The sequence below is a fragment of the Yokenella regensburgei genome (assembly GCF_003634235.1).
Taxonomy (GTDB): Bacteria; Pseudomonadota; Gammaproteobacteria; order Enterobacterales; family Enterobacteriaceae; genus Yokenella; species Yokenella regensburgei.
In genome coordinates, this window is sequence record NZ_RBIZ01000008.1 from 1 (window position 1) to 105,363 (window position 105,363).

The 105,363-nt window shown below is 55.4% G+C and carries 93 protein-coding genes, 1 tRNA gene and 1 riboswitch; of the genes, 44 read left to right on the forward strand and 50 right to left on the reverse strand.

The window, feature by feature from the left end:
- Positions 1-123: 123 nt before the first annotated feature.
- Complete coding sequence (mobB, locus tag C7387_RS21525) at positions 124-633, reverse strand: molybdopterin-guanine dinucleotide biosynthesis protein MobB (protein ID WP_006818021.1); 510 nt, start codon at positions 631-633, stop codon at positions 124-126.
- Positions 630-1,214: a molybdenum cofactor guanylyltransferase MobA gene (mobA, locus tag C7387_RS21530; RefSeq protein ID WP_166791154.1), complete on the reverse strand. Its 585-nt coding sequence runs from the start codon at positions 1,212-1,214 to the stop codon at positions 630-632. Before mobA ends, mobB begins: the two co-directional genes overlap by 4 nt.
- Positions 1,215-1,283: 69 nt before the next feature.
- Here mobA and C7387_RS21535 point away from each other — a divergent pair, with 69 nt between their 5' ends.
- The 3 genes from C7387_RS21535 (at position 1,284) to dsbA (ending at position 3,265) form a co-directional block, all read left to right on the forward strand.
- Positions 1,284-1,553, forward strand: coding sequence for a YihD family protein (locus C7387_RS21535; protein WP_006818019.1), 270 nt, complete (start codon positions 1,284-1,286; stop codon positions 1,551-1,553).
- A 75-nt stretch (positions 1,554-1,628) separates the two neighbouring features.
- Entirely contained in the window at positions 1,629-2,615 is a 987-nt protein-coding gene (locus tag C7387_RS21540) for a serine/threonine protein kinase (protein WP_038253444.1), read from the forward strand.
- A gap of 26 nt (positions 2,616-2,641) precedes the next feature.
- A complete protein-coding gene (gene dsbA / locus C7387_RS21545) occupies positions 2,642-3,265 on the forward strand; it encodes a thiol:disulfide interchange protein DsbA (RefSeq protein ID WP_006818017.1) in 624 nt (207 codons plus the stop codon).
- 12 nt (positions 3,266-3,277) lie between these two features.
- Here the strand turns inward: dsbA and C7387_RS21550 are convergent, their stop codons facing one another.
- The gene (locus tag C7387_RS21550; protein ID WP_038253442.1) at positions 3,278-4,186 is read right to left on the reverse strand and encodes an acyltransferase; all 909 of its coding nucleotides are present in this window, start codon (positions 4,184-4,186) and stop codon (positions 3,278-3,280) included.
- A 396-nt stretch (positions 4,187-4,582) separates the two neighbouring features.
- Here C7387_RS21550 and polA point away from each other — a divergent pair, with 396 nt between their 5' ends.
- Positions 4,583-7,369: a DNA polymerase I gene (gene polA, locus C7387_RS21555; RefSeq protein WP_120817472.1), complete on the forward strand. Its 2,787-nt coding sequence runs from the start codon at positions 4,583-4,585 to the stop codon at positions 7,367-7,369.
- A gap of 165 nt (positions 7,370-7,534) precedes the next feature.
- A complete protein-coding gene (gene spfP / locus C7387_RS23435; RefSeq protein WP_071892919.1) occupies positions 7,535-7,582 on the forward strand; it encodes a small protein SpfP in 48 nt (15 codons plus the stop codon).
- An 83-nt stretch (positions 7,583-7,665) separates the two neighbouring features.
- Here spfP and yihA read toward each other — a convergent pair whose 3' ends face one another.
- A complete protein-coding gene (gene yihA, locus C7387_RS21560; protein WP_120817473.1) occupies positions 7,666-8,295 on the reverse strand; it encodes a ribosome biogenesis GTP-binding protein YihA/YsxC in 630 nt (209 codons plus the stop codon).
- A 581-nt stretch (positions 8,296-8,876) separates the two neighbouring features.
- Here yihA and yihI point away from each other — a divergent pair.
- Entirely contained in the window at positions 8,877-9,386 is a 510-nt protein-coding gene (gene yihI / locus C7387_RS21570; protein WP_006818011.1) for a Der GTPase-activating protein YihI, read from the forward strand.
- Between the two features lie 188 nt (positions 9,387-9,574).
- Positions 9,575-10,948 carry an oxygen-independent coproporphyrinogen III oxidase gene (gene hemN / locus C7387_RS21575; RefSeq protein ID WP_120817474.1) on the forward strand — a complete coding sequence of 458 codons (1,374 nt, stop codon included), beginning with the start codon at positions 9,575-9,577 and terminating at the stop codon, positions 10,946-10,948.
- An 80-nt stretch (positions 10,949-11,028) separates the two neighbouring features.
- Here hemN and C7387_RS22935 read toward each other — a convergent pair whose 3' ends face one another.
- The 4 genes from C7387_RS22935 to glnA form a co-directional block, all read right to left on the reverse strand.
- Positions 11,029-11,139 carry a YshB family small membrane protein gene (locus tag C7387_RS22935; RefSeq protein ID WP_087943245.1) on the reverse strand — a complete coding sequence of 37 codons (111 nt, stop codon included), beginning with the start codon at positions 11,137-11,139 and terminating at the stop codon, positions 11,029-11,031.
- Between the two features lie 109 nt (positions 11,140-11,248).
- Positions 11,249-12,658, reverse strand: a complete 1,410-nt coding sequence (gene glnG, locus C7387_RS21580; protein ID WP_006818007.1) for a nitrogen regulation protein NR(I) — start codon at positions 12,656-12,658, stop codon at positions 11,249-11,251.
- 13 nt (positions 12,659-12,671) lie between these two features.
- Positions 12,672-13,721 carry a nitrogen regulation protein NR(II) gene (gene glnL, locus C7387_RS21585; protein ID WP_038253439.1) on the reverse strand — a complete coding sequence of 350 codons (1,050 nt, stop codon included), beginning with the start codon at positions 13,719-13,721 and terminating at the stop codon, positions 12,672-12,674.
- Positions 13,722-13,915: 194 nt separating this feature from the next.
- Complete coding sequence (gene glnA, locus C7387_RS21590) at positions 13,916-15,325, reverse strand: glutamate--ammonia ligase (protein WP_006818005.1); 1,410 nt, start codon at positions 15,323-15,325, stop codon at positions 13,916-13,918.
- A gap of 378 nt (positions 15,326-15,703) precedes the next feature.
- Between glnA and typA the strand changes: the two genes are divergently transcribed.
- From typA to C7387_RS21615, 4 genes are all read left to right on the forward strand, one after another.
- The gene (typA, locus tag C7387_RS21600) at positions 15,704-17,527 is read left to right on the forward strand and encodes a ribosome-dependent GTPase TypA (RefSeq protein ID WP_006818004.1); all 1,824 of its coding nucleotides are present in this window, start codon (positions 15,704-15,706) and stop codon (positions 17,525-17,527) included.
- A 187-nt stretch (positions 17,528-17,714) separates the two neighbouring features.
- Positions 17,715-18,425, forward strand: coding sequence for a GntR family transcriptional regulator (locus tag C7387_RS21605; protein ID WP_120817475.1), 711 nt, complete (start codon positions 17,715-17,717; stop codon positions 18,423-18,425).
- A gap of 7 nt (positions 18,426-18,432) precedes the next feature.
- Positions 18,433-19,413, forward strand: coding sequence for a sugar phosphate isomerase/epimerase family protein (locus C7387_RS21610; protein ID WP_038253438.1), 981 nt, complete (start codon positions 18,433-18,435; stop codon positions 19,411-19,413).
- A gap of 100 nt (positions 19,414-19,513) precedes the next feature.
- Complete coding sequence (locus C7387_RS21615) at positions 19,514-20,779, forward strand: MFS transporter (RefSeq protein WP_120817476.1); 1,266 nt, start codon at positions 19,514-19,516, stop codon at positions 20,777-20,779.
- Positions 20,780-20,833: 54 nt separating this feature from the next.
- On the opposite strand, the gene misL is transcribed toward C7387_RS21615, so the two are convergent.
- Together misL and C7387_RS21625 are read right to left on the reverse strand one after the other, a co-directional pair.
- Positions 20,834-23,632 carry an intestinal colonization autotransporter adhesin MisL gene (gene misL, locus C7387_RS21620; protein WP_120817477.1) on the reverse strand — a complete coding sequence of 933 codons (2,799 nt, stop codon included), beginning with the start codon at positions 23,630-23,632 and terminating at the stop codon, positions 20,834-20,836.
- 75 nt (positions 23,633-23,707) lie between these two features.
- On the reverse strand, positions 23,708-24,325 hold the full coding sequence (locus C7387_RS21625) for a transcriptional regulator (RefSeq protein ID WP_038253432.1): 618 nt from the start codon (positions 24,323-24,325) through the stop codon (positions 23,708-23,710).
- A gap of 580 nt (positions 24,326-24,905) precedes the next feature.
- Here C7387_RS21625 and C7387_RS21630 point away from each other — a divergent pair.
- The 8 genes from C7387_RS21630 to C7387_RS21665 all read left to right on the forward strand — a co-directional run bounded on the left by C7387_RS21630 (position 24,906) and on the right by C7387_RS21665 (position 29,852).
- On the forward strand, positions 24,906-25,679 hold the full coding sequence (locus tag C7387_RS21630; protein WP_120817478.1) for a winged helix-turn-helix domain-containing protein: 774 nt from the start codon (positions 24,906-24,908) through the stop codon (positions 25,677-25,679).
- A complete protein-coding gene (locus tag C7387_RS21635) occupies positions 25,676-26,140 on the forward strand; it encodes a hypothetical protein (RefSeq protein WP_038253430.1) in 465 nt (154 codons plus the stop codon). The genes C7387_RS21630 and C7387_RS21635 overlap by 4 nt, the downstream gene beginning before the upstream one ends.
- 95 nt (positions 26,141-26,235) lie before the next feature.
- Positions 26,236-26,832 (forward strand): glucose-1-phosphatase, encoded by a 597-nt coding sequence (gene yihX, locus C7387_RS21640; RefSeq protein WP_006817995.1) that lies wholly within the window; start codon positions 26,236-26,238, stop codon positions 26,830-26,832.
- A complete protein-coding gene (locus C7387_RS21645) occupies positions 26,829-27,689 on the forward strand; it encodes a virulence factor BrkB family protein (RefSeq protein ID WP_006817994.1) in 861 nt (286 codons plus the stop codon). The genes yihX and C7387_RS21645 overlap by 4 nt, the downstream gene beginning before the upstream one ends.
- Positions 27,686-28,123: a D-aminoacyl-tRNA deacylase gene (gene dtd, locus C7387_RS21650; RefSeq protein WP_006817993.1), complete on the forward strand. Its 438-nt coding sequence runs from the start codon at positions 27,686-27,688 to the stop codon at positions 28,121-28,123. The genes C7387_RS21645 and dtd overlap by 4 nt, the downstream gene beginning before the upstream one ends.
- Positions 28,124-28,164: 41 nt before the next feature.
- Entirely contained in the window at positions 28,165-29,106 is a 942-nt protein-coding gene (fabY, locus tag C7387_RS21655; protein ID WP_040903128.1) for a fatty acid biosynthesis protein FabY, read from the forward strand.
- Between the two features lie 129 nt (positions 29,107-29,235).
- Entirely contained in the window at positions 29,236-29,478 is a 243-nt protein-coding gene (locus C7387_RS21660; protein ID WP_120817479.1) for a ribbon-helix-helix protein, CopG family, read from the forward strand.
- 2 nt (positions 29,479-29,480) lie between these two features.
- Positions 29,481-29,852, forward strand: a complete 372-nt coding sequence (locus tag C7387_RS21665; RefSeq protein ID WP_081874630.1) for a type II toxin-antitoxin system VapC family toxin — start codon at positions 29,481-29,483, stop codon at positions 29,850-29,852.
- 43 nt (positions 29,853-29,895) lie between these two features.
- On the opposite strand, the gene fdhE is transcribed toward C7387_RS21665, so the two are convergent.
- Genes fdhE through fdnG form a run of 4 tightly spaced genes read right to left on the reverse strand, consistent with a single transcriptional unit; the run spans position 29,896 to position 35,419 of the window.
- On the reverse strand, positions 29,896-30,825 hold the full coding sequence (gene fdhE / locus C7387_RS21670) for a formate dehydrogenase accessory protein FdhE (RefSeq protein WP_006817988.1): 930 nt from the start codon (positions 30,823-30,825) through the stop codon (positions 29,896-29,898).
- Positions 30,822-31,457: a formate dehydrogenase cytochrome b556 subunit gene (fdoI, locus tag C7387_RS21675; RefSeq protein ID WP_006817987.1), complete on the reverse strand. Its 636-nt coding sequence runs from the start codon at positions 31,455-31,457 to the stop codon at positions 30,822-30,824. The genes fdhE and fdoI overlap by 4 nt, the downstream gene beginning before the upstream one ends.
- Positions 31,454-32,356 (reverse strand): formate dehydrogenase subunit beta, encoded by a 903-nt coding sequence (gene fdxH / locus C7387_RS21680; RefSeq protein WP_006817986.1) that lies wholly within the window; start codon positions 32,354-32,356, stop codon positions 31,454-31,456. Before fdxH ends, fdoI begins: the two co-directional genes overlap by 4 nt.
- Positions 32,357-32,368: 12 nt before the next feature.
- On the reverse strand, positions 32,369-35,419 hold the full coding sequence (fdnG, locus tag C7387_RS21685) for a formate dehydrogenase-N subunit alpha (protein ID WP_112471533.1): 3,051 nt from the start codon (positions 35,417-35,419) through the stop codon (positions 32,369-32,371).
- Between the two features lie 213 nt (positions 35,420-35,632).
- Between fdnG and fdhD the strand changes: the two genes are divergently transcribed.
- Both fdhD and C7387_RS21695 read left to right on the forward strand, forming a co-directional pair.
- Positions 35,633-36,418 carry a formate dehydrogenase accessory sulfurtransferase FdhD gene (fdhD, locus tag C7387_RS21690; RefSeq protein WP_006817983.1) on the forward strand — a complete coding sequence of 262 codons (786 nt, stop codon included), beginning with the start codon at positions 35,633-35,635 and terminating at the stop codon, positions 36,416-36,418.
- Positions 36,419-36,546: 128 nt separating this feature from the next.
- Positions 36,547-36,759 carry a YdgH/BhsA/McbA family protein gene (locus C7387_RS21695; protein WP_006817982.1) on the forward strand — a complete coding sequence of 71 codons (213 nt, stop codon included), beginning with the start codon at positions 36,547-36,549 and terminating at the stop codon, positions 36,757-36,759.
- Positions 36,760-36,804: 45 nt separating this feature from the next.
- Here the strand turns inward: C7387_RS21695 and C7387_RS21700 are convergent, their stop codons facing one another.
- Both C7387_RS21700 and C7387_RS21705 read right to left on the reverse strand, forming a co-directional pair.
- On the reverse strand, positions 36,805-37,128 hold the full coding sequence (locus C7387_RS21700; RefSeq protein ID WP_006817981.1) for an AzlD domain-containing protein: 324 nt from the start codon (positions 37,126-37,128) through the stop codon (positions 36,805-36,807).
- Positions 37,128-37,787: an AzlC family ABC transporter permease gene (locus C7387_RS21705; protein WP_006817980.1), complete on the reverse strand. Its 660-nt coding sequence runs from the start codon at positions 37,785-37,787 to the stop codon at positions 37,128-37,130. Before C7387_RS21705 ends, C7387_RS21700 begins: the two co-directional genes overlap by 1 nt.
- 100 nt (positions 37,788-37,887) lie before the next feature.
- Here C7387_RS21705 and C7387_RS21710 point away from each other — a divergent pair, with 100 nt between their 5' ends.
- Positions 37,888-38,436: a helix-turn-helix domain-containing protein gene (locus tag C7387_RS21710; protein ID WP_120817480.1), complete on the forward strand. Its 549-nt coding sequence runs from the start codon at positions 37,888-37,890 to the stop codon at positions 38,434-38,436.
- Between the two features lie 33 nt (positions 38,437-38,469).
- Here C7387_RS21710 and rhaM read toward each other — a convergent pair whose 3' ends face one another.
- From rhaM to rhaB, 5 genes are all read right to left on the reverse strand, one after another.
- Complete coding sequence (gene rhaM, locus C7387_RS21715; RefSeq protein ID WP_120817481.1) at positions 38,470-38,784, reverse strand: L-rhamnose mutarotase; 315 nt, start codon at positions 38,782-38,784, stop codon at positions 38,470-38,472.
- Positions 38,781-39,929, reverse strand: coding sequence for a lactaldehyde reductase (fucO, locus tag C7387_RS21720; protein WP_120817482.1), 1,149 nt, complete (start codon positions 39,927-39,929; stop codon positions 38,781-38,783). The genes rhaM and fucO overlap by 4 nt, the downstream gene beginning before the upstream one ends.
- 56 nt (positions 39,930-39,985) lie before the next feature.
- Complete coding sequence (gene rhaD, locus C7387_RS21725; RefSeq protein ID WP_120817483.1) at positions 39,986-40,816, reverse strand: rhamnulose-1-phosphate aldolase; 831 nt, start codon at positions 40,814-40,816, stop codon at positions 39,986-39,988.
- Positions 40,817-40,881: 65 nt separating this feature from the next.
- The gene (gene rhaA / locus C7387_RS21730) at positions 40,882-42,141 is read right to left on the reverse strand and encodes an L-rhamnose isomerase (protein ID WP_038253411.1); all 1,260 of its coding nucleotides are present in this window, start codon (positions 42,139-42,141) and stop codon (positions 40,882-40,884) included.
- Positions 42,138-43,607, reverse strand: a complete 1,470-nt coding sequence (rhaB, locus tag C7387_RS21735) for a rhamnulokinase (RefSeq protein ID WP_120817484.1) — start codon at positions 43,605-43,607, stop codon at positions 42,138-42,140. Before rhaB ends, rhaA begins: the two co-directional genes overlap by 4 nt.
- A gap of 303 nt (positions 43,608-43,910) precedes the next feature.
- Between rhaB and rhaS the strand changes: the two genes are divergently transcribed.
- Together rhaS and rhaR are read left to right on the forward strand one after the other, a co-directional pair.
- The gene (gene rhaS / locus C7387_RS21740) at positions 43,911-44,747 is read left to right on the forward strand and encodes an HTH-type transcriptional activator RhaS (protein ID WP_120817485.1); all 837 of its coding nucleotides are present in this window, start codon (positions 43,911-43,913) and stop codon (positions 44,745-44,747) included.
- A 71-nt stretch (positions 44,748-44,818) separates the two neighbouring features.
- Positions 44,819-45,667, forward strand: coding sequence for an HTH-type transcriptional activator RhaR (gene rhaR / locus C7387_RS21745; RefSeq protein ID WP_120817486.1), 849 nt, complete (start codon positions 44,819-44,821; stop codon positions 45,665-45,667).
- On the opposite strand, the gene rhaT is transcribed toward rhaR, so the two are convergent.
- Positions 45,668-46,702: an L-rhamnose/proton symporter RhaT gene (gene rhaT, locus C7387_RS21750; protein ID WP_040903123.1), complete on the reverse strand. Its 1,035-nt coding sequence runs from the start codon at positions 46,700-46,702 to the stop codon at positions 45,668-45,670.
- 287 nt (positions 46,703-46,989) lie between these two features.
- On the opposite strand from rhaT, the gene sodA reads away from it, so the two are divergent.
- Positions 46,990-47,610 (forward strand): superoxide dismutase [Mn], encoded by a 621-nt coding sequence (gene sodA / locus C7387_RS21755; RefSeq protein WP_038253403.1) that lies wholly within the window; start codon positions 46,990-46,992, stop codon positions 47,608-47,610.
- Between the two features lie 258 nt (positions 47,611-47,868).
- Positions 47,869-48,852 (forward strand): 2-keto-3-deoxygluconate transporter, encoded by a 984-nt coding sequence (gene kdgT / locus C7387_RS21760; protein ID WP_006817967.1) that lies wholly within the window; start codon positions 47,869-47,871, stop codon positions 48,850-48,852.
- 47 nt (positions 48,853-48,899) lie between these two features.
- On the opposite strand, the gene C7387_RS21765 is transcribed toward kdgT, so the two are convergent.
- On the reverse strand, positions 48,900-49,793 hold the full coding sequence (locus C7387_RS21765; RefSeq protein WP_120817487.1) for a dihydrodipicolinate synthase family protein: 894 nt from the start codon (positions 49,791-49,793) through the stop codon (positions 48,900-48,902).
- A 156-nt stretch (positions 49,794-49,949) separates the two neighbouring features.
- Between C7387_RS21765 and yiiM the strand changes: the two genes are divergently transcribed.
- A complete protein-coding gene (gene yiiM, locus C7387_RS21770; RefSeq protein ID WP_120817488.1) occupies positions 49,950-50,624 on the forward strand; it encodes a 6-hydroxyaminopurine reductase in 675 nt (224 codons plus the stop codon).
- Between the two features lie 37 nt (positions 50,625-50,661).
- Here the strand turns inward: yiiM and cpxA are convergent, their stop codons facing one another.
- Both cpxA and cpxR read right to left on the reverse strand, forming a co-directional pair.
- Positions 50,662-52,035, reverse strand: a complete 1,374-nt coding sequence (cpxA, locus tag C7387_RS21775; protein ID WP_006817964.1) for an envelope stress sensor histidine kinase CpxA — start codon at positions 52,033-52,035, stop codon at positions 50,662-50,664.
- Positions 52,032-52,730 carry an envelope stress response regulator transcription factor CpxR gene (cpxR, locus tag C7387_RS21780; protein ID WP_006817963.1) on the reverse strand — a complete coding sequence of 233 codons (699 nt, stop codon included), beginning with the start codon at positions 52,728-52,730 and terminating at the stop codon, positions 52,032-52,034. The genes cpxA and cpxR overlap by 4 nt, the downstream gene beginning before the upstream one ends.
- 150 nt (positions 52,731-52,880) lie before the next feature.
- Between cpxR and cpxP the strand changes: the two genes are divergently transcribed.
- From cpxP to pfkA, 3 genes are all read left to right on the forward strand, one after another.
- The gene (gene cpxP / locus C7387_RS21785) at positions 52,881-53,381 is read left to right on the forward strand and encodes a cell-envelope stress modulator CpxP (RefSeq protein ID WP_006817962.1); all 501 of its coding nucleotides are present in this window, start codon (positions 52,881-52,883) and stop codon (positions 53,379-53,381) included.
- Between the two features lie 137 nt (positions 53,382-53,518).
- A complete protein-coding gene (gene fieF, locus C7387_RS21790) occupies positions 53,519-54,424 on the forward strand; it encodes a CDF family cation-efflux transporter FieF (RefSeq protein ID WP_006817961.1) in 906 nt (301 codons plus the stop codon).
- Between the two features lie 186 nt (positions 54,425-54,610).
- Positions 54,611-55,573, forward strand: a complete 963-nt coding sequence (gene pfkA / locus C7387_RS21795; protein WP_006817960.1) for a 6-phosphofructokinase — start codon at positions 54,611-54,613, stop codon at positions 55,571-55,573.
- A gap of 66 nt (positions 55,574-55,639) precedes the next feature.
- On the opposite strand, the gene rraA is transcribed toward pfkA, so the two are convergent.
- From rraA to priA, 7 genes are all read right to left on the reverse strand, one after another.
- Complete coding sequence (gene rraA, locus C7387_RS21800) at positions 55,640-56,125, reverse strand: ribonuclease E activity regulator RraA (protein WP_120817489.1); 486 nt, start codon at positions 56,123-56,125, stop codon at positions 55,640-55,642.
- A gap of 91 nt (positions 56,126-56,216) precedes the next feature.
- Positions 56,217-57,146: a 1,4-dihydroxy-2-naphthoate polyprenyltransferase gene (menA, locus tag C7387_RS21805; RefSeq protein WP_006817958.1), complete on the reverse strand. Its 930-nt coding sequence runs from the start codon at positions 57,144-57,146 to the stop codon at positions 56,217-56,219.
- A gap of 67 nt (positions 57,147-57,213) precedes the next feature.
- Positions 57,214-58,548, reverse strand: coding sequence for an HslU--HslV peptidase ATPase subunit (hslU, locus tag C7387_RS21810; protein ID WP_006817957.1), 1,335 nt, complete (start codon positions 58,546-58,548; stop codon positions 57,214-57,216).
- A gap of 9 nt (positions 58,549-58,557) precedes the next feature.
- The gene (hslV, locus tag C7387_RS21815; protein ID WP_038253276.1) at positions 58,558-59,088 is read right to left on the reverse strand and encodes an ATP-dependent protease subunit HslV; all 531 of its coding nucleotides are present in this window, start codon (positions 59,086-59,088) and stop codon (positions 58,558-58,560) included.
- Between the two features lie 90 nt (positions 59,089-59,178).
- On the reverse strand, positions 59,179-60,189 hold the full coding sequence (gene ftsN / locus C7387_RS21820) for a cell division protein FtsN (protein WP_120817490.1): 1,011 nt from the start codon (positions 60,187-60,189) through the stop codon (positions 59,179-59,181).
- A 93-nt stretch (positions 60,190-60,282) separates the two neighbouring features.
- Positions 60,283-61,311 (reverse strand): DNA-binding transcriptional regulator CytR, encoded by a 1,029-nt coding sequence (gene cytR, locus C7387_RS21825; RefSeq protein WP_038253270.1) that lies wholly within the window; start codon positions 61,309-61,311, stop codon positions 60,283-60,285.
- A gap of 151 nt (positions 61,312-61,462) precedes the next feature.
- The gene (priA, locus tag C7387_RS21830; RefSeq protein WP_120817491.1) at positions 61,463-63,658 is read right to left on the reverse strand and encodes a primosomal protein N'; all 2,196 of its coding nucleotides are present in this window, start codon (positions 63,656-63,658) and stop codon (positions 61,463-61,465) included.
- Between the two features lie 207 nt (positions 63,659-63,865).
- On the opposite strand from priA, the gene rpmE reads away from it, so the two are divergent.
- Complete coding sequence (rpmE, locus tag C7387_RS21835; RefSeq protein ID WP_006817951.1) at positions 63,866-64,078, forward strand: 50S ribosomal protein L31; 213 nt, start codon at positions 63,866-63,868, stop codon at positions 64,076-64,078.
- Positions 64,079-64,126: 48 nt separating this feature from the next.
- On the opposite strand, the gene metJ is transcribed toward rpmE, so the two are convergent.
- The gene (metJ, locus tag C7387_RS21840; RefSeq protein ID WP_006817950.1) at positions 64,127-64,444 is read right to left on the reverse strand and encodes a met regulon transcriptional regulator MetJ; all 318 of its coding nucleotides are present in this window, start codon (positions 64,442-64,444) and stop codon (positions 64,127-64,129) included.
- Between the two features lie 268 nt (positions 64,445-64,712).
- On the opposite strand from metJ, the gene metB reads away from it, so the two are divergent.
- From metB to C7387_RS21865, 5 genes are all read left to right on the forward strand, one after another.
- A complete protein-coding gene (gene metB / locus C7387_RS21845; RefSeq protein WP_006817948.1) occupies positions 64,713-65,873 on the forward strand; it encodes a cystathionine gamma-synthase in 1,161 nt (386 codons plus the stop codon).
- A 2-nt stretch (positions 65,874-65,875) separates the two neighbouring features.
- Positions 65,876-68,308 (forward strand): bifunctional aspartate kinase/homoserine dehydrogenase II, encoded by a 2,433-nt coding sequence (locus C7387_RS21850; RefSeq protein WP_006817947.1) that lies wholly within the window; start codon positions 65,876-65,878, stop codon positions 68,306-68,308.
- A gap of 225 nt (positions 68,309-68,533) precedes the next feature.
- Complete coding sequence (gene metF / locus C7387_RS21855; RefSeq protein ID WP_006817945.1) at positions 68,534-69,424, forward strand: methylenetetrahydrofolate reductase; 891 nt, start codon at positions 68,534-68,536, stop codon at positions 69,422-69,424.
- A 178-nt stretch (positions 69,425-69,602) separates the two neighbouring features.
- Positions 69,603-71,768, forward strand: coding sequence for a catalase/peroxidase HPI (katG, locus tag C7387_RS21860; protein WP_006817944.1), 2,166 nt, complete (start codon positions 69,603-69,605; stop codon positions 71,766-71,768).
- 121 nt (positions 71,769-71,889) lie between these two features.
- On the forward strand, positions 71,890-72,810 hold the full coding sequence (locus tag C7387_RS21865) for a DMT family transporter (protein WP_134437032.1): 921 nt from the start codon (positions 71,890-71,892) through the stop codon (positions 72,808-72,810).
- Positions 72,811-72,873: 63 nt separating this feature from the next.
- On the opposite strand, the gene ppc is transcribed toward C7387_RS21865, so the two are convergent.
- The 9 genes from ppc to C7387_RS21910 form a co-directional block, all read right to left on the reverse strand.
- Positions 72,874-75,525 (reverse strand): phosphoenolpyruvate carboxylase, encoded by a 2,652-nt coding sequence (gene ppc, locus C7387_RS21870; RefSeq protein WP_038253261.1) that lies wholly within the window; start codon positions 75,523-75,525, stop codon positions 72,874-72,876.
- Between the two features lie 271 nt (positions 75,526-75,796).
- The gene (locus C7387_RS21875) at positions 75,797-77,242 is read right to left on the reverse strand and encodes an alpha/beta hydrolase (protein WP_120817493.1); all 1,446 of its coding nucleotides are present in this window, start codon (positions 77,240-77,242) and stop codon (positions 75,797-75,799) included.
- Between the two features lie 40 nt (positions 77,243-77,282).
- Positions 77,283-77,927: an MOSC domain-containing protein gene (locus C7387_RS21880; RefSeq protein WP_120817494.1), complete on the reverse strand. Its 645-nt coding sequence runs from the start codon at positions 77,925-77,927 to the stop codon at positions 77,283-77,285.
- 47 nt (positions 77,928-77,974) lie between these two features.
- Positions 77,975-79,945, reverse strand: coding sequence for a TonB-dependent receptor plug domain-containing protein (locus C7387_RS21885; RefSeq protein WP_120817495.1), 1,971 nt, complete (start codon positions 79,943-79,945; stop codon positions 77,975-77,977).
- 24 nt (positions 79,946-79,969) lie between these two features.
- Positions 79,970-80,827, reverse strand: a complete 858-nt coding sequence (gene modD, locus C7387_RS21890; protein WP_120817496.1) for a ModD protein — start codon at positions 80,825-80,827, stop codon at positions 79,970-79,972.
- Entirely contained in the window at positions 80,824-81,636 is an 813-nt protein-coding gene (locus C7387_RS21895) for a class I SAM-dependent methyltransferase (RefSeq protein ID WP_120817497.1), read from the reverse strand. Before C7387_RS21895 ends, modD begins: the two co-directional genes overlap by 4 nt.
- 9 nt (positions 81,637-81,645) lie before the next feature.
- A complete protein-coding gene (locus C7387_RS21900; protein ID WP_120817498.1) occupies positions 81,646-82,404 on the reverse strand; it encodes an ABC transporter ATP-binding protein in 759 nt (252 codons plus the stop codon).
- The gene (locus tag C7387_RS21905) at positions 82,401-83,363 is read right to left on the reverse strand and encodes a FecCD family ABC transporter permease (RefSeq protein ID WP_420855542.1); all 963 of its coding nucleotides are present in this window, start codon (positions 83,361-83,363) and stop codon (positions 82,401-82,403) included. Before C7387_RS21905 ends, C7387_RS21900 begins: the two co-directional genes overlap by 4 nt.
- Positions 83,364-83,383: 20 nt before the next feature.
- Positions 83,384-84,409: an ABC transporter substrate-binding protein gene (locus C7387_RS21910; protein WP_120817500.1), complete on the reverse strand. Its 1,026-nt coding sequence runs from the start codon at positions 84,407-84,409 to the stop codon at positions 83,384-83,386.
- A gap of 314 nt (positions 84,410-84,723) precedes the next feature.
- Here C7387_RS21910 and C7387_RS21915 point away from each other — a divergent pair, with 314 nt between their 5' ends.
- Positions 84,724-84,909, forward strand: a complete 186-nt coding sequence (locus tag C7387_RS21915) for a toxin-antitoxin system HicB family antitoxin (protein ID WP_120817510.1) — start codon at positions 84,724-84,726, stop codon at positions 84,907-84,909.
- 71 nt (positions 84,910-84,980) lie between these two features.
- Here C7387_RS21915 and C7387_RS21920 read toward each other — a convergent pair.
- A tRNA-Sec gene (locus C7387_RS21920) sits at positions 84,981-85,075 on the reverse strand.
- Positions 85,076-85,364: 289 nt separating this feature from the next.
- Here C7387_RS21920 and C7387_RS21925 point away from each other — a divergent pair.
- The 3 genes from C7387_RS21925 (at position 85,365) to C7387_RS21935 (ending at position 90,115) form a co-directional block, all read left to right on the forward strand.
- Entirely contained in the window at positions 85,365-86,759 is a 1,395-nt protein-coding gene (locus tag C7387_RS21925; RefSeq protein WP_120817501.1) for a glycoside-pentoside-hexuronide family transporter, read from the forward strand.
- Positions 86,760-86,918: 159 nt separating this feature from the next.
- Positions 86,919-89,237 (forward strand): alpha-xylosidase, encoded by a 2,319-nt coding sequence (gene yicI, locus C7387_RS21930; RefSeq protein ID WP_120817502.1) that lies wholly within the window; start codon positions 86,919-86,921, stop codon positions 89,235-89,237.
- Positions 89,238-89,341: 104 nt separating this feature from the next.
- Complete coding sequence (locus tag C7387_RS21935) at positions 89,342-90,115, forward strand: MurR/RpiR family transcriptional regulator (protein WP_120817503.1); 774 nt, start codon at positions 89,342-89,344, stop codon at positions 90,113-90,115.
- On the opposite strand, the gene C7387_RS21940 is transcribed toward C7387_RS21935, so the two are convergent.
- The 4 genes from C7387_RS21940 to C7387_RS21955 form a co-directional block, all read right to left on the reverse strand.
- Positions 90,084-91,463: a family 4 glycosyl hydrolase gene (locus tag C7387_RS21940; protein WP_120817504.1), complete on the reverse strand. Its 1,380-nt coding sequence runs from the start codon at positions 91,461-91,463 to the stop codon at positions 90,084-90,086. The two genes, C7387_RS21935 and C7387_RS21940, sit on opposite strands and share 32 nt — an antisense overlap.
- Before the next feature lie 12 nt (positions 91,464-91,475).
- A complete protein-coding gene (locus C7387_RS21945) occupies positions 91,476-93,047 on the reverse strand; it encodes a PTS transporter subunit EIIC (RefSeq protein ID WP_040903112.1) in 1,572 nt (523 codons plus the stop codon).
- Positions 93,048-93,223: 176 nt separating this feature from the next.
- The gene (locus C7387_RS21950; RefSeq protein ID WP_120817505.1) at positions 93,224-94,939 is read right to left on the reverse strand and encodes an AsmA family protein; all 1,716 of its coding nucleotides are present in this window, start codon (positions 94,937-94,939) and stop codon (positions 93,224-93,226) included.
- 118 nt (positions 94,940-95,057) lie between these two features.
- Positions 95,058-96,449 (reverse strand): nucleobase:cation symporter-2 family protein, encoded by a 1,392-nt coding sequence (locus C7387_RS21955; protein WP_120817506.1) that lies wholly within the window; start codon positions 96,447-96,449, stop codon positions 95,058-95,060.
- A gap of 297 nt (positions 96,450-96,746) precedes the next feature.
- Here C7387_RS21955 and gltS point away from each other — a divergent pair, with 297 nt between their 5' ends.
- Positions 96,747-97,949, forward strand: coding sequence for a sodium/glutamate symporter (gltS, locus tag C7387_RS21960; protein ID WP_006817912.1), 1,203 nt, complete (start codon positions 96,747-96,749; stop codon positions 97,947-97,949).
- 62 nt (positions 97,950-98,011) lie between these two features.
- Here gltS and glpK read toward each other — a convergent pair whose 3' ends face one another.
- Complete coding sequence (gene glpK / locus C7387_RS21965) at positions 98,012-99,517, reverse strand: glycerol kinase GlpK (RefSeq protein ID WP_006817911.1); 1,506 nt, start codon at positions 99,515-99,517, stop codon at positions 98,012-98,014.
- 21 nt (positions 99,518-99,538) lie between these two features.
- Positions 99,539-100,390, reverse strand: a complete 852-nt coding sequence (locus tag C7387_RS21970; RefSeq protein WP_006817910.1) for an MIP/aquaporin family protein — start codon at positions 100,388-100,390, stop codon at positions 99,539-99,541.
- 424 nt (positions 100,391-100,814) lie between these two features.
- On the opposite strand from C7387_RS21970, the gene zapB reads away from it, so the two are divergent.
- Positions 100,815-101,060, forward strand: a complete 246-nt coding sequence (gene zapB, locus C7387_RS21975; protein WP_006817909.1) for a septal ring assembly protein ZapB — start codon at positions 100,815-100,817, stop codon at positions 101,058-101,060.
- Positions 101,061-101,097: 37 nt separating this feature from the next.
- On the opposite strand, the gene trmA is transcribed toward zapB, so the two are convergent.
- Positions 101,098-102,198 (reverse strand): tRNA (uridine(54)-C5)-methyltransferase TrmA, encoded by a 1,101-nt coding sequence (trmA, locus tag C7387_RS21980; protein WP_120817507.1) that lies wholly within the window; start codon positions 102,196-102,198, stop codon positions 101,098-101,100.
- Positions 102,199-102,300: 102 nt separating this feature from the next.
- A riboswitch (cobalamin riboswitch) is annotated at positions 102,301-102,500 on the forward strand.
- Positions 102,501-102,567: 67 nt separating this feature from the next.
- Here trmA and btuB point away from each other — a divergent pair.
- Both btuB and murI read left to right on the forward strand, forming a co-directional pair.
- The gene (btuB, locus tag C7387_RS21985) at positions 102,568-104,406 is read left to right on the forward strand and encodes a TonB-dependent vitamin B12 receptor BtuB (RefSeq protein WP_120817511.1); all 1,839 of its coding nucleotides are present in this window, start codon (positions 102,568-102,570) and stop codon (positions 104,404-104,406) included.
- Positions 104,351-105,202, forward strand: coding sequence for a glutamate racemase (murI, locus tag C7387_RS21990; protein WP_120817508.1), 852 nt, complete (start codon positions 104,351-104,353; stop codon positions 105,200-105,202). Before btuB ends, murI begins: the two co-directional genes overlap by 56 nt.
- The last annotated feature ends 161 nt before the right edge of the window (positions 105,203-105,363 follow it).

Consider the following 105,363-nt stretch of genomic DNA (forward strand, 5'->3'; position numbering starts at 1 on the left):
AGTGTGGGGTCTCCCCATGTGAGAGTAGGACACTGCCAGGCATCAATTGCGTGAAGAGGCCATCCGGAAGGATGGCCTTTTTGCGTTTTTGTCCGCCATAAAACCAAAAAAGGGCCTAAGCCCTTAATTCTTAGCCTTCAGCCATGCCAGAATGAACGCAACAATGGCATCCAGATCATTCAAATCCAGTACCGGAACCTCAACGTCCAGAGGAATATTGCTGGCAATAGCAATAACGTGCTCATCAAGCACCAGTTCATCTTGGGTATGACCACTACCTTCCCGGAAGAGCATCATCTTTGCCACCGGCTCATGTTTAAACCCTTCAACCAGAACCAGATCCAGTAACGATGCATCCATTCGGTTGACCAGATAAGAGAGATCGATCTCAGGCTCCTCGGGAGTTTCTGTCATTAATGCCCAACGTTGCGAGCTGGCGACAATTGTCTGGGCCGCTCCGGCTTTACGCAATTCATAGCTGTCTTTGCCGGGTTTATCGACATCCATATCGTGATGAGTATGTTTGATTAATCCCGGGCGAATACCGGCTGCGCAGAGTGCGGGTATCAGTTTTTTGAGGAGCGTTGTTTTCCCTGTACCGCTCCAGGCGGCGATGGCGAGAAGTGGGATCATTTGGCCACCTGTCTTTTCGCAAGACATTCAGGGGTGTTGACGTTAATAAACGCAGATTTGATATCACTACAGTCCACGCTGTGTCCTCCAACACTTCGCATGAAAACCATGACCCTACGCTCGCCACGTACCAGATACTCTTCCATTGCCGGCAAAACCTGTCGGTGAACCAGGGCAATTGTGGGGTGATCGCGCTCACCGTCGTTGACCCACACGACGGGGGCATCTCGCTGTTCATACTGTAAACGTGCCAGCAGATCGGCAGGGATAAATGGCGTATCACAGGGGCAGAAAAGAAACCATGGAGATTCGATGTGCTGCATGACAGCGACCATCCCGGCAAGCGGCCCAGGGTAATCTTCCAGAGAATCCTCGATAACCGGTACGCCACTGTGACGATATATGGACAGGTTACGGTTAGCGCTGATGGCGATATTGTTCACCTGAGGAGTTAGTATCTCGGCGACATGGCGCCAGAGAGGCTTCCCGTTAAGTTCCAGTAAACCTTTATCGCTCCCCCCCATGCGGGTGGCTCTGCCACCTGCAAGAATTACGCCCGTCACAGGACTCATAACATTCACCAATATCGCCTCTTTTATTGTGGGTTTGACCCTGTTAACGTGTCTCTATCAAGAGTAAGGAGCACTACCATGAAATGTAAACGTCTGAACGAAGTTATTGAACTCCTCCAGCCCGCCTGGCAGAAAGAGCCAGAGTTGAACCTGATGCAATTTTTACAGAAACTGGCGCAGGAGTCAGGTTACGACGGAGAACTGGCTGATTTATCCGATGACATTCTGATCTATCACCTGAAAATGCGCGATTCCAGCAAAGATGCAGCGATCCCAGGCATTCAGAAAGACTATGAAGATGATTTTAAAACCGCATTGCTGCGTGCGCGTGGTGTTATTAAAGAGTAAAACCTTGTAAGCAGCGCCACCGAAATTGCTGTGAAATGATATCCTGAACCATTCGTATCATTATTGGAAGTCAGGATGAACGACAAGGCTTTCACATTCCAGACACTACACCCGGATACCATTATGGATGCTCTGTTTGAGCAGGGGATCCGGGTGGATTCCGGTCTTACGCCGTTAAACAGCTACGAGAACCGTGTTTACCAGTTTCAGGACGAAGATCGTCACCGCTATGTGGTGAAGTTTTATCGCCCGGAGCGCTGGTCGGCTGCGCAAATCCTCGAGGAACATCAGTTTGCTCTTGAGTTAGTGCAGGATGAGGTTCCGGTCGCTGCCCCGCTTATTTTTGACAATCAAACGCTCCTTACCCATCAGGGTTTTTATTACGCCGTATTCCCGAGCCTGGGTGGGCGTCAATTTGAAGCCGATAATCTCGATCAAATGGAGTGGGTCGCTCGTTATCTTGGTCGTCTGCACCAGACGGGCCGAAAAAAGCCCTTTGTGGCCCGCCCGGAAATCGGCGTGAAAGAGTATCTGATAGAGCCTCGCGAGCTGTTTGAAACCGCAACTCTGATCCCATCTGGCCTGAAGGCTGATTTCCTGAGCGCGACCGATAAACTCATCGACGCGGTGATGGGTCAGTGGCATGGTCGTTTTAATACGCTGCGCCTGCACGGTGACTGTCATGCTGGCAACATCCTCTGGCGAGACGGACCACTGTTTGTCGATCTCGATGATGCTCGTACCGGGCCTGCCATTCAGGATCTCTGGATGCTGCTCAATGGCGATAAAGCCGAACGGCGCATGCAGCTGGAGGTGATTATTGAAGCGTATGAAGAGTTTAGCGCCTTCAATTCGGATGAACTCACCCTGATTGAACCTTTACGCGCCATGCGATTAGTCTATTATCTTGCATGGCTACTAAGACGCTGGGAGGATCCGGCGTTTCCAAAAAACTTCCCGTGGTTAACCGGGGAGGATTACTGGCGCGGACAAACCGCAACTTTTCTCGAGCAGGTGAAGGTTCTACAGGAACCCCCTCTTCAATTAACGCCAATGTACTAATTTGAAAATTTCAGGAGAGAGTCATCATGAATAAGATTTGGCTGGCGCTGGCCGGTATGGTTCTGGCATTCAGCGCCCAGGCTGCGCAGATTACCGACGGCAAGCAGTACACGACCCTCGATAAACCGGTTGCTGGTGAGCCTCAGGTACTGGAGTTCTTCTCATTCTACTGCCCGCATTGCTATCAGTTTGAAGAAGTTCTGCATGTTTCCGATACCGTGAAGAAAAAACTGCCGGAAGGCACCAAAATGACGAAATATCACGTTGAGTTCCTCGGCCCATTGGGTAAAGAGCTGACTCAGGCGTGGGCTGTCGCTATGGCACTGGGCGTAGAAGATAAAGTGACTACTCCAATGTTTGAAGCAGTACAGAAAACGCAGACCGTCCAGAACGTTGCCGATATTCGTAAAGTCTTCGTTGATGCTGGGGTGAAGGGTGATGAGTATGACTCAGCCTGGAACAGCTTCGTGGTGAAATCTCTGGTTGCTCAGCAGGAAAAAGCAGCCGCTGACCTGCAGCTGCAGGGCGTTCCGGCGATGTTCGTCAACGGCAAATATCAGCTGAACCCGCAGGGGATGGATACCAGCAGCATGGACATTTTTGTCCAGCAGTATGCTGATACCGTGAAACAGCTTGTTGAAATGAAATAAAAAAAACGCCGGTCACTGACCGGCGTTGTTGTATTCAGACTTAATATCTTCAATCTGAACATCTTTATCATTCCATAAGGTGTTCAGCCACAGCTGGAAACGGCGCTTAAAGTTTTTATCGTTCACATAATCCCCGTGCAACTCTTCCGTAATTGGCACCAGGTTAATTCGCACCACAATGCGGGTCAGTTTGCCGCTCAGCATATCGTAGAACGGTGTTTTGTCGTTTTCCGGGTAGCATAGCGTCACGTTGAGCATTTTATCAAACTGTGAACCCAGCACGTTTAACGCCATCGCAATGCCGGCGGCCTTCGGCGGCAGCAGGTTCTTATAGGGCGAGCGCGTTTCGGCTTTTTTCTCTGGGGTAAAACGCGAGCCTTCGACAAAATTCACAATGGTCGAAGGATGAGCACGAAACTTTTCGCAGGAACGGCGCGTGGTTTCCACATCTTTACCACGGCGTTCCGGGTGGCGGATAAGATAGCTACGCGAATAACGGCGCATGAATGGCATATCCAGCGCCCAGCAGGCGAGGCCGATAAACGGTACCCAGGCCAGTTGCTGCTTGAGGAAATACTTATTCATCGGGATGTGTTTACGGAACAGTACGCACAGCACCACAATATCGGCCCAGCTGTGATGGTTACAAATCAGCAGGTACCAGTTCTTTTTGCTGAGCCCTTCCAGCCCCTCAATGTCCCATTTCAGCCACGGGTTGAGATACAGCAGCGCAGCAAGGCCTTCGCACCAGCAGTACATCATGAAGTTGCAGAAAACAGAGACTGCGCGCCAGACTGCCGGAATGGGCAGTATCAGCTTAATGATCCCGGCAATAATAATGGGCACGGAACACGCCACAGTGACCAGGATGGTTAAAAGAACGCTCAGAAGCAGCGTTACAGGAGCGAGCAATCTCGACATAATTCTATATTTCAGGTAGTTAGCCACACAAAGTGCGCTGAAAATCGGCATAAGGTGCTGATTTTATCAGAAAAGACACCAAATAACGGCTCTTACCAGAGCAGAAAAATAAACAATACTTATATCCACATGGAACAATTTGTCCCCACTTAGTTCTAATACGAAACAGTTTAGTTATAATGTATTGAAATAAATGAAATAATTGTTTACTCCGTGACGTTGTGACTATGGTTTTATTAGTCATAACAATTCTATGCACAAAGTTATCCACAGAATGGATTTGCGAGCGATCTTCTGGATCCGCAAATCTTTCGCCGCAAATATCGCGAAAAACTCATGTTTTATGTCGGTCTGTGGCATCCTTTACTCATAATCTGATAAACAGGCACGGAAATTATGGTTCAGATCCCAGAAAACCCCCTCATTCTTGTTGATGGCTCCTCTTATCTCTATCGGGCGTATCATGCGTTTCCCCCGCTGACCAACGGCGCGGGCGAGCCGACCGGCGCGATGTATGGCGTGCTGAATATGCTCCGCAGCCTGATCCTGCAATACCAGCCTTCACATGCTGCCGTGGTGTTTGATGCGAAGGGAAAAACCTTCCGTGACGAACTGTTTGAGGATTACAAATCGCACCGTCCGCCGATGCCGGACGATCTGCGTGCACAAATTGAACCACTGCACGCGATGGTGAAAGCGATGGGCTTACCCTTGATGGCGGTCTCTGGCGTAGAAGCGGACGATGTTATCGGTACCCTGGCGCGAGAAGCCGAGAAGGCGGGCCGTCCGGTGCTTATCAGTACCGGTGATAAAGACATGGCTCAGCTGGTGACGCCAGGTATTACGCTGATTAATACCATGACCAATACTATCCTCGGGCCTGACGAGGTAGTGACAAAGTACGGTGTACCGCCGGAGCTGATTATCGATTTCCTCGCGCTGATGGGTGACTCCTCCGATAACATCCCTGGTGTGCCGGGCGTTGGTGAGAAAACCGCCCAGGCGCTGCTGCAAGGGTTGGGTGGCCTTGATACGCTGTATGCCGAACCCGAGAAAATCGCCGGTCTGACCTTCCGCGGTGCTAAAACCATGGCCGCGAAGCTTGAGCAAAGCAAAGACCTCGCTTATCTCTCTTATAAGCTCGCCACGATCAAAACAGACGTTGAGCTGGAGCTCACCTGCGATCAGCTGGAGGTTCAGGCTCCGGCGGCAGACGAGCTGCTGGGGCTTTTCAGGAAGTACGAATTTAAGCGCTGGATAACCGATCTTGAAGCCGGTAAATGGATGCAGGCGAAAGGCGCTAAACCGGCGGCTAAGCCGGTAGAAACCGTCGTTATTGACGAAGAGCCCGAAACACCTGCTGCGACGCTCTCTGCCGAAAACTACGTCACCATTCTGGATGAAGAAACGCTGAAGTCGTGGATCAAGAAGCTGGAAACAGCGCCGCTGTTTGCGTTTGATACAGAGACCGACAGCCTCGATAACATCAGCGCCAATATGGTCGGGCTCTCTTTTGCTATCGAACCCGGCGTGGCGGCATATGTCCCGGTGGCACACGATTATCTCGACGCCCCGGATCAAATCTCCCGTGAACGTGTGCTGGAGCTGTTAAAACCGCTGCTGGAAGATGAAAAACGCCTGAAGGTCGGCCAGAACCTGAAATACGATCGCGGTATTCTGCAGAATTATGGCATTGAGCTACGTGGCATTGCCTTCGACACGATGCTCGAATCCTACACGCTGGATAGCGTAGCTGGCCGTCACGACATGGACAGCCTCTCTGACCGCTGGCTTAAGCATAAAACTATCACCTTTGAAGAGATTGCCGGCAAAGGGAAGAACCAACTGACTTTTAACCAGATTGACCTTGAGCAGGCCGGGCGCTATGCGGCGGAAGATGCTGACGTCACTTTGCAGCTGCATCTGAAGATGTGGCCGACGCTACAGAAGCACGAGGGTCCACTGCGAATTTTCAACGAGATTGAAATGCCGCTGGTGCCTGTACTGTCGCGCGTTGAGCGCAACGGCGTAAAAATTGACCCCGCGGTACTGCATGCGCACTCGCAGGAAATTGCCAAGCGTCTGGTTGAACTGGAGCAGAAGGCCTATGAGATCGCCGGAGAAGAGTTTAACCTCTCTTCGCCGAAGCAGCTGCAAACCATTCTGTTTGAAAAACAGGGTATTAAGCCGCTGAAGAAAACCCCGGGCGGCGCGCCGTCCACCTCGGAAGAGGTGCTGGAAGAGCTGGCGCTGGATTACCCGCTGCCGAAGGTTATCCTCGAGTATCGTGGGCTTGCCAAGCTTAAGTCGACCTACACCGACAAACTGCCGCTGATGATTAACCCGAAAACCGGGCGTGTGCATACCTCCTATCACCAGGCGGTGACTGCCACGGGACGTCTGTCTTCAACCGATCCGAACCTGCAAAACATTCCTGTACGTAATGAGGAAGGACGCCGTATTCGTCAGGCGTTTATCGCGCCGGAAGATTATCTGATTGTATCTGCCGACTACTCACAGATCGAACTGCGCATCATGGCGCATCTGTCGCGTGATAAAGGCCTGCTGAATGCTTTTGCCGAGGGTAAAGATATCCACCGGGCTACCGCCGCCGAAGTATTTGGGCTGCCGCTTGAGAACGTCACCAGCGAACAGCGTCGCAGCGCGAAGGCGATTAACTTTGGCCTGATTTACGGTATGAGTGCGTTCGGGCTCTCCCGCCAGCTCAATATTCCGCGTAAAGAGTCGCAGAAGTACATGGATCTCTATTTTGAGCGCTATCCTGGCGTACTGGACTATATGGAACGTACTCGCGCGCAGGCAAAAGATAATGGCTATGTTGAAACGCTCGATGGTCGCCGACTGTATCTTCCGGACATCAAATCCAGCAATGCCGCACGTCGTGCGGGCGCTGAGCGTGCTGCGATCAACGCCCCGATGCAGGGGACGGCTGCTGATATCATCAAACGTGCGATGATCGCGGTGGATGCCTGGCTGCGAACGGAACAGCCGCGAGTGCGCATGATCATGCAGGTACACGATGAACTGGTGTTTGAAGTGCATAAAGACGATCTGGACGCGGTGTCGAAGAAAATCCATGAACTGATGGAAAACAGCACCACGCTGGACGTGCCTCTGCTGGTGGAAGTCGGCAGTGGAGACAACTGGGATCAGGCGCATTAATTAGCCAAAACCGGGAGTGCTTTTTTGTAAGTTAGCAACATAACTTATAGCGAATTGTGATGATCATCGGAATTCGCTATGTAAAGAGTGAAAAAAAACTACAAAAAGTGCTTTGTACCACTCAAAAAAAAGAGTAGAGTTGTTCGCGTAGGGTACAGAGGTAAGATGTTCTATCTTTCAGACCTTTTACTTCACGTAATCGGATTTGGCTGAATATTTTAGCCGCCCCAGTCAGTAATGACTGGGGCGTTTTTTATTGCGCGAAAGAAAAAGCGCGGACGATGCCGCGCTTTTGATTAGGCTTCTTCCGGCAGCTCTGCCGGTGGGATCTCGCTGTACCAGGTATCCAGCTTTTGCTTGAGCTTATCAACGCCCATTTTCTTCAGCGAAGAAAATGCTTCAACCTGCACATCGCCATTAAAGGCCAGAGCCGCTTCGCGAACCATATTGAGCTGCGCTTTACGTGCGCCGCTGGCCAGCTTATCCGCTTTGGTCAACAGAACCAGCACCGGAATATTGCTGTCGACGGCCCACTTGATCATCTGCTGATCGAGGTCCTTCAGCGGATGGCGGATATCCATCAGCACCACCAGGCCTTTCAGGCAGATACGTTTTTCCAGGTATTCACCCAGCGCACGCTGCCATTTGATTTTCATCTCTTCCGGAACCTGCGCGTAGCCGTAGCCCGGCAAATCCACTAAGCGTTTACCTTCTGCGGTTTCGAAAAGGTTGATGAGCTGGGTACGTCCAGGCGTTTTGGAGGTACGGGCCAGGCTCTTCTGGTTAGTCAGCGTATTCAGGGCGCTGGATTTACCCGCGTTAGAGCGGCCAGCAAAAGCCACTTCAATCCCGGTATCCGCCGGTAAATGGCGAATATCTGGCGCGCTGGTGACAAAGTGCGTCAGTGAATAATTCAGGTTAGTCAAAACGGTTTCTCCGTTTAAATCGTGTCATGGCGGGGATTATACCTGAACCGAGAAAAAACGCTGTTTTTCCGGGCAAGAGATACCGTAAGTAATAACCCTGTGCTTTGTAAGATATCTGCCACAGAGATTATGCGACATATCAGAGAAATCGCAGGCGATAAAATCACTGAGTTCTTAAAAATCAGTATATTACAGATAAGAAAAAGTCTGAAAGTACGTTTTTCCGCGTTTTGTCCCTTGTCTACAGAGCGTAAAACGGTAAAGTAGCGAACGAAGGCGAGGATGCCCGCGGGAATACGACTCAGGACGAGGGTCAGGAGCGCCAGGAGGCGAAGACTAAGGATTTGTCAGGATGACGAAACGTTCGGAGACGTTGTAAAAGGGAAAGGGAACCAACACAGGAGTGTTCCAGCTAAAGGATAGACAGGGCAGTTGTCAGCAAACATGGAATGTGGAGCCCGTATGGGTGGTGAGTCAAGAAAAAGGCGGCAGATTACTCTGTCGCCTTTTTTCTTTGTCCGGATTCTGCTAGATTCCGCCTCAATTCTATACTGAAGAAAACAGCATAAAGACACCCGATCATGAAAAAACCAACAGCAGCACCGCGCGGCAAATCCCCCGCTAAAGCACGTCGTAAATCGCGTGAAGAGTTAAACCAGGAAGCCCGCGACCGCAAGCGCCAGAAAAAGCATCGTGGCCACGTGGCTGGTAGCCGTGCAAGTGGTAGCGCTGAGGCCGGTGGTCAGGGTAAACAGCAGCAAAAAGATCCTCGTATTGGCAGCAAAAAACCCATCGCACTGGGCGTTACCGATGCACCAGTGATTAAACAGCACAAACCGAAGAGTGAGAAACCTATGCTTTCACCGCAGGCTGAGCTTGAAATGCTGGAAACGGATGAGCGCCTGGATGCGCTGCTGGAACGTCTGGAAGAGGGCGGTACCCTGAATGCTGAAGAGCAGTCCTGGGTTGACGCCAAACTGGACCGTATTGATGAACTGATGCAGCAGCTCGGCCTCTCTTACGATGATGACGAAGAAGAGGAAGAAGAAGGCAAGGAAGACATGATGCGTCTGCTGAAAGGCGGAAACTAACGTTTGCACCCGGTCGGTTTTACCGTCCTGCTTATAACCCTTCCGGTTATATGTTATCTGGCGTGGTTATTCGTTAAACTACGACGGTTGTCGCGGCGCAGAAACTGGCTGCGCAACCGGTTATTGACCCGCAGTACGGGTCTGCCGGTTCGCCGTCGCCGCCAGCGATATCATCGGAAGGAGTGAGCATGTCTGAGCAGTTAATCGACTGGGATCTGGCCCTGATCCAGAAATACAACTATTCCGGGCCACGTTATACGTCATACCCGACCGCGCTGGAGTTTAACGAGAACTTCGGTGAAGCGGATTTCTTACACGCGGTTGCGCGTTATCCCGAAAGACCGCTGTCGCTGTACGTCCACATTCCGTTCTGCCATAAGCTGTGTTACTTCTGCGGCTGCAATAAAATTGTTACCCGCCAGCAGCATAAAGCCGATCAGTATCTCGACGCGCTGGAGCAAGAGATCCTCCATCGCGCACCGTTGTTTGCCGGACGCCATGTCAGTCAGCTGCACTGGGGCGGCGGTACGCCAACCTATCTGAATAAAGCTCAAATTAGTCGCCTGATGGCGCTGCTGCGTGGCAACTTCAGCTTTAATGCTGACGCCGAAATTTCGATTGAGGTCGACCCGCGTGAGATTGAGCTTGATGTGCTCGATCACCTGCGTGTGGAGGGTTTCAACCGCCTGAGCATGGGCGTACAGGACTTCAATAAAGAAGTGCAGCGCCTGGTGAACCGCGAGCAGGATGAAGACTTCATTTTTGCGCTGCTGAACCATGCGCGTGATATTGGCTTTACTTCAACCAATATTGACCTGATTTATGGTTTGCCGAAACAGACGCCGGAAAGTTTTGCGTTTACCCTGAGCCGGGTCGCAGAGCTGAACCCGGATCGCCTGAGCGTCTTCAACTACGCCCATTTACCGACCCTGTTTGCCGCGCAGCGCAAAATTAAAGATGCCGATCTGCCTTCTGCACAGCAGAAGCTGGATATTCTGCAGGAAACCATCACCTCACTCACCGACAGCGGTTACCAGTTCATCGGGATGGATCACTTTGCCCGTCCGGATGACGAACTGGCGGTCGCACAGCGCAACGGTGTCCTGCATCGTAACTTCCAGGGCTATACCACTCAGGGCGACAGCGATCTGCTGGGTCTTGGTGTTTCTGCAATCAGCATGATGGGGGACTGTTATGCGCAGAACCAGAAAGAGCTCAAGCACTACTATCAGCAGGTTGATGAACACGGTAATGCGCTGTGGCGTGGTATCGCATTAACCCGCGACGACTGCATTCGTCGTGACGTTATCAAAGCGCTTATCTGTAACTTCCGCCTCGACTTTAGCGCCGTGGAAGCGCAGTGGGATCTGATCTTTAGCGACTATTTTGACGAAGATATGAAGCTGCTGGCACCGCTGGCGAAAGATGGGCTGGTGGATGTGAGCGAGAAAGCAATTCAGGTGACGCCGAAGGGACGCCTGCTGATTCGTAATATCTGTATGTGTTTTGATGCCTACCTGCGCCAGAAAGCGCGGATGCAGCAGTTCTCGCGAGTGATTTAACTGCGCTGCCGGTGGCGCTACCGCTTATCGTGCCTGCCAACTGCAGGCCTGATAAGCAGTAGTGCCATCAGGCGTCTCGTTTAGCTAAAAAGCCCAAAGAGTGCTGCGCACAGTACGGCGGCAATGGCCGTATGCGGTGTGGTGCTGTCGACAGCACCACTCGAGATGGTGGTGATAAGTGAATCAAGCATGATAACCCCCTGCGTTCGCGCAAAAATCATACTTAACTCATCGGAACAGTAAAGGACTATATAACCGCTCTTTGCGCTAAACCGTCCTTTTTTACATTTACTGCGCCGCTTACTCCATTCCCAGTTCTTTCAGCTTGCGGGTCAGGGTATTACGCCCCCAGCCCAGCAGCCTTGCCGCTTCCTGTTTGTGTCCCTGCGTGTGGCGTAACGCCGTCGTTAAGAGCGTGCGCTCCATCTCCGGCTGCGCTTCGGAAAGCAGATTTTGATGACCGGAACGCAGCGCGCGATCGGCCCACTGTGCCAGCAGCGTAGCCCAGCTGTCCGAGAGGGCATGTGCGGTAGTTTCCGGTACGGTCGACTCAAACAGTTCGCCCGGTAAATCCTGAATCAGGACCTCCTGGCCTGCGGCCATCACGGTCAGCCAGCGGCAGGTGTTCTCCAACTGGCGTACGTTCCCAGGCCAGGCAAGACGCGTGAGCGCGGCTTCGGTTTCCGGGTGCAGCTGTTTGGCTTCAACGCCCAGCTCGCGGGCGGCATCCTGCAGGAAGTGGCGGGCCAGACGAGGAATGTCTTCCCGGCGCTCGCGCAGCGGCGGCAGGTGGACGCGAATGACGTTCAGACGGTGGAATAAATCCTCACGGAATTTACCTTCCCGAACGCGCAGTTCCAGATTCTGGTGGGTGGCGGCAATGATGCGCACATCCACCTTCACCGGCGCATAGCCACCAACGCGATAGAACTGTCCGTCGGCAAGAACACGCAGCAGTCGGGTTTGCACATCAAGCGGCATATCGCCGATTTCATCCAGGAACAGCGTGCCGCCGTCGGCCTGCTCGAAGCGCCCCTGACGCACCGTATTGGCGCCGGTGAACGCGCCTTTCTCATGACCAAACAGTTCCGATTCGATAAGATCCTTCGGAATTGCCGCCATGTTCAGGGCGATAAAGGGGGAGGAGGCGCGTGGGCTATGGCGATGCAGCGCATGTGCGACCAGCTCTTTACCAGTACCGGATTCACCGTTGATAAGTACGCTTATCGATGAACGCGACAAGCGGCCAATAATACGAAATACATCCTGCATCGCCGGCGCTTCACCGATGATGTCGGTTGTCGGGCCAAATACCGGTGCATTGCGCGGCTGTTGTTGTTCCTGATAATGGCTGATAGCGCGTTCAACCAGCGCTACCGCCTCATCAATATCAAAGGGTTTTGGCAGGTAATCGAATGCCCCCTGCTGGTAGGCGCTGACGGCAGCATCCAGATCGGAGTGGGCGGTCATTATGATGACCGGAAGCATCGGATGGCGCTGTTTAATCTGCTTCAGCAGCGCCAGGCCGTCCATTCCCGGCATACGGATATCTGACAACAGCACGTCCGGGGTTTTGGTCGTCAGGGCTTCCAGCACCTCGGCACCGCTCTCAAAAGCGGTGCAGGTCAGCCCTGCGCCAGCAAGCGCGCGTTCCAGTACCCAGCGGATTGAGCTATCGTCATCAACAATCCAGGCTATCCCTCGTTGCATACACTAAACCCCTCTATTTCCTGATTGGCAGGTAAACCGAAAACTCGGTATGACCCGGCCAACTGGTAAATTCAATTTTGCCGGAGTGTTGATCAATTAAATTACGCGCTATCGACAAGCCAAGACCGGTACCACCTTCGCGCCCGCTGACCATCGGGTAAAACAGCGTGTCTTGCAGATGTGGCGGAATGCCCGGCCCGTTATCTTCTACATCGATACGTGCCGTCAGGCGGTAGCGAACGCCGTGCAGCGTGAGCTGGAATGCTGTGCGGGTGCGCAAAATTATCTCGCCACCCTCCGGGCCCAGCGCCTGCAGTGCATTGCGCACGATGTTCAGCAGCACCTGCTCAATCTGGTCAGGATCGTGCGGCAGCTCCGGCAGGCTGGGGTCATAATCGCGGATCAGACGAACGTTATCCGGCAGCTCCATCGATACCAGGTTAAACACGCGCTCGGCAACTTTGTGAATACTCTCGGTCACATGCATGCCGGGGAGCTGCGGCCCGAGCAGTCTGTCTACCAGATTACGCAGGCGATCGGCCTGTTCGATAATCATTTTGGTGTATTCCAGGAGCGATGGGTCGGGCAATGCTTTGCTCAGCAGCTGTGCGGCACCGCGCAGGCCGCCCAGCGGGTTTTTAATTTCATGAGCCAGGCCGCGAACCAGGTCACGTGCCGCGACCTGCTGTGCGTGCTGCAATTGCTCCTGGCTCAGGCGTCGCTGGTTATCCATCGGCGACAGCTCAAGCAAGATCATGCCGTCAGGCAGCCGCTGTGCGGTCAGTGACAGTACATGCGATCGGCCGTCAATCACCAGCGTGACTTCGTTATCGGTGAAGCCTTGTCCACCGGCCAGGCTTTCATGCATCAGGCCGATATTCAGCGAAAAATAGCTCAACAGTTCGGGAAGCGGGGTGCCAAAGAGTTTGCGCGAGCTTTGTGCCAGCAGCTGTTGTGCCGCCGGGTTCGCGTAATGCACCGCGAGGTCGTCATCGACCAGCAAGATACTGTTAATCAGAGAGTTAAGGATCTGCCCAGCATCGGGCAGCATGCCTGTTGCCATCCAGCAGTCCTCCAGTTGAATGCACCAATTTAGTGCATTATAGCTTCTTGTCGGCGAAAAGCGCGTGAGATCAGATTGTTGGTGGAGAAAAAAGCCCATCCTGGGATGGGCTAAAGTTTCCACGGCAACTTACAACCTCCGTTTACTGCGCTGTCTCCGATGGTGGCAGCGCATTCGCGGAGTATTACGACAACTTAAACGCTGTAATACAGTTCAAACTCAACCGGGTGCGGCGTCATGCGAACGCGGTCGTTTTCTTCCAGACGCAGCGCGATGTAAGCATCGATAGCTTCGTCGGTGAACACACCACCTGCGGTCAGGAACTCGCGGTCGGCGTTCAGTTCGTTCAGTGCTTCTTCCAGAGAGCCTGCAACCTGTGGGATCTCTTTCGCTTCTTCCGGCGGCAGGTCGTACAGGTTTTTATCCATGGCTTCGCCCGGATGGATTTTGTTCTTAATACCGTCGAGGCCAGCCATCAGCAGTGCTGCGAAGCACAGGTACGGGTTAGCCGCCGGGTCAGGGAAGCGCACTTCGATACGACGTGCTTTCGGGCTTGCAACCACCGGGATACGGATAGAGGCAGAGCGGTTACGAGCTGAGTAGGCCAGCATAACCGGCGCTTCATAACCCGGGACCAGACGCTTGTAGGAGTTTGTGGTCGGGTTAGACAGGGCGTTGATGGCTTTTGCGTGTTTGATAACACCGCCGATGTAATGCAGCGCCATTTCAGACAGGCCAGCGTATTTGTCGCCAGAGAACAGGTTGGTACCGTTCTTGGACAGAGACATGTGGCAGTGCATACCGGAACCGTTATCACCGAACATCGGTTTTGGCATGAAGGTCGCAGTTTTACCGAAACGGTGCGCCACGTTGTGCACGACGTATTTGTAGATCTGAATTTCGTCCGCTTTTTTGGTCATGGTGTTGAAGCGGGTAGCGATTTCGTTCTGGCCAGCAGTCGCCACTTCGTGGTGATGTGCTTCAACCACCAGGCCCATTTCTTCCATGATAAGGCACATGGTAGAACGGATGTCCTGAGAGGAATCGACCGGAGGAACCGGGAAGTAACCGCCTTTCACGCCTGGACGGTGACCTTTGTTACCACCTTCATATTTGGTGGAAGAGTTCCATGCACCTTCGATATCGTCGATGGCAACGTGGGAACCGGAGATAGAAGCCCCGAAGCGGATGTCGTCAAACAGGAAGAATTCTGGCTCTGGCCCGAACAGCACGGTATCCGCGATGCCGGTAGAACGCAGGTACTCTTCAGCGCGTTTAGCGATAGAGCGCGGGTCGCGATCGTAGCCCTGCAGGGTGCCTGGCTCGAGGATGTCGCAGCGAATGATCAGCGTCGGTTCTTCAAAGAACGGGTCAATAAGCGCAGTGGTATGGTCCGGCATCAGCACCATGTCTGATTCGTTAATGCCTTTCCAGCCGCCAATCGAGGAGCCGTCAAACATTTTGCCTTCTTCGAAGAATTCAGCATTTACCTGATGAGCAGGAATGGTGACGTGCTGTTCTTTACCTTTGGTATCGGTGAAGCGCAGATCAACAAACTTCACTTCATGCTCGTTCAGCATCGTCAAAACGTGTTCAGCGGACATACTTAAACTCTCCCGGATTGGTCATTGTCGTCGTGGTAACGAACTACATAACACTGCTTCTGATGGCGTTGTTGCCGTAAATTTATTAAAGCGAAAACTGTGCCAACTTTTAAATGCCCCCCAAAACGCTGTATCATGCGCACCACAGTGCAAAAGGGCTGCACCAGTTTGGATTCATTGCACCAGTATAGTGCTTCAATGTGAACATTAGGCACCATATTGGTGCAATTTTGTAAATTTGGCCCTTTTCCTTGTCCGTGAAAGCGATCACAAAGCAACTCTGCAATACTTGTTTGCGGAGGATGTTTGTGATCCTGTTTTGTAGTGCGATTAATCCGTGTACAATAACGCGCTATTTCTAATGCCTGAGGCAAAGTTGTGATCGAAAATTTGCGTAACATCGCCATCATCGCCCACGTTGACCATGGTAAAACGACCCTGGTTGATAAGCTGCTGCAGCAATCCGGTACGTTCGACGCGCGTGCCGAGACCCAAGAGCGTGTGATGGACTCCAACGATTTGGAGAAAGAGCGTGGGATTACCATCCTCGCGAAAAACACCGCTATCAAATGGAATGACTACCGTATCAACATCGTTGATACCCCAGGGCACGCCGACTTCGGTGGTGAAGTTGAACGTGTTATGTCCATGGTTGACTCTGTGCTGCTGGTCGTTGATGCAATGGATGGCCCAATGCCGCAGACGCGCTTCGTGACCAAAAAGGCATTTGCCCACGGTCTGAAGCCAATCGTTGTTATCAACAAAGTTGACCGCCCTGGCGCGCGTCCTGACTGGGTTGTTGATCAGGTATTCGACCTGTTCGTTAACCTCGACGCGACCGACGAGCAGCTGGACTTCCCTATCGTTTACGCTTCTGCGCTGAACGGTATCGCTGGTCTGGACCACGAAGATATGGCGGACGACATGACCCCGCTGTACCAGGCGATTGTTGACCGTGTACCAGCGCCGGACGTTGACCTGGATGGTCCGTTCCAGATGCAGATCTCTCAGCTCGATTACAACAACTACGTTGGTGTAATCGGCATCGGTCGTATCAAGCGCGGTAAAGTGAAGCCGAACCAGCAGATCACTATCGTTGATAGCGAAGGCAAAACCCGTAACGGTAAAGTGGGTAAAGTACTGACTCACTTGGGTCTTGAGCGTATCGAAAGTGATGTAGCAGAAGCAGGCGACATCATTGCTATCACCGGTCTGGGTGAGCTGAACATCTCTGACACCATCTGCGACACGCAGGCGGTTGAAGCGCTGCCAGCCCTGTCTGTTGATGAGCCGACCGTTTCCATGTTCTTCAACGTCAACACCTCTCCGTTCTGTGGTAAAGAAGGTAAATACGTTACCTCTCGTCAGATCCTTGACCGCCTGAACAAAGAGCTGGTGCACAACGTTGCACTGCGTGTAGAAGAAACCGCCGACGCTGACGCCTTCCGCGTTTCCGGCCGTGGTGAACTGCACCTGTCCGTTCTGATTGAAAACATGCGTCGTGAAGGTTTCGAGATGGCGGTTTCCCGTCCGAAAGTTATCTTCCGCGAAATCGACGGCCGTAAGCAAGAGCCGTTCGAGAACGTAACGCTGGACGTCGAAGAGCAGCACCAGGGTTCTGTCATGCAGGCTCTGGGTGAGCGTAAAGGCGACCTGAAAAACATGAATCCGGACGGAAAAGGCCGCGTACGTCTCGACTACGTGATCCCAAGCCGTGGTCTGATCGGCTTCCGTTCTGAGTTCATGACCATGACCTCCGGTACCGGCCTGCTGTACTCTACCTTCAGCCACTACGACGACGTTCGTCCGGGTGATGTTGGTCAGCGTAACAACGGCGTACTGATCTCCAACGGTCAGGGTAAAGCGGTTGCGTTCGCGCTGTTCGGTCTGCAGGATCGCGGTAAGCTGTTCCTGGGTCACGGTGCTGAAGTTTACGAAGGCCAGATCATCGGTATTCACAGTCGTTCTAACGACCTGACTGTAAACTGCCTGACCGGTAAGAAACTGACCAACATGCGTGCTTCCGGTACTGACGAAGCGACCGTTCTGGTTCCGCCTATCAAGATGACCCTGGAGCAGGCTCTGGAGTTTATCGATGACGACGAACTGGTAGAAGTTACCCCAACCTCTATCCGTATCCGTAAGCGTCATCTGACCGAGAACGACCGTAAACGCGCAATGCGCGGTGCGAAAGAAGACTAATTCAGCGCTTCTTAGCCGATACAAACCCTGCCTCCTGAGGCGGGGTTTTTTTTGCCCTGAGTACGGCTCCCTTATCCACGAAGAGAACCCCGTCACATATCTTTCCAAAGCCTGAGGTTCACATTGCATTCCATTTTGTCGACAGAGTAAGATTGATTCATCTGGTTTAAACCAAATGGATTAAACAATGGAAAAGAATCCGTCGACCGTCGAGAACGCAAAAGAAAAACTGGATCACTGGTTGAAGCAAGGCATCACCCCGGTCGGGGGAAAGCTCCCTTCAGAGCGAGAGCTGGGAGAGCTGCTGGGGATTAAGCGTATGACCCTGCGCCAGGCCCTCTTAAACCTTGAGGCGGAGTCCAGGATCTTCCGCAAAGACCGCAAAGGGTGGTTTGTGACCCAGCCCCGTTTCAACTATAGCCCGGAGCTTTCCGCGAGCTTCCAGCGTGCGGCGCTGGAGCAGGGACGCGAACCGTCCTGGGGGTTTATCGATAAAAGCTGTGTATCGCAGTTCCCACAGGCTGCAGCCCCATTGCTCAGCGCGGCAGCTTCTGAAGAGCTGTACTGCATTACCGGTTGGGGAGCGCTGGAAGGGCATAAGGTGTTTTATCATGAAACCTATATTAACCCGCAGGTGGCTCCCGGTTTTATTGAGCAGCTTGAAAGTCAGTCATTCACCAGCGTCTGGGAAAAATCATATAACAAAGACGTGATTATAAAAAAACTTGCCTTTAAACCCGTAAGAATGTCTGGAGACGTGAGTAAATTTATTGGCGGCTCATCCGGTATGCCAGCGATCCTGATTGAAAAGCATCGGGCAGATAGCCATGGCAATATTGTACAAATAGACATTGAATATTGGCGCTTTGAGGCAGTCGATCTCTTTATAAACTTGTAGGTATGTTATGGTCACCAAAGAAAATGCAGGGAAAATACTTTCTCGTGTAGATAATATCCCGCTGTATCTTCACGCCTATGCTTATCATCTGAATATGCGTCTGGAACGTATATTACCCGGTGATTTACTGGATATCGCTCATGAGAACCATCTGCGTGGGGTAAAAGTCCATGTTCTGGATGGTGAGCGCTATTCGCTGGAAAATATGCAGGATACTGAGCTGGCGGCGTTTGGTGATAAGGCCCGTCGTCTCGCGCTGGATGTGCATATTGAAACCAGCGCTTCCGACAAAGACACTATCGATACCGCAGTGCGCATCGCGCTGAAAACCGGCGCGACATCGGTTCGGTTCTATCCGCGCTATGAAGGGCATGTGCAGGAAGTCATGGCAAAAATCGCCCAGGATATTGGCTATATCAAAGCACAATATCAGCACAGTGGGCTGACGTTTACCCTCGAGCAGCACGAAGACCTGAAGAGCCATGAGCTGGTGGCGCTGATTGAGCAAAGCGGGATGCCGGAGCTTTCGCTGTTGTTCGACTTTGCGAATATGATTAACGCCAATGAACACCCGCTGCAGGCGCTTGCGACGATGTCGCCCTGCGTGACCCAGGTACACATCAAAGATGCGCTGATTGTGCCAGAAGACGGCGGCCTGGGGCATAAGGCCTGTATCTCCGGAGAGGGTGATATGCCGTTTAAGGCGCTGCTGACTGAACTTATCTGCCTCGGAGAAGCACAGCCGCAGGTCATGGCCTACGGGCTTGAAGAAGAGGTGGATTACTTCGCCCCGGCGTTCCGCTTTGAAAATGAAGGCGATAACCCGTGGATCCCGTGGCGGCAGATGAGTGAAACCCCGTTACCAGAAGCGACTCACCTGGAAGAGCGCTTAGTGAAAGAAAAACAGGATGCCATTCAACAAATTCGCTTCGTCAGAGAGGTTCTTCAGCAAATAAAAGCAGAGGCAACGCACATTTTAAATCACTAATAATAAACATTCTCATATTTTAATAAATCCATTCATTAAGAATGGACGGGGTTCTATTACCTAATTTAAGACAGTGGCATTTATGCCATTAGGGGATTCTATGCTCACAAAAAAGAAATGGGCGCTTTTTAGTTTATTAACGCTTTGTGGCGGTACTATATATAAACTGCCCTCTCTGAAAGACGCATTCTATATACCGATGCAGGAGTATTTTCATCTGAGCAACGGGCAGATAGGTAATGCGATGTCGGTGAACTCGTTTGTCACCACGATTGGCTTTTTCCTGTCGATTTACTTTGCTGACAAACTGCCACGTAAATACACGATGTCTGTCTCCTTAATTGCGACAGGTTTGCTGGGTATTTATCTGTCAACGATGCCGGGCTACTGGGGCATCCTGTTCGTCTGGGCGCTGTTTGGTGTCACCTGCGATATGCTGAACTGGCCGGTATTGCTTAAATCCGTCAGCCGTCTGGGTAACAGTGAGCAGCAGGGGCGCCTGTTTGGCTTCTTCGAAACCGGTCGCGGGATTGTTGACACCATTGTGGCATTTACCGCGCTGGCGGTCTTTACCTGGTTCGGAAGCGGCCTGCTGGGCTTCAAAGCGGGGATCTGGTTCTATTCGGCCATCGTTATTCTGGTGGGGATAATCATCTTCTTTGTGCTTAATGATAAAGAGGAAGCTCCGGCGAAGGCGGTGAATGAGTCACAGGACGCACCGAAAAATACCAGCATGACTTCGGTACTGAAAGATAAGACCATCTGGCTTATCGCTTTCAACGTCTTCTTTGTGTATGCGGTCTACTGCGGGCTGACGTTCTTCATTCCGTTCCTGAAGAACATCTACCTTCTGCCGGTGGCGCTGGTCGGGGCTTACGGCATCATCAACCAGTACTGCCTGAAGATGATTGGTGGGCCAATCGGTGGAATGATTTCCGACAAAATCCTGAAATCGCCCAGCCGTTATCTGAGCTACACCTTCATGATTAGCTTTGTCGCGCTGCTGGTACTCATCATGTTGCCGCATGAAAGTATGCCGGTATACCTCGGCATGGCCTGTACCTTAGGCTTTGGTGCTATCGTGTTTACCCAGCGCGCGGTCTTCTTTGCGCCAATTGGTGAAGCCAGAATCGCGGAGAACCACACCGGTGCGGCAATGGCGCTGGGGAGCTTTATCGGTTACGCCCCGGCGATGTTCTGTTTTAGCCTGTACGGCTATATTCTGGATCTGAACCCTGGGCTGGTTGGCTACAAAATTGTCTTTGGCATTATGGCCTGCTTTGCATTCTGCGGTTCCGTCGTTTCGGTGCTGCTCGTGAAGCGCATCAGCCAGACGAAGAAAGCACTCCGGGCCGCAGAAGCCTGAGTGCGGAAAAAGAAAAAAAGCCGCTGAATATCAGCGGCTTTGTTGTTGCTTCAATTAGAAACTGTATTTCACACCCAGCATACCGCGAGTATCGCTGTAGCCTTTGTCGCCGACCTGCTGCGCGACGTTGCTCCATACGTTCAGACGCGGGGTGATTTGCCCTTCAACACCCACCTTCAGCTCGCCGATGTTCTTCGTACCACGCATGTCGTTGCTGACATCGTCCATCTTCACACGAGCAGTTTGTGTGTTGTGGATCCAGTTTGCTTCCACGAACGGCTGGAACTCACGGGATTTGCCGTCATCGATGGCGTTATGGCCATTGATGTAGGCTTTAACGCCCAGGCGGGTCATCAGATTACCGTCACTATCATCCTTCACGCGGGTACCGTTTGCTTCGCGGTGGTCGTCGGCCTGCACGTCCATCCACACCACCTGTGCTTTAGGTTGCAGCCAGTAGCTATTACGTTCGCTCTCGCCCAGCTTGAAGCTGTAACCGGCTTCGACCGAGGCCGTGATCCCTTTGGATTTGTATTTTTCAGTCGCCTGATCCTGACCCATTACCTTGTTATCAAACCAGTTGTACAGCGCCCAGGTATCCACATAGGCTCCTGACTGGTCGATATCGTTGGCATACCAGGTACCGTAAAGACCGACACTATAACCTGTGACCTGACCGCGGGAATGGTAACCGGTTACGGATGACTGTGTGCGGTTCTGGCTATTGGCATAACCTGCCATTGCACCAATATGCCAGCGGTCCAGGCCGTCACTACTCCACTGCGCCAGATCGCCACCCAGCTGCAACACGTAGCTGTTGCTTTGGGTTTTCAGCTGTCCGCTGCCGTCCTTGAAGCGGGTATGCGCACCGACGTTACGCATCCACAGGCTGGTGACCTTTTTCTCGCCAGTCAGCATGTCGGTGTACTGCGTTTCACCCAAACGGTCATGCAGACGAGTCATGAACAGCGTGTTTGCCGCATAGTTGTTGGCAAGATAGCTGCCAGCTTCCGGGCGGAACTGATGCTCTGCTGCCGGTGGTGCGACAGGTTCTTCTGGATCTGGGATCACGGGATCCGGAATCACAGGGTCAGGAATGACCGGGTCGACAGGATCGGGGTCTACCGGGTCAGGATCGACGGGATCAGGGTCCACCGGATCGACCGGTTCTTCCGGCTCAATGTAGCTGGTCAGATACCAGTTTTTACCTTTCTGAACCACGTTATAGTCATAGGCTCCGGCGACAATACGGCTTGCTTTTGCAAAGGTGCCATCAGAATTGCCGGCTACGTTGATAATTTCAATCCCTTCAACGGTTTGCGCCCCGGTACCGCCAATATTATTCACCGCGACAAACGAGTTACCCGAGGTGTTGCCGAGGACCTTCAGCATGTCGGTTTCTGAGTCATCGTCGTTCAGCACGGTATTAAAGACCAGTTTACCGCCATTGCCGATGTAATCTTCATTGATGGTCAGCGTCTGCCATGGTTCACCATCCACATGGCTGAAGTTTACGGTCGCGCCACTGTTTAGCGTCAGGTCGGTGAGCGTTGAGCTGCTGGTCATATTCCAGGTGGCATCGCTCATTTGCACAGAGATAACGCCTGTGCCCGCTGTGGCGCTGGTGATGTACGATGCCCCGCTCCACAGGGAGTTGTCCGTCATATTGAGCTTAATCGTACTATTCTGCTGCGGCAGCGTGCTGGTAGCCGCGGTGGCACCGGCAGCGTGAATGTCACCGTTGATGAGGAAGCGGCCGCCGGCAGATCCGTCAACAATACCGCCCGTTTCTGTGCTGATGGCATAGCTTTCGCTACTGTTATCGCCCGCCATGGTGATCGCTGCGCCGCCAGCCAGATTAATGGCGCCGCGAGAGAGCGCATATAAGCCGCGCGGGGCTTTGCTGTAGGACGCCGCCTTACTGGCACTGTTCACATTAATGGTGGCGTTATCACCCAGATTAACGGTGGCACCGGTGGCATATACCGCGTGTGCGCTGGCACCGTTTACCGTAATGGTCGCGTTGTTGCCAAGCTCGGTTCTGGAAGATGATGCGGCATAAATCCCGGTTGAAGATGTACCGGAGGTCTCAATGGTGGCGTCATCGCCCAGACGGATCAACGAACCGCTTTGTCCGGTACGTAACCCTTCCGAACTGTCGCCGGTGGTCACAATATGCGCACGATTGCCGACGATAATTGTATTTTTGGCGAGTGAAGCATCTCTCATGGCGTTGGCAGTAATACCGCGCCCCTGGCTGCCCGTGGTTTTGATGTACAGGTCGTCGCCAACATAAATGCTTGCAGACCCTGTCCAGCCCTGGCTCAGCGAGTTGTACCCGGCGTTGATACCGTCACCATCCTGACCATCAACGTAGATGCTGGTGCGGTCACCGGTAATAATAAACACCGGGTTATCCGGAGTGTTAGCACCGTGAGTACGAATACCGTCGACATCTTTACCATTGTTGGCAGCATTCTTTGACTGTGTCCTAATGGTCAGGTCGTCGCCAAAAATAACGCCGGGGCTGCCCGTTGAGCTGTTCTGAATAACGGTAATGGTGTGCTCGAATGCTTCCATGCCCGGGCCATTGAGCGTTAACCCATTGCCATAAACCGGGATAGTCCCCGCATTCCACTGATAAACGTAATTTGGCATGGCGCTGGTTTTTGCGAAGTTCGCATTCGCCTGTGCCGGGATAATGGCCTGTAGTTCGGGCGGTAGCTCGCTGACCAGCCCGCTCAGAGGAAGGCTATCAACGTCAACCCAGGCCGCATGGGTGGAAAATACCATAGAGGCTAATGCGGCAGAAACCGCTATGGCGATTGGTGAGTAATGTTTGGGGTTTGGCATTATTGCCTCCTGCATTCAGGCGTAGAGCGTCCACCACATCGCAATGATGTGGAAATAATAAAAAGGAAAAGTTCGCTATAAAATATTCGAGATAATCTTATGAATACTATGGCCTAACTTATTTTCAAGCCGAAGCTTGTGTACATAAATTTTCTTAATATCAATGTTGTCAGTTTTTATAATTTGTTGAATACTTATTCCTGACATGAAACGTTTTAGTAATATAAACTCTGTATAGTTAAGTGAGCGTCCACGTTTGGTGTTTGCAAGTCGCCCTGTAAACAAACGGCGGATCTTCTGTTGTTGCACAAAATCATCATCATCGGAATAGATAATCCCCTGAATCTTATTGCTTTTGGAAAGCCAGTAATTTGCCAAAGGGGTCAGGCTTCGGTCTGAAATCAGGACAATATGCATACCACTGTTTGCCAGCCTGTCGACCCATTGCGGATCGGAAAAAATCCGTAGATTTGGGAATGAAAAATCAACGAATATAAACCCTCTCGATAAATGATTTTGATTATCAAGTAGTAGTTTTTCGACAACGCCTTTTTTCAGATATGCATTACCCTCCGGCCAGATGGCAAATGCCGCATTATTGCAATATTGTACCCGCACTGCGCTGTCAGGGAATAATTGACAGGATAATTCACAGCTAATACAACGGACAATCTGTGGTGTCTTTCTCATCATCCAAAACGACTCCTGCCGATTTTTCTCTTTCAATATTTCATTGGTAAATAAGTGTGTCAATCCAGCCCATCCAGTAGGCGATAGTTATTAATAAGGGCGAATAATCACTCGTGTAATAAATTCCTGGTGAGTGATTAAATATAACCTTCAGAAGCCGTGATGTAACCTGGCGCTGCGATAACTTAATTCAGATTAATAACCAACTGACCAGGATTTTTATACACATTTACCTGTATTAGGAAAAATCTTAAAATAGCACTATTTGCTAAACGATTGACGTAATAAATAATGCTTCTTAATAACATCTCTCAGCTTCTTCTGGCACATCTCTGGTGTTGCGATAAAATATAAACGTAACTCTGGTGAAACTGTAATGAATTCTTATTATTAAGTTTTAGAAAATTCTCACCTAAGATATTTGTCTGATATCTCATTGTAATGAAAGTGTTTTGATCTCAAGCCTTGAGATTCTTATCTATGATCATGTACAAAGAAGGGGCGTCTTATCGATTTGCATGTAAAATTAAAGGGTGCGCACTGTGCATCCCGCGAAACGTTTTTGTAACAGAGGGCCGGGCAATTGTACCTTATCAATCAGTTGGTCGAATTTAATCCGGATAGCAAGAGTCTGGTCAATCGGTTGACCGGGCGGTCTATTCAACTGCAGCTTCCTGCCTCTCTTTGTTTACTCTATTTAATAACGCATCCGAATGAAGTTGTTTCCCAGAACGCGTTGATGAAAGTGGGTTGGGGTGAGAGAAATGATGTGACGACGCCTAATACTTTTTACCAGGCGATTTTAACATTACGTAATGCACTGGAAGATGTGGGGCTAGCCCGCGATACGGTAAAAACGATTTCCCGGCGTGGACTCACTTTAATTGAAAACACCCGCGTGGATGTGGTGACACCTTCCCATGGGGATGTTCATGAATCACCCGTTATCGAAGAGCGCGAATTAACGGCAATAATACCTCCTTTGCTGCAACGACAGAGCCGGGTTCCACTGTGGCTTACGGTGTGCCTGACGGGGTTAAGTATAGTCACGGTTGTTATTTGGCTGGTGTGGTATCAGACACGACCTGTTATGCCATTTAGCCAGTTTCTACCGGTTTCAATGCAGACACCGTCGAGTACTCACTGCAAAATCTATTACTCACCGAATGAACATGACCTGGACAGCTATTTTCAACTGATGCAAGCGCATCCGGAACTCTGTGGTAATAATCAACGAGTGTATCTCTCTGGTTACAGCAAAGCGGAGCGGGTAGTGGCATTTGTCTGTGATAAAGATGCGCGGGCTGATGCTTCTGCATTTTGTACTACGCATTATTACTGGACGCGCAGAAAATGAAAAAAAATCGCAACATTATTCTGCTCTCCGTTGGGCTTATCATCGCTATCGGTTCCGGTATCTGGTTATGGTATTCACGCTATGCCGATACGCCGGTGAACTGCATCGGGAATGTCGAATGGAATATTGGCAGTAATCGATTCGCAGGTACGCTCTCTTTTCGTATGTATAACCAGGAGGGGCTGGCGACCCTCACCGGAAAACTCTACGGACGAAATACCACCGATGTCAGCAGAAACATCTACTTCAGCTATACCCAACAGCGGGATGCCCGCGTGCTGCGTACGATGCAGGTGGTCAAAACCTTCGCTGATTCGGCAGATGAAGAGGATATCGACGACACCTTGCCTGGTTTCTATCGCCAGACGGGCAGAGGACTCAGCGTGGTGATGGATGAATATCGGGGAGCATGGATTTTTGCGACCTCAAACGTCCCTTCACTCTACTGCCGCAAAAGATAACGCTGAAATCGGATGAAAAAGCCCTGTGCGGATGCATAGTCAAAGTCCTGCTTTCCCGCTAAAGTTAGTTTTCCACGGCGCGAAAGGAGACAAAAATGCTCTATATCTTTGATTTAGGTAATGTGATTGTCGACATCGATTTCAACCGTGTCATGGGAGCATGGAGCGACTTCAGCCGTGTTCCTCTGGCTACGCTTAAGCAGAAATTCATTATGGGCGACGCTTTTCACCAGCATGAGCGCGGTGAAATTAGCGATGAAGCCTTCGCCGAAGCGCTATGCCATGAGATGGATCTCTCGCTAAGCTACGAGCAGTTCTCTCATGGCTGGCAGGCCATTTTTGTGGGGCTGCGCCCTGAAGTTATCGACATCATGCATAAGCTACGTTCGCAGGGACACCGGGTCGTGGTGCTGTCAAACACCAACCGGCTTCATACGACCTTCTGGCCGGATGAATACCCGGAAGTGCGGGGGGCTGCCGATCATATTTATCTCTCACAGGAGATGGGTATGCGTAAGCCCGAGGCGCGTATCTATCAGAAAGTGCTCGAGACAGAAGGCTTTTCTGCCAGCGATACGGTCTTTTTCGACGATAACGCCGATAATATAGAAGGCGCTAACCAGTTGGGGATCACCAGTATCCTGGTCACCGGTAAGGAGACCATTCCCCACTATTTTGCGAAGCAGCTATGATAAAAACCGTTCGTCATCATGTCAGTCATCGTTTAGGGCCGCTGGTCGCATGGCTTAAGCTGCTCTGGCGACGCATTGATGACGATCATATGACGACGCTGGCCGGGAATCTGGCCTACGTGTCGCTGCTGTCCCTGGTGCCGCTGGTAGCCGTGGTGTTTGCATTGTTCGCGGCATTTCCGATGTTCTCTGACGTTAGCGTGCAGCTGCGGCACTTTATCTTCGCAAATTTTATTCCAGCTACCGGCGATGTTATTCAGCGCTATATCGAGCAGTTTGTCGCCAACTCCAGCAAAATGACCGCCGTTGGCGCCTGCGGGTTGGTCGTCACCTCGCTGCTTTTGATGTACTCCATCGATAGCGCGCTCAATACCATCTGGCGTAGCACCCGCATTCGCCCAAGGGTGTATTCGTTTGCCGTTTACTGGATGATCCTCACGCTTGGGCCACTGCTGGCCGGTGCCAGCCTTGCCATCAGCTCTTATTTGCTGTCGCTGCGCTGGGCTAGCGAGCTTAACGGGGTGATTGATAACGGGTTACGCCTCTTTCCGTTGCTGCTCTCGTGGATGTCGTTCTGGCTGCTTTATAGCATTGTACCCACCACGCGAGTCCCCAACCGCGATGCCGTGGTCGGGGCATTTGTTGGTGCAGTGCTGTTTGAGCTCGGCAAGAAAGGTTTTGCGCTCTACATCACCATGTTCCCATCGTATCAGCTGATTTATGGTGTCCTTGCGGTAGTTCCCATTTTGTTTGTCTGGGTTTACTGGACCTGGTGTATCGTCTTGCTTGGGGCAGAAATTACTGTCACTCTCGGGGAATACCGAAAACTTAAAACAGAGTCTGAAGAACAACCATGATTGCATTAATTCAACGCGTAACCCGTGCCAGCGTCACCGTGGAGGATGAGGTGACGGGCGAAATCGGTCCAGGACTTTTGGTGTTATTAGGTGTCGAAAGAGATGACGACGAGCAAAAAGCCAATCGCCTGTGTGAGCGGGTACTGGGCTATCGAATTTTTAGCGATGCCGACGGCAAAATGAATCTGAACGTCCAGCAGGCGGGGGGAAGCGTGCTGGTGGTTTCGCAGTTCACCCTGGCGGCAGACACCGATCGCGGAATGCGCCCGGGGTTCTCAAAGGGCGCGGCGCCAGAAAAAGCAGAAGCGCTGTATGACTATTTTGTCGAGCGCTGCCGTCAGCAGGAAATGAATACCCACACCGGACGATTCGCTGCGGATATGCAGGTTTCGCTGGTCAACGATGGCCCTGTTACGTTCTGGCTGCAGATATGAGCCAACTTCCGGGCTGGTCGGTAACCAAAGAGAGTACAGCTATGTATCACCTTCGTGTACCGCAAACAAAAGAAGAGTTAGAGAACTATTACCAGTTTCGCTGGGAAATGCTGCGCAAACCGCTGCATCAGCCGAAAGGTTCAGAGCGCGACGGTTGGGATGCGCTGGCGCATCATCAGATGGTGGTCGATGAAGAGGGCAAACTGGTCGCCATCGGTCGCCTGTACATTAACGCTGATAATGAAGCCTCAATTCGTTTTATGGCAGTCCACCCCTCCGTACAGGACAAAGGTCTTGGTACGCTGATGGCGATGACCCTGGAGTCCGTTGCTCGTCAGGAGGGGGTTAAACGTGTCACCTGCAGCGCGAGGGAAGACACGGTCGAATTCTTTGCCAAACTGGGGTTTGTGAATCAGGGAGAAATTACCACCCCACAAACTACGCCGGTGCGCCACTTTTTAATGATAAAACCGGTCGCGACGCTTGATGATATTTTGCATCGCGGTGACTGGTGTGCCCAGCTGCAGCAGGCGTGGTACCAGCATATTCCGCTCAGTGAAAAAATGGGTGTGCGCATTCAGCAGTACACCGGACAGAAATTTATCACCACCATGCCGGAAGTCGGTAATCAGAACCCGCACCAAACGTTGTTTGCCGGTAGCCTGTTTTCGCTGGCTACGCTGACCGGTTGGGGGCTTATCTGGCTGATGCTGCGTGAACGCCATCTCGGCGGCACCATCATTCTTGCCGACGCGCATATCCGCTACAGTAAACCCATCAGCGGCCGCCCGACCGCTATCGCCGATCTCGGCTCGCTGAGCGGCGATCTCGATCGCCTGGCGCGTGGACGCAAAGCCCGCGTGCAGCTTCAGGTCGAGCTGTTTGGCGATGAAACCTCCGGCGCCGTGTTTGAAGGCACCTACATCGTACTCCCCGCGAAGCCTTTTGGGGCTTATGAAGAAGGCGGTAACGAAGAGGAGTAGTACGGCCTTTTGGGTTTCTGGATTGTCGATCGCAAAAGCGAAAGCTGCCTTCAAATTCCGCTTTATCCGCTCATTAAGAAGGCGTAATTTGCCTGAAAATTAATCAGTGGTGATATACTGGAGTGATATATGAGTCTGGTGGTGGACCTTGATATGGGCAGGATTCTGATAGATTTGTCGGACGATGTAATCCAACGGTTGGATAACCTTAAACAGCTGCGAAATCAGCCGCGCGCTGAGTTATTGCGTGAGGCCATTGAGCAATATCTCGATAAACAAGGCGCTTCGGTGATCCGGGAAGCGCTAGGTTTATGGGGGGATCAGGAAGAGGATGGGCTTGAATACGAGCGTAAACTTCGTGATGAATGGTGATCATGGAGCATATGGCAGTATTTGATACCAATATTCTCATCGATCTTTTCAACAATCGTATGGAGGCAGCGGACGCCATAGAGAGTACTGCGACACATCGGGCAATAAGTCTCATCACCTGGATGGAAGTGCTCGTTGGCGCTCGCAAGCACGGTCAGGAAGCAAAAACGGCGGCAGTAATGAGCGCTTTTGAGATTATCGATGTTTCACGCGAGATTGCAGAACGTAGCGTTTTGCTTCGTGTAAAACACGGGATGAAGCTTCCGGATGCCATTATCCTGGCCACCGCACAAAGTAAAAATTGCCAACTTATCTCACGTAATACTAAAGATTTTGCGGGCATCGCTGGGGTTATTTCGCCCTATCAGTTGTAAACCGGGCAAGCGAAGCGTTGCCCGGTAATTACAACCGTTGAAGTTACTCTCCTTCACCCGGGAACAGGAACGGGTTGATAGAGCTACGGGCGAACCCTTCCTGCTCCATTTTAGCGTCCAGCACCAGTGAGGCGAGGTCGTCCGCGACGGCTTCTACATTCGGGTCTTTTTCCTGATACAGGATCTTCAGGTAAGTGCCGCAGTCGCCACAGCTTTCTGCTTTGATAGCCGCCTGCTCGTTGTCCAGCGACCAGTAATGCAGGTCCCGGCTCTGTTCGCAGTTGCTGCACTTCACGCGCACCACGTGCCATTCCGTTTCACACAGGTTGCAGTGCAGGTAGCGCAGCCCCTGAGTGGTACCAATCTGCACAACGCTTGATACGGGCATAGAGCCGCATACCGGGCAGTACTGGCGCGCTTCGCCGTATTCGGCGCGGGCTTTGCCTGGGATAAGGCTTGCCATTTGCGCCCAGTACAGCGACAGGGCTGCCCAGATAAACGGGGCTTTGTCGCTGCTCACAGAAGCAAAATCTGAGGCAAACAGCGCGCTCGCCATCTGCTCCAGCTCCTGCTCAGAAGCCTTCTCCAGGTTTTCAATCACCGCCAGCGCCGGACCGCTCATCTCCGGTTTCAGCTCAGCAATCATCGATTGCAACAGCGTGTGCCAGTGCTTATCGCGCGGCAGCACGTGGATATCCAGCGGCGGTTTGCCCTGGGCGGCGGCTTCTTTGATGCGTGCGGTCAGATCCATCTTGAGTGGATGATCGTACAGCACCACTTCCTGGGCATGGGCGATAAGCGCGGCAAAGCGCAGATAATCGCCCAATGGATTGTGCTCTGCCAGCTCGCGCAGGCGTTCAGCCCGGCGGTTGTAGAGGTTTTTCAGTCTGGGGAACAGCAGCGGCGGAATTGCTTCCGCCGTGCGTTTCTCGCTCGAACCCAGCTCATCTTGCGGGATTATGCGAATACTCATTCAGTCGATTTTTCCGTTGTCTTACGAACTTCGCGGTACCAGCGCGGGTGATGTTTCTTCGCCCACGAACTGGTGACCCAGCCTTCCACCATCGCGGTAATCGTGCCTTTTACCCACAGCGCGGCGTAAATATGCACCATAATAACCACAATGAGCGCTACTGCGGCAAATGAATGCAGCATCAACGCGAACCGGATCACCGGAATGGAGAAAGCAGGCGCAAAGTATGGACGCCAGATAATCACACCGCTCACCAGCAACAGCACCAGGAAAATAATCGCCGCCCAGAAAACGCATTTCTGGCCGAAGTTATAGCGCCCGGTGTCACCCACTTCCTCGTTGACGACAATCTTACGAATATTCTTCGCCCAAAAGATATCATCCCGATTGATTAGGTTGTGGTGCCAGTAACGGAAAAACATGATGATGAACGAGGCGAACATCACCACCCCGACGAACGGGTGCAGAATACGCGCGAGCTGCGGCGTACCCAGAATATGCATCAGCCAGTTGAAGGACGGGAAGAAAAAGCCCAGTCCGCTCACCGCCGCCAGAATGAAGCAGAAGGCGGTGACCCAGTGGTTGATACGCTCTGGCGCCGTGTAGCGCACGATGGTGTCACGTTTTTTCATTTGCGCACCTCGTCATCTTTCTCATGCAGGTTGTCTTCTTCCTCATCCGCACGGTTCGGACCGACACCGACGTAGTGGAAGATGCTCGCGGCGAAGGTTGCCGCAAAGCCGATCGCGGCCAGCGGTTTCCAGACACCTTTCCAGAATTTCACGGTCTGGCTGATTTCCGGGTTCTCCGGCAGGCCGTGGTACAGATTCGGCTTGTCGGCGTGGTGAAGCACATACATCACGTGCGTACCACCAACTCCTGCCGGATCGTACAGACCTGCGTTTTCGTAACCACGGGTTTTCAGCTCGCTCACGCGCTCGCCCGCCAGAATTTTCATATCCTCTTTGGAGCCAAAGTGGATAGCGCCGGTCGGACAGGTTTTCACGCATGCCGGTTCCTGGCCCACCGTTACACGGTCAACGCACAGCGTACATTTGTAGACGCGGTTGTCTTCCGGGTTCAGGCGCGGTACGTCAAACGGACAGCCGGCGATGCAGTAGCCGCAGCCGATGCACTGCTCAGACTGGAAGTCGACGATGCCGTTGGCATACTGAATGATAGCCCCTTCCGACGGACACGCCTTCAGGCAGCCCGGATCGGCACAGTGCATGCAGCCATCCTTACGGATAAGCCACTCCAGCTTGTCGTTTTGTTCCACTTCCGAGAAACGCATTACCGTCCACGATTTGGCGGTCAAATCGGCAGGGTTATCGTAAACCCCCACGTTGTTGCCCACGCTGTCGCGGATATCGTTCCACTCAGAACAGGCCACCTGGCAGGCTTTACAGCCGATACAGGTGGTCACGTCGATGAGTTTCGCCACTTCCTGCTGGTGATCCCGCGCCTGTGGCGCGGGAGTGAAACCGTTAGTCGCGGAACGACGAATAATGTCTTGCGATTGATAAGCCATAAGTCGTCTCCGTTACACCTTTTCCACGTTCACGAGGAAGGCTTTGAACTCCGGCGTCTGCGTATTCGCATCACCGACGAACGGCGTCAGCGTGTTGGCAATAAAGCCTTTCTTCGCCACACCCTCATAACCCCAGTGGATAGGAATACCGATGGTATCGATATCTTTACCATCCACTTTCAGCGTGCGAATACGTTTGGTCACCACCGCCTTGGCTTTGATGTAGCCACGGTTAGAGGAGACTCTCACCGTATCGCCATGGCTGATACCGAGTTTGCCCGCCAGTTTCTCACCGATTTCCACAAACTGCTCCGGCTGTGCGATAGCGTTGAGCAACGCATGCTTGGTCCAGTAGTGGAAGTGCTCGGTCAGACGATAAGTAGTACCGACGTACGGGAACTTATCGGCTTTGCCCAGAGCTTCAAAGTCGTCTTTGAAGATACGTGCGGCTGGGTTCGAGACCACTTTCGGGTGCAGCGGGTTGGTACCCAGCGGCGTTTCAAACGGCTCGTAGTGTTCCGGGAACGGTCCTTCGGCCATCTTATCAATAGCGAACAGACGTCCCATCCCTTCCGGCTGCATGATGAACGGGCCAACATCCGAGCCCGGCGCTGCCGTGCTGTAGTCCGGAATGTCCACGCCGCCCCATTTTGCGCCGTCCCATTTCAGAAGCTGGCGTTTCGGATCCCACGGGTTACCCTGCGGGTCAGCGGAAGCACGGTTATACAGAATACGGCGGTTGAGCGGCCACGCCCACGCCCAGCCCAGCGTATTGCCAAGACCGGATGGATCGGCGTTATCGCGGTTGGCCATCTGGTTGCCATTCGGCGTCCAGCTACCGGCGAAGATCCAGCAACCGCTGGAGGTGGTGCCATCGTCACGCAATTGGGCAAACGAACTGAGCTGCTGGCCTTTCTTGACGATAACCGCGCCGGTGGCCGGATCGACAATATCTGCCAGCGCTTTACCGTTGCTCTCCATGGCCACTTCCTCAGACGCCGGTTCGTCAGGCGTTGAGTAGTTCCAGCTCATGTTCAGTACCTGCTCCGGTACCGGGCCGCCTTCGGTGGCATACATCTTGCGCATACGCATGAAGATACCCGCCAGGATTTCGCCATCGGTTTTGGCGATCCCCGGGGCATCTGCGCCTTTCCAGTGCCACTGCAGCCAGCGGCCGGAGTTAACGATTGAACCGTTTTCTTCGGCAAAGCAGGTGGACGGCAGACGGAACACTTCGGTCTGAATTTTGGATGGGTCAACGTCATTCGACTCACCATGGTTCTGCCAGAACGTCGATGTTTCGGTGTTCAGCGGATCGATAGTGACGAGGAATTTCAGCTTCGACAGTGCTGCGACGACCTTGTTCTTGTTCGGGAACGAGGCAACCGGGTTAAAGCCCTGGCAAAGGTAACCATTGACCTGGCCTTTATACATCATGTCGAAATACTGCAGGACGTCGTAACCTTTGTCCCACTTCGGCAACCAGTCAAAGCCCCAGCTGTTTTCTGCTGTCGCCTTATCACCATAGAACGCCTTCATCATGGAGATGAAGAATTTCGGGTAGTTGCCCCAGTAGTTCACCTGGCCATCCAGCAGCGGTTTCGGCGTGTTGGCCGTCAGGTAAGTCTGCAGGTCGGTCTGTTTTTCGCTTGGCAGCGTCATGTAGCCCGGCAGGCTTTGTGACAGCAGGCCTAAGTCGGTCAGACCCTGGATGTTGGAGTGTCCACGCAGGGCGTTGACGCCGCCGCCAGCCATCCCCATGTTGCCAAGCAGCAGCTGAATCATCGCCATGGTGCGGATGTTCTGCGCGCCAATGGAATGCTGGGTCCAGCCGAGTGCATAGAGGAACGATGCGGTTTTATCCGGCGCGCTGGTTTCAGCGATGTACTCACAGACTTTCAGGAAGTCGGCTTTCGGCGTACCGCAGATGTTTTCGACGACGTCCGGCGTATAGCGGGATACGTGCGTTTTCAGCAGGTTCCAGACGCAGCGCGGATGGGTAAGGGTGGTGTCGCGTTTCGCGTGACCATTTTCATCCAGCTCGTAGTTCCAGCTGGTTTTGTCGTACTTACGCTTATCCGCGTCATAGCCCGAGAACAGGCCATCATCGAAGGTATAATCCTCACGCACGATCAGGCTGGCGTTGGTATAGGCTTCGGTGTATTTGCGGTTAATTTTTTCGTTAGTCAGCAGGTACAGAATAACGCCCGACAGGAACGTAATGTCGGTACCGGAACGAATTGGGGTATAGAAATCAGCGACCGATGCGGTACGAGTAAAGCGCGGATCGATAACAATCAGCTTAGCGCCGTTGTGGATCTTCGCTTCCATCGCCCAGCGGAACCCTACCGGATGTGCTTCAGCGGCGTTACCGCCCATCACCACGATCAGGTTGGCGTTCTTCATATCGACCCAGTGGTTGGTCATCGCACCGCGACCAAAAGTTGGAGCAAGACTTGCTACCGTTGGTCCGTGTCAGACACGCGCCTGGTTGTCGACCGCGAGCATACCGAGCGCGCGAGTGAATTTCTGGGTTAAATAACCGGTCTCGTTGCTGGAGGCCGAGGCGCAGAGCATCCCGGTGGAGAGCCAGCGGTTAACCGTCGTGCCTTCGGCGTTCTGGGCCACGAAGTTAGCATCACGGTCGGCTTTCATCAGCTTCGCGATGCGGTCGAATGCCTCATCCCAGCTGATCTGCTGCCACTTGTCGGAACCTGGCGCACGATACTCTGGGTACTTCAGGCGGCTCTCGGAGTGGACGAAGTCCACCAGACCGGCCCCTTTAGGGCAGAGCGCACCACGACTCACCGGATGGTCCGGATCTCCTTCGATATGGAAGATGGATGCTTTGGCGTTTTTTGCACCGTCACCGAGGCTATACATCAACAGCCCACAGCCAACGGAACAGTATGTACAGGTGTTACGGGTTTCACGGGTGCGCAGCAGTTTATATTGCCGCGTTTCCGCCAGCGCTACGCTTGGGGTGAAACCCAGCGCCGCTACCGTGGTGCCTGCCATACCGCCAGCGCAGATCTTAAAGAACTGCCTTCTGCTGACCTGCATGGTTCGCTCCTTGTTTCTTTTTCGACATTGTCACGAGTAGTTATTTACTTTGCGGTTGACCCCGCAAAGGTTCAGAATTGGGGTAATTTCCCTCTTCCGTGGAGGGATTTGTATCAGAATACCACATTGTCGGTATGCCTGTTCCAATACGGTTAATACAAAGTGAACAACATCTATCCAAAACAGATCAAAAGCGTGACATCGATCACAGGAATGCGCCAAATCGACCTGTGGAAAAGGCAAGATTTGCAACATCCTCAGCCTGACGAGTTAGCTGAAGAGGTTCCGGTAGCGTTAGTCTATAACGGCATATCCCATGTCGTGATGATGGCGACGCCCAAGGACCTTGAGCACTTTGCTGTCGGTTTTTCCTTATCCGAAGGGATTATAGAAAATCGCCGCGAGATCTTTGGGATGGATGTGGTGCAGGCCTGCAATGGCCTGGAAGTACAGATCGAGCTTTCCAGCCGTCGCTTTATGGGGCTCAAAGCCCGCCGCCGTGCCCTGGCGGGACGAACCGGCTGCGGCGTGTGCGGGGTTGAACAGCTTAACGATGTTGGAAAACCGATAACCCCTCTGCCTTTCACGCAAACATTTTCGCTTAACCACCTCGATATGGCGCTTGAGCACCTTAACGATGTGCAACCAATCGGTCGTTTGACCGGCTGCACTCACGCGGCGGCTTGGGTGATGCCGGGCGGTGAGCTGGCGGGTGGGCATGAAGACGTCGGGCGCCACGTGGCGCTGGATAAACTGCTCGGTCGTCGTGCGGCGGAAGACACCCGCTGGCAGCAGGGTGCGGCGCTGGTTTCCAGCCGTGCGAGCTATGAGATGGTACAGAAGTCGGCCATGTGCGGGGTTGAGATCCTGTTTGCGGTCTCTGCGGCGACGACTCTGGCGGTAGAAGTGGCGGAGCGTTGCAACCTGACGCTGGTGGGGTTTTGCAAACCGGGCCGGGCCACGATTTACACGCATCCACAGCGTCTGATTACCGCTTAACTATTGATCAGTATTTTTGAAAGACTATAGCAATTCCTTCCGCTTTCAGTTAGCGGGTGCCGGGGCTATTATTTATCTCATCAAGGCACGGCGCCTTATCTAAACAAACTAATTGAAAGGTATACATCATGAAAAGCATCAAAACTTTTGTCGCAGTTATCGCTCTTGCTACTTCTTTCGGTTCTTTCGCTGCTCAGACCGTCACGGCAACTGCTTCTACCCTTGATGGCGCAGAAGCCAAAATCGCCGCTCAGGCAGAGCAGGCCGGTGCTTCTTCCTACACCATTACCCAGGCTTTCAACGGTAACCGTGTACACATGACCGCTGAACTGAACAAATAATGACTTAGTTTTTGTCGAAAGAGCGCCTCCGGGCGCTTTTTTCGTTTATGGCAGTCCTGCCAGCCGCAGTAGCGCCGTCACCACCGCCGCGGCGGCAATGACAATAATTAATGGCACTTTTTTCCAGGCGAGGAATACCGCAACGGCCACGCCAGCCACGCGCGCCATGCCGGCAAAATGACTGCCTTCAAAAAAGGTGGTTGCCAGCGCTACGGCAAACAGTAACGTCGTCGCTCCGTCGTTGAGCATCGACTGCGAACGCTCGGAAAGCGCCAGACGGTTACCCAGCTTCGCCCCGCCAAACCGCATCAGGTAGGTTCCCGCCGATAGTATTGCGATGCCGACGATAATCCAGATCGTATCACCCATTATTTTTTCCTCGCAAAAACGCCGAGCAGTGACAGCAGAACCGGTACACCTGCCGGAGTGAAAGGTACGGAAGCCAGTGAAATCACTGCTCCGGTCACGGCACGAATCAGCGTCGTCCGGTTTTTAAACGCCGGGATCACCAGCGCGAGCAGGATGGCGGGGAACACAGCGTCCAGACCGATGGTTTCCGGCGATGGCAGCAACTTACCCACCGCTGCGCCAATCAGCGCCCCCACAGGCCAGCAGATAGCAACCCCCAGCCCGCACAGCCAGTAGGCGGCTTTGCGCTGTTCCGGGGTTTTTTGCGACAGGCCGAAAACCACGCTTTCGTCGTTCATGATATGGCAGCCGAGAAAGCTGGCGGCACGTTTACCGACCAGATCGCGCACCGTCACACCGAACGGTACATGGCGCGCGTTCACCAGCAAACCTGCGGCAGCAGCGGCCAGCGGATTACCACCGCTGGCGATAATGCCAATAAACATGAACTCAGATGCCCCCGCCAGGACGAAGATCGAGAGCACAAACGGTACCCACAACGGAAAACCATAGGCGATGGCCAGCGAGCCGTAGGACAGGCCGACAACGCCGACCGCCAGGCAAACCAAAAATATCGCTTTTATCGTGTCGCCTTTGAGGCTGGAGAAGTGATGTTTCATACAATTTTAGCCATATCGAACGAGTATCCATTATAATGAACGCATCAGTGTCGTTTATCAAGATGAACGATTCGTTCGATTTATAAAACAGAGGCCGTTTATGACGCAGCCAATTAGCGTGATCGCCAAAAGTCTGGTGCGAGAGCGCATGCGTACCGGACTTTCACTGGCGGAAATCGCTCGCCGTGCCGGGATTGCAAAATCCACGCTCTCACAGCTCGAATCCGGGAATGGTAATCCTAGCCTGGAAACGCTCTGGTCGTTATGCGTGGCGCTGGATATTCCTTTTGCGCGATTGCTGGAGCCGCAGCTGCCAACCACTCAGGTGATCCGCCGCGGTGAAGGGACAAAAGTGGTGGCCGAACAGGCCAACTATCAGGCGATCCTGCTTGCCGTCTGCCCGCCGGGGGCCCGCCGCGATCTTTATCTGCTGATGACGCAGCCCGGTGCCGACCGTATCTCTCACCCGCATCCACCGGGATCGGTTGAGCATATTATTGTGACTCAGGGACGGGCGATGGTCGGGCTGACCAGCGCGCCGGAAGAGTTAGGAGAAGGGGATTACATCTGCTATCCCGCTGACCAGGAGCACGTGTTTAAGGCGCTGGAGCCAGATACGTTGGCCATTCTGGTGGCAGAACAGAACTGACTCCCCTCTCCGTTAAGAGAGGGGAAAGGACTATCACGCCAGATAAAACACCGGCTTCAGCTCGGCGCTCTGCGGGCTGTTGTCCGGATTAGCGGGCATCACTTCGCGCATGTGTTTCCACCAACGTTTGCACACCTCGGTGCTGGCAACAGCGTTCCAGCGTTCTTCTGACTCAATCTCAACGCTGGCAAACAGCAGGTGCCGCACGGGATCGAGCCAGATGGCGTAGTGGTGTGCTCCGTGCGCCTTAAGCGTGGCCTCAAGCTCCGGCCAGATGGGGTTATGCCGCCGTTCGTACTCCTCGTGCGCGTCGGGGTTCACCTGCATCACGAAGGCTTTGCGGATCATAGCGCCTCCAGGTACAGCTCGCGCACTTCGTCGCGGCTGGCGGTACGCGGGTTGCACGGTGCGCATGGGTCGGCGAGGGCTTTATCCAGCCAGCCTTCGATATCTGCTTTAGTCACGCCAAGCTTGCTGAATCCGGATGGGATCCCCACGCGGGCGCTCAGCTGACGAATGGCTTCTATCGCCGTCATACTGGCCGCTTCGTCGCTCATGCCCCGCGTGTCCACGCCCATCGCCTGCGCCACGCGGGCAAAGCGCGCCACGGCGTTAGGGCGGTTAAAGTTCTCGATAACCGGCAGCAGAATAGCGTTACACACGCCATGCGGCAGGTTGTGGGTCGCTCCCGGCTGGTGCGCCAGCGCATGAACCAGTCCAAGGCCGGCGCTGTTGAACGCCATTCCTGCCAGATACTGGCCAAACGCCATCTGCTCGCGCGCTTCGAGGTTGTGACCATCATCGACGGCTTTCGGCAGCCACAGGTTAATCAGGCGTATCGCTTCCAGCGCATTGGCGTCGGTCAGCGGGTGAGCACCAACGGAAACATAGGCTTCGATAGCGTGGGTTAACGCATCCATTCCGGTGGCGGCGGTGACGGAGGCCGGGATTTCCAGCATGACGCTTGCATCGTCAACGGCGATATCCGGAATGATATTGGAATCGATGATGACCTCTTTGACCTGGCGCTCGCTGTCGATGATCACCGCGTTGCTGGTCATCTCGGCGGCGGTGCCTGCCGTGGTGTTAATCGCCACCAGGTGAACGCCAGGATGGATGACTTTGCCGACGCCGGAATACGCCGTGGAAGGGCCCGGGTTGGCCGTCAGGATTTTAATCGCTTTGGCGGTATCGATTGGGCTGCCGCCGCCAAAGGCAATAATGTAATCGCACTGCGCGTCCTTATAGGCCTCATATCCTTTTTGTACCAGCGCTTCCGTTGGATTTGGAAAGACGTCATCGAACAGATGATATGACATCTGGTGCGCGTCCAGCGCGGCAAACAGGCTGTCGAGCAGCCCCAGCTTGACCAGCTGTCCGTCGGTAACAATCAGCGCTTTGCCCCACTGCTTGCCCGCCACCAGGTTAACCATATCGCCAATCGCGCCTGCGCCGTGCAGGCTGATTTTGGGTAACGCCAACATAAAACTCATGACAATTCTCCTTAAGGTTTACTGTGATGCTTCCGGCAGCAGCAGGCGCGTATGGGCTATGCGTAAAGTTCCAGGGCGCTGGCCAGTGGGGTCACGCCAAAGCGTTTACCCAGCGCAATCAACTGCTCGCGGGTGATGGTCTGCTTCATGCCGCCCATCGAATAGATTTTCACCAGCACTTCGGCGGATTTTTCTGCGGTGTCGATAAGACCGAACGCCTCGTCAAGCGTTGGACCGCTGCCGAAAACGCCGTGGAACGGCCACAGCACCAGTGAGTGTTTTTGCATCTCCTGAGCGGTAGCCTGGCCGATTTCATCGGTGCCCGGCACCATCCACGGCAGAATGCCAACGCCGTCCGGGAAGACCACCAGGCACTCGGTGCTGCCTTCCCACAGTTTGCGGGTGAAGAGGGCGCTGCTGTTTTCCAGTACGTAGGTCAGGGCTATCAGGTTGGTCGCATGACAGTGCATGATCACGCGATCTTTACCGCCAGTGGCGATAATACGCTCACAGTGAGAGAGGAAATGTGCGGGCAGTTCCGAAGTCGGTACCGCTTCGTTGATAAGCCCCCACAGGATGTGATACCCCGCGCCGTCGCTGTCGACCTGTACAATGCCGAGGTTACCCGCCGGGCACAGCTGTACGTTGCGAAAGAATTTCCCTGAGCCGGTGACGATGAACGGCGTATTGGCCAGCAGCGGCATCGGCTGGCTCAGCGCGATGTAGCGCGGTTGTGGATGAAATTCTGCTTTAAATGGCGCGATGTCGCTTTCGTCGAGGCGCAGCGTCAGGTTACCGCCGTTACGCTCGTCCCAGCCTTTCAGCCATGCATCTGAGGTGGCTTTAATCATGCCCTGGACGAACCAGGCGTCGGTGATAGTCTGCATAGTCTTTTTGAGTTCCTTGTTGTGTCCCCCTCTCCCTGCGGGAGAGGGGTGGGATGAGGGCAGCATTACCCGCGCAGGCTTAAAACGTTTTTCTCGTAGGACCGAATGTTTTCCAGCCACTCGATGCCCGCCGGAGTGTCGTGACGCTGGCAGTACATCTCCCACACGGCCTGCCACGGCAGTACCTTCTGCTCCTCCAGCAGCGCCAGGCGTGCGGTGTAATCGCCACCAGATTCCAGCTGGCGCAGCAGGGTCGTTGGCTCCAGCAGCGCGCGTAGCAGTGCTTTTTTCATATTGCGGGTGCCAATCACCCAGGCGGCAATGCGGTTGATGGAGGCGTCAAAGAAGTCGAGACCGACATGGACGCGATCAAACAGGTCATGGCGGATAATTTCGCTGGCAATGGCCTGGGTCTCGTCATCCAGCAGCACTACGTGGTCGCTGTCCCAGCGTACCGGGCGGCTCACGTGCAGCAGCAGGCGCGGAACAAACAGCATCGCGGCGGAGATTTTGTCGGAAATCACCTCGGTCGGATGGAAGTGTCCGGCATCGAGGCATAGCGCGGTCTGGCGGCTGGTGGCGTAGCCCATATAAAACTCGTTCGACCCAACGGTGTAACTCTCGGCGCCAATGCCGAACAGTTTGCTTTCCACGGCGTCGATGTGGTGTGCCGGGTTCAGTTTTTCACTGATGATGTCGTCCAGTGCGTTCAACAGACGCTGGCGTGGGGCAAAACGGTCCACAGTGAGGTCTTTCATCCCGTCGGGGATCCAGATGTTCATCACCGACGGAGTACCTAGCTGCTCGCCAAAATATGCCGAAACGCGGCGGCTGGCTTTGCAGTGATCGATCCAGAACTGGCGAATCTCATCGTTAGCGTGGGCGAGGGTGAAACCGTCGGCACTCAGCGGATGCGAGAAGCAGGAAGGGTTGAAATCGAGCCCCAGATGGTTGGCTTTGGCCCAGCTCACCCAGTGGGTGAAGTGCTCAGGCTTGATTTCATTACGCGCTACCGGGGCATCGGATTCCAGATAAATGGCGTGCAGATTCAGGCGCTTTGGTCCCGGGATCAGGCTCAACGCCTGTTCAAGATCGGCCCGCAGCTCCGCGGCGTTGCGCGCCTTGCCCGGATAGTTACCGGTGGCCTGAATACCGCCGGTCAATGCTCCGCCAGGATTTTCAAAACCAGCAACGTCGTCGCCCTGCCAGCAGTGCATTGAAATTGGCAGGCGGTCGAGCTGGCGCAGTGCCTCCTCGACGTCCACGCCAACGGTGGCAAAACGCTGTTTAGCCAATTCCCAGGCCTGTTCTGTATGAGTCGTCATGCGCAAAGCTCCTTTGTCGGTGAAGTTGGCTGAAACTGCGCAACGTAGCGGGCAATTTCATGATTTGGATTCGGGGTAAAGGTGGTCAGCGGGTAGTTGTGGGCCACCAGCTGACGGAAGTCGTCGACGTTGTGCAGTTCATCAAGCGCCATCAGCTGAATGCCGATGTTGCCAAGCGTTGACGCCTCAACCGGCCCGGCAACCACGGTTATCCCGCAGGCATCGGCACAAAGCTGGTTGAGCAATGGGTTCTGACACCCGCCGCCGACGATATGTAGCTGCCCGAACGGGCGTCCGCGCAGCGCCGTCAGCTCCTCCAGCACGCGGGCGTAGAGCAGGGCGAGGCTGTCAAAAATACAGCGCGCCAGCTGGGCGGCAGAGGCCGGAACAGGCTGCTGGCTTTCGCGGCAGGCGGCCTGAATTTCTGCGCTCATGTTGTCGGGGTTGATGAAGCGGTCGTCGTTGGGGTTAATCACAAAGCGGCAGGCGGGTAACCGCTCCGTTTCTGCGATAAGTGACGGCAGGTGGCTTACGTTCTGCTCTTTCAGCACCCGCTGCAGCAGCCACAGGCCCATGATGTTTTTCAACACCCGATAGCGCCCTTCGGCACCGCCCTCATTGGTGATGTTGGCCTGCAGCGCCGCCTCGCTGGTGTAAGGGGTTTTGCTCTCAAAGCCCATCAGAGACCAGGTGCCGGACGAGAGGTAGGCGGCATCGCGGTTCATCAGCGGGGAGGCGATCACTGCGCTTGCGGTATCGTGGCTGGCGACAGCAACCACCGGAATCGCATTACCCTGCGGGCAGATCCAGTGGCCAATCACGTTGCCGGGATGCGTCGGGGTGCCGAACCATTGGCGGTGTGCCCCGCTCCAGGCAAGCAGCGCGTCGTCCCAGCTGTCGGTGCTGATGTTCACCAGTTGAGTGGTGGTGGCGTTGGTGTATTCCCAGTTCATATTGCCGGTCAGGCGGTAGCTGAAGTAATCCGGGATCAGCAGCGCATGGGCCACCTGCTCCGCCAGCGCGGGCTGTTGCTCCGTCAGGGCGCGCAGCTGATAGAGGGTGTTGAAAGGTAAAAACTGAATACCGCTGCGACGATAAATATCGGCTTTGCCGAGCTGCGCCATAGCGCGCGGCATGATGCCGTGCGTGCGGCTGTCGCGGTAAGAGACCGGCAGCCCGACGCGTTCGCCCTGTTTATCGAGCAGAACATAATCCACGCCCCAGGTATCAATGCCGATACTGTCGATGAGAATGCCTTCCGCACAGACGTTTTCCAGGCCGCGGCGGATCCCCGCTTCCAGGCTGTCGATATCCCAGCAGTCTGTTCCGTTGATTTTCTGCAGGCAGTTCACGAAGCGATGCGCTTCACGTAGTGACAGCGTACGCCGCTGGCGGTCGTAGGTGGCAAGCATTACCCGCCCGCTGGAGGCGCCTAAATCAACGGCGACGCAATGGCGAAAAGTCATGTCATGGGTCCTTCTCAGAATCAGTGGACCCAGTCTAAAAAGTGCCGCCCGGCACCACCTTCTTGTTACTGACAGGCAAAAATGGGCGCTGGCAAGAAAGCAAAGATGAGTGTGAGGAAGTTCACGGTTTCCAGTAATAGATGCGCTAAGTGGGGATGTGACCCGCTGCGCATTTCCTGATAATTCCGGGCGTATCTTGAAAAAGCGACAGGCTTTGCGCGCTTTGCTGTCGAAAATTCAAGGTGTCACGGAGGGCTGTTCATTACTATCCAGAAAACTCACCTGAATCGTGCAGGAGCCGGAATGACTATTTTGCAAAGCGCGGATTTTTTCCCCTCGGGCGTATCTCCTGTCGCGATCGAACCGCGCCTTCCTCAGCCAGCGTTTCCCGAACATCATCATGATTTTCATGAAATTGTGATCGTTGAGCACGGTACCGGTATTCATGTCTTTAACGGCCAGCCGTATACCATCAGCGGCGGTACGGTATGCTTTGTGCGCGATCATGACCGCCATCTTTACGAGCACACTGACAATCTGTGCCTGACCAACGTGCTCTACCGTTCTCCGGATGCGTTCCAGTTTCTCTCGGGCGTTAATCAACTGCTGCCACAGGAGCAGGATGGGGTGTATCCCTCCCACTGGCGGGTCAGCCAGAGCGCCCTGCAGCAGGTCCGGCAGCTGGTGGTACAAATGGAAAACGCCGAGCAGGGAGAGGCGGTGCACGCCGTCGCCAACCGGGAAATTCTGTTTATGCAGATGCTGATCCAACTGCGGCGCGGCAGCCTGGCGGCGGAGGCGCGGAATAATGATGCCCGGCTGAACCAGCTGATTGCCTGGCTTGACGATCATTTCGCGGAAGATATCTGCTGGGAAGGGGTAGCTGAGCGATTTTCGCTGTCGCTGCGCACCCTGCATCGTCAGTTGAAACAGCACACCGGCCTGACGCCGCAGCGCTACCTGAACCGGGTACGGCTCACCAAAGCGCGCCATCTTTTGCGCCACAGTGATGAAAGCGTCACGGATATCGCATTTCGCTGCGGTTTTGGCGACAGTAACCACTTTTCAACGCTTTTCCGCCGGGAATTTAACTGGTCGCCGCGCGATATTCGCCAGGGACGCGACGTCCGGCTCCAGTAACGCGAGAGCAGTCACCGTTTTTTGCGCCTGAAACGCGAATAATATCCGGCTTCATACAGTGAGGTGACGTCGTGTCCGGTGAACTTATCCTGCAAAAAGCGGAATTTTTTGCCTCGCCCGCTCAGGCGGTGGCGGTGGCTGACCGCTACCCGCAAAACGTTTTTGCCGAACATACCCACGAATTCTGCGAGCTGGTGCTGGTGTGGCGCGGCAATGGCCTGCACATCCTCAACGACCGTCCCTACCGTATCACCCGCGGCGATCTGTTCTATATTCGCGCCGAAGATAAGCACGCCTACGCCTCGGTAAACTCTCTGGTGCTGCAGAATATTATCTACTGCCCGGAGCGGCTAACGCTTAACCTCGACTGGGCAGCGTATATTCCCGGTTTTAACGGTTCGCCCCGGCAACCTCACTGGCGCATCGGCAGTAACGGAATGACGCTGGCGCGGCAGGTAATAAGCCAGCTGGAGCATGAAAACCTGAAGGATGACCCACTTGCGGGGAATATGGCAGAACTGCTGTTTGCTCAACTGGTGCTGACGTTGAGTCGTCATCGTTACGCTACCGATAACCTCGCGGCGACCGACAGCGAAACGCTGCTCGATAAACTGATTACGGCGCTGGCGGGGAGCCTTAACCGCCCCTTCACGCTGGAGCGTTTTTGTGAGCAGGAAGGCTGCAGCGAGCGCGCATTGCGTCAGCAGTTTCGTCAGCAGACCGGCATGACCGTCGGCCAGTATTTGCGCCAGCTGCGGATTTGCCACGCCCAGTATCTGTTACAGCATTCGCCGGGAATGATAAGCGACATTGCGATGATGTGCGGATTTGAAGACAGTAACTATTTCTCAGTGGTGTTTAATCGGGAAACGGGGATGACGCCAGGCCAGTGGCGTCATCGCAGTCGCGCGTTAGTCTGACTAGTTCGCCATACCAAGACCCACAATGTTAGCAGCGATGATGATCACCACGCAGCCGAGGCTCAGCACGCTCACCGGGCGGCGACCTGCGTTTTTCCACTCTTTGAGCACCAGCCCTACCAGGCCACCGCACAGCACGTAGAAACTCATGTGCAGCATCCAGCTCATGTAGTCGTACTGTGGCGGAATGCTGGCGTGTCCCCAGGCGTAGAAGAAAAACTGCAGATACCACATCAGACCGCCCAGCGCCGAAAGCAGGATATTGCTGATGATGAGCGATTTTGCCAGCGAGAAGTCGGCTTTTACCGACAGATTTTTAACTTTCGCCAGACGAATAAAGCAGAAGCCCAGGTTGATAACCGCGCCGCCGCCCATAATGATGACGTAGCTCGGTAGCGCAACGTATAACGGGTCAACGCCCAGCGCCGCGGCAGCTTCATGCATAGGTTTGGCGGCGTTCATGGCAAACGACATGCCGGCCGAGAAAATCCCGCACATGACAGCCAGCGCCAGGCCTTTTTTCAGATTGAACTCTTCCGCCTGAATGCCCATTTTGCGCTCTTTGAGTTGACCTGCTCGGGTCACAATCCCAACGCCAATCAGCGCCACCAGAACACCAAGCAGGGTCATCTGACCGCCGGAGGTGTGGATCAGAACGTCAAAGTTGCCGTTAATAATCGGCGTCATCAGCGTACCAACCACCAGAGTAATACCGATAGCAATGCCGATCCCCATCGACATGCCAAGATAGCGCATGGTCAGGCCATAGTTGATATTGCCGATCCCCCACATAGCGCCGAACAGAAACACCGGCAGCAGCGTAGAGGCGGAAAAGGAGCGGTAATAGGCCCAGAAATCAGGCAGCAGCAGGGCGCTGACAATCCACGGCAGTATTATCCAGGAGACAATGCCGCCTATCGACCACATGGTCTCCCACGACCAGTTTTTCACTTTCTTGAACGGTGCATAGAAACAGGCTGCGCTGGCCGCACCTATTAAATGCCAAAAGATCCCCATCGTAATCGCGTGACTCATTTTTCTTATCCTCATCGTTGTCGTCGATGAATCTTCATCTGACGGGATGAGTGTAAAAATCATACAACTGATTAACCTTCGACCCCTTGCCGCAAAGCGTTCCGGGCTGGCAAAAAGCGCGTACTACGGGTGAGCTGTCTCACAGAATCAACGAGATAACCGGCGAGGATATCCACAGGAAAACTACGGCATTGATAATCATTTTCAATATCATTTAATTAACTATAATGAACCCACTGCTTACGCGGCGTTAACACCTCTGCCGCCCGATAATACTGGAGATGAAAATGAGCTATACACTGCCATCCCTGCCGTACGCTTATGATGCACTGGAACCGCACTTCGATAAGCAGACGATGGAAATCCATCACACCAAGCATCACCAGGCTTATGTCAACAACGCCAATGCCGCGCTGGAAAGCCTGCCAGAATTCGCCAACCTGTCTGCAGAAGAACTGATCGCTAAACTGGATCAACTGCCGGCTGACAAAAAAACCGTACTGCGTAACAACGCTGGCGGTCACGCGAACCACAGCCTGTTCTGGAAAGGCCTGAAAATCGGCACCACCCTGCAGGGTGACCTGAAAGCCGCCATCGAGCGCGACTTCGGTTCCGTAGACAACTTCAAAGCTGAGTTTGAAAAAGCCGCTGCAACCCGTTTCGGCTCTGGCTGGGCGTGGCTGGTACTGAAAGGTGACAAACTGGCTATCGTTTCTACCGCAAACCAGGACTCCCCGCTGATGGGTGAAGCTATTTCCGGCGCTTCCGGCTTCCCGATTGTGGGCCTGGACGTGTGGGAACACGCTTACTACCTGAAATTCCAGAACCGTCGCCCGGACTACATCAAAGCGTTCTGGGACGTTGTGAACTGGGACGAAGCCGCTGCACGTTTTGCTGCTAAAAAATAAGTTCTGACGCCTCTGGCGTGATGATAACCCTGCTCAATCGGCGGGGTTTTTTTATGCCTGCTACCCGCCTCCTGTGATACACGTCACCAACAGAAAACAATGATCTGATAATTATGAAATACAGTTTCATTTTGCAAATTGGATCACTTTTATCTGATTCGTGAATGTCTATTGTGGCTGCAACGACACCGCTGACGCGTGCATACAACAACAGAAATCAGCGGCCACAACATTACATTGATCGAGTCAGGTGGCGATATGCAGATTAAACGTGCGATTGAGAAAATCCCTGGTGGCATGATGTTAGTGCCGCTGTTTCTGGGCGCTCTGTGCCATACCTTCTCCCCGGATGCGGGTAAATACTTTGGCTCCTTTACCAACGGGATGATCACCGGAACCGTACCGATTCTGGCCGTCTGGTTCTTCTGCATGGGGGCTTCTATCAAACTGAGCGCCACCGGTACCGTGCTGCGTAAATCCGGCACGCTGGTGGTGACCAAAATCGCTGTGGCGTGGATTGTGGCGGCGATAGCTTCCCGCATCATTCCGGAGCATGGCGTTGAAGCCGGTTTCTTTGCCGGGTTGTCGACGCTGGCGCTGGTGGCGGCGATGGACATGACCAACGGCGGGCTGTACGCCTCGGTAATGCAGCAGTACGGCACCAAAGAAGAGGCCGGGGCGTTTGTCCTGATGTCGCTGGAGTCCGGCCCGCTGATGACCATGGTTATCCTCGGTACCGCCGGGATTGCCTCCTTCGAGCCTCACGTATTTGTCGGCGCAGTGCTGCCGTTCCTTGTCGGTTTTGCGCTCGGTAACCTCGATCCTGAGCTGCGTGAATTCTTCAGCAAAGCGGTGCAGACGCTGATCCCGTTCTTCGCGTTCGCGCTGGGTAATACGATTGATTTGAGCGTGATTGCGCAGACCGGCCTGCTCGGTGTGCTGCTGGGCGTGGCGGTGATCATCATCACCGGTATCCCGCTGATTCTTGCCGATAAGCTCATCGGGGGCGGCGACGGTACGGCAGGTATTGCTGCTTCAAGTTCCGCCGGTGCTGCTGTCGCAACGCCGGTGCTGATTGCAGAGATGGTGCCCGCGTTTAAACCGATTGCACCGGCCGCGACGTCGCTGGTTGCGACTTCGGTGATTGTGACGTCGATTCTGGTACCTATCATCACCTCTATGTGGTCGCGCAGGGTGAAAGGTGAAGCGGCGAAGGTTGAGATCCGCGAAACGGTAAAATAGATAACCCTGCTTCGATGAAAAAGCCCCGAACTACGGGGCTTTTATCGTTAGTTGAGCGCGAAAAGGTGGTCTATCTGCTGGCACTGTGCCACTGAAAGTTCACCCGCAAAGTTGCGTGAGTGAGGCTGGCAATAGCCGTTCTTGTGTGAGACAGCGGTTTTGATGGTGGTGACGAAGTCGTCACCGATGGTGTAAATCGACATAAAGCGGCTGATTTCACGCTGGACGTTATACAGCGTCTGCAGATCCCGTTCCTCCCAGGCATCCCGCGCCTGCACGAACAGCTCCGGAACGATGTTGTTCAGCCCGGAGATAATCCCCGCGCCGCCCGCCAGCAGATTGGGAATGTAGTACTCGTCGTAACCCGAGAGTACGGCAAAATCGTGACGCACTGATTCGGTGGCGAGAATGGTATTACGGGTGTGCGACTGGCAGTCGACCGTGTCTTTGATACCGGCGAAATTGGCAAACTCTTTGGCAAGCGTTGCGGTGATTTCAGGAGTGATATCGCACCCGGTTCGCGCCGGGAAGTTATAGGCGAACCACTTGCCGCTGAACTGACTACCAAGCTCGCGGAAGTAGCTCAGAAGCTGGCGTGGCGTTTGCCCATAGTAGTAGGGTGGCAGCACCATCACCGCGTCATAATCGCACTGCCAGGCCTCCTGCGCCATGCGCAGAATATCACTCACGCAGGTGGAAGAGACGTTAGCCACCATTTTCAACGGCGACATTGCTCGTGCCTCGCGAATTAGCGTTAAGCGCTCCTCGAGAGTTAAGGAAGCGAATTCACCAATGCTGCCCATTAGTAGCAGCACATCGATGCGTGCGGCGGTCAGGCGTTCAAGGTGTTTTGCGAGGCCCTGCAGATCTAGTTGTCCCTGTGCATCCATCGGGGTGATTGAAGGACACCAGACGCCGGCAAACTGTGAATGACTGGTCACGTCGTTAACTCCTCATTGTGAAATGCCGTTTCAATTTCCATAAAGAGATACCATGATTCGCCCACCATAAGCGCTATGCTCGTCGCATTTTACGCAGTCGATGCGCAAAATTTATGCTCTAATAAGGCCACCAGGCGACGAAGGAAGGGAAAACAGATGCGACATGCGGTGGAAGTATTTACAGGTACAATCCGTGATTACGCCGGCAGCAGGCCGAGCGCCATTGGCAAAGTGCAGGTTGACGGCGAGCTGAAGCTAACGGAGCTTGGGCTGGAAGGCGACGAACAGGCCGAGAAAAAGATACACGGCGGGCCGGAGCGCGCGCTGTGCCACTACCCGCGCGAGCACTACGCCGAGTGGGCGCGAGAGTTCCCGGAGCTGGCTGAGCAGTTCTGCGCCCCGGCATTCGGCGAGAATCTGTCGACGGTGGGGATGACCGAAGAGAGCGTCTACATCGGGGATATCTACCGTTGGGGTGAGGCGTTGATTCAGGTGACTCAGCCACGTTCCCCGTGCTTCAAGTTGAATTTCCATTTCAATATCAGTGACATGTCATCGCAGATGCAGGCCAGCGGTAAAGTAGGTTGGCTGTATCGCGTGGTTGCCGCGGGCAACGTGTCCAGCGATGCGCCGCTGGAGCTGGTTTCGCGGGTGAGCGATATTTCGGTACGTGAAGCGGCGGCGATTGCCTGGCATATGCCGTTTGACGATGAGCAGTACCACCGTTTGCTGTCGGCAGCAGGATTGTCGACCAGCTGGACCAGAACGATGCAGAAGCGTCGGTTAAGCGGTGTGATTGAAGATAATTCGCGGCGATTGTGGGGCGCGTAAACGCCCTCTCCGTTGCGGGAGAGGGCGGAGTAACGTCTTAATCTCGTTTGTATAGCGGCAGCCAGATGGTCAGGCGCAGGCCACCAAGCGGGCTGTCGTCTGCCTTCACCCAGCCACGGTGCTGCTGAATGGCGGTTTCAACAATCGCCAGTCCCAGCCCGGTACCGCCAGATTCACGATCGCGAGCCTCGTCGGTACGGTAGAACGGACGGAAGATTTGCTCTCTGTCCTCCGGACTGACGCCCGGACCATCGTCATCAACGTTTATCGTAATGCCGTCTTTATCCACCGCAAACGCCACCGAGATTTTGGTGTGCGAGTAACGCAGGGCGTTGCGAACGATATTCTCAAACGCACTTTCCAGCGCATTCGGGTTACCGTACAGCGGCCACGGGCCAGGTGGATATTCCACGGTAAACGATTTGCCCATTTGCTCAGCCTCAAAGGCCGCGTTGTCGAGCACTTCACCCCAGAGCTGGTTCGCCTTCAGGGTTTCGCTGACCAGCGCGTTCTTTTGCTGATTGCGCGACATGACCAGCAGATCGTTGATCATGCTGTCCAGACGCTGAGCCTCGGTTTCAATACGTGCCAGCTCTTTGCTCTCACCCGCGCGGCGTCGCAGCAGCGCGGTGCCCAGCTGCAGGCGCGTTAACGGCGTACGCAGTTCGTGCGAGATGTCAGACAGCAAACGCTGCTGGGTGGTCATCATGCGCTCCAGCGCGGTCACCATCTGGTTAAAGCTGGCGCCTGCTGCCAGGAACTCTTGAGGGCCCGCCTCAAGCTCCGGATGCTGTCGCAGGTTACCCTGCGCCACTTCATCTGCCGCGTTCTTGAGCTTACGCGCCGGTTTGGCCAGGCTCCATGCCAGCCACAGCAGCAGCGGTGAGCTGACCAGCATTGTGACAATCAGCAGCAGCAGAGGTCGGTCGAACAGCAGGTTGATAAAATCAGACTGCGAACTGCTCGCCGGTCGAATCAGGTACAGCTGGTAGTTGTCTTCCCCATCACGAATGGCGAAAGGGCCGACCAGTTCTACCCGGCCGTACTTTTTCTTCTGCGGATGATCGGCGTTATCGGCCTGGCCGATAAAGTTACGAATGATCTGCATCTCGCTGCGTTCTGCGCCGATCACGCGGCCTTCACTGGTGACCAGCAACAAACGCTGCCCCGGAGGGGCCCATTTGTCGATGGCGCGAAACAGCCGCCGCCACCACATCAGGTCGTTCGGCGGATCGTTCGCCAGTTCCGCTTCGACGTGCTGCTCGATCATCATGCCCTGACGCTGTTCGCTTTCCAGCAGTTCGGTCATCTGGCGTGAGTCGAGCTTTGGCAACATCAGAACCAGCATCAGCACCAGTGCCAGGGATAACCAGAAAATGGCAAAGATGCGTGCGGTCAAACTTCCTATCATGAAGCGGACACCATCAGATAGCCGCGGCCGCGCAGGGTTTTAAACCACGGATGGCCGTCCTGACGCTCAGGCAGTTTGCGGCGCAGGTTCGAAATATGCATATCGATTGCGCGATCAAACGGCGTTAAGCGCTTGCCCAACACTTCCTGACTCAGGTGTTCACGTGACACCACCTGCCCCAGATGCTGCGCCAGCAGATACAACAGCGTGAATTCGGTACCGGTCAGTTCCAGGGTTTGCCCGTCAAAGCTGGCTTCCTGGCGGCCCGGGTTCAGGCTGAGTGCGTCCACTTCCAGCGTTGGTGAGCCGTTATCGGTGTTTTGCTGCTGCTCGCTCCAGTGGGAACGGCGCAGAATTGCGCGAATACGGGCCACCAGTTCACGATCGTTGAACGGTTTAGGTAAATAGTCGTCCGCGCCGAGCTCAAGGCCCAGAACGCGGTCCAGTTCGCTGCCGCGAGCGGTCAGCATAATCACGGGTGTCTGGTGTGTCTGACGTAGCTCTTTAAGGGTGTCGATGCCATTTTTCTTCGGCATCATCACGTCGAGCAAAAGCAGGTCGATGCTGTCATCGAGAAGCGCCAGCGCCTGTTCGCCATCATGGGCAACCAGAACGTTGAAGCCTTCCATGTCGAGCAGCTCCTTCAGCAGGGAGGTAAGCTCCCGATCGTCATCAACTAATAAGATTTTGTTCATTGGTTTAATACCTCCGAGGCAGAAATTACGTCATCAAGGCACGCTAATCCATGACTTTACGTTGTTTTACACCCCCTGACGCATGTTTGCAGCCTGAATCGTAGACTGTCTCTCGTTGAATCGCGACACAAAAGTTTTTGGGAGCAAGTGATGCGCAAAGTTACCGCTGCCGTCATGGCCTCAACGCTAGTGCTAAGTGGATTTAGCCAGGCAGCTGAAGTCGTCACCGGCGTTAACTGGCACCCGACTGAAGGGAGTGCGCAGCGAAACAGCCAGGGACATATGTTTGACGGCATAAGTTTAACCGAACATCAGCGTCAACAGATGCGGGATTTAATGCACAGGGCCAGGCACGAACGCCCGCCCGTGAGTATCAACGAAATGGAGACAATGCATCAGCTTGTCACCGCCGAAAAATTTGATGAAACCGCTGTCCGCGCTCAGGCAGAAAAGATGGCGCAGGAGCAGGTTGCTCGCCAGGTCGAAATGGCGAAGGTACGCAACCAGATGTACAACCTGCTAACACCGGAGCAGCAGGCGGTTTTACAAGAGAGACACCAGCAACGAATGGACCAGTTGCGTGAAGTTGCACGGATGCCGCAGAGCTCTGCGATAACAGTTTCAAGTAGCAATACCCGTAGCAACCAGTAACAAACCCTGTTTTCCTTGCCATAGACACCATCCCTGTCTTCCCCCACATGATGTGGGGGTTTTTTTTGTCCTTTATTTAGCAAATTCTCCGCTAAAGCGATCCGCTATACTAGCCCCAGAGAACCTCTGGAGCGCATATGAATCAATCCTATGGCCGGCTGATTAGTCGGGCGGCAATTGCTGCAACGGTGATGGCATCGCTGTTGCTGGTGATAAAAATTTTCGCATGGTGGTACACGAGTTCCGTCAGTATTCTGGCGGCGTTGGTCGATTCGCTGGTGGATATTGCGGCATCGCTGACTAACCTGCTGGTGGTGCGTTATTCACTGCAGCCCGCCGATGAAGAGCACACCTTCGGTCATGGGAAAGCGGAATCGCTGGCGGCATTGGCGCAAAGTATGTTTATTTCTGGATCGGCGCTTTTTCTGTTCCTGACCGGTATCGACCATCTGGTGCGTCCGGAACCCATGAATCAGCCGGGAATCGGGATTATTGTCACTATTATCGCGCTTTTTAGCACCATTGTGCTGGTGACGTTTCAGCGCTGGGTGGTGCGCCGCACGCAAAGCCAGGCGGTGCGCGCAGATATGCTACATTATCAATCAGATGTTATGATGAACGGTGCCATTCTGGTCGCGCTGGGGCTGTCGTGGTACGGCTGGCACCGGGCTGATGCGCTGTTTGCATTAGGTATTGGCGTCTATATTTTATATAGCGCATTGCGTATGGGTTATGAAGCGGTGCAGTCGCTGCTGGATCGCGCGTTGCCAGACGAAGAGCGCAAAGAAATTATCTCTATCGTGACGAGCTGGCCAGGCGTCAGTGGGGCTCACGATCTTCGCACGCGGCAGTCAGGGCCGACCCGCTTTATTCAGATTCATTTGGAAATGGAAGACAACCTACCGCTGGTTCAGGCGCATCTGGTGGCTGAGCAGGTAGAGCAAGCAATTTTGCTGCGTTTTCCGGGATCCGATGTCATTATTCATCAGGATCCGTGCTCGGTTGTTCCGCAGGGACGACAAGGGCGTTTTGAACTTTCGTAATCGGATGAAAAGGAGTGGGCCTGGCGGGCATTTTTTGTATAATTTACCGCCGTTTGGTCTGACCTGAATCAATTCAGCACGAAGCTCTTGTTATACTATGGCTCTATAGAGTCGTTCACTCCCTTCAGGTGGGAGCGCTTCGGGCAGAAGAATTAATTATTAGCATTCCTAAGTTCAGAGGTAGTCATGATTAAGAAAATCGGTGTGTTGACAAGTGGCGGTGATGCCCCAGGCATGAACGCGGCGATCCGTGGCGTTGTGCGCGCAGCGTTATCGGAAGGACTGGAAGTTTTTGGTATATATGACGGCTACCTGGGTCTGTATGAAGATCGTATGGTTCAGCTCGACCGTTACAGCGTTTCCGATATGATCAACCGCGGTGGTACTTTCCTCGGTTCCGCTCGTTTCCCGGAATTCCGTGACGAAAATATCCGTCAGGTGGCTATCGAGAACATGAAAAAACGCGGCCTGGATGCGCTGGTTGTTATCGGTGGTGACGGTTCCTACATGGGTGCAAAACGCCTGACGGAAATGGGCTTCCCATGCGTGGGCCTGCCGGGCACTATCGACAACGATATTAAAGGCACCGACTACACCATCGGTTTCTTCACCGCGCTGGGTACCGTCGTTGAAGCCATTGACCGTCTGCGCGACACCTCCTCTTCGCACCAACGTATCTCTATCGTTGAAGTGATGGGCCGCTACTGTGGCGACCTGACCCTGGCGGCAGCTATTGCCGGCGGCTGTGAGTTCGTTGTTGTACCTGAAGTGGAATTCAGCCGCGAAGATCTGGTCGCGGAAATCAAAGCGGGTATTGCGAAAGGTAAGAAACACGCGATTGTTGCTATCACCGAACACATCTGCGACGTTGACGAGCTGGCGAAGTACATCGAGACGGAAACCAAGCGTGAGACCCGTGCAACCGTTCTGGGCCACATTCAGCGCGGTGGTTCACCTTGCCCTTACGACCGCATCCTGGCGTCGCGTATGGGCTCGTACGCTATCGACCTGCTGCTGCAGGGCCACGGTGGCCGTTGTGTTGGTATCCAGAACGAGAAACTGGTTCACCACGACATCATCGATGCCATCGAGAACATGAAGCGTCCGTTCAAGACCGACTGGCTGGACTGCGCGAAAAAACTGTACTGATTTCGCATCAGCGACAAACAAAAAGGCCTTCTCATTGAGAAGGCCTTTTTACTGTCTGGCAGCCGATTACTCGATGTCGAGCGGATCTTCCGACAGGATGATACCGGTGTTGTCGGCATACAGATGGTCGCCGGAGAAGAAGGTCACGCCGCCGAAATTGACGCGAACGTCGCTTTCGCCAATGCCTTCACCCGCTGCACCCACCGGAATAGCGGCCAGCGCCTGGATGCCCAGATCGAGATCTACCAGGTCATCGACCTGACGCACGGCACCGTAGATCACAATGCCTTCCCACTCATTCTGCATGGCAAGACGGCCCAAATCGGCATCGATCAGGGCGCGACGGACAGAACCGCCACCATCGACCAGTAGAATGCGACCACGGCCGTTCTGTTCGAGCATATCGTACAGCAACCCGTTATCCTCGAAACACTTCACCGTGATTATCTGTCCACCAAACGATGACCGTCCCCCAAAGTTGGAGAACAGCGGTTCTACGACGTTGACATCTTCCTGGTACATGTCACAAAGCTCGGAGGTATCGTATTTCATAGGCTTAACTTCAGTTGCTGCGAGAATTTTTAGTATATCGCGCCTGGCGCTCTGTTTGCAAAATCATCAATTGTTAATTGATATTTGTCAGTTACGCGAGGACCCGGCTTAGCACTATTCCCACGACAAACAACAGGTTAGTCAGCAGCGCACCTTTCACGGTTTTTTCCAGCATCGGACGCATCGCGACCGGATCCTGCTCGCGCAGAATATAGCGTGCCTGCTTCACCAGCAGCGGCGCGGCAAGAATAAACAGCCAGCCCCAGGCGCTGTGCAGCGAGATAAGGTTAAACAGCGCCAGACACAGCAGCGCGCCCATCAGCAGGCAGGCGTGATAGCGGCGGGCAAGCTGAGGCCCCAGGCGTACCGCGAGCGTGTTCTTACCGTTCTCCCTGTCGCTGTTGATGTCGCGCAGGTTGTTAACGTTCAGTACGGCGGCAGCCAGCAGGCCACAGGCGGTGGCCGGCAGGAAAATGGCCGGGTGCAGGTTATGCGCCTGCAGATACCAACTCCCCATCACGCTCAGCCAGCCGAAGAACACCAGCACCGAGATATCGCCAAGGCCAATGTAACCGTACGGGCGGGTGCCCACGGTGTAGGTGATGGCGGCAATAATGGAGAGGCCACCGAGCACCAGGAAACCAATGAAATCGCCGATACCCTGCCAGGCTGCGAACAGCAGTCCCAGGCCACACAGACAGATTAGCGCCACGGTAACGATCAGCGCGCGTTTCATCTGCTGCTGGGTGATAACCCCTTTCTGCATACCGCGCAGCGGCCCGATGCGGTCAGGCTTATCGCTGCCTTTGACGGCATCACCGTAGTCGTTTGCGAGGTTCGACAGGATCTGCAGCAGACCGGCGGTAATCAGCGACAACACGGCGACCAGCGGGTCGAAATGGCCTTGCCACCAGGCGAGCGTAGTCCCGACAACAATCGCGGCAAACGCGAGAGGTAACGTTTTAGGGCGCAGGCTTTCCAGCCAGGCCCGAGTGCGGCTAATGGGTTGCGATTCAGTCATAAATAGCGCCAATAAAAATGGGGGCCAATAGCCCCCATCAACAAAGATGAAAATGCATTTACCGCGATTATAGAATAAAACGGCTCAGATCTTCATCTGCCACCAATGCATCTAAATGTTTACTCACGTAATCTGCATCGATAGTAATGGTCTGACCGCCGAGATCGCTGGCATCGTAAGAGATGTCTTCGACCAGGCGCTCCAGTACGGTGTGCAGACGGCGAGCACCGATGTTTTCGGTGGTCTCGTTCACCTGCCAGGCGGCCTGCGCAATGCGTTTAATACCGTCCTGAGTGAATTCAATGTTTACGCCTTCGGTCGCCATCAGCGCTTTGTACTGTACGGTTACAGAAGCGTTTGGCTCGGTCAGAATACGCTCGAAATCTTCGGTGGTCAGCGCCTGCAGCTCAACGCGGATTGGCAGACGGCCCTGCAGCTCTGGGATCAGATCTGACGGGCTGGCAACCTGGAATGCGCCAGAGGCGATGAACAGGATATGATCGGTTTTGACCATGCCATGCTTGGTGGAGACGGTGCAGCCTTCCACCAGCGGCAGCAGGTCGCGCTGTACGCCTTCACGGGACACGTCCGGGCCGGAGCTGTTGCCGCCGCGCTTACAGATTTTGTCGATTTCGTCGATGAACACGATACCGTGCTGCTCAACGGCGTCGATGGCGTCCTGCTTCAGCTCTTCCGGGTTAACCAGCTTCGCGGCTTCTTCTTCAATCAGGAGCTTCATCGCGTCTTTGATTTTAAGCTTACGCGGTTTCTGCTTCTGGCCGCCCAGGTTCTGGAACATGGACTGCAGCTGGCTGGTCATCTCTTCCATACCCGGAGGCGCCATAATCTCAACGCCCATCGGCGCGGCAGCGAGATCGATTTCAATCTCTTTATCGTCGAGCTGGCCTTCACGCAGTTTTTTGCGGAATGCCTGACGGGCTGCAGACGGTTCCTGAGCGGCTTCAGCCTGGCCCCAGTTGTTCTTAGCCGGTGGGATCAGCACGTCGAGAATGCGCTCTTCCGCCATCTCTTCGGCGCGGTAGCGGTTTTTCTCGATGGACTGAACGCGAACCATCTTGATAGCAGAATCGGTCAGATCGCGGATGATAGAATCCACTTCTTTCCCGACATAGCCCACTTCAGTGAACTTGGTTGCTTCAACTTTGATGAACGGCGCGTTGGCGAGCTTCGCCAGACGACGGGCGATTTCGGTTTTCCCGACGCCGGTTGGGCCGATCATCAGAATGTTTTTCGGGGTGACTTCGTGGCGCAGCTCTTCATCCAGCTGCATACGGCGCCAGCGGTTACGCAAGGCGATAGCCACAGAGCGTTTGGCAGCGTCCTGACCAATGATGTGTTTGTTCAGTTCGCTCACAATTTCGCGTGGGGTCATTTCAGACATGGGAGATCCTTACGCTTTAGAGGTCAATTCTTCGATGGTGTGGAAATGGTTGGTGTAGATGCAGATATCACCTGCAATATCCAACGCTTTAACCGCGATGTCGCGGGCGCCCATATCGGTGTTTTCCAGCAGCGCACGGGCCGCAGCCTGCGCATAAGGGCCACCGGAACCAATGGCGATAAGATCGTTTTCTGGCTGCACAACGTCACCGTTACCGGTGATGATGAGCGAGGCGTTTTCATCTGCCACCGCCAGCAGCGCTTCGAGCTTGCGCAGCATCCGGTCGGTACGCCAGTCTTTTGCCAGCTCAACGGCGGCTTTCACCAGGTGGCCCTGGTGCATTTCCAGTTTACGTTCAAACAGTTCAAACAGCGTGAAGGCATCTGCAGTACCGCCCGCAAAACCGGCGATGACTTTGTCGTTGTACAGACGGCGGACTTTTTTCACGTTGCCTTTCATGACGGTATTGCCAAGCGTGGCCTGACCATCACCGGCAATCACAACATGACCGTTGCGGCGAACACTAACTATTGTTGTCACGAGCAGACCCCCTGGGTGTAAATCGAAATACGCGCCCCGCACAGTGTACGGGGCAGAATGCAATTATAGATGGGGGAGAATTTAGGGGTTTCAACCCCCGGCGCCGAGACGAATGCAGTTTGAGTGTCCGGCAACCTTCAGACGGCTGAGGACTCCGTCGGCATTATCTTTACCTTTCAACGGCCCAATGACCACGCGATTCCAGCCGTTGTTGGTGGTGATGCGTGAGTCAAAACCTTCAAACGCGAGCTGTGCACGCACGGTTTCGGCCTGGTCAGCGCCTTTAAACGAACCACACTGTACCATCCAGCGGCGCTCGTCTTTCTTCTCCGCCGTGGCTTTTGGTGCTTCTGGCTCACGGGTAACCGGTGCGGCCTGCTGCGCTTTTGGCTGCTGTGCGGCCGTGTGCGCAGGGGTCTGCAACAGATCCTGGTACGGCTGCTGGCTGGTCGTGGCCGCTTTTGGCGGCGGGGTCTGACGCGGTGGCGTCTGTACCGTCTGTGTCTGCTGGTATGGCTGCTCCGCTACACGAGGAGCGGTGCGCGGCTGCTGTACCGGCTGAGTTTGCGACCACTGCTGCTGTGTCTGCTGTTGTTGCGCCTGGTTTTGCTGTTGAGCTAAACGCTGACGCTGCAACGTCTGCTGACGCTGCGCCGGGGTCTGTTCATTCCACGGGACTTCGGTCAGCTGCGTTGGCTGCTGGCGCATATCTGCCTGCATTTGTGCGAGCAACTGGCGCTGCTCATCCGTCAACTGCTGAGCGTTTTTCACTTCGCCGCCGGCAGAAGGTTCCGTTGGCGCACGGACGCCTGGCTGACGTGTTTCCAGCTCTTTAATGTAACGCCAGCGCTCTTCCGGTTTTGGCGGAAGGCCGTTACCCGTCACCTGACGACCCTGCAGGGTGTCAGCTTCCTCTTTCTTGTGGTGGGTAATAAAGTACAGGCCACCGATAAAGGCCACCAGCACCGCTGCCGCAATGGCAACCATAGCGGGTGAAACGGAAGGAAAGCTGCTTTGCTTTTTCCTCGAGTTCCGTGAGGGGCTCTTTTTGCGCCGCGAAGGAGCCGGTTGGCTGCGGCGTACATAATCTCGTTGTGCCACTATCGTTTCGCTGTATTTATTCGTTCATCAGCCCGCCATGTTACTTAAGCGGCGGGGCTTTGACCAGAAGACCGAGTCCGAAAGCTATTTACTTTAGGGGTTTATTTTTCGTGTGCTGCCGCGAACGACCAGTTCACAGTCCAGCAGGCGCGATCCGCTACTGACGTTTTGCCCGTGGAGCTGGTCAAGTAACAGTAGCATCGCTTCCTGACCAATGCGGAAACGCGGCTGCGCTACGGTGCTGAGCGGCGGGTCGCAAAACTCGGAAAGTGAGATGTTATCGAAGCCGATAATCGACAAATCTTCCGGTACCCGGATCCCGTGACGCTTTGCCCACGAGAGCGCGCCGAGCGCCATGATATCGCTATGGCAGAAGACCGCCGTTGGCGGTTTTGGCAGCGCCATCAGCTGAGCCAGCGCCTGACCGCCCGCTTCAAAGGAGAAATTGCCGCGCGCAATATAGTGGGGGTCAACCGTTAAGCCGCTGCGGCGCAGGGCCTGCACGTAACCCTGCAGACGATAATGGCACAGCGGCATCTCTTCTGGCCCGGCGATACAGCCAATTCGCTGATGCCCCAGCTCATGAAGATAATTCACCGCGTTAAACGCCGCCGTCAGGTTATCGATATGCACCGTTGGCAGTTCCAGTTCTGGCGCAAATTCGTTGGCCATCACCATCGGGGGCAGATTCCGTTGCTCCTCAATGCTGGCATCAAACGGCAGGCGAGAGCCGAGCAGCAGCATGCCGTCAATTTGTTTGGTAATGATGAGATCGATGAAGGTTTTTTCCTGCTGATTCTGATGGGCGCAGTCGCCAATCAGCACCAGGTAACCCTGCTGGGCCGCCGTCACTTCGATACCGCGAATGATTTCGCTGAAGAAGGGGTCACAGATATCCGGCACAATCACCAGAATCGTTCGCGACTCATTGCGCTTCGTGTTGCGCCCGAGGGATTGCGGGAGATAACCCACCTCCAGCGCCGCCTGCTGCACGCGGTTACGGGTACTCTGCGACACTTTATCGGGATTCATTAACGCGCGGGACACGGTTGCCGTCGAGACGTTTGCCTTGAGGGCGACGTCCTTCATGGTTGCTGAGACAACCTCTTTTTTGGGTTTCACCTGAACTCTCCTCGCTGATGGGCGCAGAGACATCCGCTGTCTCTGACATCAGCCCACATTTTTATCAGATAGTTAAGCAGGGGAGTTACAGAATTTTCATGAAAAGTGTGATGAATGTTGAATTTATCGATCTGGCTCGCAGCATCGGGCATTAGCCTTCAATGGGGTCAACGTCCAGCACCCATTTTACCTTGCGGGATTCCGGCAGCGTATTGATGAGCACCAGGGTTCCGCTAACGATGTGCTGCAGACGAATGCGTGACGGATGCTGCAGCAAAATTTGCCAGCGCCAGCGGCCCCCGCGTTTTGGCGCCAGCGCCGGAACCGGGCCCAGTACCCACAGCTTGTCGTCCGCCAGCGGGCTTGCCTGGATCAGGTTACGCAGTTGCTGAAGAAACTGCGGTGCCTGCTGATTGTTGTGATCTTCGGCGCGGATAAGCACGTGGCTGGTCCACGGCGGAAGCTGCATGGTCTGTCGTTCTGCCAGCGCCTGTTGAGCAAAGGCGTCGTAGCCCTGGTGGAGCAGGGTTTGTAGCAGCGGGTGTTCCGGGTGGTGCGTTTGCAGGATAACTTCCCCCTGCTTGCCAGCGCGTCCGGCACGCCCCGAAACCTGAGTATAAAGCTGGGCGAAACGCTCGGCGGAACGGAAATCGGCGGAGAACAGCGCGCCGTCAACGTCGAGCAGTGACACCAGCGTGACGTCGGGGAAATGGTGCCCTTTTGCCAGCATCTGGGTGCCAATCAGGATACGTGCACCGCCGCGATGTACTTCCGCCAGATACTGCTCCAGCGCGCCCTTACGGCTGGTGGTATCGCGGTCGATGCGGGAGACCGGTACGCCCGGGAACAGCGGCGCCAGCGCCTGCTCCAGCTGTTCCGTGCCCAGCCCTACCGGCACCAGGTGCGTGGAACCGCATGAGGGACACTGGCGAGGAACCGGTCGTTGGCTGTCACAATGGTGGCAGCGCAGATGCTGCTGCGCCTGGTGCAGCGTGTAATAGCTGTCGCAGCGCGGACATTCGGCAATCCAGCCGCAGTCGTGGCACAGCAGCGCCGGGGCGAATCCGCGACGGTTCAGGAACAAAATCACCTGGTTATCCGCCTGCAGGTGCTGGCGCATACGGCTTATCAGCGCAGGAGAGAGCCCCGCCTGCAGCTGCTGGCCTTTCATATCCAGCACGTGCTGATTTGCCGGACGCGCGTTACCGGCACGCTGGGTTAAGCGCAGCTGGCGATACTTGCCCTGGCGGACGTTGTGTAGCGTTTCCAGCGCCGGGGTAGCGGAGCCGAGGATGATAGGGATTTGCTCGCTGTGCGCCCGGTATACCGCCAGGTCGCGGGCGTGATAGCGCCAGCCTTCCTGCTGCTTGTAGGAGCTGTCGTGCTCTTCGTCGATGACGATAACGCCGAGATTTTTGAACGGGGTAAACAACGACGAGCGGGTGCCGATGACAATTGCCGCCTCGCCGTTTTTGGCCTTCAGCCACGCCGAAAGCCGTTCGCTGTCGTTAAGCCCGGAGTGCAGAACCTCAACGGGCGCGTTAAAACGTTCACGAAAACGGGCGATGGTTTGCGGGGTCAGGCCGATTTCCGGCACCATCACCAGCGCCTGTTTGCCCTTTGCCAGCACGTTTTCCAGTACGCTCAGATAGACTTCGGTTTTGCCGGAGCCGGTAACCCCGGCCAGCAGCCAGGCGGAAAACCGATCGGATTCGCTATGAATAGCGCCCACGGCGGTGGCCTGCTCGGTATTGAGCCGCAGACGTTCACCGGCCACCGCGTAGCCGTCGCGCCAGTCGGTCATCGCCGGTGCTTCAGAGCCTAGTTCACTCAGGCCTTTTTTGCGCAGCGCCTGGAATCCCGCTTCGTCGAGCTCAAGCTCAGCCACCTGGTGACGCCAGATTTTTCCGGTGCGTAAGGCTGCCAGCGCGCGCTGCTGTTTTGCCGAACGCTTCAGCGAGTTGATATCGACGACCTGGCCCTCTTCCGTGGCAAACCAGTACCACAGCGGTGCGGCGCTGGCCGGTTTGCCCTGGCGCAGAGGAATGGGCAGGGCGTGAAACAGCACGTCACCCACCGGGTGGTGGTAATATTCTGCCGCCCACAGCAGCAGCCGCCAGACCGAGTGCGAATAAACCGGCTCGCCGTCCAGCACTTCAACAACGCTTTTAAGCTCCGCCAGCGGCAGCTCGCTCTGTTCGCTTACCGAAACCACAATGCCCACGCGCTCCTGCTTACCAAACGGTACTCGCACACGACACCCGGCTTTGGCGCTCATGCTGTCGGGCAGCAGATAATCAAAGGTGCGGGGCAGCGGAACGGGCAGGGCAACGTGAGCGACGGGCATCGAATCTTCCTGACTTGAAATGTGGCGCGTTAGTATACACATTAGTAACCAGTGACGTGCGGATCAGTTTGCATACGACGGTCAGATTCTGTATGATTCGCCGCCTTTGGTGCACATTAATCTCGCATCAACAACTATATTATTAACATCGCGTGGTGTCTGGCGTTAGGGCCGGAAGAGCGACGCGGCCTTAACTGAGGTTCTCCCATGAAAAAAGGTATTCACCCGAATTACGCAGAAGTTACTGCAACTTGTTCTTGCGGTAACATCATCAAGATCAACTCCACCGTGGGTCACGATCTGAACCTGGACGTGTGCGGCAAATGCCACCCGTTCTACACTGGCAAGCAGCGTGACGTTGCTACCGGTGGCCGTGTTGACCGCTTCAACAAGCGTTTCAGCATCCCGGGCGCTAAATAAGCAACCCGAAAAAAAAGCGCCGCAAGGCGCTTTTTTTGTATCTGAAACTCAGTATTCCCACGTCTCCGGGTCGATCCCCAGCTCACGCATAATCACTTTCGCTTCTTCCGGAATTTCGTCGCTACGCTCTTTGCGCAGATCGTTATCATCAGGTAACGGTTGACCGGTAAACGCATGCAGGAACGCTTCACACAGCAGTTCACTGTTGGTGGCATGACGCAGGTTGTTCACCTGACGACGAGTACGTTCATCGGTGAGGATTTTTAACACCTTCAGAGGAATGGAAACTGTAATTTTCTTTACTTGTTCACTCTTCTTACCGTGCTCAGCGTATGGGCTGATATATTCGCCGCTCCATTCAGCCATGAGATACCTTTAATCCTCTCTGTCATTAATAAAAGGTCCTGAACCGACCGTTCAGACCATAAACGCGCGTAGTTTACCGTAGAGGCACGACGGTGACACGAATAATGCCTCTGTAGATGTGCGCTAATGCATATAATTTTAACGGCTATTTGCCATTTGCTCAATCTATACGCAAAGAAGTTTAGATGTCCAGATGTATTGACGTCTATTGTTGCAGTGGTTAATCTGTGGCCTGACTTTTCACAGACATTGCCAGGAACGAAGCTCTATGACGCGTAAACAGGCCACCATCGCAGTGCGTAGCGGATTGAACGACGACGAACAGTATGGCTGTGTTGTCCCGCCGATTCACCTCTCCAGTACCTATAATTTCACCGGTTTTAATGAGCCACGCGCCCACGATTACTCCCGTCGCGGTAACCCGACGCGTGATGTCGTACAGCGTGCGCTGGCGGAACTTGAGGGCGGCGCGGGCGCCGTACTGACTAACACCGGGATGTCAGCGATTCATCTGGTGACCACCGTGTTCCTGAAACCTGGCGATCTGCTGGTGGCACCGCACGACTGCTACGGCGGCAGCTACCGCCTGTTCGATAGCCTGGCAAAACGCGGCTGCTACCGGGTGCTGTTTGTCGATCAGGGTGACGATCAGGCGCTGAAAGCGGCGCTGGCGGAAAAACCGAAGCTGGTTTTGGTGGAAAGTCCGAGCAACCCATTGTTGCGCGTCGTGGATATTGCGAAAATCTGTGGTCTGGCGCGTGAGGCCGGAGCCATCAGCGTGGTTGATAACACCTTCCTGAGCCCGGCGCTGCAAAACCCGCTGGCGCTGGGTGCGGATCTGGTGCTGCATTCCTGCACCAAATACCTGAACGGCCACTCAGACGTTGTGGCAGGTGTGGTGATTGCAAAAGACCCGGAAATCGTCACCGAACTGGCATGGTGGGCGAATAATATTGGCGTGACCGGCGGCGCGTTCGACAGCTATCTGCTGCTGCGTGGCCTGCGTACCCTGTCGCCGCGTATGGAAGTGGCTCAGCGTAACGCTCAGGCGGTAGTTGAGTTTCTCAGGAAGCAACCGTTGGTGAAAAAGCTGTATCATCCTTCCCTGCCGGAAAACCAGGGGCATGAGATTGCCGCGCGCCAGCAAAAAGGCTTTGGTGCGATGCTGAGTTTTGAGCTGGATGGTGATGAGCAGACGCTGCGTCGTTTCCTTGGCGGGCTGTCGCTGTTTACGCTGGCGGAGTCGTTAGGCGGGGTTGAGAGCTTGATCTCCCACGCGGCGACCATGACGCACGCTGGCATGGCGCCGGAAGCGCGCGCCGCGGCAGGTATTTCTGAGACGCTGTTACGTATCTCAACCGGTATTGAAGATTGTGAAGATTTAATTGCCGATCTGGAAAATGGCTTCCGGGTCGCAGCAGAGGAATAAACATGAGTGTGATTGCGCAGGCAGGGGCGAAAGGTCGTCAGCTGCACAAATTTGGTGGTAGTAGCCTGGCGGATGTGAAGTGCTATCTGCGTGTTGCGGGCATCATGTCGGAATACTCTTTGCCGGGCGATATGATGGTCGTCTCTGCGGCCGGGAGCACCACCAACCAGCTGATTAGCTGGCTGAAATTAAGCCAGACTGACCGTCTTTCTGCGCATCAGGTTCAGCAGTCGCTACGTCGCTACCAGAGCGAACTGATTAGCGGCCTGCTGCCGGGCGATATCGCCGATCGCCTGATTGCCCTGTTTATTCAGGATCTTGAACGCCTGGCGGCGCTGCTCGACAGCGGCATCACCGATGCGGTATACGCGGAAGTGGTGGGCCACGGTGAAGTGTGGTCAGCGCGCCTGATGGCGGGCGTGCTGCAACAGCAGGGGATGGAAGCCGCCTGGCTCGACGCCCGTGAATTCCTCCGCGCTGAACGCGCCGCACAGCCGCAGGTTGATGAAGGCCTCTCTTACCCGCTGATGCAACAGCTACTGGCGCAGCATCCGGGTAAACGCCTGGTGGTGACCGGGTTTATCTCCCGCGACAGCCACGGTGAAACGGTGCTGCTGGGGCGTAACGGTTCCGACTACTCCGCGACCCAGGTTGGTGCACTGGCAGGGGTTTCCCGCGTCACTATCTGGAGCGACGTGGCCGGGGTATACAGCGCCGACCCGCGTAAAGTGAAAGATGCCTGTCTGCTGCCGTTGCTGCGTCTGGATGAGGCCAGCGAGCTGGCGCGTCTGGCGGCTCCGGTGCTGCACGCTCGTACTCTGCAGCCGGTTTCCGGCAGCGATATCGATTTGCAGCTGCGCTGCAGCTACACCCCGGATCAGGGCTCAACCCGTATCGAGCGCGTGCTGGCCTCCGGCACCGGGGCCCGGATTGTGACCAGCCACGACGACGTGTGCCTGATTGAGTTCCACGTTCCGGCAAGCCAGGATTTTAAGCTGGCGCATAAAGAGATAGACCTGGTTCTGAAGCGCGCTGGCGTGCGTCCGCTGGCCGTTGGCGTTCACGCTGACCGCCAGCTGCTGCAGTTCTGCTACACCTCCGAAGTAGCGGACAGCGCCCTGAAAATGCTGGATGAAGCCGGTCTGCCGGGCGAACTGCGTTTGCGTCAGGGTCTGGCGCTGGTGGCAATGGTGGGCGCCGGGGTAACCCGTAATCCACTGCACTGTCATCGCTTCTGGCAGCAGCTGAAAGGGCAGCCGGTGGAGTTTACCTGGCAGTCGGAAGAGGGCATCAGCCTCGTGGCGGTGCTGCGCACTGGCCCAACGGAAAGCCTGATCCAGGGCCTGCACCAGTCACTGTTCCGCGCCGAGAAGCGCATTGGCCTGGTGTTGTTCGGCAAAGGAAATATTGGTTCCCGCTGGCTGGAGCTGTTTGCCCGCGAGCAGAGTACGCTCTCGGCGCGTACCGGTTTTGAATTTGTGCTGGCCGGGGTGGTGGATAGCCGCCGCAGCCTGCTCTCATACGAAGGCCTGGACGCCAGCCGTGCAATGGCGTTTTTCAACGATGAAGCGGTAGAACAGGATGAAGAATCGCTGTTCCTGTGGATGCGCGCCCACCCGTACGATGACCTGGTGGTGCTGGACGTGACCGCAAGCGAACAGCTGGCGGATCAGTATCTTGATTTTGCCAGCCACGGCTTCCACGTTATCAGCGCCAATAAGCTGGCGGGAGCCAGTGCAGGCGACAAGTATCGCCAGATCCACGACGCGTTTGAGAAGACCGGCCGCCACTGGCTGTACAACTCCACCGTAGGCGCGGGGCTGCCTATCAACCATACGGTTCGTGACCTGCGCGACAGCGGCGATACCATCCTCGCTATCAGCGGTATTTTCTCCGGTACCCTGTCGTGGCTGTTCCTGCAGTTCGACGGTACGGTACCGTTTACCGAACTGGTGGATCAGGCCTGGCAGCAGGGGCTGACCGAACCCGATCCGCGCGTTGACCTTTCGGGGAAAGATGTGATGCGCAAGCTGGTGATCCTGGCGCGCGAAGCGGGCTACGATATCGAGCCGGATCAGGTGCGAGTTGAATCGCTGGTTCCGGCACACTGCGAAGGCGGCTCTATCGATCACTTCTTCGAGAATGGCGACGAGCTGAACGAGCAGATGATCCAGCGTCTGGAAGCCGCCCGTGAAATGGGCCTGGTGCTGCGCTACGTGGCTCGCTTTGATGCTAACGGTAAAGCACGCGTTGGCGTAGAGGCGGTGCGTCCGGAGCATCCGCTGGCCTCGCTGCTGCCGTGCGACAACGTCTTTGCCATTGAGAGCCGCTGGTACCGTGATAACCCGCTGGTTATCCGCGGCCCGGGTGCGGGTCGCGACGTGACCGCCGGTGCGATTCAGTCGGACATCAACCGCCTGGCACAGCTGCTGTAGTTTTTCCCCTTACCCCCACTCTCTTCCTGTACGAGCGAGTGGGGGCATCAGACCTTGTCTTCTCCCGCCATGAATTTTTTTCATCTTCGCTGAGCATTCCTCACCACCAATCGCTATTTTTATGTTGACGCCCCCTGGCTTTTCCGTCATTTTTACATCTGGACGTCTAAACGTATAGAAGTTCACAACACAACAAATAACGACATGCGATTGATGAGGTAAGGTATGAGCTTTTTTCACGCCAACCAGCGGGAAGCCCTGAATCAGAGCCTGGCAGAAGTTGAAGGCCGGATTAACGTTTCATTTGAATTTTTTCCGCCGCGCACCAGTGAAATGGAGCAGACCCTGTGGTCCTCTATCGACCGTCTGAGCAGCCTGAAACCGAAATTCGTTTCTGTGACCTACGGTGCGAACTCGGGCGAGCGCGACCGCACGCACAGCATCATCAAAGGTATTAAAGATCGTACCGGTCTGGAAGCCGCGCCGCACCTGACCTGCATCGATGCCAGCCGTGCTGAACTGCGTACTATCGCCCAGGATTACTGGAACAACGGTATTCGTCATATCGTGGCACTGCGTGGCGATCTGCCACCGGGCAGCGGTAAACCGGACATGTACGCAGCAGATCTGGTTGCCCTGCTGAAAGAAGTGGCGGACTTTGATATCTCCGTGGCGGCCTATCCGGAAGTGCATCCGGAAGCGAAAAGCGCGCAGGCGGATCTGCTGAATCTGAAGCGTAAGGTCGATGCCGGTGCAAACCGTGCCATTACCCAGTTTTTCTTTGATGTTGAAAGCTACCTGCGCTTTCGCGATCGCTGCGCGGCGACGGGGATTGATGTCGAAATCATTCCGGGGATCCTGCCGGTCTCCAACTTCAAGCAGGCGAAGAAGTTTGCTGATATGACTAACGTGCGCATCCCGACCTGGATGGCAAAAATGTACGAAGGTCTGGACGACGACGCGGAAACCCGCAAACTGGTCGGCGCGAACATCGCGATGGACATGGTGAAAATTCTAAGTCGGGAAGGGGTAAAAGATTTCCACTTCTATACGCTCAACCGCGCCGAAATGAGCTACGCCATCTGCCACACGCTGGGTGTTCGCCCGGCGGTCTGAATAAGAAAAACCTCAGATAAACTGAGGTTTTTTTTGATCTTAACCCACCTGTACAGCATTTAATCTTTTGCCAGTGAAAAACAAAAGGCTTTGGCTATTGAATCTGTGGGTAATCTCAACTATCTCTTATTGCTGAGGGTGTATATCGTAACGGTACCACTATAAAGGGAGCAGATAGATGAGCACAGTAGACGAGAATACAGGTAAGTGCCCTTTTCATCAGGGCGGTCATGACCAGAGCGCAGGCGCTGGCACCAGTACCCGAGACTGGTGGCCTAAGCAACTTCGCGTAGACCTTCTTAATCAGCATTCGAACCGTTCAAACCCTCTGGGTGAAGACTTCAACTATCGCAAAGAATTCAGCAAATTAGATTACTCTGCGCTGAAAGGCGATCTCAAAGCACTGTTATCCGAATCTCAACCGTGGTGGCCTGCCGACTGGGGCAGCTACGCTGGCCTGTTCATTCGTATGGCGTGGCACGGTGCCGGTACCTATCGTTCAGTGGACGGACGTGGTGGTGCTGGTCGTGGTCAACAGCGCTTTGCCCCGCTTAACTCGTGGCCGGACAACGTCAGCCTCGATAAAGCCCGCCGTCTGCTGTGGCCAATCAAGCAGAAATACGGCCAAAAAATCTCCTGGGCCGACCTGTTTATCCTTGCAGGTAACGTCTCTCTGGAAAACTCCGGTTTCCGTACCTTTGGTTTTGGTGCCGGGCGTGAAGACGTCTGGGAACCGGATCTGGACGTGAACTGGGGTGATGAAAAAACCTGGCTTGCTCATCGTGACCCTGAAGCGCTGGCGAAACGCCCGCTGGCGGCGACCGAAATGGGTCTTATCTATGTGAACCCGGAAGGGCCAAACGCCAGCGGTGAACCGCTGTCTGCGGCAGATGCGATTCGCGCCACCTTTGGCAACATGGGGATGGACGACGAAGAGACCGTGGCGCTGATTGCCGGTGGTCATACGCTGGGTAAAACTCACGGTGCCGGTTCCGCAACCCACGTTGGGCCAGATCCAGAAGCGGCGCCGATTGAGCAGCAGGGCCTGGGCTGGGCCAGCAGCTACGGCAGCGGTGCCGGTGCTGATGCCATCACTTCCGGTCTGGAAGTGGTCTGGACGCAAACGCCGACCCAGTGGAGCAACTACTTCTTCGAGAACCTGTTCAAATACGAATGGGTTCAGACCCGCAGCCCGGCAGGCGCTATTCAGTTTGAAGCCGTCGACGCGCCGGAAATCGTGCCAGATCCGTTCGATCCGTCGAAAAAACGTAAACCGACGATGCTGGTGACCGATCTGACGCTGCGTTTCGATCCCGGGTTTGAAAAAATCTCGCGTCGTTTCCTCAACGATCCGCAGGCGTTCAACGAAGCCTTCGCCCGTGCGTGGTTCAAACTGACGCACAGGGATATGGGGCCGAAAGCGCGCTACATTGGTCCAGAAGTACCGAAAGAAGATCTGATTTGGCAGGATCCGTTACCGCATGCGTTCTTCCATCCGACGGCTGCCGATATTGAAAGCCTGAAAGCAGAAATCGCGGCCTCCGGTCTTTCGGTCAGCGAACTGGTGTCGGTTGCCTGGGCTTCCGCTTCTACCTTCCGTGGTGGTGATAAACGTGGTGGTGCGAACGGTGCACGTCTGGCGCTGGCGCCGCAGCGTGGCTGGGAAGTGAACGTCACGGCGGCTCGCGTTCTGCCGGTGCTGGAAGGCATCTATAAATCGGCGCACAAAGCGTCGCTGGCCGATATTATTGTGCTGGCAGGCGTCGTGGGCGTTGAGCAGGCAGCGAAAGCCGCTGGCGTCAGCGTTAAGGTTCCGTTTACGCCGGGCCGCGTTGATGCGCGTCAGGATCAGACCGACCTTGAGATGTTCGAACTGCTGAAGCCGATTGCCGATGGTTTCCGTAACTATCGTGGCGAAGGCGAAGCGGCGACCACCGAATCTCTGCTTATCGACAAAGCACAGCAGCTGACGTTAACCGCACCGGAAATGACCGTGCTGGTAGGCGGTATGCGCGTGCTGGGTGCCAACTTTGACGGCAGCCATCACGGTGTCTTCACCGATAACGTGGGCGTGCTGAGCAACGACTTCTTCGTCAATCTGCTGGATATGCGTACCGCATGGAAAGCGACGGACGCGTCGTCTGAGCTGTTTGAAGGCCAGGATCGCCAGAGCGGTGAAGTGAAATACACCGCCACTCGCGCGGATCTGGTATTCGGCTCTAACGCCGTACTTCGCGCCCTGGCCGAAGTGTATGCCAGCAGCGACGCGCGTGAGAAGTTCGTCAAAGACTTCGTTGCCGCGTGGGTGAAAGTGATGAATCTGGACCGTTTTGACCTGCTGTAAGCTGTTTGTCGTATAGTTCGATCCCCACTTCGGCGGCTGTTTCACGACAGTCGGCGAAGTGCTTTCGCCTGCTATGGCGAGTATAGTGTCCGCAGTAAAATCTCATCTCACTGGATTTATCATGGCTGTCTCAGGAAAGAGCAATCCGTTGGCCATTGGTGGCCTTATCGTTCTGACTATCATCTGGAGCTATAGCTGGATTGCGATGAAGCAGGTGACGCTCTATATCGGCGCGTTCGACTTCACCGCGTTACGCTGCATTTTTGGTGCACTCCTGTTATTCATTGTGTTGCTGCTGCGCGGACGTGGCCTGCGGCCAACGCCGTTTCGCTTCACGCTGGCGATAGCGCTGCTGCAGACCTGCGGTATGGTTGGCCTGGCGCAGTGGGCGCTGGTGAGCGGCGGCGCCGGGAAGGTTGCTATCCTGAGCTACACCATGCCGTTCTGGGTGGTGATTCTGGCAGCGATGTTCCTCGGCGAACGAATGCGTCGTCTGCAGTATGCGGCAATTGCGGTGGCGGCCGTGGGGCTGATGCTGGTGCTGCAGCCGTGGCAGCTCGATTTCTCCTCCATGAAAAGTGCACTGTTGGCTATTCTCTCGGGTATCAGCTGGGGCGCGAGCGCGATTATTGCCAAGCGCATGTACGCCCGCCACCCAAAGGTAGACCTGCTGGCGCTGACCACCTGGCAGATGCTGTACGCCGCGATCGTCATGAGCGTAGTGGCGCTGCTGGTGCCACAGCAGCCTATTGACTGGCAGCCAGGCGTCTTTTTCGCCTTAGCCTATAGTGCCATTCTGGCAACGGCGCTGGCGTGGAGCCTGTGGCTGTTTGTCCTGCGCAACTTGCCTGCCAGTATTGCCAGCCTCAGTACGCTGGCGGTACCGGTCTGCGGCGTGCTGTTTTCCTGGTGGCTGCTGGGTGAAAACCCGGGACCGGTGGAGGGCAGCGGTATCGTGCTGATCGTGCTGGCGCTGGCGATAGTCAGCCTGAAGAAACGTCAGACCCGGGTACAAAAGGTGCCGCAGCCGTCAGAGCGCTAAATGAAGCTAAAAAAAAGCCTCCTTGCTAACGCAAGGAGGCTTTTTGCTATCTGATTTGCGGGATTAGCCGGTGTTACGCATCCCCGCCGCGACGCCGGCGATCGTGACCATCAGCGCCTGTTCAACGCGCGGATCTGGCGCTTTACCCTGTTCTTCGCTGAGGCGGGAACGGTGCAGCAGCTCTGCCTGCAGAACGTTCAGCGGGTCGGTATAGATGTTACGCAACTGGATAGACTCGGCAATCCACGGCAGGTCGGCCATCAGGTGGGCGTCGTTGGCGATATCCAGCACCACTTTGATATCCGCTTCCAGCAGCGCACGCAGCTCTTTACCCAGCCCCCACAGCTCCGGTTTCACCAGACGCTGATCGTAGTATTCCGCGAGCCACAGGTCAGCTTTGGAGAACACCATTTCGAGCATGCCAAGACGCGTGGAGAAGAACGGCCAGTCGCGGCACATGGTTTCCAGTTCGCTCTGCTTGCCTTCCTCGACCACTTTCTGCAGCGCCGTACCGGCACCCAGCCATGCAGGCAGCATCAGGCGGTTCTGGGTCCAGGCGAAAATCCATGGAATGGCGCGCAGGGACTCCACGCCGCCGGTCGGGCGACGCTTCGCCGGGCGTGAACCCAGCGGCAGTTTGCCCAGCTCCTGCTCCGGTGTGGCAGAGCGGAAGTACGGCACGAAATCTTTATTTTCACGGACATAGCCACGATACACCTCGCAGGAGGTGTCAGACAGCGTATCCATAATGTCGCGCCATTCGGCTTTTGGCTCCGGCGGCGGCAGCAGGTTGGCTTCCAGAATGGCGCCGGTGTACAGCGACAGGCTGCTGATGGTGACTTCCGGCAGACCGTACTTGAAGCGGATCATCTCGCCCTGTTCGGTAACGCGCAGGCCACCTTTCAGGCTGCCCGGCGGCTGGGAGAGCAGAGCCGCGTGCGCTGGCGCACCACCGCGGCCGATGGAGCCACCGCGACCGTGGAACAGCGTCAGTTCGATGCCCGCTTTTTCACAGGTTTTGATCAACGCGTCCTGCGCCTGGTACTGCGCCCAGGAGGCGGCCATCACGCCCGCATCTTTGGCGGAGTCGGAGTAGCCAATCATCACCATCTGCTTGCCCTGAATAAAGCCGCGATACCAGTCGATGTTGAGCAGCTGGGTCATCACATCGTTGGCATTGTTCAGGTCGTCGAGGGTTTCGAACAGCGGCGCTACCGGCAGCGCAAAGCCGATACCGGCTTCTTTCAGCAGCAGATGAACGGCCAGTACGTCAGACGGCGTTTTCGCCATCGAGATAACGTAGGCGGCGATAGAGCCCAGCGGCGCTTCGGCAATCACCTTACAGGTGTCCAGCACTTCGCGGGTATCTTCGCTCGGCTGCCACTGACGCGGCAGCAGCGGGCGTTTGGAGTTCAGCTCGCGGATCAGGAAAGCCTGTTTGTCGGCTTCAGACCAGCTTTCGTAGTCGCCAATGCCGAGGTAACGAGTCAGTTCGCCCAGCGCTTCGGTATGGCGGGTGCTCTCCTGGCGGATATCAATACGCACTAGCGGCACGCCGAAACACTTCACGCGGCGTAAGGTATCGAGCAGCTCACCGTTGGCGATGATGCCCATTCCGCAGGCCTGCAGGGATTTGTAGCAGGCGTACAGTGGTTCCCACAGCTGTTCGTTCTGCGTCAGCAGTCCTGCTGGTTTCGGCAGCTTCTCACCCTTCAGGCGTGCCTCCAGCCAGGCCTGGGTAGCCATCAGCTGGCTACGCAGGGTTTTCATCAGGTAGCGGTATGGCTCTGAGGCGCCCGCTTCACCGACCATCGCGCGCAGCTCGTCGGTGCAGTCGACCATCGAGAGCTCGGAGATCAGCAGGTGAATATCTTTCAGGAACAGGTCGGTGGCTTTCCAGCGGCTCAGCAGCAGCACGTGGCGGGTGATATCGGCGGTAACGTTCGGGTTGCCGTCGCGGTCGCCGCCCATCCAGGAGGTAAAGCGTACCGGAACAAAATCGACCGGCAGGCGGTAGTTGAGGTGCTCTTCGAGCTGTTCGTTCAGCTCGCGCAGATAGTTCGGCACGCCTTCCCACAGGCTGTTTTCCACCACCGCAAAGCCCCATTTGGCTTCATCCACCGGGCTTGGGCGGTTCTTACGAATTTCATCGGTGTGCCAGGACTGCGCCAGCAGCTGGCGCAGACGACGCATCAGCTGATTACGTTCGTAATCGGCGAGGTCTTTGTTATCCAGCTGTTTTAGGCAGTTGTTCACTTCACCCATTTTGTGGATCAGTGTACGGCGGGTGATCTCCGTCGGGTGGGCGGTCAGTACCAGCTCCAGCGACAGTGACTCAACGGCTTTTTTAATGGTGTCTTCAGTGAGATTGGGTTGGTCTTTGAGTCGGCGCAGGGTACGGGCAATCACTTCCGGATTGCTGGCCGCTTCGCCTTTCGGCGAAATGCTGTGGTACTGCTCTGCGGTGTTGGCCAGGTTCAGAAACTGGCTAAAGGCGCGAGCGACCGGTAACAGCTCATCATTCGACAGATTCTGCAGCGTGGTCAGTAGTTCCTGACGGTTCGCTTCATTACCTGCCCGGGACGACTTGGACAGTTTGCGGATGGTTTCGACGCGATCAAGAATGTTTTCACCCAGTGCATCCTTAATTGTGTCGCCCAGCAATTTACCGAGCATACTGACATTACTACGCAAAGCGGAATATTGTTCGTTCATGTTACCCCAGACACCCCATCTCATTTTATTTTGTTATATCCGATGCTCTGCAGCCGTGAGCACCAAATAAGCACACCGTCTTTTATAAAGCCACGTAAAAACCCCCACGTCAAATGCTGCGAAAACGGTTCAGCAACGTAAATCAGGCGGGTAATTTGCAAAATTAAATTCGTGTTACTTGAGATAAGTGATGCTTATGGAAATGTGAACAAAGTCACGGGATTTTGTTATCGAATTAACCCGAAAGGAGTAGGCGAGAAATCGTATTTTCTTATGGCAGATGCCGTTGAATTCGTTGCACCATCCAGGGGTAAAATGGGTTCGCCGTGGCGCGCATGAGGCCGTCGAGCCCGACGATGAGTACCGAGGTTTCACCGCGCAGCGACATCGTTCCAATGCTGATGCCGTAGCGATTTTTGGCTTCCGGTTCGCCGCCGTACAGCGCGTCGTTCATGGGGAACGGCACGGCGACGTGGGATAACGAATACATATCCTGTGGCCAGCGCAGACCGAGCGGTTCGGTCGTCTCGGTCAGTTCGCCTGCCGGAATGGTGAGCGCCACGACGTCGCTGGTGGCGTCGTCGGCGTTGGTCACCACGGTCGTGCTGTACTGGCGCGGAGGCGGCGGTAGCAGAGAGGCCACCGCGGAGTAAACCTGCGGTTTGAACAGCGGCCGGTAGCCCGCCGCCTGGTTGATATCAAAAATCACCAGTTCGCTGCCGTTATCCGGCAGGTAACGATACAGCGACTCCACCACCGCCCGGGCGCTGACCGTGGAATCCATCACCGACTGGAAGGTCAGCACCGGCGGCAGGTTACCGAGCAGGTGATCGCGGGAGGCCTGCAGGATTTGCTGCTGCAGTGATTTGGTCAGCAGGTACGACTGCCGTGCCGCGTTGACCGGGAATGAATTGTATTTAAAGGGATTAAATTCCGGCACCACGTTGAGCCAGGCCGCTTTGGCAAACGCCGGGAACACCGCAGGCAGCCCTGCCAGCCCGGCAAAGCGGGCGAAGGCGGTGACGCCAATCATCGGCGAGAGCAGCACCACCTGCTGCGGGCGGCGCAGGGATTTATCCTGCAGGCTGTCGAGGGTGTACTTCATTGCCAGCGCGCCGCCGTTGGAATAGCCCACCAGTTCAAGCGGTAGTTGGGGGCCGGTCAGGCGTGTGGCTTCGCGAACCGCGAGTCGGGTGGCGGCAAGCCAGGCTTCCCAGTCGACGTCGGTCAGCGCACCGGGAGCGGTGCCGTGGCCCGGCATGCGGATCACCACGGCGACAAACCCCTGACGCTGATACTCCTCCGCCAGCGCCCGCATGCTGTAGGGAGAATCCGTCAGACCGTGGAGCAGCACCGCTGCCCCGCGTGGTTGCCCGGTGGGCATCAGAACAAACGAGCGGTTCCAGTTGGTGTCGAAATGGCCAGGATACACCGGGCTTTGCGGATCGTAGCGGTTATAAACGCCGGCGTCATCGCTCGCTGTTTCGCTGACGTTACGCTCCAGATCGTGAAATATCGCGGCTTCCTGCTGCAGATATTCATCAAAGGTGGCATCGTCGATGGCGGCGGCGGTCATCTCCTGGCCCGTCCAGGTATGCCAGACGTGAAGCGCGGGTCCGCGCTGCGATTCGTAAACCCGCGCGGCGAGGAAAACCACCAGCACTATCGCCAGACCCATGGCGACTTTTTTCACGACTGAAGCGATGCGCGGAACCATCCATATCCATCCCTGTGGGAGTTAACAGGATGATTATCGGCTATAGCGTGGCATATTGCTCAAGTCTTTTACCCGCCAGTTTACGCCAGCTTGCCGCCAGCTCCGGCATTTTGTTCAGCGACTCCAGCTCCTCCGGCAGCAGGATCTCCCCCCACAGCGCATGCTGCACCCGGCTTAACGTCCACTTCGGTTTTGGCCGCGCCTTGAGAATGAGCTTATCGCCGGGATGAATTTCGCCGGACTGCAGCACGCGATAAAACCAGCCGTTGCGCGACTGCTGGTGCATAATTTCCGGCGCTAACGGATCGTTGAGCTTACCGGCTATTTTTTCGCAGGCTTCCCGCCCCCAGGAGACCTGCAGCTCCACGGCGCCAAGATGAAAAATATCGCCAATACAGACGTTTTTCTCCGTGAGCCCCAGTGTGGAAATATTCTCACCAAAGAAGCCGGGAGTGATTTTTTCCGGCGCGAGGTTCGGGTACTGCTCGTGCCAGAATACATAGTGCTCTTGCGCATAGTGCAGCAGGGCGCACTCGGTATCCTGATAATATTCTTTGATGCCGTTATCGGCTTCCAGACCGTGAGCGGTGATGTAGATGCTGTCGGTCAGCACCACTTTTTGTGTACCACCGGCGGGAAGGGTCACGTTGCCGTGCAGGGAGAGTAGCTTGTAATCGGGTTGCATTATTATCTCCTTTTCAATGACCTCCCACGCACGCAGGAGGTCGATACTCAGAATTTATATTCCATGCCCAGCCAGTAGTTGCGCCCCTCTTCGATAAAACCTTCGCTGTAGGCGTAGGCGGTGTCGAACAGGTTGTTGACGGACGCGTTCACGCTCACCCCATAGCCGATGTTGTAGTCGGCGCGCAGGTGGGTGATAGCAAATCCCGCGGCTTTCTGTGAGCCGTCGGTATTGCTGTAGCTTGAGGAGCGCGCTTCTTCAGAGACGGTAAAGCTGAGCGGCTCCCACGGTTTTAGCGTCAGCCAGGCGGTGAGGGTTTGCGTGGGCAGATCGGTGATTTTACCCGCGCTGGCCTCTTTGGCATCGGCATGGATCAAGCCATAGCTCATTCCCACTTCCAGCATACTGAAGGGATTACCCTTCACGCCAAGATCCATCCCGGTGTAGTCCACCCGGCCGCTGTTCTGGTTCTGCACGGTATCGGCGTCGATGTTGTGCGACAAAATGGCATCGGTAACGCGGTTGTAGTAGACGCTTGCTTCCAGTCCCCAGTCGCGGGTAATGGCGGCGTTCCAGGTCAGATCGACACCGCGGGCGCGCTCTGGCTTCAGCTGCGGGTTCACCAGCGCTATCTGGTTATAGGCCGGTTTTGAGGTGGTGTAGCGCTCTTTCAGGGTCGGGAATCGGGTGCGGTCGTAGTAGGAGAACGACAGCGTATCGGCGTTCTCGAAGTGGTATTTGGTCATCACCTGCCAGTTAAACGCGTGCTGGCTGTTGGCATCATAATGGGTGACGGTACCGTTTTTTTCGTACTTCTTCCCTTCCACGCTGTCGCGCCAGTCGTAGCTAATCCCACCGACCACGTCGAGATTGTCCATCGCCTGCCACTGGTATTCACTCGCCAGCGACCAGGTACGATCTTCGTAACGATCATACGGCGCACTCGGTGCCCCTTTCTCGCGGTGAACGTCGTCCTTCCAGTTCACGGCAAATGAGAGCAGATCGGCATCGCGCATTTCGCTCGCAAGCTGCAGCCCGGCACCGTCGCTGTAGTCGGAATAGTAGCTGTAGCTTCCCTTTTTATTTTGCAGATCCGCCAGCGAGTTATACATCATCAGCGTGTTCTGGAAGGTATCGCGATACAGGCGGCTTTTCAGGGTAAAGCGGTCGCCGAGGTGCGTGGTGCCCTGATAGTAATAGCTCTCTTTGTCGTACTGCGGCCACTGCCAGTAGCGCGACTTCTGGCTGCTGGTGCCGGCATACGGCGGATTATCCTTCTGCCCGTCCTGATTAATATACGTGAATGTATATTCGTCGTTGGCGCGCGGGGTAAAACCGACCTTCACGATGCCGCGCTTATCGTCGGCGGAGGAGTTGATCATCTTGCCGTTGCTGCCGGCAATCGGGTTGTTTACATCATGAGGCAGGCCGAGAAAATCCTGCTTTAGCTGGCTGCCGCTAAGCTGGATGTAGCCAAGATCGTTGCTCGCACCAAACGAGGCGTGCATATCCTTCGCGTTATCTTCACCCCGGCTCCATCCCTGGCGATAACCGATGCTGCCTTCAATCGGCTTCGTCGGTTTTTTGGTGGTGATGTTAATGGCGCCGCCCATCTGGTTCGGGCCCTGCAACAGGGAGGAGTAACCTTTGGAGACCTCCACCGAGGCAATATCAGACGTGAGGAAACGACCTAAATCGAGGGTACCGTCGTAGGGAATGTAGATAGGCACGCCGTCGAAGAAGATGGGCACCTGGCGGTTATCAAAGCCGCGGACTCTGACCTGCTGCTCGTTACGATTACCGGATTTTTGCAGCACCACGCCGGGGATCACGCTCAGCGCCTGCGCTACGTTCTGCTTATCCAGTTTTTCAATCGTGTCCTGCCCGAGGATGGTGGTCGTGGTCGCGGAGACCGGGCTGGACCAGACGGTCATGGAGTCGCTTTCCTGCCCGGCAAAGGCGTTATTGGTGATAGCGAGCGATAGTGCCGTATAAAGACAACCTCTGTTGACGTTCATTATTTTTATTCCATGTATTCAATGTTATATGCCGTATGCGTCCGGGCTCAGGCTGACTTTTATGTCCGCGGGAGGTGCGTAGTAAGGGGCCGAGGTAATAAAGAGTCTGATGCCACAGTCGAGAAAGCCCGCTAAGGTCGCGAGCGTGATGCCGCCGGTCAGCGCCAGCGTGCAGTCAGGCGCCAGCGACGGGGCTAACGCCGCGATCTCTGCTGCCTGAAGAGGGGTAAATTTGTCGAGCTGTAAAACGTCGGGGCGGGCACGAAGCGCGAGGCGTGCTTCTTCTGGCGTATCCGCTTCCACCACGATTTTTTTCTCCGGCGCCTGACGGCGCAGCAGGGATACTGCGCTGTGCCAGTCGTCGGGGTTATCGAGAAAACGGCGGTGATTGGCAAACAGCAGCAGGGTTTCTGCCGAACCGCCGCGGTGAATGATGCCGCCCGCCGCGAGTACCGCCTGGGTAGCCAGCATGCGGGTACCGGGGATGGCTTTGCGCGTGCAGGCGATATGCCCTTCGGGATGCTTTTCACGCAGCAGCGCAAGCATGGCGGCCATGTACTGCGACACCCCGCAGCTCCACTCCAGCACGTTTTGCACCGCCTTCCAGCCCTGATGCAGCGCGGCGGTATTCCCGCTGACGCACAGCAGCGTCTGACCGGGGGCGGCGGTTTCGCCATCCTGCATCTGGCAGTGGATGTTGAGCCCCAGAGAGTCAAGCATCTGCCGGGCGACGGCTATGCCGCTCACGCATCCGCCGTTGCGGTGATAAAACGCCATGCGGCCATGGGTGTCGCCAATGCCCAGCGCGCGGGTGGTGAGATCGCCACCGTGGATGTCTTCGAGCAGGTAGGCATCCGTTTGTGCCTGCGAGAAGAAGATCATCGGATGGCGTCCTGCGGAATGCTGTCCCAGGAGATCAGCGCCCAGTCCCGGCTGGCGGGAGCAATCTGGCCGGCATCCTGCAGCTGGTACCAATGGTGCAGGCGATCGCGCTCTTCGGCGCTAAGTTCGCCCATGCTCCAGCGCACGTTCTCTTCAAAACGCGCCCAGGTGCTGTTGTCCTGCTGGCAGTTTTTGCCGCGAATGTAGTCCACGCGAGGGTGGATACCCATTTGATACAGCACGTTAATGGCGTAGATATAGTTCGGCAGTTCCACCACCTCGCGGCCCAGCGCACGCTGAATTGCGGGGGAGACAAACGAAGAGCTGACCAGATGCGTGGTGTAGACCCGCAGGCGCGCCTGGCCGTTAAGTTTGGTCATGGCATCGCGCATGTCGGCAACCAGCGTGGAACGGGAAGCCACGGCGATATCGCAGCGCGGCAGGTCGCGCCAGTCGTCTTCCCACGCGCGGGCTATCCACTGCGCGTTGCGGATGCCCTGCGCCCCGGCGCGGCGTGCGGCGACATCAAGCATGCCCTGGCTGTAGTCGATGCCATACACCGCCTGCAGCTGCCCGGCGAGCATCAGGGAAACAGTCCCCGGCCCACAGCCCATATCAAACAGCGTTTCTGCGCCCTGCAAATCGATTTTTGCCATTAGCTGCTGCAGGTAGCTGTCGGTGGGCGAGGTGCAGGTGACCGCCATTTTCTCCGCCCGTTTGTCCCAGTGGTCAGGGGTCTTTTCCGTACGTTTCGCTTCAAGCAACTGCTGGCGGTAGAGTTCGGCAAAATCAATGTCATCAATGAGCATAGTGATTCCTTATGGTTGTGAGGCGCAGAGGTGGTGCTGGATCTGCGAAGGGGAGACCCGGTACAGCGTCGCCAACCGTTCGGCGGTGAGCTGAACCTCCGGCGGCCCCTGGGAAATCTGCCCGTCGGGTTCAACGCACACGACGCTGTCGGCAATGGCCCGGGCATGCAGCGGGTGGTGGGTGGACATCAGCAGCGTCATGCCGGATTGCTTCAGCGACTTCAGCGTGTCGAGCAGATGTATCTGATGACCAAAATCGAGGCTGGAGGCGGGTTCATCGAGCAGCAGCAGGCGTGGCTGCTGCACCAGCGCGCGGGCAATCAGCGCCAGCTGGCGCTCTCCGCCGCTGAGGGTGTTCCAGCGCCGGGCGGCCAGGTGTGCGATGCCGAGTGTCTTCAATTGCTGGTGGCCGCGCTCGCGCTCGTGCGCGCCCGGTACGGCAAACGCCGCCATGCGGGGGGTACAGCCCATCATCACCATATCAAGCACGCTGAAGGCGAAAACGCCGTCGTGGGCCTGCGGTACCCAGGCGATGGCGGTAGCCCGCTCGCGGTCTGACAGCCGGGCAACCGGTGCGCCATCCAGCGAGATCTCGCCGCCGAGCAGCGGCAGCACGCCGAGAATGGTGCGCATCAGGGTGGTTTTTCCGCTACCGTTGGCGCCCAGCAGGCAGCACAGCGAGCCAGCGGGCAGGGCAAACGAGATATCGCGTAGCACCGGATGGCGGCCATAGCCGAGGGTGGCGCGGCGCAGCGTCAGCAGGCTCATCGTGAACCTCCGCGCAGCAGAAGCAGCAGAAAGAACGGGGCGCCGACGAAGGCGGTAAGAATGCCGAGCGGGATCTCCGTACTGCTGGCGGCGCGGGCAAGGGTATCCGTCACCAGCAATAAAATGGCGCCGATCCCCATCGCAACAGGCAGCAGCTGCTGGTGGTTATTGCCGGTCAGCAGGCGGCCGATGTGCGGCACCACCAGGCCAATCCAGCCAATAATCCCGGCGATCGCCACCGTACTGGCGGTGATAAGCGTGGCGCAGACAATCAGCCCGAGGCGCAGGCGCGCCACGTTGATCCCAAGCGAGCGCGCCTCGTCATCCGAGAGGGTTAACAGATTCATCCGCCAGCGCAACAGCAGCAGCGGCACTATGCCCGTGAGGATAACGGGCGCGGCCACCGACAGATCCCGGAGCGTGACGCTGGAAAGTCCACCAAGCAGCCAGAAGGTGATAGAGGGGAGTTGGGTGTAGGGATCGGCGAGAATTTTTATCAGTGAGATCCCCGCACCGCACAGCGTGCCGAGGGCGATGCCGACCAGCACCAGCGTCAGCACCGGATCGTGACGCCGCACCCGTCGGGTGATGAGCCAGACCCCCGCCACGACCAGCAGGCCGCCGCAGAAGGCATACAGCTGGATAAGCACCATCGGCAGACCCAACAGAATGGCGGTACAGGCACCAAGACCAGCACCGGCCGAGACGCCGAGGATATCCGGCGAGACCAGCGGGTTGCGGAACATGCCCTGATAGGTGGTACCGGCTCCGGCAAGGGCTGCGCCGAGCAGCAGAGCGGCAAGAATACGCGGCAGGCGGATCTGCCAGAAGACGATGCGATCCTCAGGCGACAGCGTATCGGGTTGCGCGATCAGGGCGATCACCTGAGCAAGATCCAGATGATAGGCTCCGGAGATCAGCGCCAGCGTTACGCTCATCACCGCGAGGGCCGCCAGCATCAGGGTGAGGGTGGCGATTTTCATCCGTTCTCCACCAGCGCTTTGTACTGCGCGTCGCTGAGCGACGTGTGCCAGAACAGCTTCGCGTAGCGCGTCATGTCGGCCTGAAAACGTTGCTCAACCGCAGGGGAAAGCCAGGCGTGCAGCCGCCGCAGCCCCAGCAGACGATTGATACCCGGCGGCGCATCCAGCCAGCCGAACGGCAGACCGTGCAGAAACAATATCCGCTGCGCTTTAACTGCTTTCACGCCCTGCCAGACCGGATCTTCACGCAGATACCGGGCGGTGACCGGGTCCTGCACGAGGATAATATCCGGCTGCCAGCTGAGCAGGTTCTCCATCGACACCTGGGTAAGCCCGCTGCGTCCGGTAATGCGCGCGACGTTGCGCAGTCCCAGCAGTTCGGCGGCCTCGGTATGCAGCGACCCCTGCAGGCCCGTTTCCAGCCCGCGCGCGCCCCGGGCAGCGTAAAAACGCAGACCCGCGGCGGAGGTTTGCGCAAAGGTTTCCGCTTCCTGAATAAATTGCCCGGCAAGCTGTGCCTGAGCGGTAGTGCGTGAGGTGACGCCGAGCGCTTCACCCACCGCGTTGAGCTGCTCGGGGGTTTGCCGCAGCGCGCCGTCGAGCAGCAGCCACGGGATCTGCGTTTGCCGGCTTATCTGCCGCGCCTGCGACAGCCAGGTTTCATCGGCGTTGCCGCAGTCCACCACCAGATCGGGATGAAGGGCCATCAACCCTTCCAGCGACAGGGTACTGGCGCGACCCGCCAGTCTGCCGAGCTTTTTCAACTGGCGAATCTGCTCCGGGAACAGCCCGGCAGGCGGTTGGGATAAATCGAAGGAAGAGAGCCCCAGCAGCTTTTCCGGTGCCACCGCAAGCATCAGCAGATCGGCAGGCGCACCCGCGCTCACCACCCGGCGGATGTTATTCCCCGCAGGCAGCGTTCCCATCACGTATGAGAGCGATGAGCGCGCCCGCACAGGCAGCCCCGCCAGCAGTAGCGCGGACGCCATGGCCTGAGCAAACAGTCGTCGGGTGATCGGCATAACATTCGTCCTGACTGGTTAAAAAGCGCTATATATTTACATATACATCGCTTAAAAACTTGTTCAGTATCAAATTATTGCCGATGCACCACCGCGTTAATCACAAAGTGTTAGGCGAAGCGTTTGCGCGGTAGGTTGGGATATTTTCTGGCCGGGCGAGAGAAGTGTGCCCGGCAAGGGGGCTCAGAGAGAGATGTGTGAGCGGCTATCTTAAGGCACTCTCAATACCACTCAGTTTTTGTTTCAGCAGTTTTATTTCAGCCGGCATCTTTTGTTCCTGCTCGCCAAAGGTCATTAGCACAATACAGCCCGGCATCACTTTCACCGTCACTATAAATCAGTCAACGTCTGGAAAAGCACCCACTTTTCAAATCCGTATTACCCCTGAACTAAAAGCTCAGTTTGAAGCGGCCGCAAAACAACAAGGAATGAGTTTAGGTAACTGGCTTAAAACGCTGGGGAGGCAAGAACTGGAAAGAATAAATTCTGGAAAGGATTAATTTAAAACGAATGAGCTTTGAATTTAAATAATTCAAATATATAGGGATATTGACGTTTGAAATAACAATTTTGGCGGAAGATCACAGGAGTCGAACCTGCCCGGGACCGCTGGCGGCCCCAACTGGATTTGAAGTCCAGCCGCCTCACCGGAGACGACGATCTTCCGCGCCTGCATTGCTACATGGAGGCGGGGCGCATTATAGCTACTTTCAGTCATTTACCACATCAATTCATGCACTTTTTTCACATCATTTTGTCCCATTTTTTTCTTTTTAAGATAAATCCTCATTAAATCCGTGAGTTACATTTTTTCACACTCTTCATCCCTACCGCGATCACAGAAATCAAGAATCGTAAGTTGATAACGCAATTTTGGAATACCCGCGCCTGGGGCGAAGGTTTACAAAGTATGGAACCGGTTTCTTACGTTTCCTGCGGTACAAAGGATAAGACGATGAAGAGTGAGATTTTGTCCGTTAAAGAGAAGATTGGCTACGGCATGGGTGATGCCGCAAGCCATATTATTTTCGATAACGTCATGTTGTATATGATGTTTTTCTATACCGATATCTTTGGTATTCCCGCTGGCTTTGTCGGCACTATGTTCCTGCTTGCCCGCGCGCTGGATGCGATCTCCGACCCGTGCATGGGCCTGCTTGCCGACCGTACCCGCAGCCGCTGGGGTAAGTTCCGCCCGTGGATCCTCTTCGGTGCTGTCCCGTTCGGCCTCGTTTGCGTGCTGGCTTACAGCTCGCCGGATCTCAGCCACAACGGCAAGCTGATTTATGCCGCCGTCACCTACACGCTGCTGACCCTGCTCTACACCGTGGTGAATATCCCTTACTGCGCGCTGGGTGGTGTGATCACCGACGACCCAAAACAGCGCATCTCGCTGCAGTCCTGGCGATTTGTGCTGGCGACGGCGGGCGGCATGCTTTCAACGGTGCTGATGATGCCGCTGGTGAACCTGATTGGCGGCGAAGACAAAGCCTTTGGTTTCCAGGGCGGGATTGCGGTGCTGTCCGTCGTGGCGTTCCTGATGCTGGCGTTCTGCTTTTTCACCACCAAAGAACGCATTCAGGTGCCGCCGAGCACCTCGTCGATGCGTGAAGATCTGCGTGATATCTGGCAGAACGACCAGTGGCGCATCGTCGGGCTGCTGACCATTCTTAACATTCTCGCCGTCTGCGTGCGCGGCGGGGCGATGATGTACTACACCACCTGGATAATGGGTTCCGCCGGGCTGTTCACCGCCTTCCTCGGCACCTACTGCGTGGGCAACCTGATTGGCTCGGCGCTGGCCAAACCGCTGACCGACTGGAAATGCAAAGTCAGCGTCTTCTGGTGGACCAACGCGGCGCTCACCGTGCTCAGCGCGGCGATGTTCTTCGTGCCGATGCAGGCGAGCGTCATCATGTTCCTGTTTATCTTCGTGATTGGTGTACTGCATCAGCTGGTCTCGCCCATTCAGTGGGTGATGATGTCTGATACCGTCGACTACGGCGAGTGGCGCAACGGCAAACGCCTGACCGGTATTAGCTTCGCCGGTACGCTGTTCGTGCTGAAGCTGGGCCTGGCGCTCGGTGGCGCGATGATCGGCTGGATGCTGGCCGGTGGCGGCTACGATGCCGCCGCAAAAACGCAGAACAGCGCCACTATCAGCATCATCATTGCCCTGTTTACGCTGGTGCCGGCCGTCTGCTACCTGCTGAGCGCGGTCATCGCCAAACGCTACTACACCCTGAAAACCCCCTATCTGGCGAAGATCATGAGCGAGCTCGCACAGGGTGCGCGCCGCCATCAGCAGGAGTTTGAACAGGCACCGGTCAGTAAAGAATTAACGAACTAATTGCCTATCTCATTAGGCTATCTTGCTTGCCAGTTTGAACCTGGGCAGTGCTCAAAATCCTCACGTACTTCGTGTACGCTCCGGTTTTTCCGAGCTGTCTGTGTTCAAACTGCCTGCGCCAATTACGCCTACTAAGATAGGCAATAAGAGGACGTAGTGATGAAAATCAGTGATGGAAACTGGCTTATTCAGCCCGGGCTGAATCTGACCTGCCCGATTCAGGTGTTCGAGGTGGAACAGCAGGGTGATGAGATGGTGGTTTATGCCGCCCCGCGCGACGTGCGTGAGCGCACCTGGCAGCTCGATACGCCGCTGTTCACGATGCGCTTTTTCTCCCCGCAGGAGGGGATTATCGGTGTGCGTATCGAGCATTTTCAGGGCGGCGTGGATAACGGGCCTCATCATGCGCTGAACGTGCAGCACGGCGTACCGGTGGAAATAAACAACACGCCGGAATTCGCCGAGCTGAAAAGCGGGGCGCTGAGCGTGCGGCTGGCGAAGGGCGAAAACTGGGCGCTCGATTTTCTGCGCAACGGCGTGCGCATCACCGGCAGCCAGGCGAAAAATAACGGCTACGTGCAGGACAGCAACAGCGCGCGTAACTACATGTTTGAACGCCTTGACCTCGGCGTGGGGGAAACGGTCTACGGCCTTGGCGAGCGCTTTACCGCTCTGGTGCGCAACGGCCAGACGGTGGAAACCTGGAACCGCGACGGCGGCACCAGCACCGAGCAGGCCTATAAAAATATCCCGTTCTACCTCACCAACCGCGGCTACGGCGTGCTGGTCAATCACCCGGAGTGCGTGTCGTTTGAAATCGGCTCCGAGAAGGTCTCGAAGGTGCAGTTCAGCGTGGAGGGCGAACATCTGGAATACTTCGTCATCGACGGCCCGACGCCAAAAGCGGTGCTCGAACGCTACACCCGGCTGACCGGTCGCCCGGCGCTGCCGCCCGCGTGGTCGTTTGGCCTGTGGCTCACCACCTCGTTTACCACCAACTACGACGAGAAAACGGTCAACAGCTTTATCGACGGCATGGCCGAGCGCAACCTGCCGCTGCACGTGTTTCACTTCGACTGCTTCTGGATGAAGGCCTTCCAGTGGTGCGATTTTGAGTGGGACCCGGTAACCTTCCCGGATCCGCAGGGGATGATCCGCCGCCTGAAGGCCAAAGGGCTGAAAATCTGTGTGTGGATAAATCCCTACATCGGCCAGAAGTCACCGATTTTCAATGAGCTGAAAGAGAAAGGCTATCTGTTGAAACGCCCGGACGGCTCGCTGTGGCAGTGGGACAAGTGGCAGCCGGGGCTGGCAATCTATGATTTCACCAACCCGGAGGCCTGCCAGTGGTACGCCGATAAGCTGAAAGGGCTGATTGATATCGGTGTCGACTGCTTCAAAACCGATTTCGGCGAGCGTATCCCGACCGATGTGCAGTGGTTCGATGGCTCGGATCCGCAAAAAATGCACAACCATTACGCTTACCTCTATAACGAGCTGGTGTGGAACGTGCTGAAAGAGAACCTCGGCGAGCAGGAGGCGGTGCTGTTCGCCCGTTCTGCCTCCGTGGGGGCGCAGCAGTTTCCGGTGCACTGGGGCGGCGACTGCTACGCCAACTATGAGTCGATGGCGGAAAGCCTGCGTGGCGGGCTGTCGATTGGCCTCTCCGGCTTTGGTTTCTGGAGCCATGACATCGGCGGTTTTGAGAACACCGCACCTGCCCATGTGTATAAACGCTGGTGCGCCTTCGGGTTGCTCTCCAGCCACAGCCGCCTGCACGGCAGCAAATCCTACCGCGTACCCTGGGCCTATGACGAAGAGTCCTGCGACGTGGTGCGTCATTTCACCGAGCTGAAATGCCGGATGATGCCGTATCTGTACCGCCAGGCGGCGCAGGCCTGGGAGTGCGGCACCCCGATGCTGCGGGCGATGATGCTTGAGTTTCCGGACGATCCGGCCTGTGATTATCTCGACCGCCAGTACATGCTCGGCGATGCGGTGCTGGTTGCCCCGGTGTTCTCTGAGACGGGAGAGGTGCAGTTTTACCTGCCGGAGGGCCGCTGGACGCATTTGTGGCACAACGATGAACAATCGGGCAGCCGCTGGCTGAAGCAGCAGCACGATGCGCTGAGCCTGCCGGTATACGTGCGCGACAACACCCTGCTGGCACTCGGCAACAACACTCAGAAGCCGGACTACGCCTGGCATGAAGGCACCGCATTCCAGCTGTTTAACCTGGCCGATGGCGCCACCGCGCGCTGTGAAGTGCCAGCTGCCGACGGCACGGTTATCTTTACCCTGTGGGCTGAACGCCAGGGGGCAACCATCAGGCTGAAAAGCGCAGGCAACGCCCGCGACTGGACGGTGTGTCTGCGCAATATCGCTCAGGTTGCTGCCGTACAGGGCGCTTCGCAAACGGGCAGTGAGTGGGGCGCGGTCATTCACGCGACAGAGCAGGAAGTCACTATCACGCTGTGATCGCAGTGGTTCTGGCCTCAACGGGGGCCAGAACCGGTGATGCGCGGCACATCTTTGCAGTTACATTTCGATTACAATCCCGTTTATTTCCCCGGGGTTGCGGTATGGAACTGGAAAATATCTTTCGTGACGTCAAGCTCAGCAAAACGGAAGTCACCGTGCTGCGCGTTATCCAGGCCGACCCGGAGAAGTGCATCCGTGACGGTATTCGCACGGTAGCGGAACAGTGCTACAGCAATCCTTCTTCCATCGTCCGGCTGGCAAAAAAGCTGAAGTTCAACGGCTGGCTGGAGATGGTTTACTTCATCAAATTCAATATCACGATGCCAAAGCTCGACGTCACCAACGACGTTGAGTTTATGAATATTCAGCCCGCAGAACGGCTGATGCCGCTCCTGAACGGATTACAGCATCAGCGCATTCTCATCCACGGCAGCGGCTTTTCGCAGCTGATCGCGCAGTATATTTATAATAAGTTCCTGGTGATTGGCGTAAATGCCAGCCTGGCGCTGTGGCCCGACTATGAAATTCTTGAACAGAAAACCGCGACAACATTCGACGCTATCTGGCTGGTGTCTAAATCCGGGCGCAGCAGCTCGGCGCTGAACTGGGTGAAGGCGATTGAAGGTAAAGATATCGACCTGATTTGCCTTACCGGCGACTACCAGAGCCCGCTGGCGCAGGCGGCAGATATGTCTTTTATCATCCATGATCCGCAGAAGTATGACGACGATATCTACTGGAGCAACCCGTTCTTTGGCTACTGCATTCTCGGTTTTGAGCACCTGCTGAAGCTGTGGTTTAAGCAGGTTTCACCGGGGGCACCGGCTGATGCCCCCGCCAGATTTAGCGCCATTCCTGACCGTGGCGATCGCTGAGGTACGCCGTCACCAGCGTTTGCGCCAGTGACCAGGAGCCGACCAGCGGGTGCGCCATCAGGGCGCGTACCGCCAGCGCGCGATCGCGGTTGAGGATCGCCGTCACCGCCAGCCGCTCGTACTCTTTTACGCAGGAAATCATGTTCTTCTGCGCCACCGGTACCTGCTTCGGTGTGACCGGCTTCAGTCCCGATTTGCTGAGATCGCAGCTGATTTCAATCACGTCATCCGGTTGCAGGAAATCGAGCGTGCCGTTGTTCGAGAGTGACACCACAATTCGCTTGCTGGTGTCGCTGTTGACCGCCTCGAGGATATCGAGCGCCACGCCCGCATAGCCGCCGGTATCGGGCTCTTCGATAAACTGCTGCAGGGTCAGCGGCGCGCGGGTGTTGAACTTCTCCTGCTGCGATTCGCTCTGCATGTAGCTGTTTTCACGACGCAGGTAGTGCTTCATCCAGATATCGAACGCCTGCTCCGGATGAGCTTTCACGTCTACACTGGCAAGCTCCTGGCGCATGTCGCGGTTGATACGTGCAATCTGCTCACCGCGGGTTTCCGGCGCGTCCTGAATCGCTTTCAGCGCCACTTCCCGGTAGTAGTAGTAATAGAGATATTCGTTGAGCAGCTGCTTGTCGCACAACTGAACCAGCTCCGGCGAGAAGTACTGCATCGCGGTGTGGCGATACAGCGCCGGGTCGTTGATAAGCCGCTCGGTAACGTCTTCCCCCTTTACCGTGAAGTGGGTAAACCATGAGAAATGGTTCAGGCCGTAGCACTCTACCTTCAGGTCGCGTTCATCGCAGTGCAGAATGGCCGGAAGCTCGCGGATAAGCTCCGACGGCGCATCGCAGATACCGTACACCCGGCGCTGAAAACCGGATTTAATAATCGCTTCAGTGACCAGCCCCGACGGATTTGTGAAGTTAAAGAGGATCGCATCCGGCGCGGCGTGGGCTTCAATCAGCTGGCAATAGTTAAGGATGGCCGGAATGGAGCGCATCGCCATCGCGAAGCCGCCCGCACCGGTGGTCTCCTGCCCGAGGGTGTTGTGTTCTAGAGCAATGCGCTCGTCACGGATGCGGCTCTCATCACCGCCCACGCGCAGGGTGGTGATAACGAAATTGGCGTCCTTGATGGCCGCCACCGGATCGGTCATCAGCGAAAAATGAATATCCGGGCGGATGGTGTTAAACACGTAGCGTGCAATTTCGCCGAAGGTCGCCAGGTTATCTTCGGCGCTGTCGAGAAAGACCACCTCCTGTAAACCAATACGATGCGCATTATAAGCCAGTGATTTTGCCAGGAATGCGGAGCGGACGCCGCCGCCCCCGATTACGGTTAATTTCATGATTTCTCCCAATCAATTATTGGCAAGCCAGGTGTCCACATGTGAACGCACTTGCCCAACTCTGACGCCATAGACCACTTGTATTTCATTGCGGTTGCGCACCACGCCGTTGGCACCGGTGCTTTTTAATAGAACGTCGTCGATAAGCGTCATGTCATGGATAGCGACGCGTAAACGGGTGAAGCAGTTATCGACGGAAATAATATTCGCTTTGCCGCCAAGGCCTTTAATAATGTCGTCAATGGCGGAATGATTACTCTGGGCATGCTGTTTTATTTTCTGGCGATAATCTTCTTTGTTATAAAGTTTGACGCCATCGTCATCTTCCCGGCCTGGTGTTTTCAGATTCAGCTTCACGACCAGCGTGCGGAAAATAACGTAGTACACCGCAAACTGCCCGATACCAATCACCACATACATCGGCCAGCGGGTTAATGAAGCCGGCAGCGGCAGGTTATAAATTAAGAACTCAATGAGTCCTGATGCTCCCCACGGGCGCACGGTAAAGATGTCGCAAATCGCCTGAGAAGCGGCGGTGAGCGTGGCGTGAATAACCCACAGCAGCGGAGAGACAAACAGGAAGGTGAACTCAATAGGCTCGGTAATGCCGGTCAGCATCGAGGTAATAATCGCGGGCAGCAGGATCGCTTTCGCCAGCACCTTTTTCTCCGGCTTCGCGGTGTGATAGAAGGCCAGCGAAGCCCCGGCGAGGCCGAAGATGGTGGTCATTCCCTGCTGTGAGAAGCGCAGGGCGTCGTTCATGACCGGCGTCAGGTCCGGGTGGCGCATATAGGCGAGGAAAATTGCCTGGGTGCCGGAGACGGTTTGACCGTCCACGCTCAAGGTGCCGCCGATTTGCGTCAGCTGGAACGGCGACCAGACGAAGTGGTGCAGGCCGGTCGGGATGAGGAATTTTTCAAAGAAGCCGTATACAAACACCCCCGCCACGCCCGCATTCTTCATAAAGCCGGTGAGTGCACTGATGCCGTGGGTCATAAACGGCCAGATCCAGGTGAAGGCGATGGCGTAGAAGATAATCACCGGGGTCATGGCAATCAGGGTCAGCTTGGCGCCGCCGTACATCGAGAGCGCACCGGGCAGTTCCACCGCGGTGACCTTATTGTGTACCCAGGCGATGGTGCAGCCGAGAATAATCCCGAGAAACACCCCCATATCCACCACCACAAAACCTAACAGCTGGGTCTGGCCGGTACCGTAATATTCACCGTTAATTTTTTCAGCAATGCCGTGGGTATATTCGAGCCAGGAGTGGTTGGCGCCGAGGAACATAATAAAACACATTACCGCGACCAGCGCGACTTCGGTTTTTTTATCCTTTGCCAGCCCATAGCTGATACCGACACAGAATAATAATCCTAAATTACCGAATAATGGCCAGAACGTATCACCTAATAACTGGCCGAGATGATGTAAAAAACTGGTTTCAGGAATTAAAGTAGGGTTAGTTAATACAGAACTTAAGGCAAGAATTAAACCGATGACAGGCAAGAACAAGACTGCGCCGATCATTGCTCTGGAGAATCGTTGCATATTCTCCAGGATACGTTGACGTATTCCAGACATAGTGGTTATTCCTGATTATTGTAGGGTGTTTTTAATTATTTGAATGCACTTCCAATAAAGGTGTTATAGCAAGTCCTTAATCGCGGCGGAACCCGTTGCGGGAAATAGGTACAAACAGCCACAAAATGTGCACAGGTTTCGTGATAAGGCCCGCATAAACGCGGGCCTGGGTGGGATTATGGGGTGGGCGTTGTCGCTGGGGCTGCAACCGGGGCCGTGGTGACCACGCCGTTGTGCATCGTCTGGCTTACCTGCTGCTGGCTGGCGTTAACCGCTTTCATCTGGCCGTTCACCGTCGGTTTTAACGGTTGGCTGTCCTGCACGCTGCCGCTGGCGGTGAGCTGGATATTACCGTCGCCGGAAATCGGCAGCGCGGGCCAGCCCCAGGCCTGCAACACGTTAAGTGGTATACCGCGACCGTTGAGGCTGACGTTGACCTGGCGCTGCGGTAACTGTGATACCGCCGCGGTGGCTTCGAGCAGCCCTTTTTCCGTAAACGCGCTGAGTTCGCTGATATTGACCGTTGACGCATTGGCGGCGAGGGTCAGCGACGGACGACGCACGTCGACGCGGTTAAAGGTGGCGGCGGAACCGTTCAGCGTGGCGCTGCCGCTCCACACGCCCCACTGATGGTCTTTTATCAGCTGCAGGTTGGCGCCGTAGCCGTCGAGGGAGGTGATTTGCCACGGGAACGCCGGGTCGATATCGATAATCAGGTTGCGGTTAGCGCCAAACTTTTTCAGCGTCAGGCTGTTAAGCCACGCTGGCATTGGCGTCATCCACAGAGTCTTCCAGTTCTTCGGCAGGGTGTATTCGAGCCCGGCCACGGCGAGATCGTCGAGCGCCAGCGCGCTGTCGCTTCGGCTCCAGGTACCGGAGGTGCGCACCATCCCGCCTTCCCAGCGGGAGGTAAACTGGCGAAGCATGACGCCCTGTGGTGAGAGCTCAGCGTTCACAATCGGGTCGAGAAGGTGCAGCGAGCCCCAGATGGCTTCGCTGGCGTTCATTGAGATTTTACCGTCCTCGCTTTGCCAGCTGCCCTTGCTGAGGGTCAGGTTGCGCAAACTCAGGTCGAGATCGGCGACCGCCCAGTCCGGCCCCTGCAGGCTGGCGTCGGTGACCTCGAGGCGACCGATCTGCAGCGATGGCACGGTGGTGAGCGGGGCGAAAAAGTCGGCTATCGATTTGTCGCTCTGCAGACGGATGTCGTCGAGGCGCAGGGTGTCTATCACCCAACTGCCGTCGGCGTTGCGCCGGGCGGTGCCGGTGAGCGAGCCGCGGGCCATGTCGGCACCGAGCGTGCTGAGGGTGACCACGTCGTTATCGAGCGTGCCCTGAATCAGCACGTTGCTGGCCGGCACGCCGTTGAGGGTCATCGATCCGGCGCTCATTTCAATCGTGGCTTTTTTGCCTAATACGTTACCCGCCTCCGGCTGCCACGGGCTCACGCCGCCGCTCACGCGCTGGGCACTGAGCGACCATGCCGTCAGCGGGCTGTTAAATGCCATGTTGCTGAGCCGCAGATGGTCGGCCTCAAAGGGCAGCGGTGCGGTAGCCGGAGAGAGATTGAGGGTGCCGTCCTGCAGCAAAATGGTGTCGGCATGCAACGGATCGGTAAGCTGACGACTGCCAAGGCCGATATCCACCGTCCTCGCAACCAGAGTGGCCGGTTTGCTGTCGCGCCCGAAGGTGACGTTTTTCAGCAGGATATGTGAGGGCGAGGAGAAGCGATGATCCATCGCCTCGAAGGTCAACTGATAGCCCGTGTTATCACTCACCCAGGCGCTGACCTGGCGTGCACCCCAGCGGGTTTGCAGCAGGAAATAAGCGATAAGAATGACCACCAGCAGGGCGATGAGTAACCAGAGAATGAGCTTTCCGAGAAATTTCATGGTCTTCCATCCTGTGAGGGCACATAAGGCAGTTATGCACGATTTATGTGCAATCCTCAAGGAAGGAATGATGAAAAACAGTGTCACGGCGGTGGGGAGAACCACCGCCGTGCGGGGATTACTCCTTCTCTGGGGGGAAGACCAGATTCAGAACAATCGCGGTGATACCGCCGGCAGCAATGCCGGAGGAGAGCAGGTTTTTCAGCCAGTCCGGGGCGAACTGCAGGATCTGCGGCTGCTGAGAGACGCCGAGGCCAACCGCCAGGGAGAGGGCGATAATCAGGATCGCGCGGCGGTTCAGCGGCTCGCGGGAAACGATACGCACGCCGGAGGCCGCGATGGTACCGAACATCACCAGCGTCGCACCGCCGAGTACCGGCTCAGGAATGTGCTGGACGAAACCACTCACCGCCGGGAACAGGCCGAGCAGAATAAGCATCAGCGCTACCACAAAACCCACATAGCGGCTGGCAACGCCGGTAAGCTGAATAACGCCGTTGTTCTGCCCAAAGCAGGAGTTCGGGAAGGTGTTGAACACTGCCGAAACGCAGGAGTTCAGGCCGTTCGCCAGCACGCCGCCCTTCAGACGCTTCATGTACAGTGGGCCGGAAACCGGCTGCTCAGAGACGTCGGAAGTCGCGGTGATATCGCCGATCGTTTCCAGCGAGGTGATCATGAACACCAACATCAGCGGCAGCAGCAGGTTCCAGTCGATGCCCAGGCCGTAGTACAGCGGCGTCGGAATAGTCATGAGGCTGCCGTTGGTCGGTGCGGTGTTGGCGGGCAGCATGTCCATCAGCCAGGCGGCCAGATAACCCGCCGCCATAGCGATAACCAGCGAGGCGATGCGCAGATACGGGTTGCGCTGACGGTTAAGAATGATGATAAGAGCGAGAACGATACCGGCCAGCAGCAGGTTCTTCGGTGCGCCAAAGGTGTTATCGCTCATTGCGGCATAGCCACCGCCGATGGAGGTTAAACCAACCTGAATCAGCGACAGCCCGATAATCATCACCACCACGCCGGAAACCAGCGGGGTGATGACGCGGCGCGCCAGGTGCAGCACACGGGACAGCGCCATCTCGGTAAAGCTTGCCAGCATCAGGGTGCCAAACAGCGCTGCCATCATCGTCGGTACGTCGGCACCGCCGGTTTTTAGCGCCGTACCGCCCATGATAAGCGGCGCCACGAAGTTAAAGCTGGTGCCCTGAATCGACAGCAGACCAGAGCCTACCGGGCCCCAGGCTTTGATCTGGATGATGGAAGCCACCCCGGAGGCGAACAGCGACATGCTGATGATGTGTTGAGTATCTTCCGCCGGTAATCCCAGCGCCTGGCAGATGAGCAGCGCAGGCGTGATGACCGCCACAAACATCGCCAGCAGGTGCTGAAACGCGGCGAACAGGGTTTGAGGCAAGGGCGGACGATCTTCAAGGCGATAGATGAGTTCGCTGTTGTGAGTCTGCGCAACCGGTTGCGCACGTTCAGACTCGAGGGTGTTGACTGACATCTGAGGCATTCCCGTGGTGGAACAATTTGGAAGTGGGGGATTTTATCTGACTGCCAGGTAAAAGCAAACGTTTGCCACTGTGTAGACCAATAATTTACGCAACAGCCCGGGCAGCGGATTTTTATTTATCTGCTGCAAGTTTGGTCGCAAATTCGATGAGAGCTAGTACATTTTTTCTGTCGTTTTAGGCTGTTTTTTGATTAAAATCCGGCTCCTGATTTCTCATGAAGAGACGTAATCGGCACAGGAATAATGAAATCGCGTGTGAATGGATCATGCGCTAATAAGGAGCTTTCTATGTTTCACCTCGACACCTTATCGACGCTCGTCGCGGCCACGTTAGTGCTGCTTTTGGGGCGCAAACTGGTCCATACCGTCCCCCTTTTCAAAAAATACACTATCCCTGAACCCGTCGCGGGCGGGCTGTTAACCGCACTGGCGCTGCTGGTGCTCAAAAAAAGCATGGGTATCGAAATTGATTTCGATATGAGCCTGAAAGACCCGCTGATGCTGGCCTTCTTCGCCACCATTGGTCTGAACGCCAACCTGGCGAGCCTGCGCTCTGGCGGCAAAGTGCTGGGCACGTTCCTGATTGTGGTGGTCGGTTTGCTGCTGATGCAAAACGCCATTGGTATCGGGATGGCGAAAATCCTTGGCCTGGATCCGCTGATGGGCCTGCTCGCGGGCTCTATCACCCTCTCCGGCGGTCACGGCACCGGGGCGGCATGGAGCAAGCTCTTTAGCGAACGCTACGGCTTTGCCAATGCCACCGAAGTGGCGATGGCCTGCGCCACCTTTGGTCTGGTGCTGGGCGGCCTGATTGGCGGCCCGGTGGCGCGCTATCTGGTGAAACACTCTTCCACACCGAACGGTACGCCGGATGACCAGGAAGTGCCGACGGCGTTCGAAAAGCCGGACGTTGGTCGCATGATCACCTCGCTGGTACTGATTGAAACCATCGCGCTTATCGCCATCTGTCTGACGGTCGGTAAAGTGGTGGCGCAACTGCTGCTGGGCACCGCCTTCGAACTGCCGACGTTCGTCTGCGTGCTGTTTATTGGCGTGATCCTGAGTAACGGCCTGGCGCTGATTGGTTTTTATCGTGTCTTTGAGCGTGCGGTGTCGGTGTTGGGCAACGTGTCGCTGTCGTTGTTCCTCGCCATGGCGCTGATGAGCCTGAAGCTGTGGGAACTTGCTTCGCTGGCGCTGCCGATGCTGATTATCCTCGCGGTACAGACCGTGGCGATGGCGCTGTATGCCATCTTCGTGACCTGGCGAATGATGGGTAAAAACTACGATGCGGCGGTGCTGGCGGCCGGACACTGCGGCTTTGGCCTCGGCGCAACGCCAACGGCGATTGCCAACATGCAGGCGATTACCGAGCGTTTTGGCCCATCGCATATGGCCTTCCTGGTGGTACCGATGGTGGGTGCGTTCTTCATCGATATCGTCAACGCGCTGGTGATTAAGCTGTATCTGATGTTGCCAATGTTTGGCTGATAAAGAAAAAGCCCCGTAAATACGGGGCTTTTTTGTCGGATGCACTACGCTTATCCGCTTTCTTAGTCGTGATCTTCCCACGCCAGTGAACGTTTCACTGCTTTTTTCCAGCCGCTGTAAAGCACGTTACGCTCGGTAGTTTCAATGCCCGGGCGGAATTCACGCTCAATCACCGCTTTCTCCTGCAGCTCGTCCAGATTCTGCCAGAAGCCCACCGCCAGGCCAGCGAGATACGCTGCACCCAACGCGGTCACTTCACGCACTTCCGGACGCTCAACGCGAGCACCGAGAATATCGGCCTGGAACTGCATCAGGAAGTTGTTGGCTACCGCACCGCCGTCAACGCGCAGGGCGTGCAGACGAATGCCGGAGTCTGCCTGCATCGCTTCCAGAACGTCACGAGTCTGGTAGGCAATGGATTCAAGCGTCGCGCGGATGATGTGGTTAGAGTTTACGCCGCGAGTCAGGCCGAAGATGGCGCCACGAGCATACGGGTCCCAGTATGGTGCGCCCAGGCCGGTAAAGGCTGGCACAACGTACACGCCGTTGGTGTTCTTCACTTTGGTCGCAAAGTACTCGGAGTCGAACGCATCGCTGATGAGTTTCATTTCATCGCGCAGCCACTGGATGGAGGCACCCGCCATGAACACCGCACCTTCCAGCGCGTAGTTCACTTCGCCGGTCGGGCCGCAGGCGATGGTGGTCAGCAGGCCGTTCTCAGATTTCACCGCTTTCTCACCGGTGTTCATCAGCATAAAGCAGCCGGTACCATAGGTATTCTTCGCCATCCCTTCTTTCACGCACAGCTGGCCAAACAGCGCCGCCTGCTGGTCACCAGCGATGCCGGAGATAGGAATACGCGTGCCGCCTTTACCACCGATGTTGGTCTGGCCGTACACTTCGGAAGACTTGCGCACTTCCGGCAGCATGGCGCGCGGGATGTCCAGCGCGTCGAGCATTTTGTCATCCCAGTCCAGGTCGTGGATGTTGAACAGCATGGTACGGGAGGCGTTGGTGTAGTCGGTGACGTGTACGCGGCCCTGGGTCATCTTCCAGATAAGCCAGGTGTCCACGGTACCGAACAGCAGTTCGCCGCGTTTTGCACGCTCGCGGGAGCCTTCAACGTGGTCGAGGATCCACTTCACTTTGGTTCCGGAGAAGTACGGATCCACCACCAGGCCGGTCGCCTTGCGGATGTACTCTTCCATGCCGTCACGCTTGAGCTGCTCGCAGATGTCTGCGGTACGGCGACACTGCCAGACGATGGCGTTATAAATCGGTTTACCGGTTTCACGATCCCAGACGATGGTGGTTTCACGCTGGTTGGTGATGCCGATAGCGGCGATTTCGTCGGAGTTGATGTCCGCTTTTGCCAGCACTTCGACCAGCGTTGAGCTCTGGGATGCCCAGATTTCCATCGGGTCGTGTTCAACCCAGCCTGGCTTAGGATAAATTTGTTCGAATTCGCGCTGTGAAACGCTGACGATGTTGGCATCGTGATCCATCACGACGGCGCGGGAGCTGGTTGTACCCTGGTCGAGCGCAACGATATATTTTTTATCGGTCATAGTGTGTATCCCGTAGTCAGATTACAGCGAAGCATTTTGCTGCGATGAAGTTGATTTGGCTGCATCTTTTTCTTCAACCTCACAAACATCGCACGGCAAATGGCGGCCAATGAATTTGCGATAGCAGAACGCACCCAGTGCAGCACCGACGATCGGCGCAAATACGGGTACCAGGAAGTAAGGAATGTCTCGGCCACCGGTGAAGGCGACCTTGCCCCATCCTGCCAGCCAGGCAAACATTTTTGGTCCAAAATCACGCGCCGGGTTCATCGCGAATCCGGTCAGCGGCCCCATGGAGGCACCAATCACGGCAATCAGTAAACCAATCAGCAGCGGTGCCAGCGGTCCACGCGGTACGCCGTTGCCATCATCGGTCAGTGCCAGAATCAGACCCATCAGGATAGCCGTAATGACCATTTCTACCGCGAAGGCCTGCACAAAATTGATATGTGGGTTAGGGTAAGTGGAGAAAATACCGGCAAGCTCGAGGCTTTCGACGCTGCCGCGCACCATATTGTGCGTTTGTTCGAAGTTGTAGAAAAGATTGTAGTAAAGCCCGTAAACCAACGCCGCTGCGCAAAAGGCGCCGGCAACTTGAGAAATAATGAAAGGAACAACTTTACGCCCGTCAAAGCACGCAAACAGCCACAGTGCAATAGTAACTGCCGGGTTGAGATGAGCGCCGGAAACCCCTGCAGTCAGGTAGATGGCCATCGCCACGCCCAGACCCCAGATGATGCTGATTTCCCACTGCCCGAAGCTGGCGCCTGCTACTTTAAGCGCCGCAACACACCCAACGCCGAAAAATATCAACAAGCCGGTACCAAGAAACTCTGCGATGCACTGGCCTTTTAAGGTTGATGTCTGGCTCATAATCGGATCCTGAAGACGTAGTGAGGATTATTGTGTTCATGGAGGTCAAAGACGACCATGATGCCATGTAGGCATGGTGTTAATTTATCGTTAACGAGCAAAAACGAGAAATATCGAAATCAAAATGTGTGTACTACGTCATAAAATGAGCGTTTTCGCGCCATGGAGCACGTTTTTGAGATGTTCCTGAAAGTGTGAGCTGAATCATTTCATTAACGATTAAATTAACAATTTAGGGGTATATGCCGCTAATGCTCCAGGTCTAGACTGAAAATGCTCGCTATCCGCAATCTGCGCGGCTTGTCGCTGGACAGCAGCGCCGGGGCTTCATACAATCGGGGCCTATAGTAGTGCGCTTATATTTTCGTTAAGGCGTCGCCGGGGTTCCGGGACGAGATCAACGCCTTGCACGTTCAGGAGAGGTATGACGATGTCATTAGAAGTGTTTGAGAAACTGGAAGCAAAAGTACAGCAGGCGATTGATACCATCACTCTGTTGCAGATGGAAATCGAAGAGCTGAAAGAAAAGAATAACTCGCTGGCGCAGGAAGTGCAGTCTGCTCAGCACGGTCGTGAAGACCTGGAGCGCGAAAACGGCCAGCTGCGTGAACAGCAGCAGGGCTGGCAGGATCGCCTGCAGGCGTTACTGGGCCGTATGGAAGAAGTGTAAGACGCGGGCCCTCGCAGCACGGAGGGCCGCCGTTGTTTTACTGACGTTCCAGCAGGACGCCACACTCCATATGATGGGTGTAGGGGAACTGATCGAACAGCGCCAGGCGTGTGACTTTGTGCGTCTGGCCTAATGTCTCCAGATTCTTGCACAGCGTTTCCGGATTACAGGAAATGTACAGAATCCGCGGGTATGCCTGCACCATCTTTTCTGTCTCGGCATCGAGACCGCTACGCGGTGGATCAACGAAAATCGTTTCGCACTGGTAGCTCTTCAAATCAATCCCTTCCAGACGGTTGAATTCGCGTACGCCGTTCATCGCCTGTGTAAACTCTTCCGCCGACATACGAATAATCTGCACGTTATCAATGTGGTTAGCGGCAATGTTGTACTGCGCCGAAGCCACTGACGGTTTGGCGATTTCCGTTGCCAGTACGCGGTTGAAGTTACGCGCCAGCGCCAGCGAGAAGTTACCGTTGCCGCAATACAGCTCCAGCAGATCGCCGGTAGCGTTTTTGGTGGTATCGAGCGCCCACTCAAGCATCTGCACGTTCATCGCGGCGTTCGGCTGGGTGAAGCTGTTCTCTACCTGACGGTAGATCATTTCGCGCCCGCCCACCGGTAAACGCTCATCAATGTAGTCCTGATCGAGCATGATTTTCGTTTTGGTTGCCCGGCCAATCAGATGCACGTTGAGGTTTTGCGCACGCAGTGCATCGCGCAGGGCTTCTGCTTCCTGACGCCACTCGTCGTCCAGCTTTTTATGGTACAGCAGCGACACCACCGCCTGATTGCTCATGGTCGTCAGGTAGTCAATCTGGAACAGCTTATGACGCAGGGTGCGGTTGTTGCGCACGCCCTCAAGAATGGCGGTCATGAGCTGGTTAATCAGCTCGCTGGCTGCCGGGAAACTGTCGACGCGAATGCGCGATTTGGTCTCGCTATCGAAAATAATGTGGTACAGGTCGTCGCCGTCGTGCCATACCCGGAACTCGGCGCGCATGCGGTAGTGACTGACCGGTGAACGATACACTTCCGGAACCGGCGCATTAAACGGCGCCATCATTTTTTGCAGACGCACGACTTTCTCGGCCAGCTGCGCTTCATATTGTTCGGTAGGAAGGTGTTCGGGGGTCATGATGCATCCTGAATAATAAAAGTACGCGGCGATTGTAGGGATTGTGCCGGGGATGTCCAGACATAATGGTTAACAGCAGTCTGGACTTCTATATGTCGCTAATTGTAGCATTATGTTTCCGGTCTCCTGTGAGTGAAAAGGGAATCCAGTGCAAATCTGGAGCTGACGCGCAGCGGTAAAGACGGTGGGATGAGTGCCAGGTAGCAGACACTGCTTAATAAAGCGGGAAGTCATCATCCTTTATTCTCGATATCACGAGATCACCCCTCAGCCCGAAGACCTGCCGGAATTACGTCGCATCAGGTTTCCTCATCGCGTGCTATAGATGAAACCCGCGGCATCCTTCTTATTTACTGGATGCTTTTTATAATGATTAAAAAAGCTTCGCTGTTGACGGCATTGTCCGCCACGGCATTTTCTGGCTGGGCGCAGGACAGTGCCCCTGACACCATGGTCGTTACCGCCAACCGTTTTCAGCAGCCGGTCAACACCGTGCTGGCCCCCACCAATATCGTGACAAAAGAAGACATTGAGCGCTGGCAGTCAAAAACGGTGCTGGATGTGATGCGTCGCCTGCCGGGTGTTGATGTGGCGCAAAACGGCGGAATGGGTCAGAGCTCTTCTCTGTTTGTTCGTGGTACCGAAGCCCGCCATGTGCTGGTGCTGGTGGATGGCGTGCCGATGGCGCGCCCGGGTATTTCGAACAACTCCGATATCGATCAGATCCCGGTGTCGCTGGTACAGCGTATCGAATACATCCGCGGCCCACGCTCTGCGGTGTACGGTTCCGGTGCGATTGGTGGCGTGGTGAACATCATCACCATGACAGACTCCGCGCGTTCGCAAATTAACGCCGGGATGGGGACCAACGGCTATCAGACCTATGATGGTACCTTCAATCAGCGTTTTGGCGATACGGTAGTCACCGCTGCAGGGGCGTACCAGACCACCAAAGGGTTTAACGTTCAGCCGAATTCAACCTACCCAGGTGACAGCGATCGCGATGGCTATCGCAATAAGCTGCTGTGGGGCGGCGTACAGCACAAGTTCAACGACAATCTTTCCGGTTTCTTCCGTGGCTATGGTTATTCTTCTAACGCCGATTATGACCAGGGTAACTGGGGCTACGACGGTGGGAACGATGAACATCAGAACTACAGCCAGTCGTGGGATACCGGAATGCACTTTAACTCCGGCATCTACTCTTCTCAGCTGGTGGCTAACTATCAGCGCAGCAAAGACTACAACTACAGCAGCCAGACCGGGCGTTATGCCTCAGGCTCCAGCCTCGACGATATTGAGCAGCGTTATATCCAGTGGGGGAATAACGTTGAAGTAGGCCATGGTGCAATAAGCGGCGGCGTTGACTGGAAGCAGGAGAAGCTGCGCTCCACCGGCACGACCAGCACCGATGTCTATAAACGTGATACCACCGGCCTGTACCTGACCGGGCAACAGCAGATTGATACGGTGACGCTGGAGGCCTCTGGTCGTGAAGATCACGATGAGCAGTTTGGCTGGCATGGTACCTGGCAGACGGCGGCAGGCTGGGAGTTTATCGACGGCTACCGGACCACGCTTTCTTACGGTACGGGGTTCCTTGCCCCTTCTCTGGGACAGCAGTACGGTGCGGATCGCTTCGGTATCTCCTCAAACCCGAATCTGAAACCGGAAGAATCAAAACAGTGGGAAGCCGGGCTTGAAGGCCTGACCGGGCCGGTTGACTGGCGCCTGTCTGCTTACCATTACGATATTCAGAACCTCATCGACTACAACAATAACGCCTACTACAACGTGAAGTCGGCCACCATCAAGGGTATGGAGTGGACGGGTAATGTCACTACCGGCCCGGTGGATCACCATTTGACGCTGCAATATGTTGATCCGCGTGACGATGAAACCAATAAAACGTTATATCGCCGCGCCAAGCAGCAGGTGAAGTATGAGCTGACGGGGCAGATTTACGATCTCGGCTGGGATGTGGTCTATCAGTACATCGGTCAACGTTATGATTATGACTACGATAACTCTCGTGAGGTCAAATTGGGTGGTGTGAGCCTGTGGGATATCGGATTGTCGTATCCGGTCACCTCACATCTGACAGTTCGTGGTAAAATAGCTAACCTGTTCGATAAAGATTACGAGACAGTTTATGGCTATCAAACTGCAGGACGAGAATACACCTTGTCTGGCAGCTACACCTTCTAATCCACGTCCCACCGTACTGGTCTTTGATTCCGGTGTCGGTGGGTTGTCGGTTTATGATGAGATCCGGCACCTGATGCCGGATCTCCATTATGTTTATGCTTTCGATAACGTCGCCTTTCCTTATGGAGAGAAAAGTGAAGAGTTTATCGTTGAGCGTGTCGTTGAAATCGTTACTGCCGTACAGCAACGCTACCCGCTGGCGCTGGCGGTTATTGCCTGTAACACCGCAAGTACCGTTTCCCTTCCCGCATTACGCAAAAAGTTTGCCTTCCCGGTTGTCGGCGTGGTGCCTGCGATTAAACCCGCGGCGCGACTGACGGCGAACGGCATTGTTGGCCTGCTGGCAACGCGCGGCACGGTGAAGCGTCCTTATACACGTGAGCTTATCGATCGTTTTGCAAATGAGTGCCGCATTGAGATGCTGGGCTCGGCCGAGCTGGTAGAGCTCGCGGAAGCGAAGCTCCACGGTGAGCCGGTATCGCTCGACGAGTTGCGTCGTATTCTGCGCCCGTGGCTGCGGATGCAGGAACCACCGGATACCGTGGTACTCGGCTGCACACACTTCCCTCTATTACAGGAAGAGCTTATGCAGGTGCTACCGGAAGGAACGCGCCTTATCGATTCCGGGGCGGCTATTGCCCGTCGCACGGCCTGGTTATTAGAACATGAAGCACCGGATGCGAAGTCTGCCGACACCAATATCGCTTTTTGTATGGCGCTAACGGCAGAAACTGAACAACTTTTACCCGTTTTGCAGCGTTATGGCTTCGAAAGGCTCGAAAAGCTGGCTGTTTAGCGAGCGTTTGCACAAAAAAGAAACGGTTGAAAAGTTTTTTGAAAACAGGACTTGTCAACGCCGCAGAACTCCCTATAATGCGCCTCCACTGACACGGAACAACGGCCTACAAGCCGCCGGGTTAGCGGGGTTCAGAGATGAACGCCACAGAGAAAAGTGAA

What these genes read in the sequence shown, in the direction of transcription:
- yiiM (WP_120817488.1), top strand. Translation starts at nt 49,950, where the DNA reads ATGCGACATGCGGTGGAAGTATTTACAGGTACAATCCGTGATTACGCC.
- murI (WP_120817508.1), top strand. Translation starts at nt 104,351, where the DNA reads ATGGCTATCAAACTGCAGGACGAGAATACACCTTGTCTGGCAGCTACA.
- hslU (WP_006817957.1), bottom strand. Translation starts at nt 58,548, where the DNA reads ATGTCTGAAATGACCCCACGCGAAATTGTGAGCGAACTGAACAAACAC.
- menA (WP_006817958.1), bottom strand. Translation starts at nt 57,146, where the DNA reads ATGACTGAATCGCAACCCATTAGCCGCACTCGGGCCTGGCTGGAAAGC.
- C7387_RS21950 (WP_120817505.1), bottom strand. Translation starts at nt 94,939, where the DNA reads ATGAAATTTCTCGGAAAGCTCATTCTCTGGTTACTCATCGCCCTGCTG.
- C7387_RS21910 (WP_120817500.1), bottom strand. Translation starts at nt 84,409, where the DNA reads ATGCCGATCACCCGACGACTGTTTGCTCAGGCCATGGCGTCCGCGCTA.
- fdoI (WP_006817987.1), bottom strand. Translation starts at nt 31,457, where the DNA reads ATGAAAAAACGTGACACCATCGTGCGCTACACGGCGCCAGAGCGTATC.
- glnA (WP_006818005.1), bottom strand. Translation starts at nt 15,325, where the DNA reads ATGTCCGCTGAACACGTTTTGACGATGCTGAACGAGCATGAAGTGAAG.
- btuB (WP_120817511.1), top strand. Translation starts at nt 102,568, where the DNA reads ATGATTAAAAAAGCTTCGCTGTTGACGGCATTGTCCGCCACGGCATTT.
- C7387_RS21610 (WP_038253438.1), top strand. Translation starts at nt 18,433, where the DNA reads ATGGTCACCAAAGAAAATGCAGGGAAAATACTTTCTCGTGTAGATAAT.
- C7387_RS21605 (WP_120817475.1), top strand. Translation starts at nt 17,715, where the DNA reads ATGGAAAAGAATCCGTCGACCGTCGAGAACGCAAAAGAAAAACTGGAT.
- fucO (WP_120817482.1), bottom strand. Translation starts at nt 39,929, where the DNA reads ATGAGTTTTATGTTGGCGTTACCCAAAATCAGCCTGCACGGCGCAGGC.
- gltS (WP_006817912.1), top strand. Translation starts at nt 96,747, where the DNA reads ATGTTTCACCTCGACACCTTATCGACGCTCGTCGCGGCCACGTTAGTG.
- rhaB (WP_120817484.1), bottom strand. Translation starts at nt 43,607, where the DNA reads ATGACTTTTCGCCATTGCGTCGCCGTTGATTTAGGCGCCTCCAGCGGG.
- metJ (WP_006817950.1), bottom strand. Translation starts at nt 64,444, where the DNA reads ATGGCTGAATGGAGCGGCGAATATATCAGCCCATACGCTGAGCACGGT.
- mobB (WP_006818021.1), bottom strand. Translation starts at nt 633, where the DNA reads ATGATCCCACTTCTCGCCATCGCCGCCTGGAGCGGTACAGGGAAAACA.
- rraA (WP_120817489.1), bottom strand. Translation starts at nt 56,125, where the DNA reads ATGAAATACGATACCTCCGAGCTTTGTGACATGTACCAGGAAGATGTC.
- C7387_RS21645 (WP_006817994.1), top strand. Translation starts at nt 26,829, where the DNA reads ATGATAAAAACCGTTCGTCATCATGTCAGTCATCGTTTAGGGCCGCTG.
- rhaD (WP_120817483.1), bottom strand. Translation starts at nt 40,816, where the DNA reads ATGCAGACTATCACCGACGCCTGGTTCGTCCAGGGCATGATTAAAGCC.
- fieF (WP_006817961.1), top strand. Translation starts at nt 53,519, where the DNA reads ATGAATCAATCCTATGGCCGGCTGATTAGTCGGGCGGCAATTGCTGCA.
- C7387_RS21660 (WP_120817479.1), top strand. Translation starts at nt 29,236, where the DNA reads ATGAGTCTGGTGGTGGACCTTGATATGGGCAGGATTCTGATAGATTTG.
- C7387_RS21895 (WP_120817497.1), bottom strand. Translation starts at nt 81,636, where the DNA reads ATGCTCATTGATGACATTGATTTTGCCGAACTCTACCGCCAGCAGTTG.
- glnL (WP_038253439.1), bottom strand. Translation starts at nt 13,721, where the DNA reads ATGGCAACAGGCATGCTGCCCGATGCTGGGCAGATCCTTAACTCTCTG.
- katG (WP_006817944.1), top strand. Translation starts at nt 69,603, where the DNA reads ATGAGCACAGTAGACGAGAATACAGGTAAGTGCCCTTTTCATCAGGGC.
- C7387_RS21880 (WP_120817494.1), bottom strand. Translation starts at nt 77,927, where the DNA reads ATGCAACCCGATTACAAGCTACTCTCCCTGCACGGCAACGTGACCCTT.
- rhaS (WP_120817485.1), top strand. Translation starts at nt 43,911, where the DNA reads ATGACTATTTTGCAAAGCGCGGATTTTTTCCCCTCGGGCGTATCTCCT.
- metB (WP_006817948.1), top strand. Translation starts at nt 64,713, where the DNA reads ATGACGCGTAAACAGGCCACCATCGCAGTGCGTAGCGGATTGAACGAC.
- C7387_RS21635 (WP_038253430.1), top strand. Translation starts at nt 25,676, where the DNA reads ATGAAAAAAAATCGCAACATTATTCTGCTCTCCGTTGGGCTTATCATC.
- C7387_RS21885 (WP_120817495.1), bottom strand. Translation starts at nt 79,945, where the DNA reads ATGAACGTCAACAGAGGTTGTCTTTATACGGCACTATCGCTCGCTATC.
- cpxP (WP_006817962.1), top strand. Translation starts at nt 52,881, where the DNA reads ATGCGCAAAGTTACCGCTGCCGTCATGGCCTCAACGCTAGTGCTAAGT.
- C7387_RS21925 (WP_120817501.1), top strand. Translation starts at nt 85,365, where the DNA reads ATGAAGAGTGAGATTTTGTCCGTTAAAGAGAAGATTGGCTACGGCATG.
- trmA (WP_120817507.1), bottom strand. Translation starts at nt 102,198, where the DNA reads ATGACCCCCGAACACCTTCCTACCGAACAATATGAAGCGCAGCTGGCC.
- C7387_RS21700 (WP_006817981.1), bottom strand. Translation starts at nt 37,128, where the DNA reads ATGGGTGATACGATCTGGATTATCGTCGGCATCGCAATACTATCGGCG.
- C7387_RS21625 (WP_038253432.1), bottom strand. Translation starts at nt 24,325, where the DNA reads ATGATGAGAAAGACACCACAGATTGTCCGTTGTATTAGCTGTGAATTA.
- dsbA (WP_006818017.1), top strand. Translation starts at nt 2,642, where the DNA reads ATGAATAAGATTTGGCTGGCGCTGGCCGGTATGGTTCTGGCATTCAGC.
- fabY (WP_040903128.1), top strand. Translation starts at nt 28,165, where the DNA reads ATGTATCACCTTCGTGTACCGCAAACAAAAGAAGAGTTAGAGAACTAT.
- C7387_RS21875 (WP_120817493.1), bottom strand. Translation starts at nt 77,242, where the DNA reads ATGGTTCCGCGCATCGCTTCAGTCGTGAAAAAAGTCGCCATGGGTCTG.
- cpxA (WP_006817964.1), bottom strand. Translation starts at nt 52,035, where the DNA reads ATGATAGGAAGTTTGACCGCACGCATCTTTGCCATTTTCTGGTTATCC.
- rpmE (WP_006817951.1), top strand. Translation starts at nt 63,866, where the DNA reads ATGAAAAAAGGTATTCACCCGAATTACGCAGAAGTTACTGCAACTTGT.
- hemN (WP_120817474.1), top strand. Translation starts at nt 9,575, where the DNA reads ATGTCTGAGCAGTTAATCGACTGGGATCTGGCCCTGATCCAGAAATAC.
- cpxR (WP_006817963.1), bottom strand. Translation starts at nt 52,730, where the DNA reads ATGAACAAAATCTTATTAGTTGATGACGATCGGGAGCTTACCTCCCTG.
- C7387_RS21615 (WP_120817476.1), top strand. Translation starts at nt 19,514, where the DNA reads ATGCTCACAAAAAAGAAATGGGCGCTTTTTAGTTTATTAACGCTTTGT.
- dtd (WP_006817993.1), top strand. Translation starts at nt 27,686, where the DNA reads ATGATTGCATTAATTCAACGCGTAACCCGTGCCAGCGTCACCGTGGAG.
- pfkA (WP_006817960.1), top strand. Translation starts at nt 54,611, where the DNA reads ATGATTAAGAAAATCGGTGTGTTGACAAGTGGCGGTGATGCCCCAGGC.
- C7387_RS21970 (WP_006817910.1), bottom strand. Translation starts at nt 100,390, where the DNA reads ATGAGCCAGACATCAACCTTAAAAGGCCAGTGCATCGCAGAGTTTCTT.
- C7387_RS21710 (WP_120817480.1), top strand. Translation starts at nt 37,888, where the DNA reads ATGACGCAGCCAATTAGCGTGATCGCCAAAAGTCTGGTGCGAGAGCGC.
- C7387_RS21940 (WP_120817504.1), bottom strand. Translation starts at nt 91,463, where the DNA reads ATGAAATTAACCGTAATCGGGGGCGGCGGCGTCCGCTCCGCATTCCTG.
- sodA (WP_038253403.1), top strand. Translation starts at nt 46,990, where the DNA reads ATGAGCTATACACTGCCATCCCTGCCGTACGCTTATGATGCACTGGAA.
- zapB (WP_006817909.1), top strand. Translation starts at nt 100,815, where the DNA reads ATGACGATGTCATTAGAAGTGTTTGAGAAACTGGAAGCAAAAGTACAG.
- priA (WP_120817491.1), bottom strand. Translation starts at nt 63,658, where the DNA reads ATGCCCGTCGCTCACGTTGCCCTGCCCGTTCCGCTGCCCCGCACCTTT.
- fdxH (WP_006817986.1), bottom strand. Translation starts at nt 32,356, where the DNA reads ATGGCTTATCAATCGCAAGACATTATTCGTCGTTCCGCGACTAACGGT.
- C7387_RS21865 (WP_134437032.1), top strand. Translation starts at nt 71,890, where the DNA reads ATGGCTGTCTCAGGAAAGAGCAATCCGTTGGCCATTGGTGGCCTTATC.
- kdgT (WP_006817967.1), top strand. Translation starts at nt 47,869, where the DNA reads ATGCAGATTAAACGTGCGATTGAGAAAATCCCTGGTGGCATGATGTTA.
- C7387_RS21535 (WP_006818019.1), top strand. Translation starts at nt 1,284, where the DNA reads ATGAAATGTAAACGTCTGAACGAAGTTATTGAACTCCTCCAGCCCGCC.
- C7387_RS21955 (WP_120817506.1), bottom strand. Translation starts at nt 96,449, where the DNA reads ATGTCAGTCAACACCCTCGAGTCTGAACGTGCGCAACCGGTTGCGCAG.
- fdhD (WP_006817983.1), top strand. Translation starts at nt 35,633, where the DNA reads ATGCGCCAAATCGACCTGTGGAAAAGGCAAGATTTGCAACATCCTCAG.
- C7387_RS21550 (WP_038253442.1), bottom strand. Translation starts at nt 4,186, where the DNA reads ATGTCGAGATTGCTCGCTCCTGTAACGCTGCTTCTGAGCGTTCTTTTA.
- ppc (WP_038253261.1), bottom strand. Translation starts at nt 75,525, where the DNA reads ATGAACGAACAATATTCCGCTTTGCGTAGTAATGTCAGTATGCTCGGT.
- glpK (WP_006817911.1), bottom strand. Translation starts at nt 99,517, where the DNA reads ATGACCGATAAAAAATATATCGTTGCGCTCGACCAGGGTACAACCAGC.
- polA (WP_120817472.1), top strand. Translation starts at nt 4,583, where the DNA reads ATGGTTCAGATCCCAGAAAACCCCCTCATTCTTGTTGATGGCTCCTCT.
- rhaA (WP_038253411.1), bottom strand. Translation starts at nt 42,141, where the DNA reads ATGACGACTCATACAGAACAGGCCTGGGAATTGGCTAAACAGCGTTTT.
- C7387_RS21695 (WP_006817982.1), top strand. Translation starts at nt 36,547, where the DNA reads ATGAAAAGCATCAAAACTTTTGTCGCAGTTATCGCTCTTGCTACTTCT.
- rhaT (WP_040903123.1), bottom strand. Translation starts at nt 46,702, where the DNA reads ATGAGTCACGCGATTACGATGGGGATCTTTTGGCATTTAATAGGTGCG.
- C7387_RS21905 (WP_420855542.1), bottom strand. Translation starts at nt 83,363, where the DNA reads ATGCTGGCGGCCCTCGCGGTGATGAGCGTAACGCTGGCGCTGATCTCC.
- C7387_RS21665 (WP_081874630.1), top strand. Translation starts at nt 29,481, where the DNA reads ATGGAGCATATGGCAGTATTTGATACCAATATTCTCATCGATCTTTTC.
- C7387_RS21945 (WP_040903112.1), bottom strand. Translation starts at nt 93,047, where the DNA reads ATGTCTGGAATACGTCAACGTATCCTGGAGAATATGCAACGATTCTCC.
- yihX (WP_006817995.1), top strand. Translation starts at nt 26,236, where the DNA reads ATGCTCTATATCTTTGATTTAGGTAATGTGATTGTCGACATCGATTTC.
- metF (WP_006817945.1), top strand. Translation starts at nt 68,534, where the DNA reads ATGAGCTTTTTTCACGCCAACCAGCGGGAAGCCCTGAATCAGAGCCTG.
- C7387_RS21935 (WP_120817503.1), top strand. Translation starts at nt 89,342, where the DNA reads ATGGAACTGGAAAATATCTTTCGTGACGTCAAGCTCAGCAAAACGGAA.
- C7387_RS21705 (WP_006817980.1), bottom strand. Translation starts at nt 37,787, where the DNA reads ATGAAACATCACTTCTCCAGCCTCAAAGGCGACACGATAAAAGCGATA.
- C7387_RS21900 (WP_120817498.1), bottom strand. Translation starts at nt 82,404, where the DNA reads ATGAGCCTGCTGACGCTGCGCCGCGCCACCCTCGGCTATGGCCGCCAT.
- rhaM (WP_120817481.1), bottom strand. Translation starts at nt 38,784, where the DNA reads ATGATCCGCAAAGCCTTCGTGATGCAGGTGAACCCCGACGCGCACGAG.
- C7387_RS21850 (WP_006817947.1), top strand. Translation starts at nt 65,876, where the DNA reads ATGAGTGTGATTGCGCAGGCAGGGGCGAAAGGTCGTCAGCTGCACAAA.
- modD (WP_120817496.1), bottom strand. Translation starts at nt 80,827, where the DNA reads ATGATCTTCTTCTCGCAGGCACAAACGGATGCCTACCTGCTCGAAGAC.
- C7387_RS21540 (WP_038253444.1), top strand. Translation starts at nt 1,629, where the DNA reads ATGAACGACAAGGCTTTCACATTCCAGACACTACACCCGGATACCATT.
- yicI (WP_120817502.1), top strand. Translation starts at nt 86,919, where the DNA reads ATGAAAATCAGTGATGGAAACTGGCTTATTCAGCCCGGGCTGAATCTG.
- fdhE (WP_006817988.1), bottom strand. Translation starts at nt 30,825, where the DNA reads ATGAGTATTCGCATAATCCCGCAAGATGAGCTGGGTTCGAGCGAGAAA.
- glnG (WP_006818007.1), bottom strand. Translation starts at nt 12,658, where the DNA reads ATGCAACGAGGGATAGCCTGGATTGTTGATGACGATAGCTCAATCCGC.
- misL (WP_120817477.1), bottom strand. Translation starts at nt 23,632, where the DNA reads ATGCCAAACCCCAAACATTACTCACCAATCGCCATAGCGGTTTCTGCC.
- yihI (WP_006818011.1), top strand. Translation starts at nt 8,877, where the DNA reads ATGAAAAAACCAACAGCAGCACCGCGCGGCAAATCCCCCGCTAAAGCA.
- C7387_RS22935 (WP_087943245.1), bottom strand. Translation starts at nt 11,139, where the DNA reads ATGCTTGATTCACTTATCACCACCATCTCGAGTGGTGCTGTCGACAGC.